Source organism: Variovorax monticola (assembly GCF_051216855.1).
Lineage (GTDB): Bacteria > Pseudomonadota > Gammaproteobacteria > Burkholderiales > Burkholderiaceae_C > Variovorax.
The window spans coordinates 168151-278423 of record NZ_JBPJZP010000007.1; the positions used below are offsets into that span (position 1 = coordinate 168151).

101 protein-coding genes and 1 pseudogene (2 of these 102 only partly in view) are annotated in these 110273 nt (G+C 67.8%); 40 read left to right on the forward strand and 62 right to left on the reverse strand.

The window, feature by feature from the left end:
- The 13 genes from ACSFA5_RS24885 to ACSFA5_RS24945 form a co-directional block, all read left to right on the forward strand.
- On the forward strand, positions 1-331 hold the 3' end of the coding sequence (locus ACSFA5_RS24885; protein ID WP_435446722.1) for an ABC transporter permease. Its footprint begins 497 nt before the window's first position; the window shows 331 of its 828 coding nt (coding positions 498-828); its start codon lies beyond the left edge, outside the window; it ends in the stop codon at positions 329-331.
- A complete protein-coding gene (locus ACSFA5_RS24890; protein WP_435446723.1) occupies positions 328-1161 on the forward strand; it encodes an ABC transporter ATP-binding protein in 834 nt (277 codons plus the stop codon). Before ACSFA5_RS24885 ends, ACSFA5_RS24890 begins: the two co-directional genes overlap by 4 nt.
- 13 nt (positions 1162-1174) lie before the next feature.
- On the forward strand, positions 1175-1381 hold the full coding sequence (locus ACSFA5_RS24895) for an AtzG-like protein (protein WP_435446724.1): 207 nt from the start codon (positions 1175-1177) through the stop codon (positions 1379-1381).
- Positions 1378-2853 (forward strand): AtzE family amidohydrolase, encoded by a 1476-nt coding sequence (locus ACSFA5_RS24900; RefSeq protein WP_435446725.1) that lies wholly within the window; start codon positions 1378-1380, stop codon positions 2851-2853. Before ACSFA5_RS24895 ends, ACSFA5_RS24900 begins: the two co-directional genes overlap by 4 nt.
- Positions 2850-3233: an oxalurate catabolism protein HpxZ gene (gene hpxZ / locus ACSFA5_RS24905; RefSeq protein WP_435446726.1), complete on the forward strand. Its 384-nt coding sequence runs from the start codon at positions 2850-2852 to the stop codon at positions 3231-3233. Before ACSFA5_RS24900 ends, hpxZ begins: the two co-directional genes overlap by 4 nt.
- Before the next feature lie 64 nt (positions 3234-3297).
- Entirely contained in the window at positions 3298-4416 is a 1119-nt protein-coding gene (locus ACSFA5_RS24910; protein WP_435446727.1) for a BMP family ABC transporter substrate-binding protein, read from the forward strand.
- A 19-nt stretch (positions 4417-4435) separates the two neighbouring features.
- Positions 4436-5524 carry an ABC transporter permease gene (locus ACSFA5_RS24915; protein ID WP_435446728.1) on the forward strand — a complete coding sequence of 363 codons (1089 nt, stop codon included), beginning with the start codon at positions 4436-4438 and terminating at the stop codon, positions 5522-5524.
- Positions 5525-5650: 126 nt separating this feature from the next.
- Positions 5651-6574 (forward strand): ABC transporter permease, encoded by a 924-nt coding sequence (locus tag ACSFA5_RS24920; protein ID WP_108140058.1) that lies wholly within the window; start codon positions 5651-5653, stop codon positions 6572-6574.
- A 5-nt stretch (positions 6575-6579) separates the two neighbouring features.
- Positions 6580-7572 carry a formamidase gene (locus ACSFA5_RS24925; protein ID WP_435446729.1) on the forward strand — a complete coding sequence of 331 codons (993 nt, stop codon included), beginning with the start codon at positions 6580-6582 and terminating at the stop codon, positions 7570-7572.
- A gap of 7 nt (positions 7573-7579) precedes the next feature.
- Complete coding sequence (gene biuH, locus ACSFA5_RS24930) at positions 7580-8290, forward strand: biuret amidohydrolase (RefSeq protein ID WP_435446730.1); 711 nt, start codon at positions 7580-7582, stop codon at positions 8288-8290.
- A gap of 328 nt (positions 8291-8618) precedes the next feature.
- On the forward strand, positions 8619-10208 hold the full coding sequence (locus tag ACSFA5_RS24935; RefSeq protein ID WP_435446731.1) for an ABC transporter ATP-binding protein: 1590 nt from the start codon (positions 8619-8621) through the stop codon (positions 10206-10208).
- 47 nt (positions 10209-10255) lie between these two features.
- On the forward strand, positions 10256-10927 hold the full coding sequence (locus tag ACSFA5_RS24940) for a cysteine hydrolase family protein (protein ID WP_435446732.1): 672 nt from the start codon (positions 10256-10258) through the stop codon (positions 10925-10927).
- 29 nt (positions 10928-10956) lie between these two features.
- Positions 10957-11703 (forward strand): GntR family transcriptional regulator, encoded by a 747-nt coding sequence (locus tag ACSFA5_RS24945; protein WP_435446733.1) that lies wholly within the window; start codon positions 10957-10959, stop codon positions 11701-11703.
- Between the two features lie 236 nt (positions 11704-11939).
- On the opposite strand, the gene ACSFA5_RS24950 is transcribed toward ACSFA5_RS24945, so the two are convergent.
- Together ACSFA5_RS24950 and ACSFA5_RS24955 are read right to left on the reverse strand one after the other, a co-directional pair.
- Positions 11940-12908 (reverse strand): Bug family tripartite tricarboxylate transporter substrate binding protein, encoded by a 969-nt coding sequence (locus ACSFA5_RS24950; RefSeq protein WP_435446734.1) that lies wholly within the window; start codon positions 12906-12908, stop codon positions 11940-11942.
- A gap of 38 nt (positions 12909-12946) precedes the next feature.
- The gene (locus tag ACSFA5_RS24955) at positions 12947-14185 is read right to left on the reverse strand and encodes a flavin-dependent oxidoreductase (protein ID WP_435446735.1); all 1239 of its coding nucleotides are present in this window, start codon (positions 14183-14185) and stop codon (positions 12947-12949) included.
- A gap of 111 nt (positions 14186-14296) precedes the next feature.
- Between ACSFA5_RS24955 and ACSFA5_RS24960 the strand changes: the two genes are divergently transcribed.
- Positions 14297-15202: a LysR family transcriptional regulator gene (locus ACSFA5_RS24960; protein ID WP_435446736.1), complete on the forward strand. Its 906-nt coding sequence runs from the start codon at positions 14297-14299 to the stop codon at positions 15200-15202.
- A gap of 47 nt (positions 15203-15249) precedes the next feature.
- On the opposite strand, the gene ACSFA5_RS24965 is transcribed toward ACSFA5_RS24960, so the two are convergent.
- Positions 15250-15954, reverse strand: a complete 705-nt coding sequence (locus ACSFA5_RS24965; protein WP_435446737.1) for a M48 family metallopeptidase — start codon at positions 15952-15954, stop codon at positions 15250-15252.
- Positions 15954-19091 carry a type I restriction endonuclease subunit R gene (locus tag ACSFA5_RS24970; RefSeq protein WP_435446738.1) on the reverse strand — a complete coding sequence of 1046 codons (3138 nt, stop codon included), beginning with the start codon at positions 19089-19091 and terminating at the stop codon, positions 15954-15956. Before ACSFA5_RS24970 ends, ACSFA5_RS24965 begins: the two co-directional genes overlap by 1 nt.
- A 142-nt stretch (positions 19092-19233) precedes the next feature.
- Here ACSFA5_RS24970 and ACSFA5_RS24975 point away from each other — a divergent pair, with 142 nt between their 5' ends.
- On the forward strand, positions 19234-19431 hold the full coding sequence (locus ACSFA5_RS24975) for a hypothetical protein (RefSeq protein WP_435446739.1): 198 nt from the start codon (positions 19234-19236) through the stop codon (positions 19429-19431).
- A gap of 10 nt (positions 19432-19441) precedes the next feature.
- On the opposite strand, the gene ACSFA5_RS24980 is transcribed toward ACSFA5_RS24975, so the two are convergent.
- From ACSFA5_RS24980 to ACSFA5_RS25000, 5 genes are all read right to left on the reverse strand, one after another.
- Positions 19442-20134, reverse strand: a complete 693-nt coding sequence (locus tag ACSFA5_RS24980) for a hypothetical protein (RefSeq protein WP_435446740.1) — start codon at positions 20132-20134, stop codon at positions 19442-19444.
- Positions 20127-21314: an AAA family ATPase gene (locus ACSFA5_RS24985; RefSeq protein ID WP_435446741.1), complete on the reverse strand. Its 1188-nt coding sequence runs from the start codon at positions 21312-21314 to the stop codon at positions 20127-20129. Before ACSFA5_RS24985 ends, ACSFA5_RS24980 begins: the two co-directional genes overlap by 8 nt.
- A gap of 203 nt (positions 21315-21517) precedes the next feature.
- Positions 21518-23386 (reverse strand): restriction endonuclease subunit S, encoded by a 1869-nt coding sequence (locus tag ACSFA5_RS24990; protein WP_435446742.1) that lies wholly within the window; start codon positions 23384-23386, stop codon positions 21518-21520.
- The gene (locus ACSFA5_RS24995; protein ID WP_435446743.1) at positions 23377-25818 is read right to left on the reverse strand and encodes a type I restriction-modification system subunit M; all 2442 of its coding nucleotides are present in this window, start codon (positions 25816-25818) and stop codon (positions 23377-23379) included. Before ACSFA5_RS24995 ends, ACSFA5_RS24990 begins: the two co-directional genes overlap by 10 nt.
- A 32-nt stretch (positions 25819-25850) precedes the next feature.
- Positions 25851-26654: an exodeoxyribonuclease III gene (locus ACSFA5_RS25000; protein WP_435446744.1), complete on the reverse strand. Its 804-nt coding sequence runs from the start codon at positions 26652-26654 to the stop codon at positions 25851-25853.
- Between the two features lie 12 nt (positions 26655-26666).
- Between ACSFA5_RS25000 and pyrE the strand changes: the two genes are divergently transcribed.
- On the forward strand, positions 26667-27350 hold the full coding sequence (pyrE, locus tag ACSFA5_RS25005) for an orotate phosphoribosyltransferase (protein ID WP_435446745.1): 684 nt from the start codon (positions 26667-26669) through the stop codon (positions 27348-27350).
- Between the two features lie 12 nt (positions 27351-27362).
- A complete protein-coding gene (locus ACSFA5_RS25010) occupies positions 27363-28052 on the forward strand; it encodes a DUF4124 domain-containing protein (RefSeq protein ID WP_435446746.1) in 690 nt (229 codons plus the stop codon).
- Positions 28053-28102: 50 nt separating this feature from the next.
- Here the strand turns inward: ACSFA5_RS25010 and gatB are convergent, their stop codons facing one another.
- The 3 genes from gatB to gatC are packed head-to-tail and all read right to left on the reverse strand — an operon-like array spanning position 28103 to position 31381.
- On the reverse strand, positions 28103-29593 hold the full coding sequence (gene gatB / locus ACSFA5_RS25015; protein WP_435446747.1) for an Asp-tRNA(Asn)/Glu-tRNA(Gln) amidotransferase subunit GatB: 1491 nt from the start codon (positions 29591-29593) through the stop codon (positions 28103-28105).
- A 1-nt stretch (position 29594) separates the two neighbouring features.
- Positions 29595-31085, reverse strand: a complete 1491-nt coding sequence (gene gatA, locus ACSFA5_RS25020; protein ID WP_435446748.1) for an Asp-tRNA(Asn)/Glu-tRNA(Gln) amidotransferase subunit GatA — start codon at positions 31083-31085, stop codon at positions 29595-29597.
- Positions 31082-31381 carry an Asp-tRNA(Asn)/Glu-tRNA(Gln) amidotransferase subunit GatC gene (gene gatC / locus ACSFA5_RS25025; protein WP_435446749.1) on the reverse strand — a complete coding sequence of 100 codons (300 nt, stop codon included), beginning with the start codon at positions 31379-31381 and terminating at the stop codon, positions 31082-31084. Before gatC ends, gatA begins: the two co-directional genes overlap by 4 nt.
- Positions 31382-31593: 212 nt before the next feature.
- On the opposite strand from gatC, the gene ACSFA5_RS25030 reads away from it, so the two are divergent.
- The 4 genes from ACSFA5_RS25030 (at position 31594) to mrdA (ending at position 36321) form a co-directional block, all read left to right on the forward strand.
- The gene (locus tag ACSFA5_RS25030) at positions 31594-32637 is read left to right on the forward strand and encodes a rod shape-determining protein (protein WP_013538761.1); all 1044 of its coding nucleotides are present in this window, start codon (positions 31594-31596) and stop codon (positions 32635-32637) included.
- An 86-nt stretch (positions 32638-32723) separates the two neighbouring features.
- Positions 32724-33683 (forward strand): rod shape-determining protein MreC, encoded by a 960-nt coding sequence (mreC, locus tag ACSFA5_RS25035; protein WP_435446750.1) that lies wholly within the window; start codon positions 32724-32726, stop codon positions 33681-33683.
- Positions 33680-34201 carry a rod shape-determining protein MreD gene (gene mreD, locus ACSFA5_RS25040; protein ID WP_435446751.1) on the forward strand — a complete coding sequence of 174 codons (522 nt, stop codon included), beginning with the start codon at positions 33680-33682 and terminating at the stop codon, positions 34199-34201. Before mreC ends, mreD begins: the two co-directional genes overlap by 4 nt.
- A gap of 149 nt (positions 34202-34350) precedes the next feature.
- A complete protein-coding gene (mrdA, locus tag ACSFA5_RS25045; protein ID WP_435446752.1) occupies positions 34351-36321 on the forward strand; it encodes a penicillin-binding protein 2 in 1971 nt (656 codons plus the stop codon).
- A 301-nt stretch (positions 36322-36622) separates the two neighbouring features.
- On the opposite strand, the gene fahA is transcribed toward mrdA, so the two are convergent.
- The 6 genes from fahA to ACSFA5_RS25075 form a co-directional block, all read right to left on the reverse strand.
- Entirely contained in the window at positions 36623-37888 is a 1266-nt protein-coding gene (gene fahA / locus ACSFA5_RS25050; RefSeq protein WP_435446753.1) for a fumarylacetoacetase, read from the reverse strand.
- 22 nt (positions 37889-37910) lie between these two features.
- The gene (locus ACSFA5_RS25055) at positions 37911-38891 is read right to left on the reverse strand and encodes a Bug family tripartite tricarboxylate transporter substrate binding protein (protein ID WP_435446754.1); all 981 of its coding nucleotides are present in this window, start codon (positions 38889-38891) and stop codon (positions 37911-37913) included.
- Positions 38888-40213 carry a homogentisate 1,2-dioxygenase gene (gene hmgA / locus ACSFA5_RS25060; protein ID WP_435446755.1) on the reverse strand — a complete coding sequence of 442 codons (1326 nt, stop codon included), beginning with the start codon at positions 40211-40213 and terminating at the stop codon, positions 38888-38890. Before hmgA ends, ACSFA5_RS25055 begins: the two co-directional genes overlap by 4 nt.
- A 58-nt stretch (positions 40214-40271) precedes the next feature.
- Positions 40272-40460, reverse strand: coding sequence for a DUF2783 domain-containing protein (locus ACSFA5_RS25065; RefSeq protein ID WP_435438825.1), 189 nt, complete (start codon positions 40458-40460; stop codon positions 40272-40274).
- Between the two features lie 5 nt (positions 40461-40465).
- Positions 40466-42109, reverse strand: coding sequence for an FAD-dependent oxidoreductase (locus tag ACSFA5_RS25070; RefSeq protein WP_435446756.1), 1644 nt, complete (start codon positions 42107-42109; stop codon positions 40466-40468).
- A 160-nt stretch (positions 42110-42269) separates the two neighbouring features.
- Positions 42270-43238, reverse strand: coding sequence for an MBL fold metallo-hydrolase (locus tag ACSFA5_RS25075; RefSeq protein WP_435446757.1), 969 nt, complete (start codon positions 43236-43238; stop codon positions 42270-42272).
- Between the two features lie 137 nt (positions 43239-43375).
- Between ACSFA5_RS25075 and ACSFA5_RS25080 the strand changes: the two genes are divergently transcribed.
- Both ACSFA5_RS25080 and ACSFA5_RS25085 read left to right on the forward strand, forming a co-directional pair.
- Complete coding sequence (locus ACSFA5_RS25080) at positions 43376-44239, forward strand: IclR family transcriptional regulator (RefSeq protein WP_435446758.1); 864 nt, start codon at positions 43376-43378, stop codon at positions 44237-44239.
- On the forward strand, positions 44236-44976 hold the full coding sequence (locus tag ACSFA5_RS25085; RefSeq protein WP_435446759.1) for an SIR2 family NAD-dependent protein deacylase: 741 nt from the start codon (positions 44236-44238) through the stop codon (positions 44974-44976). The genes ACSFA5_RS25080 and ACSFA5_RS25085 overlap by 4 nt, the downstream gene beginning before the upstream one ends.
- A gap of 44 nt (positions 44977-45020) precedes the next feature.
- Here ACSFA5_RS25085 and ACSFA5_RS25090 read toward each other — a convergent pair whose 3' ends face one another.
- From ACSFA5_RS25090 to ACSFA5_RS25110, 5 genes are all read right to left on the reverse strand, one after another.
- On the reverse strand, positions 45021-45680 hold the full coding sequence (locus tag ACSFA5_RS25090) for an ABC-type transport auxiliary lipoprotein family protein (protein WP_435446760.1): 660 nt from the start codon (positions 45678-45680) through the stop codon (positions 45021-45023).
- Positions 45681-45705: 25 nt separating this feature from the next.
- A complete protein-coding gene (locus ACSFA5_RS25095) occupies positions 45706-46665 on the reverse strand; it encodes an MlaD family protein (protein WP_435446761.1) in 960 nt (319 codons plus the stop codon).
- A gap of 16 nt (positions 46666-46681) precedes the next feature.
- The gene (locus tag ACSFA5_RS25100) at positions 46682-47524 is read right to left on the reverse strand and encodes an ABC transporter ATP-binding protein (protein ID WP_435446762.1); all 843 of its coding nucleotides are present in this window, start codon (positions 47522-47524) and stop codon (positions 46682-46684) included.
- A gap of 4 nt (positions 47525-47528) precedes the next feature.
- Positions 47529-48695: an MlaE family ABC transporter permease gene (locus tag ACSFA5_RS25105; protein ID WP_435446763.1), complete on the reverse strand. Its 1167-nt coding sequence runs from the start codon at positions 48693-48695 to the stop codon at positions 47529-47531.
- Positions 48696-48881: 186 nt separating this feature from the next.
- Positions 48882-49829 (reverse strand): LysR family transcriptional regulator, encoded by a 948-nt coding sequence (locus tag ACSFA5_RS25110; protein WP_435446764.1) that lies wholly within the window; start codon positions 49827-49829, stop codon positions 48882-48884.
- 107 nt (positions 49830-49936) lie between these two features.
- Here ACSFA5_RS25110 and ACSFA5_RS25115 point away from each other — a divergent pair, with 107 nt between their 5' ends.
- Both ACSFA5_RS25115 and ACSFA5_RS25120 read left to right on the forward strand, forming a co-directional pair.
- Entirely contained in the window at positions 49937-51445 is a 1509-nt protein-coding gene (locus ACSFA5_RS25115; protein ID WP_435446765.1) for a CoA-acylating methylmalonate-semialdehyde dehydrogenase, read from the forward strand.
- Positions 51446-51602: 157 nt separating this feature from the next.
- Positions 51603-53234, forward strand: a complete 1632-nt coding sequence (locus ACSFA5_RS25120) for a GMC family oxidoreductase (protein ID WP_435446766.1) — start codon at positions 51603-51605, stop codon at positions 53232-53234.
- A gap of 7 nt (positions 53235-53241) precedes the next feature.
- Here ACSFA5_RS25120 and tetR read toward each other — a convergent pair whose 3' ends face one another.
- Positions 53242-53943 (reverse strand): tetracycline resistance transcriptional repressor TetR, encoded by a 702-nt coding sequence (gene tetR, locus ACSFA5_RS25125; protein WP_435446767.1) that lies wholly within the window; start codon positions 53941-53943, stop codon positions 53242-53244.
- A gap of 84 nt (positions 53944-54027) precedes the next feature.
- On the opposite strand from tetR, the gene tet reads away from it, so the two are divergent.
- Complete coding sequence (gene tet, locus ACSFA5_RS25130; protein WP_435446768.1) at positions 54028-55251, forward strand: Tet(A)/Tet(B)/Tet(C) family tetracycline efflux MFS transporter; 1224 nt, start codon at positions 54028-54030, stop codon at positions 55249-55251.
- A gap of 165 nt (positions 55252-55416) precedes the next feature.
- Here tet and ACSFA5_RS25135 read toward each other — a convergent pair whose 3' ends face one another.
- From ACSFA5_RS25135 to ACSFA5_RS25165, 7 genes are all read right to left on the reverse strand, one after another.
- Positions 55417-56475, reverse strand: coding sequence for an ABC transporter substrate-binding protein (locus ACSFA5_RS25135; RefSeq protein WP_435446769.1), 1059 nt, complete (start codon positions 56473-56475; stop codon positions 55417-55419).
- 35 nt (positions 56476-56510) lie between these two features.
- Positions 56511-57668 carry an NAD(P)/FAD-dependent oxidoreductase gene (locus ACSFA5_RS25140; protein ID WP_435446770.1) on the reverse strand — a complete coding sequence of 386 codons (1158 nt, stop codon included), beginning with the start codon at positions 57666-57668 and terminating at the stop codon, positions 56511-56513.
- Positions 57665-59104: an FAD/NAD(P)-dependent oxidoreductase gene (locus ACSFA5_RS25145; RefSeq protein WP_435446771.1), complete on the reverse strand. Its 1440-nt coding sequence runs from the start codon at positions 59102-59104 to the stop codon at positions 57665-57667. Before ACSFA5_RS25145 ends, ACSFA5_RS25140 begins: the two co-directional genes overlap by 4 nt.
- Positions 59101-59406 (reverse strand): (2Fe-2S)-binding protein, encoded by a 306-nt coding sequence (locus ACSFA5_RS25150; RefSeq protein WP_435446772.1) that lies wholly within the window; start codon positions 59404-59406, stop codon positions 59101-59103. Before ACSFA5_RS25150 ends, ACSFA5_RS25145 begins: the two co-directional genes overlap by 4 nt.
- Positions 59403-60200 (reverse strand): ABC transporter permease, encoded by a 798-nt coding sequence (locus ACSFA5_RS25155; protein ID WP_435446773.1) that lies wholly within the window; start codon positions 60198-60200, stop codon positions 59403-59405. The genes ACSFA5_RS25150 and ACSFA5_RS25155 overlap by 4 nt, the downstream gene beginning before the upstream one ends.
- A gap of 4 nt (positions 60201-60204) precedes the next feature.
- A complete protein-coding gene (locus ACSFA5_RS25160) occupies positions 60205-61065 on the reverse strand; it encodes an ABC transporter permease (protein WP_435446774.1) in 861 nt (286 codons plus the stop codon).
- Between the two features lie 160 nt (positions 61066-61225).
- Positions 61226-62293 carry an ABC transporter ATP-binding protein gene (locus ACSFA5_RS25165; protein WP_435446775.1) on the reverse strand — a complete coding sequence of 356 codons (1068 nt, stop codon included), beginning with the start codon at positions 62291-62293 and terminating at the stop codon, positions 61226-61228.
- 218 nt (positions 62294-62511) lie between these two features.
- Here ACSFA5_RS25165 and ACSFA5_RS25170 point away from each other — a divergent pair, with 218 nt between their 5' ends.
- The gene (locus ACSFA5_RS25170) at positions 62512-63396 is read left to right on the forward strand and encodes an IclR family transcriptional regulator (protein ID WP_435446776.1); all 885 of its coding nucleotides are present in this window, start codon (positions 62512-62514) and stop codon (positions 63394-63396) included.
- A 61-nt stretch (positions 63397-63457) separates the two neighbouring features.
- Here ACSFA5_RS25170 and ACSFA5_RS25175 read toward each other — a convergent pair whose 3' ends face one another.
- Both ACSFA5_RS25175 and ACSFA5_RS25180 read right to left on the reverse strand, forming a co-directional pair.
- Positions 63458-63898, reverse strand: a complete 441-nt coding sequence (locus ACSFA5_RS25175) for a DUF4174 domain-containing protein (RefSeq protein WP_435446777.1) — start codon at positions 63896-63898, stop codon at positions 63458-63460.
- Positions 63899-63900: 2 nt separating this feature from the next.
- Complete coding sequence (locus ACSFA5_RS25180; protein WP_435446778.1) at positions 63901-64404, reverse strand: hypothetical protein; 504 nt, start codon at positions 64402-64404, stop codon at positions 63901-63903.
- A gap of 222 nt (positions 64405-64626) precedes the next feature.
- On the opposite strand from ACSFA5_RS25180, the gene amaB reads away from it, so the two are divergent.
- From amaB to ACSFA5_RS25200, 4 genes are all read left to right on the forward strand, one after another.
- Positions 64627-66174, forward strand: a complete 1548-nt coding sequence (amaB, locus tag ACSFA5_RS25185; protein WP_435446779.1) for an L-piperidine-6-carboxylate dehydrogenase — start codon at positions 64627-64629, stop codon at positions 66172-66174.
- Positions 66175-66277: 103 nt separating this feature from the next.
- Positions 66278-67195, forward strand: a complete 918-nt coding sequence (locus ACSFA5_RS25190) for an amino acid ABC transporter substrate-binding protein (protein ID WP_435446780.1) — start codon at positions 66278-66280, stop codon at positions 67193-67195.
- The gene (locus tag ACSFA5_RS25195; protein ID WP_435446781.1) at positions 67192-68412 is read left to right on the forward strand and encodes a pyridoxal phosphate-dependent aminotransferase; all 1221 of its coding nucleotides are present in this window, start codon (positions 67192-67194) and stop codon (positions 68410-68412) included. The genes ACSFA5_RS25190 and ACSFA5_RS25195 overlap by 4 nt, the downstream gene beginning before the upstream one ends.
- Positions 68413-68875: 463 nt before the next feature.
- Complete coding sequence (locus tag ACSFA5_RS25200; RefSeq protein ID WP_435446782.1) at positions 68876-70549, forward strand: thiamine pyrophosphate-binding protein; 1674 nt, start codon at positions 68876-68878, stop codon at positions 70547-70549.
- A 24-nt stretch (positions 70550-70573) separates the two neighbouring features.
- Here the strand turns inward: ACSFA5_RS25200 and ACSFA5_RS25205 are convergent, their stop codons facing one another.
- The gene (locus ACSFA5_RS25205) at positions 70574-70876 is read right to left on the reverse strand and encodes a hypothetical protein (protein ID WP_435446783.1); all 303 of its coding nucleotides are present in this window, start codon (positions 70874-70876) and stop codon (positions 70574-70576) included.
- Between the two features lie 477 nt (positions 70877-71353).
- Between ACSFA5_RS25205 and ACSFA5_RS25210 the strand changes: the two genes are divergently transcribed.
- Positions 71354-72112 (forward strand): TSUP family transporter, encoded by a 759-nt coding sequence (locus tag ACSFA5_RS25210; protein ID WP_435446784.1) that lies wholly within the window; start codon positions 71354-71356, stop codon positions 72110-72112.
- A 129-nt stretch (positions 72113-72241) separates the two neighbouring features.
- Here the strand turns inward: ACSFA5_RS25210 and ACSFA5_RS25215 are convergent, their stop codons facing one another.
- From ACSFA5_RS25215 to ACSFA5_RS25235, 5 genes are all read right to left on the reverse strand, one after another.
- Positions 72242-73753: a tripartite tricarboxylate transporter permease gene (locus ACSFA5_RS25215; RefSeq protein WP_435446785.1), complete on the reverse strand. Its 1512-nt coding sequence runs from the start codon at positions 73751-73753 to the stop codon at positions 72242-72244.
- Positions 73754-73765: 12 nt separating this feature from the next.
- Entirely contained in the window at positions 73766-74254 is a 489-nt protein-coding gene (locus ACSFA5_RS25220) for a tripartite tricarboxylate transporter TctB family protein (protein ID WP_435446786.1), read from the reverse strand.
- Between the two features lie 204 nt (positions 74255-74458).
- Entirely contained in the window at positions 74459-74875 is a 417-nt protein-coding gene (locus tag ACSFA5_RS25225) for an RNA recognition motif domain-containing protein (RefSeq protein ID WP_435446787.1), read from the reverse strand.
- A gap of 180 nt (positions 74876-75055) precedes the next feature.
- On the reverse strand, positions 75056-75292 hold the full coding sequence (locus ACSFA5_RS25230; protein ID WP_435446788.1) for a DUF3820 family protein: 237 nt from the start codon (positions 75290-75292) through the stop codon (positions 75056-75058).
- Between the two features lie 7 nt (positions 75293-75299).
- Complete coding sequence (locus tag ACSFA5_RS25235) at positions 75300-75680, reverse strand: translation initiation factor Sui1 (RefSeq protein WP_435446789.1); 381 nt, start codon at positions 75678-75680, stop codon at positions 75300-75302.
- 47 nt (positions 75681-75727) lie between these two features.
- On the opposite strand from ACSFA5_RS25235, the gene ACSFA5_RS25240 reads away from it, so the two are divergent.
- Positions 75728-77023 (forward strand): DEAD/DEAH box helicase, encoded by a 1296-nt coding sequence (locus tag ACSFA5_RS25240; protein ID WP_435446790.1) that lies wholly within the window; start codon positions 75728-75730, stop codon positions 77021-77023.
- A 10-nt stretch (positions 77024-77033) separates the two neighbouring features.
- Here ACSFA5_RS25240 and ACSFA5_RS25245 read toward each other — a convergent pair whose 3' ends face one another.
- The 12 genes and pseudogenes from ACSFA5_RS25245 to argE form a co-directional block, all read right to left on the reverse strand.
- On the reverse strand, positions 77034-77336 hold the full coding sequence (locus ACSFA5_RS25245; RefSeq protein ID WP_435446791.1) for a Dabb family protein: 303 nt from the start codon (positions 77334-77336) through the stop codon (positions 77034-77036).
- A gap of 17 nt (positions 77337-77353) precedes the next feature.
- Positions 77354-77536: a YciI family protein gene (locus ACSFA5_RS25250; protein WP_435446792.1), complete on the reverse strand. Its 183-nt coding sequence runs from the start codon at positions 77534-77536 to the stop codon at positions 77354-77356.
- 112 nt (positions 77537-77648) lie between these two features.
- A pseudogene (locus ACSFA5_RS25255) lies at positions 77649-78406 on the reverse strand (slipin family protein).
- A 91-nt stretch (positions 78407-78497) separates the two neighbouring features.
- Positions 78498-79685 (reverse strand): acyl-CoA dehydrogenase family protein, encoded by a 1188-nt coding sequence (locus tag ACSFA5_RS25260; protein WP_435446793.1) that lies wholly within the window; start codon positions 79683-79685, stop codon positions 78498-78500.
- A gap of 10 nt (positions 79686-79695) precedes the next feature.
- Entirely contained in the window at positions 79696-80856 is a 1161-nt protein-coding gene (locus ACSFA5_RS25265) for an acyl-CoA dehydrogenase family protein (protein ID WP_435446794.1), read from the reverse strand.
- A 25-nt stretch (positions 80857-80881) separates the two neighbouring features.
- Entirely contained in the window at positions 80882-81793 is a 912-nt protein-coding gene (locus ACSFA5_RS25270) for an SDR family oxidoreductase (protein ID WP_435446795.1), read from the reverse strand.
- Positions 81794-81827: 34 nt separating this feature from the next.
- Positions 81828-83807, reverse strand: a complete 1980-nt coding sequence (locus ACSFA5_RS25275) for an acetyl/propionyl/methylcrotonyl-CoA carboxylase subunit alpha (RefSeq protein WP_435446796.1) — start codon at positions 83805-83807, stop codon at positions 81828-81830.
- On the reverse strand, positions 83804-85414 hold the full coding sequence (locus tag ACSFA5_RS25280) for an acyl-CoA carboxylase subunit beta (protein ID WP_435446797.1): 1611 nt from the start codon (positions 85412-85414) through the stop codon (positions 83804-83806). The genes ACSFA5_RS25275 and ACSFA5_RS25280 overlap by 4 nt, the downstream gene beginning before the upstream one ends.
- Before the next feature lie 81 nt (positions 85415-85495).
- Positions 85496-86284: an MHYT domain-containing protein gene (locus tag ACSFA5_RS25285; RefSeq protein ID WP_435446798.1), complete on the reverse strand. Its 789-nt coding sequence runs from the start codon at positions 86282-86284 to the stop codon at positions 85496-85498.
- 136 nt (positions 86285-86420) lie between these two features.
- Positions 86421-88103 carry a Vgb family protein gene (locus ACSFA5_RS25290; protein ID WP_435446799.1) on the reverse strand — a complete coding sequence of 561 codons (1683 nt, stop codon included), beginning with the start codon at positions 88101-88103 and terminating at the stop codon, positions 86421-86423.
- Between the two features lie 121 nt (positions 88104-88224).
- Positions 88225-89481: a DUF445 domain-containing protein gene (locus ACSFA5_RS25295; protein WP_435446800.1), complete on the reverse strand. Its 1257-nt coding sequence runs from the start codon at positions 89479-89481 to the stop codon at positions 88225-88227.
- Positions 89474-90640 (reverse strand): acetylornithine deacetylase, encoded by a 1167-nt coding sequence (argE, locus tag ACSFA5_RS25300; protein ID WP_435446801.1) that lies wholly within the window; start codon positions 90638-90640, stop codon positions 89474-89476. The genes ACSFA5_RS25295 and argE overlap by 8 nt, the downstream gene beginning before the upstream one ends.
- 98 nt (positions 90641-90738) lie before the next feature.
- Between argE and ACSFA5_RS25305 the strand changes: the two genes are divergently transcribed.
- From ACSFA5_RS25305 to ACSFA5_RS25315, 3 genes are all read left to right on the forward strand, one after another.
- Positions 90739-91935, forward strand: coding sequence for a glycerophosphodiester phosphodiesterase (locus ACSFA5_RS25305; protein ID WP_435446802.1), 1197 nt, complete (start codon positions 90739-90741; stop codon positions 91933-91935).
- Between the two features lie 102 nt (positions 91936-92037).
- Positions 92038-93240: a M20 aminoacylase family protein gene (locus ACSFA5_RS25310; protein WP_435446803.1), complete on the forward strand. Its 1203-nt coding sequence runs from the start codon at positions 92038-92040 to the stop codon at positions 93238-93240.
- A gap of 7 nt (positions 93241-93247) precedes the next feature.
- Positions 93248-94342, forward strand: a complete 1095-nt coding sequence (locus ACSFA5_RS25315) for a M14 family metallopeptidase (RefSeq protein ID WP_435446804.1) — start codon at positions 93248-93250, stop codon at positions 94340-94342.
- On the opposite strand, the gene ACSFA5_RS25320 is transcribed toward ACSFA5_RS25315, so the two are convergent.
- Positions 94332-95459, reverse strand: coding sequence for an ABC transporter substrate-binding protein (locus ACSFA5_RS25320; RefSeq protein WP_435447062.1), 1128 nt, complete (start codon positions 95457-95459; stop codon positions 94332-94334). The genes ACSFA5_RS25315 and ACSFA5_RS25320 overlap by 11 nt on opposite strands.
- 57 nt (positions 95460-95516) lie before the next feature.
- Here ACSFA5_RS25320 and ACSFA5_RS25325 point away from each other — a divergent pair, with 57 nt between their 5' ends.
- From ACSFA5_RS25325 to ACSFA5_RS25335, 3 genes are read left to right on the forward strand one after another with little or no spacing between them, the layout of a single operon-like run.
- Entirely contained in the window at positions 95517-97622 is a 2106-nt protein-coding gene (locus ACSFA5_RS25325; RefSeq protein ID WP_435446805.1) for a molybdopterin-containing oxidoreductase family protein, read from the forward strand.
- Positions 97619-98698: an aminopeptidase gene (locus ACSFA5_RS25330; RefSeq protein ID WP_435446806.1), complete on the forward strand. Its 1080-nt coding sequence runs from the start codon at positions 97619-97621 to the stop codon at positions 98696-98698. Before ACSFA5_RS25325 ends, ACSFA5_RS25330 begins: the two co-directional genes overlap by 4 nt.
- A 40-nt stretch (positions 98699-98738) precedes the next feature.
- Complete coding sequence (locus tag ACSFA5_RS25335) at positions 98739-99053, forward strand: polyhydroxyalkanoic acid system family protein (RefSeq protein WP_435446807.1); 315 nt, start codon at positions 98739-98741, stop codon at positions 99051-99053.
- Positions 99054-99065: 12 nt separating this feature from the next.
- Here ACSFA5_RS25335 and ACSFA5_RS25340 read toward each other — a convergent pair whose 3' ends face one another.
- The 7 genes from ACSFA5_RS25340 to ACSFA5_RS25370 all read right to left on the reverse strand — a co-directional run bounded on the left by ACSFA5_RS25340 (position 99066) and on the right by ACSFA5_RS25370 (position 107118).
- Complete coding sequence (locus ACSFA5_RS25340) at positions 99066-99803, reverse strand: SDR family oxidoreductase (RefSeq protein ID WP_435446808.1); 738 nt, start codon at positions 99801-99803, stop codon at positions 99066-99068.
- Positions 99800-101326 (reverse strand): FGGY-family carbohydrate kinase, encoded by a 1527-nt coding sequence (locus ACSFA5_RS25345; RefSeq protein ID WP_435446809.1) that lies wholly within the window; start codon positions 101324-101326, stop codon positions 99800-99802. The genes ACSFA5_RS25340 and ACSFA5_RS25345 overlap by 4 nt, the downstream gene beginning before the upstream one ends.
- Before the next feature lie 21 nt (positions 101327-101347).
- Positions 101348-102478 (reverse strand): zinc-binding dehydrogenase, encoded by a 1131-nt coding sequence (locus tag ACSFA5_RS25350; protein WP_435446810.1) that lies wholly within the window; start codon positions 102476-102478, stop codon positions 101348-101350.
- 173 nt (positions 102479-102651) lie between these two features.
- On the reverse strand, positions 102652-103632 hold the full coding sequence (locus ACSFA5_RS25355; RefSeq protein ID WP_435446811.1) for an ABC transporter permease: 981 nt from the start codon (positions 103630-103632) through the stop codon (positions 102652-102654).
- A complete protein-coding gene (locus tag ACSFA5_RS25360) occupies positions 103629-105149 on the reverse strand; it encodes a sugar ABC transporter ATP-binding protein (RefSeq protein WP_435446812.1) in 1521 nt (506 codons plus the stop codon). The genes ACSFA5_RS25355 and ACSFA5_RS25360 overlap by 4 nt, the downstream gene beginning before the upstream one ends.
- 15 nt (positions 105150-105164) lie before the next feature.
- Positions 105165-106088: an ABC transporter substrate-binding protein gene (locus tag ACSFA5_RS25365; RefSeq protein WP_435446813.1), complete on the reverse strand. Its 924-nt coding sequence runs from the start codon at positions 106086-106088 to the stop codon at positions 105165-105167.
- Between the two features lie 139 nt (positions 106089-106227).
- Positions 106228-107118, reverse strand: a complete 891-nt coding sequence (locus ACSFA5_RS25370) for a helix-turn-helix domain-containing protein (protein WP_435446814.1) — start codon at positions 107116-107118, stop codon at positions 106228-106230.
- A gap of 297 nt (positions 107119-107415) precedes the next feature.
- Between ACSFA5_RS25370 and ACSFA5_RS25375 the strand changes: the two genes are divergently transcribed.
- Complete coding sequence (locus ACSFA5_RS25375; RefSeq protein ID WP_435446815.1) at positions 107416-108663, forward strand: CaiB/BaiF CoA transferase family protein; 1248 nt, start codon at positions 107416-107418, stop codon at positions 108661-108663.
- Between the two features lie 12 nt (positions 108664-108675).
- On the opposite strand, the gene ACSFA5_RS25380 is transcribed toward ACSFA5_RS25375, so the two are convergent.
- The 3 genes from ACSFA5_RS25380 to ACSFA5_RS25390 all read right to left on the reverse strand — a co-directional run.
- Entirely contained in the window at positions 108676-108933 is a 258-nt protein-coding gene (locus ACSFA5_RS25380; protein ID WP_435446816.1) for an acyl-CoA-binding protein, read from the reverse strand.
- Positions 108934-108996: 63 nt separating this feature from the next.
- Positions 108997-109833, reverse strand: a complete 837-nt coding sequence (locus ACSFA5_RS25385) for a tetratricopeptide repeat protein (RefSeq protein ID WP_435446817.1) — start codon at positions 109831-109833, stop codon at positions 108997-108999.
- A 5-nt stretch (positions 109834-109838) separates the two neighbouring features.
- Positions 109839-110273, reverse strand: partial view of a TetR/AcrR family transcriptional regulator gene (locus tag ACSFA5_RS25390; RefSeq protein WP_435446818.1) — the 3' portion only. 273 nt of this gene lie beyond the right edge of the window; only the last 435 of its 708 coding nucleotides appear in the window; its start codon lies off the right edge, out of view; its stop codon occupies positions 109839-109841.

Genomic DNA, 110273 nt, shown 5'->3' on the forward strand with positions numbered 1-110273 from the left:
GATGAATGCGCGCAAGCAGCGCGTGATGGCCGCCAAGGTCATGGGCGCGTCACGCTGGCAGGTCTTCAAGGACGTGCTGATCTGGGAGAGCATGCAGCCCACCTTCGTCGGCCTGCGCTCGGCGGTGTCGATGGCGCTGGTGATCGTCATCGTGGCCGAGATGTTCATCGGCTCCGACACCGGGCTGGGCCACCGCATCATCGACGCGCAGCAGGTGCTCAACGTGAAGAGCATGTACGCGGCGATTCTTTCGGCCGGTGCGCTGGGCTACGCGCTCAACATTCTTTTCCTCGTCGCCGAGCGCCGCATCGTGCACTGGAGCGGAAGATGAAAATGACCTCCGACATCGTTCTGAACGGCCCGGTGTACGCCGACGTGCCCACCCCCGTGTTCAAGCCCGGCCCGGCCGGCACGCACATCACCATTCGCGGCCTGACCAAGTACTTCGCGGGATGGCCGCTGTACGAGAACTTCGACCTCGACATTCCCAAGCGGGCCATCGTCTCGGTGTTCGGGCCCAACGGCTGCGGCAAGTCCACGCTCATCAACATGATCGCGGGGCTGGTGCCCATCGACGCGGGCGAGATCCTGTTCGACGGCAAGCAGCGCAAGGACACCAAGATCGGCTACGTGTTCCAGAACTACCGCGAGGCGATGTTCCCGTGGATGCGCACCATCGACAACATCGCCTACCCGCTGAAGCTCGAAGGGCGCAGCAAGGCCGAGGTCGACCGGCGCATGCAGGAGCTGGTGGCGTCCTTCGACGTCAAGTTCGACCTGAAGCGCTTTCCCTACGAACTCTCGGGCGGCCAGCAGCAGACCGCGTCGATCATGCGTGCGCTGGCGCCCAACCCCGAGGTGCTGTTTCTCGACGAGCCCTTCTCCGCGCTCGACTTCGAGATGACCCTCTTCATCCGCGAGAAGCTGCAGGAGGTGTTCATGCAGACCGGCACCACCATGCTGCTGGTGTCGCACGACCTCGAAGAAGCCGTGTACCTCGCCGACGAGGTGCTGCTGCTGACCAAGCGGCCCACCAAGGTGGCAGAGATCTTGCGTTACGGCGATGCGCGCCCGCGCACCGTGGAGACGCTGAGCACCGAGAGCTTCGTGGCCATGAAGAAGCTCAGCCTCGACATCTTCCAGCGCGAAGTACGCCGATAGAAGGAGCCTTGCCATGACACCCGCACAGATCGAAAGCTACGTCGACGCCGCCGCCGCGGTGCTCGACCTGCGCCTGTCGCCCGACCACCGGCCCGGCGTGCTGCGCTACTTCGCGCTCGCGGCCGAGTTCGCCGCGGTGGTCGAGGCGGTGCCGCTGGCCATGTCCGTCGAGTCGGCGGTGCATTTTTCGCCGGTCGAACCGCAGGAGAAAGAGGCATGACCCCGGCAGAGCTGCTGGCGCGCGACGCGTCTGCCATGGCCGACGCCGTGCGCAGCGGTGCCGCAAGCGCCACCGCGCTGGTGCAGGCCAGCCTGGACCGTGTGGACGCCACCGACGGCCGCGTCAACGCCTTCACTTCCGTGCTGAGCGAACGCGCGCTGCGCCGCGCCGGGCAGGTCGACGCCTCGCTGGCTTCGGCGCAGGGCGAACGCACCCGCGCGCTGCCGCTGCTCGGCGTGCCCTTCGCGGTGAAGAACCTGTTCGACATTGCCGGCCTGCCCACGCTCGCGGGCTCGAAGATCGAACGCCAGACGGCCCCCGCGCGCGCCGACGCCACGCTGGTGCGCCGCCTGGAGCGCGCCGGCGCGGTGCTGGTGGGCGCGCTCAACATGGACGAGTACGCCTACGGCTTCACCACCGAGAACAGCCACGAAGGCCCCACGCGCAACCCGCACGACCTCACGCGCATCGCGGGCGGTTCGTCGGGCGGCTCGGGCGCTGCGGTGGCCGCGGGCCAGGTGCCGCTCACGCTGGGCTCGGACACCAACGGATCGATCCGTGTGCCCGCCTCGCTGTGCGGCGTGTTCGGGCTCAAGCCCACCTTCGGGCGGCTGCCGCGCACGGGGAGCTTTCCGTTCGTGTCCAGCCTGGACCATCTGGGCCCCTTCGCCCGTTCGGCGCGCGACCTGGCGCTGGTCTACGACGCGATGCAGGGGCCGGAAGAAGCCGGTCATCCACACGACCCCGGCTGCGCACAACGCGCCGCGCAGCCCGTGTCAGGCGTGCTGGCGCACGGCACGCGGGGCTTGCGCATCGGCGTGCTCGGCGGCTACTTTCACCAGCGCGCCGGCGCCGAGGCGCTGGCCGCCGTCGATCTGGTGGCCGATGCGCTGGGCTCGGGCGTCTCGCAGGCCAGCGTCGAACTGCCGATGGTCGAGGCGGGGCGCGCCGCGGCTTTCCTCATCACCAACGCGGAAGGCGCCGCGCTGCATTTGCAAGACCTGCGCCGCCGCGCACACGACTTCGAGCCGCTCTCGCGCGACCGCTTCCTCGCGGGCGCGCTGCTGCCCGCTGCCTGGGTGTCGCGCGCGCAGCGCGTGCGCCGGCTCTATGCCGAAGCCGTGGCGCGCCTGTTCGGCCGCTACGACATCCTGCTGGCCCCGGCCACGCCCACCGCGGCCACGCCCGTGGGCGCGGAGACCTTCGAGGTCAACGGCCACAAGCTGCCGGTGCGCCCCAACATGGGCCTGCTGACCCAGCCCTTCTCGTGCATCGGCCTGCCGGTGTGCGCGGTGCCGGTGTGGGGCGCGCACGCCAACCTGCCGAACTTGCCTAACTTGCCTATTGGCGTGCAGGTGATCGCCGCGCCCTGGCGCGAAGACCTCGTGCTGCGCGTGGCCGCGGCACTCGAAGCGGCGGGCGTGGCGCATGCGCCCGTTGCCGCGCTGAATCCGGAAAAAACCCCCGCATGAACGCCAGCGACATCAACCTGCCCGACGTGCTGGCCGAAGTGCAAGGCGCTTTCGCCCGCTACGAAGACGCGCTGGTCCACAACAAGGTCGAGGTGCTGGACGCGCTGTTCTGGAACAGCCCGACCACGCTGCGCTACGGCGCCACCGAAAACCTCTACGGCCATGACGAGATCCGGGCCTTTCGTGCATCGCGCCCCTCGCAGGGGCTGGCGCGCGAACTGCTGATCACCGTCATCACCACCTACGGGCGCGACTTCGCCACCGCCAACTGCGAGTTCCGCCGCGAAGGTGCCGAGCGCACCGGCCGCCAGAGCCAGACCTGGATGCGCACGCCCGAGGGTTGGCGCGTGGTCTCGGCGCACGTCAGCCTGCTCGGCTGAGGCACGCGCCGCACAACGTTTTTTCTTCCAGTCCTTCAACTTGTATCCAGCAACGGAGTACGTCATGACCCGCCCACTCAATCGCCGCGATTCCCTCAAGACCCTGACCGCGCTGGGCGCCGCCGGCTCCCTCGGGGGCTGGAGCGCCCTGGCCAGCGCGCAGGCCAAGCCGCTCACGGTCGGTGTGATCTACGTCGGCGCGCGCGACGACTACGGCTACAACCAGGCCCACGCGCAGGCCGCCGCCGAGGTCAAGAAAATGCCCGGCATCAAGGTGGTCGAAGAAGAGAACGTGCCCGAGACCGCCGCCGTGCAGAAGACCATGGCCGGCATGATTTCGCAGGACGGCGCCAAGCTGCTGTTTCCCACGTCCTTCGGCTACTTCGATCCGCACATCCTCGCGGTGGCGCCCAAGTACCCCGACGTGCGCTTCTCGCACTGCGGCGGGCTGTGGACCGAAGGCAAGCACCCGAAGAACGCGGGCAGCTTCTTCGGCTACATCGACGAATGCCAGTTCCTGAACGGCGTGATCGCGGCGCACATGACCAAGAGCAACAAGATCGCCTTCGTCGCCGCCAAGCCCATTCCGCAGGTGCTGCGCAACATCAACGCCTTCACGCTGGGTGCGCGCTCGGTCAAGCCGAACATCACCTGCAGCGTGATCTTCACGGGCGACTGGTCGATGGCGGTGAAGGAGGCCGAGGCCACCAACAGCCTGGCCGACCAGGGCTGCGACGTGTTCACCATGCACGTGGACGGCCCCAAGGTGGTGGTCGAGACCGCCGCCAAGCGCGGCAAGATGGTCTGCGGCTACCACGCGAGCCAGGCCAAGCTGGCGCCGAACGCGTACCTCACGGGGGCCGAGTGGAACTGGCTCACCGCGTACAAGACCATCATCGACGCCGCGCAAGCCGGCAAGCCGCACCCCAACTTCCTGCGCGGAGGACTGAAGGAGGGCTACGTGAAGATGTCCGCCTACGGCCCCATGGTGCCGGACGCCGCGAAGAAGCAGGCCGACGACATCAAGGCCAGGATGATCGCGGGCAGCTTCGACATCTTCAAGGACGGCATCAAGGACAACAAGGGCGCGGTGGTGGTGCCGGCTGGCAAGGTCCTCAAGCAGACCGACCTCGAGCTCGAGAAGATGAACTACCTGGTCGAGGGTGTGGTCGGCTCCGTCTGATCGAGTCCGCACTACCGAAATGCGCCACGCACTCAAGGAATTCGCCCTGCCGGTGTTCGCCATCGCGGCGGCGCTGCTGTTGTTCGGCCTGATGGTGGCCTTCGCCGGCGTCGACCCGGTGGAGGTATGGACCACGCTGTTCAAGGGCGCGTTCGGCGACTGGTTCTCCTGGCAGAACACGCTGCAGCGCGCCGCGCCGCTGATGCTCACTGCCCTGTGCGTGGCGCTGCCCGCGCGCGCCGGGCTGATCGTCATCGGCGGCGAGGGCGCGCTGGTGCTGGGCGGGCTGGCCTGCGCGGCGCTCGCGCATGCGGTGCCGCTGCCGGGCAACGTCGTCGGCACGGTCATCGTGTGCATCGCGGGCGCCATTGCGGGCGGGCTGTGGATCATGCTGGCGGGGTGGCTGCGGCAGTTTCGCGGCATCAACGAAACCATCAGCAGCCTGCTGCTGGCCTACATCGCCATCGGCATCTTCAAGCACCTGGTCGAGGGGCCGCTGCGCGATCCGGCGAGCCTGAACAAGCCCTCGACCTATGCGCTGAACGACGGGCTGCTCATCGGCGGCATCGGCGGCTCCGACATCCACTGGGGCCTGGCGATCGGCGTGGTGGCGTGCCTGGCGCTCGGCTGGTGGCTGCGCGCCACGGTGTCGGGTTTTTCGGTGCGCGTGGTGGGCGGCAATCCGCGCACCGCGCAGTTGGTGGGGCTGCCGGCCACGCGGCTCATTCTTTCGGCCTGCGGGCTGGGCGGCGCATGCGCGGGCCTGGCGGGCGCGGTCGAGGTGGCGGCGGTGCACACCAACGCCAACGCCTCGCTGATTGCGGGCTACGGCTACGCGGGCATCCTGGTGTCGTTCATCGCGCGGCACAACCCGGTGGCCATCGTGCCGGTGGCCATCCTGTTCGGCGGCTTCGGCGCGGCGGGCAGCCTGCTGCAGCGGCGGCTCGGCCTGCCCGATGCGTCGGTGCTGGTGCTGCAGGGCATCGCCTTCGTGCTCATCCTGGCGAGCGAGGGGCTGCGCACCGTCAACTGGAAGAAGTTCGGCGACCGCATGCTGCCCGAGGCGAAAAGCTACGACACGAACCACGACAGGAGTGCTGTGGCATGACCGCCGCGCCGGGCCGCCCCAAGCAAGGTCGCACCGCAGTGCGAAGCACGGAGGTATTTGAATGACCGCCGCGCCGGGCCGCCCCAAGCAAGGTCGCACCGCAGTGCGAAGCACGGAGGTATTTGAATGACCGCTGACCAATGGATCGCGCTCGTGGCCGGCATCGTCGGCGGCGCTTTGCGCGTGGGCGCACCCTTTCTCTTCGTGAGCCTGGGCGAATGCCTCACCGAGAAGTCGGGCCGCATCAACCTCGGGCTCGAAGGCGTGCTGGTGCTGTCGGCCATGGCGGCCTTCGGCGGCGCCTACCTCACCGATTCGGCCTGGCTCGGCGTGCTGGTCGGCGCGGTGGCCGGTGCGCTGCTCGCGCTGCTGCACGGCCTGCTGTGCTCGCTCGACCGCGTGAACGACGTGGCCACCGGCATCGCGCTGATGCTGCTGGGCACGGGCCTGGCCTTCTATCTCGGCAAGCCGCTGATCCAGCCGCAGGCGCCGCAGATCCCCGCCATTCCGCTGGGCTTCTGGAGCGACAACACGGTGGTGCGATCTGCGTTGCAGCTCAACGCGCTGGTGCCCATCGGCGTGGCGCTCGCGGTGCTGCTGTGGTGGGGCTTCGCGCGCACGCGTGCCGGCTTGCTGGTGCGCATGGCGGGCGACTCGGCGCAGGCCACGCGCGCGCTCGGCTATTCGGTGTCGGGCTTGCGCATCGCGGCGACCACGGCGGGCGGGTTCATCGCCGGCCTCGGCGGTGCGTCGCTCACGCTGTTCTACCCGGGCAGCTGGAACGAAGGCATTTCCAGCGGGCAGGGCCTGATCGCCGTGGCGCTGGTGATCTTCGCGCGCTGGAGCCCGTTGCGCTGCGTGGGCGCGGCGCTGCTGTTCGGCGGCGCGGGCGCCATCGGGCCTGCGCTGCAGTCCATCGGCATCGGCTGGGGCTACCACCTGTTCAACACCGTGCCCTATGTGCTCACGCTGGTGATATTGGTGTTCACCTGCAAGCCGGGCAGTGCGGCCGTCGGCAGCCCCGGCGAACTTTCATCGACAAGGAGTTGAATGCAATGAGCGGTTTCGGAGGCCTCAACAAATCGGCGCACGGCGTGGTCGTGGGCCTGGTGCAGCTGCAACTGCCCAGCGTGAAGACCCCGGCCGACCTGGCCGCGCAAACGCGGCGCATCTGCGACATGGTGGGCAAGGCCCGCCGCAACCAGGGCACGATGGACCTGGTGGTGTTCCCGGAGTACGCGCTGCACGGCCTGTCGATGGACACCCACCCCGAGATCATGTGCACGCTCGACGGCCCCGAAGTGGCGGCCTTCAGGCAGGCCTGTGTCGAGCACCGCATCTGGGGCTGCTTCTCGATCATGGAGGCCAACCCCGGCGGCAACCCGTACAACAGCGGGCTGATCATCGACGACCACGGCGACATCAAGCTCTACTACCGCAAGCTGCACCCGTGGGTGCCGGTGGAACCCTGGGAGCCGGGCAACCTCGGCATCCCGGTGTGCGACGGCCCCAACGGCAGCAAGCTCGCGCTCATCATCTGCCACGACGGCATGTTCCCCGAGATGGCGCGCGAGGCCGCGTACAAGGGCGCCGACATCATCCTGCGCACCGCCGGCTACACCGCGCCCATTCGCCACGCCTGGAAGATCACCAACCAGGCCAATGCCTTCTGCAACCTGGCCTACACGGCGAGCGTGTGCCTGTGCGGCAGCGACGGCAGCTTCGACTCGATGGGCGAGGGCATGTTCTGCAATTTCGACGGCACCGTGATGGTGGAGGGCGGCGGCCGTGTCGACGAGATCATCACCGCCGAGCTGCGGCCCGACCTGGTGCGCGAGGCGCGCACGGGCTGGGGCGTGGAGAACAACATCTACCAGCTCTACCACCGCGGCTACGTCGCGGTGAAGGGCGGCGCGCAGGACTGCCCCTACACCTACATGCACGACATGGCCGCCGGCACCTACACGCTGCCGTGGAGCGCCGACGTGAAGGTGACCGACGGCACGAGCTGCGGCTTCGCGCCGCCCGAACGCGGCTACGCGGGATGAGCGCGCCATGACGACCACCATCGCCAACACCACAGAGCGCCACGTCGCCGCCGAGCCCTATGCCTGGCCCTACAACGGCGCGCTGCGGCCCGACAACACGGCGCTGATCGTGATCGACATGCAGACCGACTTCTGCGGCAAGGGCGGATATGTCGACGTGATGGGCTACGACCTGTCGCTGGTGCAGGCGCCGATCCAGCCGATCGCGCGCACGCTGGCGGCGTTGCGCCCGCTGGGCTTTCACATCATTCACACGCGCGAGGGCCACAGGCCCGACCTGGCGGACCTGCCTGCGAACAAGCGCTGGCGTTCGCGGCAGATCGGTGCCAACGGCGTGGGCATCGGCGACGACGGGCCGTGCGGGCGCATCCTGGTGCGCGGCGAGCCGGGCTGGAACATCATTGCGGAGCTGGCGCCGTTGCCGGGCGAGGTGGTGATCGACAAGCCGGGCAAGGGCTCGTTCTATGCGACGGACCTGGAGCTCATCTTGCGTACGCGTGGCATCGAGAACCTGATCCTCGCGGGCATCACCACCGACGTGTGCGTGCACACGACGATGCGCGACGCGAACGACCGGGGGTTCGAGTGCCTGCTGTTGTCCGATTGCACGGCGGCGACGGACCATGGCAACCACTTGGCGGCGCTGAAGATGATCACGATGCAGGGCGGTGTTTTCGGGGCACATGCGAGTTCGTCGGCTCTGTTGGCGGTTCTATGAGTCGTGGTCTTGTTGTTCGTCGCTGCCAGGGTCGTTCGGGGCGCGCTCACGCCGACGCGTTACCCCTTTTCTCGAATGTCCCCCGGCCTGCGGCCTCCTACTTTATTTCGCGAAAAGGGGCACCGCATCGGCGTGAGCGTTGTCAGCAGCGCTTGTTGATCGGCTGCAAACCGACAGCGTGCCCAGGTGAACAGGGCGTCGGGTGCTCCCCGCAGCGAAATAAAGGAGGAGGGCGAAGCCCGGGGGACATTCGCGGAGGGGAGTACCCGGCGGCCTGTTCACATGCCCTGAACGAGTCTTCTCAAGACGTTCGCAACGGAGAACCGACATGAGCGCCACATCACCCCGCGCCATCGGTGGCCTGCCCGCAGGCAGCGGCGCGCTCGCGCTCGACACCTACCAACTGACCAAGCGCTTCGGTGCCTTCACCGCGATGGACAGCGTGACCATGCGCGTCGAGCCCGGCACGGTGCACGCGCTGCTCGGAGAGAACGGCGCGGGCAAGAGCACGCTGGTGAAGTGCGTGGCGGGCTTCCAGCGCGCGGAAGAAGGCAGCATCCTCATCGACGGGCGCGAGCAGGACATCGCCAACCCGATCGTGGCGCGTGCGCTCGGCATCGGCATGGTGTACCAGCACTTCACGCTGGCGCCGGGCATGACGGTCGCGGAGAACCTGCTGCTCGCCGGCGGCAAGACGCCCGCGTTGATCGACTGGAAGACGAAGCGCGCACAGCTGAAAGAATTTTTGGCGACCACCCCGTTCAGCCTCGACCTCGATGTGCGGCCGTCGGAGCTGGCGGCCGGCGAGAAGCAGAAGCTCGAACTGCTGAAGCAGCTGTACCTGAAGCCTCGCCTGCTGATTCTCGACGAGCCGACCTCGGTGCTCACGCCGCAGGAGGCCGACGAGGTGCTGGGCCATGTGCGCGAGTTCGCGCGCAGCGGCATGTGCACGGTGCTCATCATCACGCACAAGTTTCGCGAAGTGATGGCGTATGCCGACAGCGTGACGGTGCTGCGCCGGGGCAAGGCGGTGCACCACTGCCGCGTGGCGGACACCAGCCCGGCGCAACTGGCGCAGGCCATGATGGGCGGCGAACAGGCTGCGGCGGCGCAGACGCCCTTCACCCGCAAGCCCGTGCCTGCCGATGCGCCCTTCGCGCTGAAGGTCGAAGGCCTGAAGGCGCAGGGCGACCGCGGCACGCTGGCGTTGCACGACCTCAGCCTGTCGGTGCGCGCCGGAGAAATCCTCGGCGTGGCCGGTGTGTCGGGCAACGGGCAGCGTGAACTCGTCGAGGCGCTCGTGGGCCAGCGCCCGCGCCTTGCCGGCAAGGTCATGGTGATGGGGCAGCCCTATGGCGCGCACCGCGCGGAGAACCGCAACCTCAAGGTGCGCAGCCTTCCGGAGGAGCCGTTGCGCAATGCGTGCGTCGGCGACCTGAGCGTCGCGGAAAACATGGCGCTGCGCGATTTCGACCAGCCGCCCTTGTCTCGCGGTGGCGTGCTGAGCTTTCCGTACTGGCGCAGCCGCGCGCGTGAATGGATTGCGGAATACGGCGTGAAGACACAAGGTGAAGGTGCGCCGATTCGCAGTCTCTCCGGTGGCAATGTGCAGCGCGCCGTGTTGGCGCGCGAGCTGGCCGGCGACATCAACGTGCTGATTGCCGCGAACCCCGTGTTCGGCCTCGACTTCGCCGCGGTCGCCGAGATCCACTCACGCATCGTGCAGGTGCGCGAGAAGGGCGGTGCGGTCCTGCTGATCAGCGAAGACCTCGACGAACTGCTGGAGCTCGCGGACCGCATCGTCGTGATGAGCGAAGGACAGATCGTGTTCGAGACGCCCGCTGCGGGGGCGGAGCGGCATGTGATCGGGGCGCACATGGGCGGTGGGCACCATGAGCCGCTGAAGGCAGCCGCATGACCCCGTCCGTGACGGCATCCTCGGCCGATGAACCTGCGAGCTCCATCATGCGCATCGACAAAGCGAATCCCTTTCCCTATGAGTTCGACGTCGCGAAGACAGCGCTCGTCCTCATCGATATGCAGCGCGACTTCATCGAGCCCGGCGGCTTCGGCGAAACGCTGGGCAACGACGTGTCGCTGCTGGAGGCCATCGTTCCTGCAACCAGAAGGACGTTGGAGGCCTGGCGTGAAGCCGGCGGCCTGGTCGTGCACACCCGCGAGGCGCACAAGGCCGACCTCTCCGACTGCCCGCCGGCCAAGCGCAACCGCGGCAGCCCCACGCTGCGCATCGGCGACCCAGGCCCGATGGGCCGCATCCTCGTGGCGGGCGAGCCCGGCAACCAGATCATCGACGCGCTCGCGCCCGTCGACGGCGAGCTCGTCATCGACAAGCCCGGCAAAGGGGCGTTCCATGCCACCGGCCTGCACGAACTCCTGCAGCAACGCGGCATCACGCACCTGTTGTTCGGCGGCGTGACGACCGAGGTGTGCGTGCAGACCAGCATGCGCGAAGCGAACGACCGCGGCTACGACAGCCTGCTGCTCGAAGACTGCACCGAAAGCTACTTTCCCGCCTTCAAGGCCGCGACGCTCGACATGGTGCGCGCGCAGGGCGGCATCGTCGGGTGGACAGCCCCGAGCGCCGCGTTGCTGGCCGCGCTGAACAGCCCCTCGTGACGCCCGCGCCAGCGACTAACATTCCCTCCGTGTCTACCGTCCGACCCCGCCCCGAAACTCCCGTCTCCGCCGCCCCGCCTGTCCAGGCGGCCGTGTTCCGTACGCGGGCCGACGAGGTGTATGCGCAACTCAAGCGCGACGTGGCCGAATTCATCCTCGTGCCCGGCGACCGCTTCACCGAGAACGAGATCAGCGACCGGCTCGGCGTGTCGCGCACGCCCGTGCGGCAGGCGCTGTTCCGGCTGCAGCAGGAAGGCTTCGTGGAGGTGCTGTTTCGCAGCGGCTGGCGCGTGCTGCCCTTCGACTTCGAACAGTTCGAACAGCTCTACGACCTGCGCATGGTGCTGGAGACCACGGCCGTGCACCGTCTGTGCGAGACGGACCGCCACATCGACCGTGCCCTGCTCGACACGCTGGCCGACATCTGGCTGGCGCCCCTGGCGCAGCGCAGCAGCGACATGGCCCAGGTGGCGCAATGGGACGAGGGCTTTCACTGTGCCTTGGTGGCGGCTGCCGGCAATGCCGAGATGGCGCGCGTGCACGGCGACGTGACCGACCGGATCCGCATCATTCGCCGGCTCGACTTCACCAAGCAGCCGCGCATCGACGCCACCTACGAGGAGCACGCCAAGATACTGAAGGCGGTGCGCGCGAACCGCGGCGACCAGGCGGCGATGCTGCTGCGCGCGCACATCGAGACCAGCCAGGCGGAGGTACGCAAGATCACGCTGCATCAGGTGCACCTGGCGCGGCATGCGGGGAAAGCGCCGCGCTGAGTGTGGGGTGCATTGTTCCTTCCCCCTCTGGGGGAAGGTTGGGATGGGGGCAAGCGGCCTTTGCGAAAGCACAGCCTTCTCAAAAGCCGCTGCCCTCACCCTAGCCCTCTCCCGCACGCGGGAGAGGGGACAACGCGGGACTCTTGGTCCTTGTCAAAGCGCTGCCTGTTCGAAGGCCGCTTGCCCCCACCCCGACCCTCCCCCGGAAGGGGAGGGAGAAAGACAAAGACAGACACTCAGTCTGCCGTGATGTTGCCGCGCTTCACCACACCTGCCCAGCGGTCCGCATCCTTCTTGATCAACGTGCCGAACTCCGCCGGCGTCGAGCTGGCCGGCACCATGCCCTGCGACTCGAACGACTTCGCCACCTCGGGCTGCTTCAGCACCTTCGCGATCTCGGTGTTCAGCCGCGCCACCACGTCCGCGGGCGTGCCCTTGGGCGCGAGCACGCCGTACCACATGTCCACGTTGTCGGCGGTCACGCCGGCCTCGGCCAGCGTGGGCACGTCGGGCAACTGCGCCAGGCGCTTGCTGCTGCCGGTGGCGATGGCCTTGAGCTTGCCGACCTGGATGTGCTGCAGCGCCACGTGCACCGGCAGGAACATGTAGTCGATGCGCCCGCCCAGCAGGTCGGTCACCGCGCCGGCCGTGCCCTTGTAGGGCACGTGCAGCATCTCGGTGCCGGTGCCCTGCATCAGCAGGGCCATCGACAGGTGGTGCGGCGTGCCCACGCCGGGCGTGGCGTAGGTCAGCTTGCCCGGCGCGGCCTTGGCGGCGCTCACCATCTGCTGCACCGAGGTTGCCTTCTGCACGTTCGGGTTCGTCACCAGCAGCAGCGTGCCCCACGAGGTGAGCGACACGGGCGCGAAGTCGGCCACCGGGTCGTAGCCGAGCGACTTGTACAGGCTGCGGTTCATCACCAGCGTGTTGACCTGCACCATCAGCGTGTAGCCGTCGGGCTTGGCGCGCGCGACTTTCTCGCTGCCGATGTTGCCGCTGGCGCCGGCGATGTTTTCCACGACCACCGGCTGGCCCAGCAATGCGGGCAGGCGCGCGGAGAGCTGGCGTGCCACCAGGTCGATGCCGGTGCCGGGCGTGTAGGGCACCACCAGCGTGATCGGCTGGTCGGGCCAGGCGTGGGCGGCGGTGGCCATGCCGAGCGTGGCGAGCAGGGCGACGAAGGTCTTGGTGAGTGATGAATGCATGGGGTCTTGTCTCCGTATTTTTGTGGGAATGCGCAAGTTCAAAGGAACGAAGGCCGCGCCTTCAACGCGACCGGGTCGTAGCCGGCCACGCGCTTGTAGTTGTCCGAGATGGCCTGCAGCTCGGCGGTGGGCACCACGTCCTCGATCCTGTCGAAGCGCTTGCCGCCCGAGCGCTCGAACACCTCGCGCAGGATGGCGTCGGGCGGGTTGCTGCGGTTGGTCAGCACCACCTCGGTGGTGGCCTTCACGCGCACGCGGTCGTAGTCTTCCAGCGCGGCGGTGCCCACGCCCAGGTCTTTCAATGCGCCGGCCAGAAAGCGCGCGTCGATGATCGCCTGGCCCGCGCCGTTGGAGCCGCGCGGCACCATCGGGTGCGCGGCGTCGCCCAGCAGCGTGAGGCGCCCGTGCGTCCAGCGCGGCAGCGGGTCCTGGTCGACCATCGGGTACTCCAGGATGGTGTCCGACGCGCGAATCAGCGCGGGCACGTCGAGCCAGTCGAAGTGCCAGTCGGCAAAGGCGGGCAGAAAGTCTTCGAGCCGGCCCACGCGGCTCCAGTCGCGCAGCGCGGGCTGCGGCGCGTGGATCTCGGCAACCCAGTTGACGAGCTGGTGGCCTTCGGCGTCGATGTCGTTGCGAATCGGGTAGATCACCATCTTGCCGACCGCGAGCCAGCCCGCGCGCACCATGCTGCCGCCCGAGAGAAACGGCTTCCAGCGCGTGGTGCCGCGCCACATGTTGATGCCCGAATAGCGCGGTGCGCCTTCGTCGGGATAGAACTGCTTGCGCAGCGCGGAGTGGATGCCGTCGCAGCCGACTGCCACCGCGCCGCGCACCGAGGGCGCGTCGGCGAAATGCACCGTCACGCCTTCGGCGTCCTGCGTGGCGCCGGTGCAGCGGTGGCCGCACACCACGCTGTCGGGGCCCAGGCGTTTCAGCGTCTCCTCGTACAGCAGCGTCTGCAGGTCGCCGCGGTGAATGGAGAACTGCGGCCAGTCGTAGCCCGCGTGCCGGCCGGCGGCCTCGCGGAAGATCAGCTGGCCGTGCTCGGTGAAGAACACGGCCTCCTGCGTGCGCACGCCCACCTTGTCGAGGGCCGGCAGCAGGCCGAGCTCGGTCAGTTCGCGCACCGCGTGCGGCAGCAGGTTGATGCCCACGCCCAGCGGCCTCAGCTCGGGCACCGCCTCGTACACGCGGCAGGGAATGCCGGCCTGGTGCAGGCTCAGCGCGAGGGTCAGGCCGCCGATGCCGGCGCCCAGGATGATGACTTCGTTGCTCATGGTGATTGGCTCTTCGCTTTGCGTGCTCGGTTCCTTGTCTCCGACCGCATTAGGAACGCGCATCGATCATTTGGGAAATTTAGATGTGCTATGGATTTATCATGAATCCTTATGAACCTCTCCACCCGCCAGATGCGTGCCTTTTTGCAGGTGGCGCGCATCGGCAATTTCACGCGCGCGGCCGAGCAGGCGCACATCACCCAGGCGGGGCTGAGCATCCTCGTGCGCGAGATGGAAAAGCAGCTAGGCTGCCGCCTGTTCGAGCGCACCACGCGCGTGGTGAGCCTCACGCCCGAAGGCCGGCGGCTGCTGCCCGTGATCGAGCGCCTGCTGACCGACCTGGACGACGTGGCGGCCGAGCTCGGCGCCGCGGGCGAGGCGGCGCGCCGCACGCTGCGCATCGCGGCCACGCCGCTGGTGTCCTCGCACCTGCTGCCGCAGGTGTTCACCACCTTCCGCGCGGCGCACCCGCAGGTGAGCCTTCGCCTGTTCGACGCCGACCTGCGCGACGTGGAGGCGATGGTGGCGGCCGGCGACGCCGACATGGGCCTGGGCTTCTTCTTCAAGGCCGCTTCGGGGCTGGAGCGCACGCCGGTCGGGCGCTTTCACCTGATGCGGGTGGCGCCCTGTGCCGATGCTGAAGAAGCACCGCCCATCGGCACCGCGCCCTGGTCGGCCTTGCGCAGCGCCGAACTGGTCGGCCTGCCGCCGGGCAACCCGATCCAGAAGGTGATCGACCAGCAACTGAGCGCCATCGGCTGCGCCGACGCGCAGCGGCCCGTGTTCAATTTCTTCGGCACGTTGATCTCGATGGTGGAGGCCGGCTTCGGCACCGCCGTGATGCCGACCTTCGCGCTCGCGGCCTGCCGGCGCCACCGCGTGCGCACCGACGTGCTGGTCAAGCCCAGGGTGGGCATGGACTTCTACCGCATCACCAAGCGCGGCGCGCACGAGACCGAGGCGATGCAGGCCTTCGTGGCGACGCTGGTGAAGGCGCTGCCCGCGTTGTCGCGCTGAGCAGCCTGCCGCTCAGCGCGTGATCTTCTCGGTGCGAACGCCTCGTCTCAAACCCCTAGCGGCAAGGCATTGAGTTCCGCACGTGCCTCACGCCACTGCGGCCAATGCCGATCCAGCAAGGCCACGAAGCGCTCACTGTGCGTTGGCTCCAGAAGGTGCAGCATCTCGTGCACCACCACGTACTCCACCAGGTCTTTAGGCTTCTTCACCAGTTCGGTGTTGAGTCGGATGTGTCCGGCGACATGGTTGCAACTGCCCCACTTGGTTTTCATGCGCTGAAGAAAATAGCCAGAGACGCGCACGCCCAGTTTGGTCTCCCATTTGGCAATCAGCTTCGGCATCAGGCCATGCAGCAAGGCCTTGTGCCATTCATGCATCACCTCGGCGCGCTTGGCAAGGTCATGGCCGGGCCGCACGGTGAGCGTGATGCGCTTGTGATCGTGCTTTACAAATGGCTTGACGTCGGCCTCCCGCACGGTCATCAGATGGCGGCGCCCCCACAGTTCGTGGCTCTCGCGTTCGCGAAACCGGCGCGGTGTCTCACGCGCCTGGGCGTTCAGGGCCATCTGTTGCTGGCGAATCCAGGCGAGTTTGGAGATCGCGTAGGCCCGTGCCACTTCCGCGCGGGTATTCTCCGGCGCGACCAGCGTCACCCGCCCCTCGGGCGGATGCACGGTCAGGTGCACATTCTTCACGCGCTTGCGGACCAGGCTGATCCGCAATGCGCCCAAGACGATCTCTTCGTTGCGCATCAGTACCCTGGTTGGTTCTTGATGATCTCGAAGATAGCCAAGGTCGCGGCCTTGTTGTTGTTCATGATCGGGAAGATGGCATTCAGCACTTGTGCCTCGCGTGCCGGGTCGCCCTTCCAGCTCGAGGGCGCTTTGTCGCGAATGGCTTTGTCCAGGCTCAGCGCGCGGTAGAGGCATTCGTCGCCATATGCGGCATGCGGCTCTGCCACCATGTTGTTTTCCGTGGTGGCGGCAGCCAGCACATCAGGCAGATTGTTGTAGAGCACCGCAGCCTCTTTGTTACCACGCAGAGCAATGGGCAACCGGTCGTTGTCAGCGCCCTTGCCGCCCAGGTGCTTTGCCAGCGCTTCGGCGTTTTTCAAGAATTGCGCATAACTGTCGGTGTCATCACGTTGCTGCTGAATCAGATCTTCCAGCAGCTTGCTCATCTGCTCGTAGAACTTGGGGTCGGTCAGCTGGTCGCGGATGATGGTCTTGCGGACGTTGTTGATGATGCCCTCGGCAATGGCATTCTTTGAAAGCTTGCCCTTCTCGTTCAGCTTGCGGGCGATGGCATCGTGGATGCCCGTCTCGATGATCAACTCGGTCAGCGACATTGAACTCAAGTCCCCCAACAAATCCGCCGGGTCGGCCTGGATGTAGGTGTTGATGAGATGGCGCATGTCCGCCTCGAAGGGCTTGGTGTCCAGCTCTTCGCCTGAATGGTTTTTGATGGCCGCCCGGAGCTCGCTGTAGAAGGCGGTTTCCTTCTCGAAGGCATCGATCTGCACGGCGCCGTAGCCCGCTTCTTCCAGGTTCTGCGCCAGGTCGGCATACGCCCGAACGTAAGCCGCCACTGCCTTGTAGAAAGCGATGCGCAGTGGCTCCGTATCGTTCAGTGCGGACGCATCGCTTGCGCTGCCGCAGAAGTAGTGGATGTGCTGCTCAATGCCCTGCGGCTGCTTGACCGGCGCGCACAGGTAGACCAATGCTTCCCGGGCGGCATCCAGCTTGATGCGGCCTTCGTCGCGCCAGTCTTTGACCGTCAGCTCTGCCCCTTCGCCGCTCTCGGTGTCCAGCTCATCGGAGGTATAGACAGCCAAGGCCTTCTGCACGTTGTCCAGCGATTCCTTGTAGTCGACGATGTGGCCGTAGTCCTTGTCCTCGCCATCGAGCCGGTTGGTTCGGCAAATGGCCTGGAACAGGTTGTGGTCCCGCAGCTCGTTGTCCAGGTAGATGTAGGTGCAACTGGGCGCATCGAAACCCGTCAGCAGCTTGCTCACCACGATCAGCAGCTTGAGGTTGGCTGGCTCCTCGATGAAGCGCCGCTTCATCTCCGTCTCGTACAGCGTCGTGTTCTGAAAACCGGCAGACCCCGCCTTCAGCACATGCTGGGTATAGGTGTCGAACTTGTAGCGTTCATCGCTGTCTTTGGGCTCTTGCGAGATGGCGTTGTGGTTGGGTTCGAAGGACGTGATGATCCCGCAGTGCTTGCCGAAGCTGGTGTTCTGAAACAGCCGGTAGTAGTGGCAGGCATCGTAGATCGAGGCGGCCACCAGAATGGCCGTGCCGCGGTCGTTGTTCAGGCGCGGCCGCACGCCAAAGTCGTGAATGATGTCGGCCATGATGCGCTGCTTGCGCTCGCCCGAACTCATCAGGTCTTCCATCGTGGCCCAGCGTTTGCGCAGCATGGACTTCTGGTAATTGTTCAAGCCCTTGGCGGCTTTTTCGAACCAGTCGTCCACGGCTTTCGGCGAGGTCAAGCGCTGTGGCACGGCGCGCGCCTCGTACTTCAGGTCCAGCACCACCTTGTCGGCGACGGCCTCGTTGAACTTGTAGGTGTGGATGAAGGTGCCAAACACCTCGCGTGTGGTTTGCTTGTCGCGGCGCAGCAGCGGCGTGCCAGTGAAGCCGACGAAGACTGCGCTGGCCAGCCAGCGTTTCATCTGCTTGTTCATGTCGCCGCCCTGGGTGCGATGGCACTCGTCAACGAACACATAGAAGCGGCCCGCCAGCCGGGGCGGCTCGCCCTTCAGGTCGGCGGTGTCGATCTTGTGGATCAAGGCGCACATCAGCCGTGGCGATGCCGTGCCCAGCTTCTCCAGCAAATCGCGCCGTGACTGGATGCGTGGCGACGGCGCCTCGGCGCCAATTACCCCGGCATTGCGCATCACGCCTTCGATTTGCTTGTCCAGTTCGTCGCGGTCGGTCACGACCAGGATGCGCGCCTCCGGATCGTGCTCCAGCAGCCACTTGGCCATCAACACCATCAGGATGCTTTTGCCACTGCCCTGGGTATGCCAGATCACGCCACCCTCTTGCCGCTTGAGGCGCTCTTGCGCCGCCTTCACGCCCTCGTATTGATGCAGGCGAGGCACCTTCTTATGGCCGCCATCGAAGATCACGAAGTTTCGCACCAGGTCCAACAGCTGTGCGGGCACCAGCATCTGCACCAACGGGCCATCGAGCAAGCCGCCCTCGGCCAAGTCGGCTGCAGTCTCACCCTCGGCCTTGTGATGCTTCCATTCCACAAAGAACTTCTCTGGTGTGCCGGTGGTGCCGTAGCGCAGGCCTTGCGAATCGCTGCCCGCCAGCACCAGCTGCACCGTGCTGAAAAAGCCCTGGTTGAAGATGGCTTCCTGGTTGGTGATCAGCTGGCGGATGCCGTGGGCCAAGTCCACCGAGCTGCGTTTGAGCTCGACCACCACCACCGCGATGCCGTTCACGTAAAGCACGATGTCGGGCCTGCGCTCGTGTCCACCCTTCAGCGTCACCTCCTCGGCCAGTGCAAAGTGGTTGTTGGCAGGGTTGGCCCAGTCGATCAGATGCACCGTTTCATGCGGCACGCCCGCCGCCACCTGCACCGGCACGCCGTAGCGCAGCAACTGGTAGGTGCGAAGGTTGGCCTGGTACAGCGTGACGCCCGTTGCATCGGCCGCCGCCATCAGCTTTTGCAGCGCTTGCGCGATCTGCACGGCTGAATAACCACGTTGCTGCAGGCTGGCGCGCAGCAGTTCTGGCTCGATGCAGCGGTTGCCCCCGCGTTTGCTCCAGTTGCCCAGGTTGCCGTAGCCCAGGCCGCCTGCGGTGGGGCTGGCTGTCAGGCGGGCGACGACGCGGTTCTGGGTGACGCGTTCGGGGCGCAGAGCAGGGGGCATGGCTTATTCTTCGGTCGAGTAGGCGAGTGGGCAGCTAGCCCGGTTGAATGGGACGCTGACTTCGGGGGTAACTTGAGGGGTGACTGCGCTGAGTTGCCTGCCCGGCCCGGCGAAGACCGCATCGCAGTTCGATAATCTATTCATGGATGAACCGAAGGTCCGCCGCGCGCTTAAAACACCTGCACCCCAGCCAAAGACGCCCAGCCGGAGGGCCGTGCTGCGTGCCGTGGCCAGTTCTACCGCATTGGAAACGGGCCAATGTGTTTTCGAGTTGGAACTGCGTTTGCAGCGAGCCACCACACGGTTCCCGCACATCAAGCTGGCGCAGGAAAAGAGGTGACGCTTGCCCATCAGAGCGCCGCCTGCACGGCCCTCTCAAACGCCACGGCCTGACTGCAAATTGCTTTGACGCCAGCCCAATTGGCCGTCACGTGGCCCGCCTGAGCCCGGTACTCAAAAACCACCTTGCGGATTCGCTGGGCCAGCGGCAACCGGGCCAAGCGCGACTCCACCGCCACGTTGCATTCAGCCCCCATCAACAACGCATGGTTTGCGGGTAGCCGGGCCGCTGCCAGCCATGTGCCAGACGACTGCGCAGGCAAGCAAAACACGGTCTTGGCGCCTGCGCTGGCAGGGCTCAACCAGCTGGACAACACAGCCTCCAGTAGGGTGCATGTGCCAGTCACCGGTGGACAAGGCACATGGCATGGCAAAGCGGCCCAGCCATTCGCGGTGGCCTGCGCAGGCACTTGAAGTCCACAGTCTGCGTACCGCGCCTGCGCCACGTCCACGTCCAAGTGAATCACCAGCAGATCAAAACCCTCCAGAGTGGGGTCGGTGTCCAGTGTGTTCGCATGGCGAGCACCCGCCGCGGCGCACCACTTCAACACGCCACCCCAACCGCTGCCCATTGCTGGCAGGGTCGGCTCTGGCTGCAATAGGGTCAAGGTGAACCGACGCGGCAATATCGCCTTGAGCGCGGCATTGATCACCTCGAAGTCGGTCGGCCCCTCGGCCACCAGCGCAATGCGTGGCTCAGACATTGGGCACCGCTCCCAAGTGGCCCATCATCCACAGGCGCGACAGTGGGAATTCTTGGTTCATCGCTGCCAACTTGGGCGATGGCTCAATGCGCCGCACCACCGTCATGCCATCGCTGTTCCGCTCCACGGCAAACAACCGCGTTTCGGGGTCGGACAGATCCAGCCCATCCAGCACAGCCGGATTGTGCGCCGTGAACAGCAGCTGCCGCTCCAAGTTGCCAAACTGCAGCCAGCCTGAAAGCCGAGATGCCATCCGCGTCAACAAGCGCGGGTTCAGTGCCTGGTCGAGGTTGTCGATGGCAAGCATCTTGGGCGCCTGGGGCAGCAGGCACAGCACTGCGCAAAAGAGGATATACAGCGCGCCTTCGCTCGCGTCGTAGGCCGTCAACTCATTGCGACTCTTGGCCATGAACCGGTCTGTGAACTTGAGCATCAGCTTGGTGCGGGGCACCTTGCTGGATATCAAAGACGCGCCGTGGCTCGTGGCCTGCACATCCACCACCCAGTCGATCAGCTCGAGCACCTGGTCCAGCACCTCAGCGCCCTCAAGGCCCTTGGCGTCCAAGTATTGGCGCAGCGATTCAAAGGCTTCTGCTAGTTGCCCTCCGTTCAGCCCCACAGGCGGACGCGACTGCACATCCGGCGCAACACCGCGTAAGGTGGGCGTGTTGGGGCAATAAATGGCGTAGTTCTGCAAGCGCTGCATCAACAACGCGGCGGCGTTGGTGGGCAACAGCTCCACCAAGCGCAAGACGGCCAAGCCCGCCTGCGGGTTCAGGTTCTTTTTGTTGCGCACCCCATCTGACACGATTTCATCGATGCCATCTGTCAAGACTTCAGTCTTGTAGGTCCAAGCCGGATCGGGAGACTCCAATGGATTCAGCAAGGACACCCTGAACGCTTCGTACTTGGCGCCCTCAACACCCAGGCCAATGTGTGCCGGCGTGCGTTCCGCCGCGAAAGAGCTCTTGTACAAGCGCGGCAAGCCCGCCCGTACGCCACGGCGCAGCAGACTTTCATCGTCCACTACGCCGTTGGCTGCGGCGCCCAGCACGCCCAACGCTTCCAGCACATTGCTTTTGCCCACGCCATTGGCGCCAATAAAGCAATTCAGGCGCCCCAATTCCAATTTGGCCTCTTGGATGGACTTGAATCCGTGAATGTGAAGCTTGCGGATCATGCGAATGCCTCAGTGGGATCGGTACTCATACTGGGAGGGTCCTTCCGGTCAGCAGCTTTGCATCATGCCTTGCTTGACAGTGCAGGTTTTGGCGAGTCTGGATTAGAGGTTGGCCAGACCATCGGCATTGGTGGAATTTCGCTTGAACTATTGGCGGCTGTCTTCGCCGCAGCCTGAGGCGCCACATGCGCAGGAGGTCGGCTTTAGTCATCCTTTGTCCCGGCAACCGGGCCCGGAACATAGCTCTTCTCCCGCATCCAGCCTAGCGCCTTCAGCCAGCGCTCTTCAGAGATGCGCTGCTTGGATTCGTGCCAGTTGTTGAGCACTTCGTGCACGATCATCTCGTCCGAGACCGCGCCCTTTTCCCGGAGCAGGTCGTTCCATGCGGCGTACAGCGTGGCGACGATTTCGCACCGCTCCGTGTCCCAGCTCCGAAAGGTGTCGAGCATCTCTGAAAGCTGGGTATGGATGGATGCGAAGTACCGGTCGAAGTAGTTCTTGTGGCCGCCGCGCTTGTCCAGCGGAACATACCTGTAGCGGCCGTTTTCCTTGCGCCCGTCGAACCACTTCTGGCTACGCAACTGACTGTCGATGGAATGCAGCGCCTTGCGGTCGAGCGGACCTGCGGCCTTGCGGACGTAGTGCGAGCCGGTGTCCACATGACACAGGTGCTCGGCCAGGAACATCATCTTCTCGAACTTGACGTGGCCGAACGTCGGCTCTTCATGCAACTGGTCCACGATCTCGGCTGCCAGCACGCTTCGCACGAAATGGATATTGGCCTTGCGCTCCTCGGCGGGCTCCGTCTTTTGAACAGATGTTTGTTCAGCCGAATCGACAAGCCGTGTCCTTCCTGTCAGCAGCTCTTGCATCATTCCTTGCTTGATGTCGCGGGTTTTGGCGAGGCGGGATTCGAGGGCGTAGAGGTCGGCGTCCATGTCAGAGAGGACGGTGGCGATGGCGGTTTGCTCCGTCTTCTCGGCTGGCAAACGAACCTCATAGCTTCGCAGCTGCGCCTTGCCAATTTCGAGAAAAGTACTTCCTCCACATAGGCTGATAAACCCGGCTTTTTGGGTTGATAGCAAGTAATAGAGAAATTCGGCATCGACATGCTGAAACGGAACAAAGTTCTTGAAGCCCTGATTGGTCGAAACCGGACCAACGTTGATTGCGCATTCGCCAATCGTGGCGCGCGAGGTCATGACGATCGCGCCTGCGGGAATGACTTCCGCCGAACTTTGTTTGAGTCCATACGCTGTGATTCGCCGTGCTGTGTCGGTTAAATACTTTCCGCCAGACAACGCGGTGATATCGGTGGGCGTGCACCAAGCAATGTCGCCATCCCAAGCAGCAGGGTCGTTTGTGCTCGGTGTGCCACCACTTCGGATGTCGGCCAACTCCGGCAGCAACTTGATTTCCCACTCCACATCGAAACCCGGCAGGCGGGTTTGGCCGGTGAGGAGTTGCTGCATCGCGGCCTGTTTGATGTCGCACTTCTTGGCGATCAGCCGCTCCAGCCCGGCAATCAGGGCATCGACGTCTGAAAGCGCGTTGGCGATAGCACTTTGCTCGGCTGCTGGTGGCAGTGCGATTGCATAGTTCGTAAACGTCGCGGGGTAGACGTGCTTGATCGTGGTTCCTTTGGCAAGCTCGAGCGTCCGTTGACGATAGCGAGCTTGACTGAGAAGGTACGAAATGTAGGCGACACACTGCTGTGTCTTGAGGACGATTACCTCTCTGCCAATAGCCACAGGCGAATTTTCGACTAAGGCGCAAGCTTTGCCCGTATTCGCGGCAACATTTGAGGAGCTCGCTATCAGGACGCATGGAGCCGAGACGACGTATGTCGCTGACCTTCGTTCGATGTACCACTTTGAGTGCTTGAGGTCGATGACTTCTGAGAAATCGGTATAGAGGCTGGTATAGGGAATCGCCGGAATTTCCCCATAAGGCTGAATTTCTCCTTTTAGAAGACCTTTGCCCATCTCCAGCTTGCCGAGACCTCCGAGTGTTCTGACCTTCCAGCCAGTTGGAATAGGGCCAAGTTCGGGGTACTTTGCTCCTACCTCCATACCACCCCCATGCGCTGCAAATGCGCCCCTACCTGCGCCGACAGTGCGTGCACCTCGTCAGCTAGCTGCGGCAGCGGCGTGGCATAGCGCTCCGCCAGTTCTCGAATCCGCCGCGTCAACGTCTGGCTCACCCGGTTCAGTTCCCCTTGCAAATCGGCACCCAACCGCGCCAGCCACTTATCTTTCACCACCAGTTGCTGAACGTCGGCTCCGCTCAACTGGGCGTAGTGGTCATGTGCCAGTTTGTCCAGTTGGGCATCCAGCTCCTTGATGCATTTCTTCAAGCCCACCTCGTCGGTGCTGAGCCGGAGCCAGTCCTTCAACACCTTCAGTTCGGCCGCGCCGTCGGCGTCCGCGCCAATCTCTTTGATGCGGTCTTTCACCGCCGCGGCATTGATCTTGTCGAAGCCGCCAAATACGGCATCTTCGCCACTGTGCTCGTCTTCCAGTTCGGTGATGGCGCTGCTGGCGGCGTCCAGCCTGGCTTGTTCGGCGTCGAGCGCGGTCTGTTGTGCGACAAAGTAGCGTTCCACGATAAGGGCCTTGGGCACCAGGTCGCAGGCCCAGCCCTTGTCCTTCTTCTTGCCCTTCTTGTCGGTCTCGATGATGCGCGCGGGCCTTGCCGCCCAGCCGTCTTGGGTCACGGCATATACGTCGTCTTGCATAGATTCGGCCCAATAGTCCATCAAGTGCTGATACACGCTGTAGGCGTCCACCAGTGGGGCAGCCTTGAAGGTGGCCAGCAGGTCTTCAGACAACCGCTCGATGAAAGCCTTGGGGTGGTCGCCGACTCTCAGGCCTTTCATGCGTGGCTCGTTGCGTGCCTGCCAATCTGCAAACAGCTGCGTCGCCGTGGCTTGAAAGGCGCAGAACTCGGCATGGCCCAGGATGGCGGCTTTCACGTCGGCCACAGGCGGTTGCAGCTGGCTGTAGCCCTCGCGGGTGTCGTTCGGCACGGGCGCAAACAAGGTGGCGCGAAGCGTGGGCATCACCTGCCAATACGGGGCCAGGGTGCTGCCTTCGCCAAACAGGTCGCGATCCGGGATCCCGCCATTCAGGTGGGCACTGAGGTCCTGGATGTCTTCCTGCTCGCTGCTGTCGATGTAGCGCGGCAGGTTGAGGTTGTAGTCATTCTTGTCGTTGGCGATTTCGCCCAGCGGCACCATGCGCGCATAGCGCGGCACTTCTTCAAACTTTTGGAAGCTGTCGACGATGCGGTGCACGTCTTGCTCGCGCAACCGGTTCTTGGGGCCATCCTTGATGAATCCTTGGCTGGCGTCGATCATCATCACGCCCTTGCGTGCTGCGGCGTTTTCTTTGTCAAGCACAAGAATGCAGGCCGGAATGCCGGTTCCGAAGAACAGGTTGGCGGGCAGGCCGATGATGCCTTTGAGGAAGCCCGAGTTCAGCAACTTCTTGCGCAGCACGCCTTCGGCGCCGCCCCGAAACAGCACGCCGTGCGGCAGGATGCAAGCGGCTTTGCCCGTGCCCTTCATGCTGCGAATGATGTGCAGCAGGTAGGCATAGTCGCCCTGCTTGGCGGGCGGCTCGCCCCAGGCGAAGCGCTGGTAGGGGTCGTTGGACGGGGTCAGGCCGGTGCTCCAGGCCTTGTCGGAAAACGGCGGGTTGGCCACCACGTAGTCGTAGGTGCGCAGCTGCTCGCCATCCTTGAACTTCGGGCTGGCCAGGGTGTTGCCGCTGAGGATGTTGGCCGTGGGGAAGTCGTGCAGGATCATGTTCATGCGCGCCAGGCCGGCGGTGGTCACGTCCTTCTCTTGCCCTTCCAGCGTGATCTTGTTGCCGGCCTCCGCCGCCACCTTCAGCAGCAGCGAGCCCGAGCCGCAAGTGGGGTCGTAGGCGGTGGTGCTGCCGCGGGTGTTGGCTGGCGAGATGCCAATCACCTTGGCAATGATGCGGCTGACTTCCGAGGGCGTGTAGAACTGGCCTTTGCTCTTGCCGCTTTCGGTAGCGAAATGGCGCATCAGGTATTCGTACGCATCGCCCAGGATGTCGTCGTGCTCGGCCCGGTTCTGCGAGAAGTCCAGCTCGGGCTTCTGGAAGATGCTGACCAGGTTGCTCAGGCGCTCCACCATCTCGGCGCCGGTGCCCAGCTTCTCGGGGTCGTTGAAGTTGGGGAAGTCGCTGCGTGCCAGGCGGCTGTTGGCATCGATCAGCGGCTGGATGATCTCGGTGTTGATGCGATCGCCGATGTCCGGCTTGCCCTTCAGGGCAATCATGTCCTTGAAGCTCGCGCCTGGGGGGATGACCACCGGCGGCGCAAAGTCGTCGGAGTCAGCGTACTTGTCGCTGATGTACTTGATGAACAGCATGAACAGGACGTAGTCCTTGTACTGGCTGGCATCCATGCCGCCGCGCAGTTCATCGCAAGAGGCCCAGAGGGACGAGTACAGGTCGGATTTCTTGATGGCCATGGGGCGAGTATCGAATGCTTAGGTACTGGCGGTCAGAGCGTGAAGTCGTACTCCACCGTGATCGGCGCGTGGTCGCTGAACTTCACGGTCTTGTAGATCTGCTCCGTGCGCGCCAGCGCGCCGATGGCCGGCGTGGCCAAGTGGTAGTCCAGCCGCCACCCCACGTTGTTGGCGTAGGCCTGGCCGCGGTTGCTCCACCAGGTGTAGGCCTCGTCGGTGGTGTCGGGCTTGAGCATGCGGTACACGTCCACCAGGCCCGCGCCCTCGGCGCCGGTGTCCAGCAGGTTCGTCATCCAGGCGCGCTCCTCGGGCAGGAAACCGCTGTTCTTGCGGTTGCCGCGCCAGTTCTTCAGGTCGATTTCCTTGTGGGCGATGTTGATGTCGCCGCACAACACGAAGTCGCGCTCCTTCTTCAGCGCGATCAGGTGCGGAAAGAAGCCCTTCAGAAAGCGGAACTTGGCCTCCTGGCGCTCCTCGCCCGAGCTGCCGCTGGGGAAGTAGCAGCTGATGACGGAGAACTTGCGGCTGGGCGTGTCGAAGCGCAGTTCGAGGTAGCGGCCCTCGGCGTCGAACTCGGCGTCGCCCCAGCCCACCACCACCTGGCTCGGTGCGTGCCTGGTGTAGATCGCGGTGCCGGCGTAGCCTTTCTTCTCGGCAAAGTGAAAGTGGCCCTTCAGGCCGGCCATCTCCTCGAAGCGGCCTTCGATGTCGCTGGCCTGGACCCGGATCTCCTGCATGCAAATACAATCCGGCGCAAGTTCGGCCACCCAGTCGGCCACGCCTTTGGTAGCGGCCGAACGCAGGCCATTGAGATTGAGACTGGTCAGTTTGAACACAAGGAATTTCCGATGGCTGTAGATGGTGAGAAAAGCAGCGCGGTCGCACAGGACTTCGTCCAGTTCGCGTTGGATGCCGGCGTGCTGCGCTTCGGCGAATTCAAGACCAAGGCCGGCCGAATGAGTCCTTATTTCTTCAATTCGGGGCTCTTCGACGACGGCGGCAAGATCGCCCGTCTGGCCGGATTCTATGCAGACCGCATCATCGAGAGCGGGCTCGAATTCGACATGATCTTCGGCCCCGCCTACAAGGGCATTCCGCTGGGCGCCACGGTGGCCGCCGAGCTTGCGCGGCGCGGCCGCAACCACCCCTTTGCCTACAACCGCAAGGAAGCCAAGGCGCACGGCGAGGGCGGCACGCTGGTGGGCGCGCCGCTGAAGGGCCGCGTGCTGATCGTGGACGACGTCATGTCGGCAGGCACGGCGGTGCGCGAGTCGATTGCCGCCATCCAGGCCGCGGGCGCCACGCCGCATGCCGTGGCCATCGCGCTCGACCGGCAGGAAAAGGCCACCGAGAACGGTGTCGACGTGAACCACAGCGCCGTGCAGTACGTGCGCAACCAGCTCGGCCTGTCGGTGATCGCCATCGCCACGCTGGACGACCTGCTGAGCTACCTCTCGGGCACTGCCGCCGCCGACCTGGGCGCGCACCACGAGCGCGTGCTGGCCTACCGCACGCGCTACGGCGCCAACTGACGCAAGGCCCGCATGCACGCACGCGATCACGGCCAGCCGACTCGCCTGCGGGCGGCGGCATTTCTGTTCGTCCTGGCTTCGTCGTTCTGCGGCGCGTTGCATGCGCAGCCGCAGAAGCTCGACGGCGCCGGGCCCGGCATCTTCACCTGCACCGACGCCCGCGGCCGCACGCTCACGGCCGACCGGCCGATTGCCGAGTGCAGCGACCGCGAGCAGCGCGAGCTGAACCCCAGCGGCTCGGTGCGCCGCAAGGTCGAGCCCACCTACACGGCGCGCGAGCTGCAGGATCGCGAAGACCGTGCCCGCGAAGCCGCCATCCAGGCCGCGCGCATCACCGACGAGCGCCGCCGCGAGCGTGCGTTGCTGGTGCGCTATCCGAATGCCGCCACGCACGACCGCGAGCGCAACGAGGCGCTGGCGCAGGTCGATGCGGTGACCCAGGCGGCGCGCAAGCGCATTGCCGAGCTGGCCGACGACCGCAAGAAGGTCGACGAGGAGATGGAGTTCTACAAGCTGGACCCGAGCAAGGCGCCCGGCGCGGTGCGCCGCAAGATCGAGGACAACACGCAGAGCGTGGCGGTGCAGAACCGCTTCATCGCGGAGCAGGAAGACGAGAAGAAGCGGGTGAATGCGCGCTTCGACGAAGAGCGCGTGCGCCTGAAAACGCTCTGGTCTGCGCAAAACGGCGGCACGCCTCGCTGACACCGCCGGGGCCTTGCGGCGAGGTGCGCCAAGGCCCCGGTCGGTAGAACTCAGCCGAGCCTGGTCTTCAAGAGCTCGGTGACCTGCGCGGGGTTCGCCTTGCCCCCGCTGGCCTTCATGACCTGGCCCACGAGGGCGTTGAGCGCCTTCTCCTTGCCGCCGCGGTACTCCTCGACGTTCTTCGCGTTCTTCGCAATCACCTCGTCGAGGATCTTGTCGAGTGCGCCGGTGTCGGCCATCGGCTTCAAGTCTTTCGCTTCGATGATCGCGTCGACATCGCTGCCTTCGCCGGTCCACAGCGCGTCGAACACCTGGCGCGCCGCGTTGTTCGCCAGCGTGCCTTCGGCGATGCGCTGGACCAGTTGGCCGAGCTGCAGCGCGCTGACGGGTGCCGCCTCGATGCCGATCTCCTGCGCGTTGAGGCGGCGCGCCATCTCGCCGGTGATCCAGTTGCTCGCGAGCTTGGGCGTGGCGCCGGCTTTCACCGCGTCGTCGAAATAGCGTGCGAGCGCCGTGCTTTGCGTGAGCTGCGTGGCGTCGTATTCCGAGAGGCCGTGGTCGCGCACATAGCGCTCGGCCATCGCGCGCGGCAACTCGGGCATCTCGCTGCGCACGCGCTCGATCCAGTCGGCCGCGATCACCAGCGGCGGCAGGTCAGGATCGGGAAAGTAGCGGTAGTCGGCCGAGTCTTCCTTGGCACGCATCGCGCGCGTCTCGCCAGTGTCGGTGTTGAACAGCACGGTAGCCTGCTCGATCCTGCGGCCGTCCTCGATCTCCTCGATCTGCCAGCGGATCTCGTAGTCGATCGCCTGCTGCATGAACTTGAAGCTGTTCAGGTTCTTGATCTCGCGGCGCGTGCCGAGCTTGTCGCCGGGCTTGCGCACCGACACGTTGGCGTCGCAGCGGAAGCTGCCTTCCTGCATGTTGCCGTCGCAGATGCCGATCCACGTCACGATCTTGTGCAGCTCGCGCGCATAGGCCACGGCCTCGGCGGTGGAGCGCATATCGGGTTCGGTCACGATCTCCAGCAGCGGCGTGCCGGCGCGGTTCAGGTCGATGCCGCTCTGGCCGATGAAGTCTTCGTGCAGCGACTTGCCCGCGTCTTCCTCGAGGTGGGCGCGCACCAGGCGCACGGTCTTCCTTTCTTCGCCGAGGAAGAACGACACCGAGCCGCCTTGCACCACCGGAATCTCGAACTGGCTGATCTGGTAGCCCTTGGGCAGGTCGGGATAGAAGTAGTTCTTGCGCGCGAACACGCTGCGCGGCGAAATGTGCGAGCCCAGCGCCAGGCCGAGCTTGATGGCGCGTTCGACCGCGCCCTTGTTCATCACGGGCAGCGTGCCCGGCAGCGCCAGGTCGACCGCGCAGGCCTGCGTGTTGGGCTCGGCGCCGAAGGCGGTGGAAGCGCGGCTGAAGATCTTGCTGGCGGTCGACAGCTGGGCGTGCGTCTCGAAGCCGATGATGACTTCATAACCGCGCACCAGCGGGCCGGTCGGGCGGCCTTGTTGTTGTGCTTCGAATGTGTTCACGGTTTCGCTCATGTCAGAAGCCCTCCGGCGTGCGCGTATGCCAGTCGGTCGCCTGCTGGAAGCGGTGGCCTGCGTTGAGCAGCTTCGCTTCGCCGAAGTAGTTGCCGATGAGCTGCAGGCCCACGGGCAGGCCGGCGTCGAAGCCCGCGGGCACGCTCATGCCTGGCAGGCCGGCCAGCGAGGCGGGCAGGGTGAAGATGTCGGCCAGGTAGTCGGCCACGGGGTCGTCGCCGTGCTCGCCGAGCTTCCATGCGGTGGTCGGCGCGGCGGGGCCGGCGATCACGTCGCACTGCATGAAGGCCTGCTGGAAGTCGTCGGCGATCATGCGGCGCACCTTTTGCGCCTGCAGGTAGTACGCGTCGTAGTAGCCGTGCGACAGCACGTAGGTGCCGATCATGATGCGGCGCTTCACCTCGTCGCCGAAGCCTTCGGCGCGCGTGCGCTCGTACATCTCGGCCAGGTCCTTGTACTGCCTGGCGCGGTGGCCGAACTTCACGCCGTCGAAGCGGCTCAGGTTGCTCGAGGCCTCGGCCGCGGCCAGGATGTAGTACACGGGAATCGACAGTTCGGTGCGCGGCAGCGAGACCTCGACACGCTTCGCACCGAGCTTCTCGTACTGCGAGAGCGCCGCGTCGATGGCCGCTCGAACGCCCGGCGCCACGCCTTCGCCGAAGAACTCCCTGGGCACGCCGATGCGCAGGCCCTCGAGCGAATCGTTCAGCGAGCGGCCGAAGTCTTCGGCGGGCCTGTCGAGCGAGGTGGAGTCGCGGTCGAGGTCGGGGCCGCAGAAGGCCGACAGCAGCAGCGCGCAGTCTTCGGCTGAGCGGGCCATGGGGCCGGCCTGGTCGAGGCTGGAGGCGAAGGCCACCATGCCGTAGCGCGAGGCGCGGCCGTAGGTCGGCTTGATGCCGGTCACGCCGCAGAACGAGGCGGGCTGGCGAATCGAGCCGCCGGTGTCGGTGCCGGTGGCCGCGGGCGCCAGGCGGGCCGCCACGGCGGCCGCGCTGGCGCCGGACGAGCCGCCCGGAATGTGCGCGCGGTTCCAGGGGTTCTGCACAGGCACGGGCTGGTCGTGGCCCACGGCGGGCACGGCGACGTTCTCGTTGGCCGAGCCCATCGCGAACTCGTCGCAGCTCAGCTTGCCCAGCGTGACCGCGCCGGCCTCGGCCAGGCGGCGCACCACGGTGGCGTCGAAGGGCGAGCGGTAGCCCGCGAGCATCTTCGAGCCGGCGGTGGTGGCGAAATCGGTGGTGACGAAGATGTCCTTGTGCGCGATCGGCACGCCGGCCAGCGCCGGGGCATTGCCCTTGGCGATCAGGGCGTCGGCCGCGCGGGCCTGGGCCAGCGTGACTTCTTCATCGACGGCCACGAAAGTGCCGAGCGACTCGTGGGCCTTCATGCGGCCCAGGAAAGCCTGCGAGGCTTCGACGGCCGAGACCTTGCGCTCGGCCAGCGCCTTGGCCAGGGCGACCACCCCCATCTGGTGCAGTTCGCCGTTCGTCATTCGATCACCTTGGGCACGAGGAACAGGCCGGCTTCGACGGCCGGGGCGCTCTTCTGGTTGGCTTCGCGGTTGTTCGGCTCGCTCACCACGTCGTCGCGCAGGCGCAGCGTGATGTCTTCGAGGGTGGCCACGGGGTGGGCCAGCGGCTCGACGCCGGTGGTGTCCACCGAACGCATGCGCTCGACCAGGTTGAAAAAGCCGTTGATCTGGCTGAGCATGCGCTCGCTTTCGTCGGAAGCCAGCTGCAGCCTCGCCAGTGAGGCAATGCGCGCGATATCGGAAGCAGAAAGTGACATAGGGGCTGAACGCCAAAAAGCGAAGGTAATCGCACCGTGAGGCCGGTGCTAATACAGGAATCAGAGGGGATTCGGGTATTATCCCGCCTTTGCCGCAACCCCCGCGAACGCGTCGGCTTTTGCGCCAAAAACGATCAATTCACCCCGTCAAACGACCCAAAAATAGAGCGACGACCTGCCGACGCGCAGGCCGTGCTCAGAGGATTCCGCACATGTTTGGAGCTTTCCGTCGGTACTTTTCCACCGACCTTGCGATCGACCTCGGCACCGCCAACACCCTCATATTTGCCCGTAACAAGGGCATCGTGCTGGACGAGCCTTCCGTGGTGGCCATCCGCCACGAAGGCGGTCCCCACGGCAAGAAGGTGATCCAGGCCGTCGGCCGCGAGGCCAAGGCCATGCTGGGCAAGGTGCCCGGCAACATCGAGGCGATCCGCCCGATGAAGGACGGCGTCATTGCCGACTTCGTGATCACCGAGCAGATGATCAAGCAGTTCATCAAGATGGTGCACCCGCGCACGCTGCTCACCCCGAGCCCGCGCATCATCATCTGCGTGCCCTGCGGCTCGACCCAGGTCGAGCGCCGCGCCATCAAGGACGCGGCCGAAGCCGCCGGCGCCACGTCGGTCTACCTCATCGAAGAACCCATGGCCGCGGCCATCGGCGCAGGCCTCCCCGTCAGCGAGGCCTCGGGCTCGATGGTGGTGGACATCGGCGGCGGCACCACCGAAGTGGGCGTCATCAGCCTGGGCGGCATGGTCTACAAGGGCTCGGTCCGCGTGGGCGGCGACCGTTTCGACGAAGCCATCATCAACTACATCCGCCGCAACTACGGCATGCTGATCGGCGAGCCGACGGCCGAAGTCATCAAGAAGACCATCGGCTCGGCCTTCCCGGGCTCCGAAGTCAAGGAAATGGAAGTCAAGGGCCGCAACCTGTCCGAAGGCGTGCCGCGCAGCTTCACCATCAGCAGCAACGAAGTGCTGGAAGCCCTGACCGATCCGCTCAACAACATCGTCTCGGCCGTGAAGAACGCGCTGGAGCAGACGCCGCCCGAGCTGGGCGCCGACATCGCCGACCGCGGCATGATGCTCACCGGCGGCGGCGCCCTGCTGCGCGACCTCGACCGCCTGCTGGCCGAGGAAACCGGCCTGCCGGTGCTGGTGGCCGAAGACCCGCTGACCTGCGTGGTGCGCGGTTGCGGCATCGCCCTCGAACGCATGGACCGTCTGGGAAGCATCTTCACCAGCGAGTGAAGGGCCACCAGTCCTCATTGCCGGCCTCTGCTTGCGCAGGCCGGCTTTTTGTTATTTGATTCCGCACCACCGCCGGGTCTGACCTCATGCCTCTGGGCACGCTCGATCGCACAGCGCCCCCCCTGTTCAACCAGGGGCAGTCGGCGCTCAGCAAGCTGATCTTCTTCGGCGCACTCGCCTTGTTCCTCATGGTGGCCGATGCACGTTTTCATATCGTGCAGCCGGTTCGCGCGGCCATCGGCGCGGTGCTCTACCCGGTGCAATGGGTGGCGCTGAAGCCGGTGCAGGCCGTGCTGGGCGGCGGGCGCTACCTCGAAGACCTGCAGACCGCGCAGCGCAACGAGGACGATGCCCGCAAGGCGCTGATGATGCAGGCCGAGCGCGCCGCCCAGGCCGACACGCTGGCGCAGGACAACGTCCGCCTGCGCGAACTGCTCGAACTGCGCCAGACCACGCAGACCCCCGGCCGCGCGGCCGAGGTGCTCTACGACGCGGCCGACCCCTACACCCGCAAGATCGTCATCGACCAGGGCATGGCCCAGGGCGTGGCGCCCGGCTCGCCGGTGATCGATTCGCGCGGCGTGCTGGGCCAGGTCACGCAGGTGCTGCCCTTCACGAGCGAGGTCACGCTGGTGATCGACCGCGACCTGTCCATTCCCGTGCAGAACACCCGCACCGGCGTGCGCAGCGTGGCCTTCGGCGACGCTTCGGCGCACGGCGGCGGGCTGGAGCTGCGCTTCATGGCCGCCAATGCCGACCTGCAGGAAGGCGACCTGCTGTCCACCAGCGGCGTCGACGGCATCTACCCCGCCGGCCTGCCGGTGGCGAAGATCGAGCGCATCGAGCGGCGCGCCGACTCGGCCTTCGCCCGCATCTACTGCGTGCCGCTGGCCCATGTGACGGCCGCGCGCTATGTGCTGGTGCTGGCGCCCACCGGCACGCCGTCCGCGCCGCCGGTGGCTGCGCCGGCTGCCACCCAGCGCAAGCGCCCCGACGGCAAGCCCGGCGCGGGCAAGAACGAGAAGAAGCAGGGAGAACGCCGATGATCAAGCGCCCCGGCCAACAGCAGCTGCTGCTGCCCGTCAGCCCGCTGTTCATGTGGACCAGCCTCGTCGTGGCGGCGCTGGTCAACATGATCCCGATCGGGCGCGCCGTCTGGATGCCCGACCTGCTGGCGCTGGTGATCGTGTTCTGGGGCGTGCACCAGCCCATGCGCGTGGGCATCGGCGCGGCCTTCGTGTTCGGGCTGTTCATGGACGTGCACCAGTCGTCCATGCTGGGCCAGCATGCGCTGTCCTACACCACGCTGGGCTTCTTCGCGATCACCATCCACCGGCGCCTGCTGTGGTACCCGGTGCTGTCGCAGGCGCTGCAGGTGCTGCCGCTGTTTGCGCTGTCGCAGCTGATCGAGGTGGTCACGCGCATGGTCGGCGGGGGCGTGTTCCCGGGCTGGACGGTGCTGATCTCGCCCGGCATCGAGGCCGCGCTGTGGCCGCTGGCCTCGGCCTTGTTGCTCGCCCCGCAGCGCCGCACCCCCGACCGGGACGAGAACCGCCCTCTTTAGTCATGGCGCCCCCCGGCTTTTCACTTCGCTTCGCTGCGTGTAACTCCACCCCCCGAGGGGGAGGCGCGGCCCGCCTTGGGGCGGCCCGGCGGCGGCCGCACGCCCCCGCATTTGCCATCGCACCTGCCCGCGCCTAAGCTCGCACCGCCATGACCGAAATCCGCAACGTTGCCGCCGACCTCGCGCGCTTCAAGCGCCGTGTGATCGTCATCGGCATGGCCGTGCTGTTCGCGTTCAGCCTGCTGTGCGCGCGGCTGATCTACCTGCAGGTCACGCGGCACGAAGACCTGGCCGAGCAGGCCGAGAGCAACCGCACGGCGGTGGTGCCGGTGGTGCCCAACCGGGGCCTCATTCTCGACCGCAACGGCATCGTGCTGGCCTCGAACTACTCGGCGTACACGCTGGAGATCACGCCCTCCAAAGTAGGCGACGTCGACGAAACCATCGACAGCCTCACGCAGGTGCTGGAGGTCTCGGCGCGCGACCGCCGCCGCTTCAAGCGCCTGCGCGAAGATTCGCGCAGCTTCGACTCCATTCCCATCCGCACCCGCCTGAGCGACGAAGAGGTGGCGCGCTTCGCCGCGCAGCGCTACCGCTTTCCGGGCGTGGAGATCAAGGCGCGCCTGTTCCGCAACTACCCGCAGGGCGAGCTGGCCTCGCACGTGCTCGGCTACATCGGGCGCATCAACCAGCGCGAGAAGGTCGCGATGGAAGACTGGGCCGAGGAAGACCAGGCCAACTACAAGGGCACCGACTACATCGGCAAGCTGGGCATCGAGCAGAGCTACGAAAAAACGCTGCACGGCCAGACCGGCGTGGAGCAGATGGAAACCTCCGCCGGCGGGCGCGCCGTGCGACGCCTGGCCAGCCACCCGGCCACGCCCGGCAACACCGTGATGCTGTCGCTGGACATCAAGCTGCAGAAGCTGGTGGAAGACATGTTCGGCGACCGGCGCGGTGCGGTGGTGGCCATCGACCCCAAGACAGGCGAGGTGCTGGCCTTCGTGAGCAAGCCCACCTTCGACCCCAACCTGTTCGTCGAGGGCATCGACAACGAAAGCTGGGCGGCGCTGACCGAGTCGCTCGACAAGCCCTTGCTCAACCGCGCCCTGCGCGGCACCTACCCGCCCGGCTCCACCTACAAGCCCTTCATGGCGCTGGCGGCGCTGCAGACCGGCAAGCGCGGCCCCAGCGTGGTGGTGAACGACCCCGGGTATTTCAACTTCGGCGGCCACCGCTTCGGCAGCCCCGAAGGCAACCTGGGCGGCGTGGACATGCGCCGCGCGATCCAGCTGTCGAGCAACATCTATTTCTACTCACTGGCCAACGAGATGGGCGTGGACCTGATCCACGACGCCATGAAGCCGCTGGGCTTCGGCCAGATCACCGGCATCGACCTGGGCGGCGAGGTGCGCGGCGTGCTGCCGAGCACCGAGTGGAAGCGCAACACCTACAAGCGCCCCGAGCAGAAGAAGTGGTACGCGGGCGAGACCATTTCGCTGGGCATCGGCCAGGGCTACAACGCCTTCACGATGCTGCAGCTGGCGCAGGCCACGTCCATCGTGGCCGACGGCGGCATCAAGCACAAGCCGCACCTGGTGCTGGCCACGCGCAACACGGTGAGCGGGCAGGTGGTGCCGCTGCCGCCGGTGCCGGCCGAAAGCCTGGGCTACACGCCGGCGGCCATTTCGGTGATCCGCGAAGGCCTGACCAGCGTGGTCACCAGCGGCACGGCGCGCGGCGTGTTCGCGGGGGCGCTCTACCAGGCGGCCGGCAAGACCGGCACCGCGCAGGCCGTGACGCAGGCGCAGAACACCAAGTACAACGCCCGCGCGCTGGAGGAGCACCAGCGCGACCATGCCCTGTTCATGGGCTTCGCGCCGGTGAACGATCCGAAGATCGCCATTGCCGTGGTCGTGGAAAACGCCGGCTGGGGCGCGGGCGCCGCGGCGCCCATTGCGCGCCGCGTGTTCGACTACTGGCTCGCGAACCAGTACCCGAGCGAGGCCGACCTGGCGGCAGTGAAGATCGGCAAGGCAACCGCGCCGGTGGGCAAGCCGCGCGTGGCGAGCGAAGTGGCGTGGCCGGCGCCGGTGACAACGCCTGCAACGGCGCCCTGACCCGTCTTGCTCCCTCCCCCGCTGGGGGAGGGGCAGGGTGGGGGTAGGCGGCAATGAAGTCCGCGCGATGTGGTGAGGCCGCGAGCCCTCACCCTAACCCTCTCCCGGAGGGAGAGGGGACAACACAGATGCCACCGCGCACGCAATTCGCCCTGATGCCTTGTTCACTCTCCCTGGAAGGAGAAGTGACAACACGAATGCCACCGCGCACTACTCAATTCGCCCCGATGCCTTGCTCCCTCTCCCGCTTGCGGGAGAGGGTTGGGGTGAGGGCGAGCGGCCCTGAAGACCGCGCGATGCCTCAGGCCACCGTGCCGCTGACCTCGCCCAGCCCGATGCGCACCGCCCCCGCGCGCTCGCAATAACCGCGCATCACCAGCGTGTCCCCGTCTTCCAGGAACGTGCGCTTCTCGCCGTTCGGCAGCGTGATCGGCTGCTTGCCGCCCAGCGTCAGTTCCATCAGCGAACCCGCTTCGTCGGGCTTGGGTCCCGACAGCGTGCCCGAGCCCAGCAGGTCGCCCGGCTGCAGGTTGCAGCCGTTCACCGTGTGGTGCGTGACGAGCTGCGCGGCCGTCCAGTAGGCGGCTTCGGTCGTGTTGCCGCGCGTCAGGCGCACGGGCGCAACGCCTTCGGCGCGCATCTTCGCGGTCTGCAGCAGCACTTCGAGCGTGATGTCGAGCGCGCCGCCCTCGCGGTTCGCGGTCGAGTCGAGGTAGGGCAGCGGTTGCGGATCTTCGGCGGGCCGCTCGAACTTCGCGCGGAACGGCGCCAGCGCTTCCATCGTCACGATCCACGGCGACAGCGTGCTGGCGAAGTTCTTCGCCAGGAACGGGCCGAGCGGCTGGTATTCCCAGGCCTGCAGGTCGCGCGCCGACCAGTCGTTGAGCAGCGTCACGCCGAACAGGTGGTCTTCCGCCTCGCCGATGGCAATGGGTTCGCCCAGCGCATTGCCGCGTCCCACCAGGAAGCCCAGCTCCAGCTCGTAGTCCAGCCGCTTCGAAGGGCCGAAGCTCGGCTCGGTCGCGTCGGGCGCCTTGGTCTGGCCTTGTGGCCGCTTGAAGACCTGGCCGCTCACGCCGATCGACGAGGCGCGGCCGTGGTAGCCGATAGGCACCCACTTGTAGTTGGGCATCAGCGGCTGGTCGGGGCGGAACAGCTTGCCGATGGTGGTGGCGTGATGGATGCCGGTGTAGAAGTCGGTGTAGTCGCCGATGCGGCAGGGCACGGTCATCTCGGCCTTGGCTTGCGGCAGCAGCGCCTTCGCCCAGGCGGCCTCTTTGTCGCTGCCTTCGGCCAGGCCTGCGGAGATCGCGGCGCGCAGCGCCTGGCGGTCTTGCGCGGTGGCGCTCATCAGCGCGTTCATGTCGTCGGTGTCGACCAGGCCGGCGGCCTTCAGGTCGAGCACCTGGTCGCCGATGGCCACGCCGATGCGAAAGGCCTCTGCGCTGCCCGCGGTGCGAAAGCGCCCGAAGGGCAGGTTCTGCACAGGAAAGTCGGTGCCGGCTGCGTTGGCCGAGGCGACCCAGCTGCGCAGCTTCGGGTCATGGGTGGCGTTGAGTGCGGTCATGCGTGTCTTTCGTTGAATCTGATCAGTCTGCGGTCATGCCGGCCTTCTTGGCCACATCGCCCAGGCGCTTGTATTCGGTCTCCGTCAGCGTGGTCAGCTCCTGCGCGGTGGAGCCGCGCGGCGAGAAGCCGGCCTGCTGCAGCTTGGCCTTCACGTCGGGCATGGCCAGGGCTTCGACAAAAGCTTCGTTCAACGCCTTCACGATCGGCGCCGGCAGCTTGGCCGGGCCGTACACGCCGAACCACGGATCGAGCGCATAGCCCTTGAGCCCGGCCTCGGCCATCGTCGGCACGTCTGGCAGCGAGGGCGAGCGCGTGGGGCCCGCCACGGCCAGCGCGCGCAGCTTGCCGGACTGGATGTGCGGCAGCGACGCGGGCAGGTTGTCGAACATCACGCCGATGTTGTTGCCCAGCATGTCGGTGATGGCCGGGCCGCTGCCTTTGTAAGCGACGTGCACGAGCTCGGTGCCGGTCATCTGCGCGAACATCACGCCGGCCAGGTTCATCGAGGTGCCGGCGCCCGCGGTGGCGTAGGGCATGCCGGGGTTCTTCTTCGCGGCGGCGATCAGCTCGGGCACCGACCTGATCGCAGAGGCCGCGGGCACTTCGAGCACGATGGTCGAGGTGCCCAGCAGGCTGATGGCGGTGAAATCGCGGCGCGGGTCGAAGGCCATCGACTTGTAGATGTGCGGGTTCAGCGCATTGGTCGAGATGGCGCCGAAGCCGATGGTGTAGCCGTCGGGCGCGGCCTTGGCCACGGCGTCCATGCCGATGTTGCCGCCCGCGCCGCCGCGGTTGTCGATGAGCACCGGCTGGCCCAGCTTCTCCGACACCTTCTGGCCCACCGTGCGCGCCACCAGGTCGGTGGTGCCGCCGGGCGAGTAGGGCACGACGAAGCGGATGGGCTTGGTCGGAAAGTCGGCCGCTTGCGTGAGCAAAGGTGCCGCGAGCAGGGCCATGGCGGCGGCGCGGCGGGTGAGGGTGAAGGCGGTTGTCTTGTTCATGCTTTGAATTGGTCTTTCAGGCCGGCCCAGCAGTCGGCGTAGTCGGTGTCGAGTGCGCTGCTCTGCAGCGCGAAATGGGTGGGAATGAAGCGGTAGCGGCTCTCGAACATGAAGGCCAGCGTGTTGTCCAGCTTGTGCGGCTTCAGGTCGGCGTTCGTCGCCTTGTCGAAGGCTTCCTCGTCCGGCCCGTGCGGCACCATGCAGTTGTGCAGGCTCGCGCCGCCGGGCTTGAAGCCGCCCGGCTTGGCGTCGTACTCGCCCAGCACCAGGCCCATGAACTCGCTCATCAGGTTGCGGTGGAACCACGGCGGGCGGAAGGTGTTTTCCATCACCATCCAGCGCGGCGGAAAAATCACGAAGTCGCAGTTGGCGGTGCCGGGCGTGTCGCTGGGCGCGGTCAGCACGGTGAAGATCGACGGGTCGGGGTGGTCGAAGCTGATCGAGCCGATCACCATGAAATTCGCCGTGTCGTACTTCACCGGAGACAGGTTGCCGTGCCAGGCGACCACGTTGAAGGGCGATTGCTTCGCAGGTGCCTTCCAGAAGCGGCCGCCGAATTTCTTGACGATCTCGTAGGCGCCTTGTTCCTGCTCGAAAGCCGCCACCGGCGCCTGGAAGTCGCGCGCGTTGGCCAGGCCGTTGGAGCCGATCGGGCCCAACTCGGGCAGGCGGAAATGCGCGCCGTAGTTCTCGCACACGTAGCCGCGCGACGGCCCCGCGCCGGCCTCCGAATCCGGCAGGGCCACCTTGAAAGCCATGCCGCGCGGCAGCAGTGCGATTTCGCCGGGCTTCACGTCGAGCACGCCGAGCTCGGTGGTAATGACCAGGCGGCCCTGCTGCGGCACCACCAGCATCTCGCCGTCGGCGTTGACGAAGGCGCGGCGCTCCATCGAGCGCCCTGCCATGTACATCAGCGAGCCGATGCCGACCTGCGACTCGGCGTCGCCGTTGGCGGCGATGGTGTGCATGCCGTCGATGAAGTCGACCTCGCCCGCGCCGTCCAGCGGCTGCGGGTGCCAGCGCAGGGGCTCGGGCGGCAGCGCGATCTCGCGGTCGGCGCCGGTGGTCCAGTGCGCCTGCGCGTACGGCTGGTAGCGGCCCGACACCACCGAGGGCTGGCGGCGGTACAGCCAGGTGCGGCGGTTCTCGTGGCGCGGCGCGGTGAAGGCGGTGCCCGAGATCAGCTCGGTGTACAGGTCGAGCGGCCCGCGCTGCGGGTTGTTGCGGCCCTGGGGCAGGGCGCCGGGCACGGCCTCGGAGGCGTACTCGTTGCCGAAGCCGCTCTGGTAGCGCCGCTCGGAGGCGGAGGGTGCTTGGGTCATGTGCTTTCTCTTTCGAAAATCGCGATGAGGTTGGAATGCGAAGAATCCGTGGACGGGCTCAGCCGGCGCGCGCCGCGTCGAAAGCCTCGCGCAGCACGGCCAGCGAGCCGACATGGTTGGCCAGCACCAGCACGAGGCGCGCGTTGAAGGCGTGGCTCTCGTCGGTGGAAAGGCCCTGGTGCGCCTCGATGAGCGCCTCGTAGAAATCGTCGGGTGCGTCGAGGTGGGGCGTGGTGATCAGTTGCATCGTGTTCATGCCTTGGCCAGTGCGCGGGCTACAGCCGCGCGGATGTTCGTCGCCGTGGGTCGACGCCAGCGCGCGCACACGTGCTGGTCGGGTCGCAGCAGGTACACGGTACCGGGTTGCGCGTCGTAGCGCTGCAAGGCGAGTTCGGCCTCGGTGCCCACGCCTTCCACGCGCACGATGTGCACCGCAACGTCGCTGGCCTGCAGCGCCTGCAGGCTGCACTCGGCGGCTTCGCCCTGGCCGAAGACGAGCGCGGTGAAGCGTGCGACATGGCACTCGCGCAGCAGCCAGCCAGTGCCGCCGTCGACGCGCACCACGGGCGCGTCGGCCGCCGCGGCGCCCGGCACCATCGCGCCCGCGAAGCTGTCGGCATCGGCCGTGTTCAGCGGCGAGTCGCGCAGCACCGTGGCCACCGACAGCCGCCCGCTGTTGACCAGCGTGCGCGCGAAGGCATGGCGCTTCGTCAATTCGAGCACCGCGTCGCGGAACAGCCGGCTCACCTCGCTCTTGGGCGTGATGAAGTCGGTGGCGCGGGTGGAGTTGCGGATGTTCTCGTCGGCCGCGAATTCGCGCTCGCTGGCATAGCTGTCGAGCAGGGCGTCGGGCGCCTGGCCCTGCACCACCGCCGCGAGCTTCCAGGCGAGGTTGTCCGCGTCCTGCACGCCCGAGTTCGCGCCGCGCGCGCCGAAGGGCGACACGCCGTGCGCCGAGTCGCCCGCGAACAGCACGCGGCCGTGGCGAAAGCGCTCCATGCGCTGGCAGGCGAAGGTGTAGACGCTGGCCCAGCCGATCTGGAACTGCACGTCGGCGAAGCCGATGCTGTCGAGCAGCGCGCGCACGCGCGGCGTGATGTTTTCGGGCTTGCGCTCTTCCACCGGGTCGGCGTCCCAGCCGAGCTGGAAGTCGATGCGCCACATGCCGTCGGCCTGCTTGTGCAGCAGCACGCTCTGGCCGGGGTGGAAAGAGGGGTCGAACCAGAAGCGGCGCTCTGTAGGCAACTGCGCGTCCATGGTGATGTCCGCGATCAGGAAGCGGTCGCGAAAGGTGCGGCCCTTGGCCTCCAGCCCCAGCAGCTGGCGCAGGTTGGAGCGCGAGCCGTCGCAGGCGGCCACGTGGCCGGCCTGCAGCGTGTGGCTGCCGTCGGGCGTCTCCACCGTGAGCACCGCGCCGTCGTCGCGCTGCTCGATGCCCGTCACCTTGTGGTTCCAGCGCAGGTCGATCAGCGGCAGCGCCGCGGCGCGCTCCACCAGGTAGCCCTCGACGTAGTACTGCTGCAGGTTGATGAAGGCCGGGCGCTCGTGGCCGGGCTCGGGCAGCAGGTCGAAGCGGTAGACCTGCTCGTCGTGGAAGAACACCTTGCCCACGTTCCACGACACGCCCTTGTCGACCATGCGGTCGCCGCAACCCAGGCGGTCGAACACCTCCAGCGTGCGCTTGGCGAAGCAGATGGCGCGCGAGCCGCTGGACAGCGTGTTGTCGTTGTCCAGCAGCACGACCGGCACCTGGCGCAGCGCAAGGTCGATGGCCAGCGTGAGCCCCACGGGGCCGGCGCCGACGATCACGACGGGGTGGCAGGCGGGCGTGGCAGCAGGGGCGTCCTGGTCGGGGTGGCGCTTGTAGTCGAAGCGCAGGCTTTGGTAGTCGATCACGTGTTGTCTCCGTGTCTTGTCTTCTTTGTCTTTTGTCTTGCTCCTTCCCCTTCCGGGGGAAGGCTGGGATGGGGGCAAGCGGCCGTCGATGCAGCGCGGCGTTCAAGGCCGTCGGCCCCCACCCCAGCCCTCCCCCAGGGGAGGAGGGAGCAATGCGGGGTCAGCCCTCCAGGGCCTTCCACATGTCGATGTCCCGCTGCGCCGTCCACACGCGCGGGTCCGCATGGCCCGAGGCCTCGTCGTACGCGCGGCTCACGTCGAAGGGCATGCAGTGGTCGAAGATCACCCACTGGCTGTACTTGGGCTTGAGCTTCTCGTAGGTGTCCTTGTAGACCGCGTTCAGGTCGCGCCCGGCCTTCACGCCCTCCTGCACGCTGGCGTACACGTCGGAGATGAAGTTGCGCGTGCCCGTCAGGCCCTCGGCCACGGCCTCGGGCGTGGTGAGCGCGGCGCCGCGGCCCGGCACCAGCGCGGCGGGCTTCAGCGCGGCGATGTTGTCCAGCGTCTGCGGCCAGTCCTTGAAGTAGGCGTCGCCGGCGTACGGCGTGGCGCCGAACTCCACCAGGTCGCCCGACAGCAGCGTGCGCTCCTGCGGCAGCCACACGACCGTGTCGCCCTTGGTGTGGCCGCGGCCCAGCTGAATGAGCTGCACCTCGAGCTTGCCCAGCCACAGGGTCATCTTGCCGGTGAAGGTCATGGTGGGCCAGGTCAGGCCCGGGGGCACGGTTTCGACGTTCTGGAACAGGCGCGGGAAGCGGCCGATTTCGCTGGCCTTGTCTTCCTCGCCGCGCTCCACGATCAGGTCGCGCGTGTCCTGGCTGGCCAGGATGTGGCCGGCGCCCTGCGCGAAGTAGCCTGCCGCGCCCAGCACGCGCACCGCGTGGTAGTGCGTGAGCACCACGTACCTGATGGGCTTGTCGGTCACTTCGCGGATGCGGCGCACCACGTCGGCGGCCATGGCCGGGGTGGCTTGCGTATCGGCCACCAGCACGCAGTCGTCGCCGATGACGATGCCGGTGTTCGGGTCGCCCTCGGCGGTGTAGGCCCAGGCGTGTTCCGAGATCTGGCTGAAGGTGATCTTCTTCTCTTCCATGTCGGCCTGGCTGGCGAACTTCTTGGCTTGGCTCATCGTGTTGTCTCCGTCGGTGGGGTGGATCTTGAAATTCGTCTAAGGCGAACGAATTTGCTGTGAACGAATTTTGGCAGTGTAAGCGTCGGATCAGTTAATGTCTAATCCCTTCTTCATGAACGAACGATCGGCGGGCCATGGCAGCCAATGACACCGACCGCGCCCAGCGCGGCATCCAGAGCATCGAAGTCGGCGGACAGCTGCTGCGCGCGCTGGTGCACCACGGCCGGCCGATGGCGCTGAAAGACCTGGCGCGCGAGGCCGACATGACGCCCGCCAAGGCGCATCCGTACATGGTCAGCTTCGGGCGACTGGGCCTGATCGAGCAGGACCGCGCCAGCGGCCACTATCTGCTCGGCCCGCTCGCCTTGCAACTGGGGCTCATCAGCCTGCAGCAGGCCGACCCGGTGCACATCGCCACCCCGCTGATCGCCCAGCTCGCCCAGCAGCTCGGCCATACCGTGGCGCTGGCCGTGTGGGGCGCGCGCGGCGCGACCATCGTGCGCACGGCCGAGTCGCCTTCGCCGGTGCATGTGAACATGCGCCACGGCACGGTGTTCTCGTTGACCCACACGGCATCGGGCCGCGTGTTCGCCACCTACCTCGACGCAGCCGTGGTGCGCCAGTTGCTCGACGACGAGCGCCAGCGCCACAAGCAGCGCAAGGGCGCCGAGCCGCCGCCACCGGCCGGCATGCCGGCGGTGCAGCCGCTGCCATCGTGGAGCGACTTCGAGCGCCAGCTGCAAGAAGTGCGCGACCACGGCATCAGCCGCTCCGACGGCGAGGTCATCCAGGGCGTGAGCGCCATGGCCGCGCCGGTGTTCGACCACACCGGCGCCATCGTGCTGGCCGTGACCGCCATCGGTCCGGCCGGCATCTTCAACACCGCGTGGGACGGCGAGATTGCCCGCGCGCTCAAGGCCTGCGCGGACACCGTGTCGCAACGCCTGGGCGCGACCGTCGCGCCACCCGCAGCGAATTCCCCCAGACCCGAGCGATGACGCCTGCCGCACCCGATATTTCTTCTTTGGTCCACGCCGCCGCCGAACTGCTGGCCAACGCCCGGCGCATCGTCGTGTTCTCCGGCGCCGGCCTGTCGCGCGCCTCGGGCATTCCGACTTACCGCGACGCCGACGGCCTGTGGCAGAGCCAGAGCGCCCTGCAGTTTTCCCACGCCGAAGACCTGGCGCGCGACCCGTCCGGCTTCACCAAATTCTGGGCGCAGCGCCTGTCGTTGATCGAGTCGGCGCCGCCCAACGCGGGCCACGCCGCGCTGGCGCAATTGCAGCGGCTGCGCCCGGCCACGCGGCTGGTCACGCAGAACGTCGACGGCCTGCTCACGCTGGCCGGCGGGCAGGACGTGCTCGAACTGCACGGCTCGCTGCGCCGCTGGCGCTGCGACCACTGCGGCAACCGCAGCGGCCCGTGGCCCTTTCACCGCTGCCTGCGCTGCGGCTCCCACGCGCGGCCCGACGTGGTGATGTTCGGCGAGATGCTGAACGCGGGCGTGCTGCTCGACGCCCAGGTGGCGGCACAGGAGTGCGATCTGTTCATGGTGGTCGGCAGCACGACCATCGTTTACCCGGCCGCCGAGCTGCCGCAGACCGCGCTGGCGCACGGCGCGCGGCTGGTCACGCTCAACCTGGAGCCGCTGCCGCACCTGGACGAGGCGGCCACGGTGGTGCTGCGCGGCGCGGCCGAGGACCTGTTGCCACAGTTGCTGGCCGGCCTGGGCTGAAGGCCCGGCCCGTGCGGCCCGGCACAGCCCGCACAACTCTGTTGTCAGCGCGGTGTTTTCTGCTGCAGCTCGCCCACCCACTGCACCAGCTCGGCCGAAGCCGTGTCGCTGGCCGCGACCAGCGCCTTCACGCCGCCGGGCGCGTCGGCACTGGGCGCGGGGCTGCGCACGGTGAAGGTCCGCTGCCCCAGCACGCGGTCGCCGCCCGAGGTGCCGCGGATCAGCGTGGCGCGCAGGCGCACCAGGCCCACGCTGGCGCTGGCCGAATCGAAGTAGTGGCTGAACTCGTCCAGCGAGATGCGCAGCGTGTCGGGCACCTCGCCCTTGCCCCGCGCGATGGTCGCGCTTTCTTCCGGGCCGAGCACCATGCGCCGCGCGGCCAGCGCGTCGCGCAGGCGCTGGCGCAGCAGTTGTGCCGGCGGCTGGCTCCAGCGCGACTGGCCGTAGGGGCGCAGCTCGTTGGCGTCCGCGTAGCCCAGGCGGTACAGGATCTGCGTGCCGTCGAGCCGGGAGTTGCTCTCGAACTCGGCCAGCGCCAGCGTGGGCAGGCTGGCCACCGCAGGCGCGGCGGCCGGGGCCGTCATGCCGGGGCCGAAGTCGTAGAGCGTGGCGCGCGAAGGCTTGTCGGGCAGCGCACCGCAGCCGGCGGACAGCAGCACGAGGCCCACGGCCAGCGGGGTGGTCAGGGATCGGAGGGTGTTCATGGTCGGTGCTCCTGTGCGCCCGGTGTCATGGCCGCGCCGTGGCCGGCGCGCTGAAACCCGGCTCGCCCGGGCCCGCGGCCGCGCCGCCGTTGCCGAACAGCAGCGATTGCGGGTTGTCGTTGATGCTGTCCGCCGCGCGGCCCAGCCGGCGCACGGCGTGCGAGGTGTCGTCGGCCACGCGGTTCACGCGCGGCAGCGTGGCCGCGTTGAACGAATCGACCGCCTGCGCCAGCGCCTTGGTGCCGTCGCTCAGGCGTTCGACCGGACCGTCGGGCGCGTTCAACCGGCCCACGGTGGTGTTGAAGTTGGTGGCCACGCGAGAGACGTCGCTGGCCGCCTTCTTCACCGAGGCCATGGTGTCGGGCAGCCTGGTGAGCGCCGGGTTCAGGCCGGTCTTGACCGTGTTGTCCAGCGTCTTGAGCAGCGTGTTGGCGCTGGCCGAGGCGGCGGCGATGTTCTCCAGCGCATCGGCCGCGCGCTTCTGGTTGGGGTCGCTCAGCAGCTTGTTGGCGCGCTGGGTCACCTCTTCCACCTGGTTGATGATGGCTTCGCCGCGGTCCTGCAGCTGCGCCAGCATCGACGGCTTGAGCGGAATGCGCGGCGGGTCGTCGTCGTTGGGCTTGAGCACCACGTTCGAGCCGGCCTTGTCGTCCAGCGCAATGAAGGCCAGGCCGGTCACGCCCTGGTAGCTCAGCGTGGCATAGCTGGAGGTGGTGAGCGGCACGCGCTCGTCGACCGTGATGCGCACGCGCACGTTGCCCTTGACCTTGGGGTCGAAGTCGATCGACGTCACCTTGCCCACCGCGATGCCGCGGTAGCGCACCATGGCCTGCGGCTGCAGGCCGCTGACGGCCTCGCGCGTGGACAGTTCGTAGACGTTGCGCACGGTGTTGTCGCGCGTGAACCAGATCACCAGCGCGACGAGCGCGGCGATGAGGCCGAGCACGAAGGCGCCGGCGGCGAGGGCATGGGCCTTGTTTTCCATGGGGGCTACCTACCTTTCAGCGGCCCGCCTGCGCGGCGGGTTGCGATGGGGATGCTTCGGCGGGTTGGTCATGCAGCGCTTCCAGGGCGCGCTGGCCGCGCCCGCCGAGAAAGTATTCGTGAATGAAGGGGTGCGGGTACGCAATGACGTCGCGCGCCGTGCCGGTGACGATCACCTTCTGGTCGGCCAGCACCGCGATGCGGGTGCTCAGGTCGAACAGCGTGTCCAGGTCGTGCGTGACCATCACCACCGTCAGGCCCAGCTCGCGGTGCAGGCCGCGCAGCAGGTTGCAGAAGCTGTCCGACGCCTCGGGGTCCAGGCCGGCCGTGGGCTCGTCCAGCAGCAGCAGCGGCGGGTCCATGATGAGCGCCCGCGCCAGCGCCACGCGCTTGATCATGCCGCCCGACAGGTCCGACGGGCTCTTGTTCGCGTGCTGCGGCTCCAGGCCCACCATCTGCAGCTTCACCAGCGCCGCGTGTCGAATGAGCTCGTCGGGCAGCAGCTTCAGCTCGCGCAGCGGAAACGCGATGTTCTCCAGCACGCTGAAGGCCGAGAACAGCGCGCCGTGCTGGAACAGCATGCCCACGTTGGCCGCGCCCGAGGCGCTGAGCTCGCCGGGCTCCTGCCCCAGCACCTCCACCGTGCCGCGCGTGGGTTTTTCCAGCCCGAGGATCTGGCGCAGCAGCACCGTCTTGCCGGTGCCCGAGCCGCCGACCAGCGAGAGCACCTCGCCGCGGTCGATGTGCAGCTGCAGGTCGCGGTGCACCACCTGCTCGCCGTCGGTGTTGCTGAACACCGTCCACAGGTTGCGGATGTCCACCACGGTGGTGTCGGTGTCGGGGCGCACGGGCATGCTCATGGCGTCATCCCCGGAACCCGATGCCCCTGAAGAGCACGGCGAACAGCGCGTCCACCAGAATCACCGCGGTGATGGAGGTCACCACCGACTGCGTGGTGCCGCGCCCCAGGCTCTCGGTGTTGGGCTTGACCTTCATGCCGAAGTAGCAGCCGATCAACGCAATCAGCACGCCGAACACCGCCGACTTGGCCATGGCCAGCCACAGGTTCGAGATGGGCACCGCGCGCGGCAACGCCGAGAGAAAGTATGCCGGCGAAATGTCGAGCGCCGCGTCGGCCGCCAGCATGCCGCCGGCCAGCGCCGCCATCGAGGTCCACAGGCTGATCAGCGGCATCGCGATGGCCAGCGCCAGCACCCGCGGCATCACCAGCCGGAAGCCGTGCGCAATGCCCATCACGCGCATCGCGTCGAGTTCTTCGGTGACGCGCATCACGCCGATCTGCGCCGTGATGGCCGAGCCCGAGCGCCCCGCGATGAGCACCGCCGCCAGCACCGGCCCGAGTTCGCGCACCAGCGACAGCCCCAGGATGTTGACCACGAAGCTCTCGGCGCCGTACTGGCGCAGCTGCTGCGAAATGAGGTACGCCAGCACCACGCCGATCAGCAGCCCGACCAGCGCCGTGATGTGCAGCGCCGTGGCGCCGAACTGGTAGAGATGGCCCGAGAAGTCGCGCCACGGCCCGCGGTGCGGCGCGCGAATCAGCCGCCCCAGGTCGATCGCGAGCTGGCCGATGAGCCCGGTGAAGTCGCGCGCCACGACCATGGCGCGCGGCCCGTTGTGCGCGAACGCGCGAATGCGGTCTCTCAGCGTGGGCGGGGGCTCTTCGGGGGTGGCGACGGTGTACCGCGCCACCTGGTCGAGCACGGCCTTGTGCTGCGGCGCCATTTCGAGCGTGGCGGGCCATTCGTGGCGCCAGTGGTCCCACAGCAGTTGCGCGCCGATGTGGTCGAGCTGCTGGATCGGGCGCAGGTCCCAGGCGCGGTCGTCGGCGGTGGGGGCGGCTTCCAGGCTTTTGGACAGGCCCAGCCAGGCCGGCTTGGACGACATCCCCAGCGCGGTCCAGCGGCCGCTGGCCACTGTCCACTGCCGTCCCTCTTGCGCCTGCTGCGCGACGCGGGGCCACGCGCTGTCGGCGGCTGAAGCGTCGACAGGCGATATGGCTGGGGACATAGGGCGAATGAGAGGGAAAGTAGACAAAAAGCGGGGGGAAAGCGCATCGTAACCGCGTGCATCCGTGTGCTGTATGTCACAGACCCTTCGTTTGCGTAGGGCACCACGCCGTTTGTTCAGGTTTTCTTCAGGTTCGAGTATTGGCGAGGCTTGCCGCCGGATCGAGCGCAATTCCGACGGGACGATTCACGCCGAAAACCCTTCGGCCAACGCCGCCCGCAACCACCCCACGAACGCCGTCACCGCCTGCGGCACATGCGTGGCGTAGGGCCGTATCGCATAGAGCCGCTCGCCGAAGGCGCCCACCGATTGCCACTGCGGCAACACCTCCACCAGCTTGCCCGCCTGCAACGCCGACTGTGCGCTGAAGTCCGGCACCAGCGCAATGCCCAGCCCCGTCAGCGCCGCGTCGCGCAAGGCCTCGCTGTTGTTCGCGACCAGCGGCCCCGAAACCGGCACCGTGATGCGCGGCGCCGCGGCCTTGCCCTTGGGCGGCTTGCGGGGCTCGAAATGCCAGGTCGGCGTGTCCTGCGCGCGCGGGTAGTGCAGGCAGTCGTGGCCGGCCAGCGCCTGCGGTTCGCGCGGTGTGCCGCGGCGGCGCAGGTAGGCGCGGCTGGCCACCAGCAGCGAACGCGTTTCGCACAGCGTCCAGGCCACGTGCGTGTCGGGCGGCGCGGCCGTGTGGCGGATGGCCAGGTCGAAGCCCTCCATCGCCAGCGAACTCAGCCGGTCCGACAGGTCCAGCTCGATGCGCACCTCCGGCTGCGCGCGCAGGAACTCGGCCAGCCGCGGCACCAGCTGCTGGCGCGCGAAGGCCACCGGCGCAGTGACGCGCACCAGCCCGCGCGGCACGCCGGCCAGGTCGCGCACGCCGGCGAAGCTGTGCGCGATCTGCTCGAACGGCCCGCGCATGTCCTCCACCAGCCGCTGGCCGGCCTCGGTGAGCCGCACGCTGCGCGTGGTGCGCTGCACCAGGGGCGCGCCGGCCGCGCGCTCCAGCTCCGCGATGCGCTGGCTCATGGCCGCCTTGCTCACGCCCAGGCGCAACGCCGCGGCCGTGAAGCTGCCCTGCTGCGCCAGCACCGTGAGCCAGTGCAGGTGCGTCCAGAGCGCCTCGATATTTTGGGGTTTCATGCTTGCATTGTTCAGCAGAGCGAACAATAAGTTCAAGCCCCGTGGCTAGGCGCGCAGCACGCCGCTGCCTAAACTGCCGCCATCCTCCCCGACAGCAAAGCCCTTTCATGACCACCTCCCTCGACCATTTCATCGCCGGCAAGCCTGCCGCCAACACCTCCGGCCGCACGCAGGACGTGACCAACCCCGCCACCGGCGTCGTCACCGGCAAGGTCGGCCTGGCCGATGCGGCCCAGGTCTCGGTGGCCGTGGCCGCCGCGCATGCCGCCTTTCCGGCCTGGGCCGACACCCCGCCCATTCGCCGCGCGCGCGTCATGTTCAAGTTCCTGCAGCTGCTCAACGAGCACAAGGACGAGCTGGCCCACCTCATCACCGCCGAACACGGCAAGGTCTTCACCGACGCGCAGGGCGAAGTCAGCCGCGGCATCGACATCGTCGAGTTCGCCTGCGGCATTCCGCAGCTGCTCAAGGGCGACTTCACCGATCAGGTGAGCACCGGCATCGACAACTGGACCCTGCGCCAGCCCCTGGGCGTGGTCGCGGGCATCACGCCCTTCAACTTCCCGGTGATGGTGCCGATGTGGATGTTCCCGGTGGCCATTGCCGCGGGCAACACCTTCGTGCTCAAGCCCAGCCCGACCGACCCGAGCGCCTCGCTGCGCATGGCCGAGCTGCTGAAGGAAGCCGGCCTGCCCGACGGCGTGTTCAACGTGGTGCAGGGCGACAAGGTCGCGGTCGATGCGCTGCTCGAGCACCCCGACGTCAAGGCCATCAGCTTCGTGGGCTCCACGCCCATCGCCAACTACATCTACGAAACCGGCGCGCACCACGGCAAGCGCGTGCAGGCCCTGGGCGGCGCGAAGAACCACATGGTGGTGCTGCCCGACGCGGACATCGACCAGACGGTGGACGCCCTCATCGGCGCGGGCTACGGCTCGGCCGGCGAACGCTGCATGGCCATCAGCGTGGCGGTGCTGGTGGGCGACGTGGCCGACAAGATCATTCCCAAGCTCATCGAGCGCACCAGGACCCTGCAGGTGCTCAACGGCACCAACCTGGCCGCCGAAATGGGCCCGATCGTCACGCGTGCCGCGCACGAGCGCATCACCGGCTACATCGACCTGGGCGAGAAGGAAGGCGCGACGCTGCTGGTCGACGGCCGCGGCTTCGACGCCAGCCAGGCCGGCGAAGGCTGCGGCGACGGTTTCTGGATGGGCGGCACGCTGTTCGACCACGTCACGCCCGAGATGCGCATCTACAAGGAAGAGATCTTCGGCCCGGTGCTCAGCTGCGTGCGCGTGGCCAACTTCAAGGACGCGGTCGACCTGGTCAACGCGCATGAATTCGGCAACGGCGTGAGCTGCTTCACCCGCGACGGCAACGTGGCGCGCGAGTTCAGCCGCCGCATCCAGGTGGGCATGGTCGGCATCAACGTGCCGATTCCCGTGCCCATGGCCTGGCACGGCTTCGGCGGCTGGAAGCGATCGTTGTTCGGCGACATGCACGCCTACGGCGAAGAGGGCGTGCGCTTCTACACCAAGCAGAAGTCGGTCATGCAGCGCTGGCCGGAAAGCATCGGCAAGGGCGCGGAGTTCGTGATGCCGACGGCGAAGTAAGCTTACCCCGACTCTCGCGCACTGCGTGTCGCTCGCAGCCCCCCAAGGGGCGCGCTCCCGGCGGCCCGGCAAAGCCGGTTCCGCGGGAGCCCTGGCAAGGCAGCGGTGCTCGCAGACGTCGCGCCCCGAAATAAGAACGAGCGAATTGGAGACAACGTTGAGCGACACCACCTTCGACTACATCATCATCGGGGCCGGCACCGCGGGCTCGCTCATGGCCAACCGGCTGAGCGCCGACAAGCGCAAGCGCGTGCTGCTCATCGAGGCCGGCCGCAAGGACGACTACCACTGGATCCACATCCCGGTGGGCTACCTGTACTGCATCGGCAACCCGCGCACCGACTGGCTCTACAGCACCGAGCCCGACGCCGGCCTCAACGGCCGCGTGCTGCGCTACCCGCGCGGCAAGACGCTGGGCGGCAGCTCCAGCATCAACGGCATGATCTACATGCGCGGCCAGTCGCGCGACTACGAGCACTGGGCCGACCTGACCGGCGACGACGGCTGGCGCTGGCAGAACGTGCTGCCGGCCTTCAAGAAGCACGAAGACCACTACCTGGGCGCCGACGAAATGCACGGCGCGGGCGGCGAATGGCGCGTGGAAAAGCAGCGCCTGCGCTGGGACATCCTGGACGCCTTCGCGGCCGCCGCCGAGCAGGCCGGCGTGCCGCACTCCACCGACTTCAACCGCGGCAGCAACGAAGGCGTGGGCTACTTCCAGGTCAACCAGAAGAATGGCTGGCGCTGGAACACCGCCAAGGCCTTCTTGCGCCCCACCTGCTACGGCCGGCCCAACTTCGAGCTGTGGACCGGCGCGCAGGTCTCGCGCCTGCTGTTCGAGACGCAGCCCGACGGCACGCGCCGCTGCACTGGCGCCGAGGTGTGGAACGGCACCGAGATGGCAACCGCGTACGCCGAGCGCGAGGTGGTGCTGAGCGCGGGCGCCATCGGCTCGCCGCAGATCCTGCAGCTCTCGGGCATCGGCCCGGCCGACCTGCTGCGCCAGCACGGCATCGACGTGGTGCTCGACGCGCCCGGCGTCGGCGCCAACCTGCAGGACCACCTGCAGATTCGCGCCGTGTACAAGATCGAAGGCGCGCCCACGCTCAACGTGATGGCCTCATCGATGGTCGGCAAGGCGAAGATCGGGCTCGAATACCTGTTCAAACGCAGCGGCCCGATGAGCATGGCGCCCTCGCAGCTCGGCGCCTTCACGCGCAGCGCGCCCGAGCGCGAATGGCCCAACCTGCAGTACCACGTGCAGCCGCTGTCGCTCGACGCCTTCGGCGATCCGCTGCACAGCTTTCCGGCCTTCACCGCGAGCGTGTGCAACCTGAACCCCACGAGCCGCGGCTCGGTGCGCATCAAGAGCAAGCGCTTCGAGGACGCACCCGCCATTGCGCCCAACTACCTGAGCACCGATGAAGACCGCCAGGTTGCGGCCGAGTCGCTGCGCGTGACGCGCCGCATCGCCGGGCAGCCCGCGCTCGCCAAGTACAAGCCGCAGGAGTGGAAGCCCGGCGTGCAGTACCAGACCGACGAAGACCTGGCGCGGCTGGCCGGCGACATCGCCACCACCATCTTCCACCCCGTGGGCACCACGAAGATGGGCGCCGACGGCGACCCGATGGCCGTGCTCGACGCGCGCCTGCGCGTGCGCGGCGTGCAGGGCCTGCGCGTGGTCGATGCGGGTGCGATGCCCACCATCACCAGCGGCAACACCAACAGCCCGACCTTGATGATGGCCGAGAAGGCGGCGGGCTGGATCCTGGAAGACGCCGGGCGCTGAGCCGGCGTCAGCGGCGCGGCGCGCGGCCGACGCGCCTGGCGGCAGGGCCGGGGGCGGCGGCGGAGGTGGCGATGTTCGCGGCGTCCGCAGGCGGGCCGCCCGCCAGGCGGGCCTTCGCGCCTTCGAGCATCAGGTCCACGCCGATCTCGAACAGCGCGTCGGGGCCGGCCCGGCGGTAGGTGGCGAAGGCCTCGGCCAGCAGCGGACGCGAGGCCGCGGCGGCATCGAGCGCCTGCTGCTGCGTCGCCGCGTCGGGCGGCATGGCCTGCTGCTCGAGCACGCAGCCCACGGTGTAGCGGCCCAGCGCGATCAGCAGCGTCATCGCCTGCGCCACCGGCACGCCCAGGTCGACCACGGCCGCGAGCTGGGCCTCGACCATGTCGAGGTCACCCGGATCGGGCTCGGAGCCTGCATGCAGGCGCGCGCCGTCGCGCCGCGCCAGCAGCGCGCGCCGGAAGCTGTGCGCGTTCTCGCGCAGGAACGCGTCCCAGGTCTCCCCAGGCAGCGGCAGCTTGCGCTCGTGCGCGCTGTGCAGAATCTGGCCGTTCATCGCGTCGAGCAACGCGCGCTTGTTCTTGAAATGCCAATACAGCGCGGGCTGCTGCACGCCGAGCCGCTCGGCCAGGAGCCGGGTGCTGAGCTTGTCCATGCCAACCTCGTCGAGCAGCGCGAGCGCCGCCTCGAGGATCGCTTCGCGGTCCAGTTTCATGCCGATGTGTGTCGATGTAGATGTGAATGTCGTTGCGCGCGGGGACTTCACGGCCAGGAATTTATCGCTGATAATTCCTTATCGATGATAAATTCCATCCGTTCCTCACACGCTCCGGCGAGCGCTCACCACGCGCGCGCCGTGATCCTCGCCATTGTCACGCTCGACGCCATCGGCATCAGCCTGGTCATGCCCATCGTGCCGAGCCTGCTGCGCGAGGTTGGCCACACCGGCGACCTCGGCTGGCGCTTCGGCGCCTTTCTCTCGCTCTACGCGCTGATGCAGTTCCTCTGCGCGCCCGTGCTCGGCGCGCTGAGCGACCGCTTCGGCCGCCGGCCGGTGCTGCTGGTATCGGTGCTGGGCGCCGCGGTCGACGCGCTGTTCATGGCCTTCGCGCCTTCGCTGTGGATGCTGTTCGTGGGCCGCGCCATCGCGGGCATGACGGGCGCGAGCATGGCGGTGGCCTCGGCGGCCATCGCCGACCTCACGCCCGAGCACCAGCGCGCGCGCTGGTTCGGCCGCATGGGCGCGTGCTTCGGGCTGGGCTTCATCGCCGGGCCGGCGATCGGCGGCGTGCTCGGCGACCACGGCGTGCGGCTCCCGTTCGTCGCGGCCGCCGTGCTCAACGGCCTGACCTTTCTGGCGGGTCTGCTGCTGCTGCGCGAGTCGCGCCCGCCGGCGCTCGCGCGGCAGCCCTTCGACCGCGGCGTGCTGCATCCGCTCGCGCCGCTGCGTTGGGCCGCGGGCTTTCCCGCGCTGCTGCCGATGCTCGGCGTGTTCCTGGTGCTCGTGCTGGTGGGCGAGGTCGCCGGCACCACCTGGGTGATCTACGGCGAGGACAAGTTCGCCTGGAACGGCACCATGGTCGGCTTCTCGCTCGCGGCTTTCGGCCTGTTCCATGCCGTGGTGCAGGCCTTCGTGGCGGGGCCGCTCGCCGAGCGCTGGGGCGAGCGCACGACCATCGCCGTGGGCACCGCGGCCGACTTCACGGCCTACGCGCTGATCGCCTTCGCCACGCGCGGCTGGATGGCGCTCGCGCTGCTGCCGCTGCTGTGCATGGGCGGCATCTGCGCGCCGGCGCTGCGCTCGTCGCTGTCGGTGCGCGTGGGCGAGGCGCACCAGGGCCGCCTGCAGGGCGTGCTCGCGAGCATCACCAGCCTGGCCGCGGTGATCGGGCCCCTGCTCATCGGCACGCTGTATTTCGCGTACCGCACGACCTTCCCGGGCATCGTGTGGCTCGCGGGCGCGGCCGTGTACGTGCTGTGCCTGCCGGTGCTGCTGGCCAGGACCGCACCGCCGAAGTCCTGAGACGACACGCACAGGGCGTTGCCCCGGGCGCCGCCTTCGGCCTGCGAAGTTTGTGGATTTCCTTCGCCTCCCTCGCGGCGAAAGATGCGCAGGCGCGCTGTTCCTGCAGCCGCTGAACGACGCCACGGATTCGCACGGCATCGGCGCGCGTTCAACAACGCATGTTCAGCGCTCGATGGTCTTGTTCCAGCGTGCGTTCCACGCGGGCCGGTTCGCGTTGATGCTTTCCCAGTCGATGGTGACGGCCGTCTTCATCCACTTGTTGATGTCCGCCACCTGCGCCGCGCCTTCGCCCTCGGCCGGGGTCTTGGGGTTGGTCGGAATCTGCGCGCCGTACTGCAGCACGTTGGCCTGCGCCACCGGGCTCAGCAAGAACTCGGCGAGCTTTTGCGACAGCTCGGGCTCGCTGTTGTTGGCGATCACGCACTGGCCCACCATGAGCACCACCGCGCCTTCCTTGGGCGGCGCGTACTCCACCGGAATGCCCTTGGTCTTGAGTGCGGCCACGGCCGTCGGGGTCAGCGGGAAGATGGCCGCTTCACCGGTCTGCACCATCTCCGACAGCTTGGCCGAACTCGGGATGTACTCCAGCACGTTCGGCCCGACCGTGGTGGGCCAGGCCTTGAAGCCCGGCTCCACGTTCTTGTCGTTGCCGCCCTGGATGCGGTTGAACATCAAAAAGCCGTGCAGCCCGAAGGATGAGGACGACATCGACTGGAACACCACCTTGCCCTTGAACTTGGGGTCGGCCAGGTCCATCCACGAGGTGGGCGGCGCCCAGCCCTTTTCCTTGAACATCTTCGCGTTGTAGGCCAGGCCCGTCATGCCCAGGCTCACGCCGCTGGCCATGTCGTCCTTGAAGCGCGCGGCCGGATAGATCTCGCTGAGCGAGGGGCTGGGCTTCTGCTTCTGGCACAGGCCCATGCCGATGGCGCGCACCATGATGCCGTCGTCCAGAAACATCACGTGCATCTGCGGCCGGTCCTTGTTGGCCTGCGCCTTGGCCAGGATGTCCGAGGAGGTGCCGGGCACCACCACCACGCGGGCGCCGTAGGCCTTCTCGAAGGCGGGGAACACGTACTGCGTGTACGCCTTCTCCATGGTGCCGCCGTTCATGCCGATGTAGATCGTCTTGGTCTGCGCGCTGGCGGTGCCGGCGGCGGCGAGCAGCGCCGCGAAGGCGACGGCGCAGAGAAGGGAAGGGGACTTGGCGGTGCGGGACATGGCGATGCTCTCCAATCAAGTTCAGGGTGAGGGGTTCAGGCGTGGGAAACGGAGGCGGAAACGGGTTGTTCGTCGAAGCGCCCGATGGCGAAGGCGTCAATGGGTGTGTCGGTGCGTCCGTCGCGCGCCAGTTCGGCCAGCACCTCGCCCGCGGCCGGGCCGATCTGGAAACCCGCGCCCGCGAAGCCGAAGCCGTGGAACAGGCCGGGCGTGGTGCGGCTCGGGCCGAGCACCGGTTCGCGGTCGGGCAGGTAGCCCTCGGTACCGCCCCAGGTGCGGATGAAATGCGCATGGCGCAACCCGGGCAGCAGCTCGACGGCCTGCATCGCGAGCATGGCGATGGCGTCGTGGTCGGCGCGCGCGCGGTCGGCGCCGAGCGTGATGCCGGTGCCGCCGCCCATCACGAGGTTGCCGCGCGCGACCTGCCGGCAGTAGATGCCGCCGCCTTCCACGCCCAGGCTCCATGTCATGAAGTGCGGCACCGGCTCGGTCACCGCCATCACGGGGCTGCGCGCGCGCATCGGCGGTGTCTCGCCGAACTGGGCGGCAATGGCGCCGGCCCACGCACCGGCGCAGTTCAGCAGCACCGGGGCCTGCACTTCGAGCGTGCCTTCGGCATGCGTCGCGCGCACCATGAACAGCGCGCCGTCATGCGCCACCTCGTCCACCTTGTGGCGCTCCAGCACCTGCGCGCCCGCGCGCCGCGCCGCCAGCGCGAAAGCCGGCGACACCAGGCGCGGGTTGGCCTGCCCGTCTTGCGGGCACAGCGAGCCGCCCACGGCGCGCGTGCCGAGCCAGGGGCATTGCGTGCGCAGGCGAGCGGCGGAGACCAGTTCCAGGCCCAGGTCGAAATCGCTGCTCATGGCGCGGTAGCGCTCCAGCGAGGCCATGTCGGTCTCGCTGCGCGCGATCTTGAAATGGCCCGAGCGGACGTATTCGCCGTCGGTGCCCAGCAGCGCGGGCAACTGGCCCCAGATGCGGTGCGCGCGCTGCGTCAGCGGCAGCTGGCTCAGCGGGCGGCCCTGGCGGCGCACGCCGCCGAAGTTCACGCCGCTCGAACGCGAGCCGCACAGGTCACGCTCCAGCAGCACCACGCCCAGGCCCATGCGGCGCAAGGCGAGCGCGGCCGACGCACCGACGATGCCGCCGCCGACGATGGCGACGTCGGTCTTCAGGGGGGTGATGCCGCTCATTCGCCGGTTCCTTCGTCGGCCGCCTTGCCGGCCTCTTTGGCGATCGTTTCGGCGGGCACCAGCCGCAGCGGAATCGGCTTGATCGGCGCCTGCCCGCGCAGCCGGCCGACCTGCTGCAGCGGTTGCTGCGTCGCGTGCGCCAGGATCTCTGCCGCGGCCACGCCGCACATGCGGCCCTGGCAGCGGCCCATGCCGACGCGCGACAGGGCCTTGAGCCGGTTCATTTCGTCGGCACCGTCGATCGCTGCCGTCTGCCGCAAGGTGCCGGCCGTGATGTTCTCGCAGCGGCAGACCACCAGGTCGTCGCTCGCGTGCGCGGCCCAGTCCTGCGGCAAGGGAAAGGCGCGCTCCAGGCCCCGGCGAAAGCCCATGAGCTTGCCGAGCTTGCGTTCGAGCGCCGATGCGCGCGCCGTGTCGACGGCCATGCCGTGGTCCGCCAGCAGCGCCAGCGCCACGCGCTCGCCGGCCCATTCGGCCGCGTCCGCACCCATGATGCCGGCACCGTCGCCCGCGAGGTACACGCCCTGCACGCTGGAGCGGCCCGCCGTGTCGCACACCGGCAGGTGCGCGCGGTGCATGGGCGCGTAGTCGAAGCGGCAGCCCAGCAGGTCGGGCAGCTGCGTCTCGGAGCGCAGCGCGTAGCCGAAGCCCACCGCGTCGCAGGCCAGCGTGCGTTCCTCGTGGCCGTCCTGCCAGGCCACGCCGGTCACGCGGCCTTGCGCGTCGTCGCCCAGCACGCGCAGCGGACGCACGCCGCTGTGCAACGCCACGCCGTGGGCGCGCAGCCAGCCGACGTAGTACACGCCCTTGGCGAACACTGCGGGTTGCGTGAGCATGGCGGGGGTGGCGGCCAGCTGGTCGGCCAGGCGCGCGGTGTCCAGCACCGCGGCCACCTTCACGCCGGCCTTCGCATACTGGTAGGCCACGAGGTACAGCAACGGCCCGGTGCCCATGAACACCACGCGCTGCCCGATGGCGCAGCCCTGGAACTTGAGCGCCACCTGCGCGCCGCCCAGCGTGTATACGCCGGGCAGCGTCCAGCCCGGCACGGGCAGCACGCGGTCGGTGGCGCCCGTGGCCACGATCAGGTGGCTGTACGGCACGCGGTGGTTGGTGTGCGTGGGGCCGTGCATCACGTCGAGCAAGCCGTCCTGCGCGTTCCACACCAGGCTGTCGCGCCGGTGCTCGATGCGGCCCTGCAGCGCGTCGAAGGATGCGTGCACGCCCTCGGCCCGCTTCGACTCCAGGCCGTAGAGCGCTTGCGCGCTGCGCTGCACCAGCCCGGCGGGCGGGCGGCGGTAGATCTGCCCGCCGGCGCGCGAGGCTTCGTCGACCACCACGGGCCGCAGGCCGTAGGCCACCAGCGTCTGCGCCGCGCGCACGCCGGCCGGGCCGGCGCCGACGATCACGGGACGGATGTCGCCTGGGGCCGTCATGCGCCGTTCTTTCCCGTGACCAGCGTCATGCCAGGCGCGATGAAGGTCGAGCACGCGCGCAGCCGCTCGCCTTCGCCGGTCGCGATCCAGCAGTCCTGGCAGGCGCCCATCATGCAGAAGCCCGCGCGCGGCAGGCCGCTGAATTCGTTGCGCCGCAGCTGGGCACCTTGCGTGAGCACGGCGGTCAGCACGGTGTCGCCGGCAAGGGCCGTGGCGGGCGCGCCGTCGAGCGTGAAGGCCACGGCCTCGCGGCCGGCGGTCTCGGCCACGCGGTGCAGCAAGGCATGAGAGGTCGTCGTCATTTGCTGCGCCCCACCAGCACGCGGTCCAGCCCGTAGATGCGGTCCAGCAGCACCATCGCGAAGGCCGTGACCGCCACCATCAGCGCCGACACCGCCGCCATCAGCGGGTCGATCGACTCGGTGGCGTACATGTACATGCGCACCGGCAGCGTCACCGTGCTGGGCGAGGTGACGAAGATCGACATCGTCACTTCGTCGAAGCTGTTGATGAACGACAGCATCCAGCCGCCGGTGACGCCCGGCAGAATCATCGGCAGCGTGATGCGGCGGAACACCGTGGCCTGGCTGGCGCCCAGGGACAGCGCGGCCTGCTCGGCGCTGCGGTCGAAGCCCACCAGCGCCGCCACCACCAGGCGCAGCGTGTAGGGCGTGACGATGAGCGCATGCGCCATCACCAGCCAGGCGAAGCTGCCCGTGCCGCCCACCAGCGAGAACAGCCGCAGCAGCGCCACGCCCAGCACCAGGTGCGGCACGATCAGCGGCGACAGGAACAGGCCGTTGAGAAAGTCGCGCCCCGGAAACGCATAGCGCGTGATCGCCATGCCGGCCGGCACCGCCAGCAGCGTGGCGATGGTGGCCGAGCTGAGCGCGAGCCACAGGCTGTTCCAGAACGACTGCATGAAGTCGGGGTGCGCGAACACCGCGCGGAACCAGCGCAGCGAGAAGTGCGTGGTCGGAATGGTCAGCGTGTTCTCGGGCGTGAACGCCACGACGCACACCACCACCAGCGGGGCCAGCATGAAGGTGATGACGAGCGCGTTGAACGCGAGGGCGATGGGGCCGTTCTTGTTCATGCGATCACCCGAGGGCCTTTTTGTAGCGGCCTTCTACCAGGCGGTTGTAGCTGAGCATGACGACCAGGTTGGCCACCAGCAGCACGAGTGCCACGGCGGCGCCCAGCGGCCAGTTCAGCTCGCTGAGGTATTCGTCGTAGACGATGGTCGCGACCATCTTCAGGCGCCGCCCGCCCAGCAGCCCCGGAATGGCGAACGAACTCGCGGCCAGGCCGAACACGATCAGGCTGCCCGAAAGAATGCCCGGCATCACCTGCGGCAGCACGATGCGCCGCAGCGTGGTGAAGGGCGTGGCGTTGAGCGACAGGGCCGCGTTCTCCACGCCGGGGTCCAGCTTCTGCAGCGAGGTCCACACCGGGATCACCATGAACGGCAGCATCACGTGCACCAGCGCAATGACCACGGCGGTGCTGGTGTACAGGATCTTCACCGGACCGATGCCCAGCAACCCCAGCAGGCCGTTGACTGCGCCCTCGGGCCCGAGCAGCATGCTCCAGCCGAAGGCGCGCACCACCACCGACACCAGCAGCGGCGCCAGCACCACCAGCAAGAGAATGGAGCGCCACGGGTTGCGCATGCGGCTGAGCACATAGGCCTCGGGCGCGCCGACGACCACGCAGATCAGCGTGACCAGGCCCGACACCCAGAAGGTGCGCCAGAAGATGCCCAGGTAGTACGAGTCGGAGAACACCAGCGCGTAGTGCGCGAGCGTGAACTCGCCGGACTTCGGTCCGGTGGCCGGGTCGTACACGTTGAACGACAGCACGGCCGTGAGCGCGAGCGGCACCACGAGCAGCGCGGTGAACAGCAGCAGCGCGGGGGCGGAGAGCCACCAGGGGGCGGCCTTGCGGGATGTGCCGCTCATCGGGCACCGCCCGCGGCTCGGCTGTTGCTCCCTCTCCCCTTGGGGAGAGGGCTGGGGTGAGGGTCGACGGCGATGGCACAGGCGGCGCGTGTGCGAAGGCTGCTGCCCTCACCCCCACCCTCTCCCCAAGGGGAGAGGGAGCAAGAAATGGAGAGGGCGCTCATTGAGCGATCTCCTCCGCAGGCAGCAGCCGCATGCAGTGCGCCGGCCAGTCGAGGCCGGTGCGCGCGCCTTCTTGCAGCGCCTCGCGCCCGTCGTTGGGGCTGAGCACCGTGAGGTCGCCCACGGACGTGGCCACGCGGTAGAGCCACTGGCTGCCGAGGAAGAAGCGCTCCTGCACTTCGCCGTCGAGCCGGCCGCGCCCCGGCGGCACGAGTTGCAGCTTTTCGGGCCGCACGCTCAGCAGCGCCGCGGCATCGACGCTGAAGCCGGTGTCGTCGACGTCGAGCGAGAGCGTGCCCACTTCCACGCAGGTGCGCGTGGCGCCGCTGTCGGAGACGCGGCAGTCCAGCAGGTTGGCCTTGCCCACGAAGGTGGAGATGAAGCGCGTGCTCGGGTGCTCGTACACGCGCTGCGGATGGTCGATCTGCGTGGCGCAGCCGCCTTCCATCACCACCACGCGGTCGCTGATGGACATGGCCTCGCTCTGGTCGTGCGTGACCATCACCGTGGTGGTGCCGACCTTGCGCTGGATCTGGCGCAGCTCGAACTGCATTTCCTCGCGCAGCTTGGCGTCGAGGTTGGAGAGCGGCTCGTCGAGCAGCAGCACCGGCGGCTCGATGACCAGCGCGCGGGCCAGCGCCACGCGCTGCCGCTGGCCGCCCGAGAGCTCGCGCGGGTAGCGCGTGGCGTGTGCTTCCAGGTGCACCAGCGCCAGCGCCTGCTTCACGCGCTCGCCGCGCTCGGCCCTGGGCATCTTGCGCATCTCCAGGCCGAAGCTCACGTTGTCGGCCACCGTCATGTGCGGGAACAGCGCATAGGTCTGGAACACGATGCCCAGCCCGCGCGTGTTGGCCTTGGCGTGCGTGATGTCCTTGCCCGCGAGCTCGATGCGTCCGCTGCTCACGGCCTCGAAGCCCGCAATCATCTGCAGCGTGGTGGTCTTGCCGCAGCCCGAGGGGCCCAGCAGCGAGACGAACTCGCCCTTCTCCACCGTGAGGCTCATGGCCGACACCGCGCGGGTGGCGCCATAGAACTTGGTCACGTCGGTGAGCCGGAGGAATGACATGGGAGAGTGCCTTTCTGCGGGAGCGAAAAGATGGCTCCCGGCACCACGATTCAACTTGGTGCGGGCCATGGACAGCTTGCTGCGTTCAATTCACTCTATTGCAACGATTGCGCCAGATCGCCTCGGGTATTCCATTAATCAGAATCTTTCTTCAATTTATTCCATTCAATGGAATATGATGGCCTGAAGCAATCAAGACAATTCCGCAGGAGCAAGGTATGGAAAGCACTTCAAGCGCCGCGCCGGCCACCGCCCCGTCCAGCGGCGGCGTGCCGCGCGTGTTTTCGGTGATCCGCGCGCTGGGCGCGGTGCAGGCCGAGGGCGGGCGCGTGACGCAGATCGCACGTTCCGTGGGCCTCACGCAGGCCACCACGCACCGTTTGCTGCAGTCGCTCATGGCCGAGGGCATGGTCGAGCAGGACGAGCGCACCAAGCTCTACCGCCTGGGCATCGACTTCTTCGCGCTCGCGGCCAGCGCGGGCAACCCCGGCGACCTGCGCTCCATTTGCCGGCCGGTGCTGCTGCGGTTGTGCGCGAGCCTGGGGGACAGCATCTTCCTGCTGGCGCGCAGCGGCTTTGACGCCATCTGCCTGGACCGCAGCGAAGGGCCGTTTCCCATCCGTTCGTTCACCGGCGACATCGGCGGGCGCATCGCGCTGGGCGTGGGGCAAGGGGCGCTGGCCATCCTGGCGTTCCTGCCGGAGGCGGAGCGCGAAGAGGTGATTCGCTTCAACCTGTCGCGCGTGCGCGAGTACGGCGTGTACGACGAGGTGTACCTGCGCACCGAGATCGAGCGCGTGCGCCAGCAGGGCTACGCGGGGCGCAACACCGGGCTGCTGGAAGGCATGGCGGGCGTGGCGGTGCCCATCCTCGACCGTGAAGGGCGCGCGGTGGCGGCGCTGAGCGTGGGCACCATCGCCGACCGGCTCAACGCCGACCGCATGCCGACGGTGGTGGAACTGCTCAAGCGCGAGGCCGCGGCCATCGGGCCGAAGATCAACCCGTTCGACGCGACGCTGCGGCGCCCGGCGCAGAGCCTGGCGGGTTCGCCGGTGGGGCAGAAGATCGAGCTGCCCGAGGCGCCCGGGCCGGGGAAGGCCTGAGCTTCAACGCTGGCGCATCAGTACCGACAGCTTCAACGCTGACGCATCGGCACCGCCGGCTTCAACGCCGGCGCATCGGCATCCGGTCGATCTCCGCGAACACCGCCTGCAGGTCGACCTCGGGTCCTTCGGTCATCTTCACGCCGCCGTCCTTGCCGACCAGCACGAAGGTGGGCGGGCCCGCCGCATCGAGCTTCAGCGCGGCCAGCAGCGCGCGGGTCTGCGCCGCTTCGATGGGTTGCGCGTTGCGGCGGCCCTGGCCCGCGACCACGGTGTAGAGCACCATCTCGCGGTCGATGAAGGCCTCGCGCGTGGCCGTCTGGCGCAGGGCGGACTCGACCTTGCGCAGCAGCGCGTCGCCTTCTGCCGGCACGACCACGACCACCGGGCGCGTCTTCCAGCGCTCGGCCACGAGCGGATTGCGGTCCGCTGCCATGGCCGCGAGCGGCAGGGCCACGCTCAGCGCGGCCAGGGTGGGCTTGAGGAAGCTCTTGAAAGGCATGGTCACCCCTTCAGCTTGGCGTCTTCGCTCTTGGCTTCCTGCATCGCTTCGGGCTCCAGCTCTTCGGCGTAGCGGTTCAGGCGAATGAACACGCCCCAGCCCGCCATCAGCAGCCCCACCGCGCTCAGCAGGGCAGCGCCGTACAGCATGAGTTCGGGCGTCTCGCGGGCCTTGAAGATCGCGACCAGTCCCTCGACCGCCACGGCCACCACGATCACCACCATGAAGCGCGACAGGAACCTGCGCACCCGCGTCGGCGCGCCGATGTGGGCGTCGCGCACCACTTCTTCTTCGAGCACGGTCTGGGAAATCTGCAGCGCCACGACCGCTGCCGCCAGCAGGCCGACCGCCTCGATCACCGCTTCGGCCGCCGAGATGTCGATGCCCTGCATCACGGCGACAAAGCCGGCGTGCCCCGCGACCACGATCAGCACCACGGCCGCGGCGGCGAAAGCGAACGCCGTCAGCGCGTGGAGCGCGGCGTAGAGGGAGAGGATCGTCTTCATGGCGCGTCGGGCGAGTGAGGGTGGTGCATGTTGGATGCGGCCCGGTGCCTTGTGCGTAGGCGTGCAGCCCGTCGGATGCGCGGCGCACGCCAGCATCCTTCCTCAAACGCATCAGGTCCTTCCATTTTTTCACTAGCCAAGCGCGCGCAGTTCGCTGATATTGGCCGGGTTCCAGCCCCCCGCACTGCCTTCCTTCTTTCTCCTCCTTCCCGGAGCGCGTCCATGTCCGAAGCCCCCACCTCCCTTCCACAGGCGTCCGTCGCCACCGAAGTCGAACAACTGCTGCAGCGCCTGGGCGTGCCCCACGAGGCCCACACCGGCGGCGCGCTGACGGTGCGCTCGCCGGTGTCCGGCGAGGTGGTGGCGCAGGTGCGCCAGACCACGCCGGCCGGGGCCACCGCGGCCATCGGCCGCGCGCACGACGCCTTCAAGGCCTGGCGCAACGTGCCGGCCCCGCGCCGCGGCGAACTGGTGCGCCTGCTGGGCGAGGAGCTGCGTGCCGCTAAGCGCGACCTGGGCCGCCTGGTCACGCTGGAGGCCGGCAAGATACCGTCCGAAGGCGCGGGCGAGGTGCAGGAAATGATCGACATCTGCGACTTCGCCGTGGGCCTGTCGCGCCAGCTCTACGGCCTCACGCTGGCCACCGAGCGCGCCGAGCACCGCATGATGGAAACCTGGCATCCGCTGGGCGTGTGCGGCGTGATCTCGGCCTTCAACTTTCCGGTGGCCGTGTGGTCCTGGAACGCGGCGCTGGCGCTGGTGTGCGGCGACTCGGTGGTGTGGAAGCCTTCGGAAAAAACACCGCTGACCGCGCTGGCCGTGCATGCCATCGCGCAGCGCGCCATCGCGCGTTTCGGCGACGCGCCCGAAGGCCTGCTGGGCCTGCTGCTGGGCCAGCGCGACATCGGCGAGGTGCTGGTGGACGACCACCGCGTGCCCATTCTGTCGGCGACCGGTTCCACCGCCATGGGCCGCCAGGTGGGGCCGAAGCTGGCCGCGCGCTTCGCCCGCGCCATCCTGGAGCTGGGCGGCAACAACGCCGCCATCGTCACGCCCTCGGCCGACCTGGACCTCACGCTGCGCGGCATCGCGTTCTCGGCCATGGGCACGGCCGGCCAGCGCTGCACCACGCTGCGCCGCCTGTTCGTGCACGACAGCGTGTACGACGCGCTGGTGCCCAAGCTCGCCAGGGTCTACGGCAACGTGCAGGTGGGCGACCCGCGCGAGGCCGGCACGCTGGTCGGTCCGCTGATCGACCGCGCGGCCTTCGATGGCATGCAGAAGGCGCTCGGCGAAAGCCGCGAGGCCGGCGCCACCGTGCACGGCGGCCAGCGCGTGGACGGCATCGGCACGCAAGACGCGTACTACGTGCGCCCCGCGCTGGTCGAGCTGAAGTCGCATGCCGGGCCGGTGCTGCGCGAAACCTTCGCGCCCATCCTGTACGTGGTGCGCTACAGCACGCTGGACGAGGCCATCGAATGGCACAACGACGTGGGCGCGGGCCTGTCGTCGTCGATCTTCACGCTCAACGTGCGCGAGGCCGAGCGCTTCATGTCGAGCGCGGGCTCTGACTGCGGCATCGCCAACGTCAACATCGGGCCGAGCGGTGCGGAAATCGGCGGTGCCTTCGGCGGCGAGAAAGAGACTGGCGGCGGGCGCGAGGCGGGCTCGGACAGCTGGAAGGCGTACATGCGCCGTGCCACGAACACCATCAACTATTCGACCGCGTTGCCCCTGGCTCAAGGCGTGACCTTCGACATCGGCGACTGACCGCCTCCCTGGCTTGCCCGAACTTGCCTTGCGGCCGTGTGCCGCGACGGCCGGCGGGCGGCCGTTTGCATCCACCAAGAACAACCACCAGGAGACAGAGACCATGCACATTCCCTTCAAGACCGCCGCAACCACCGCCATTGCAGCCGCGCTGCTCGCGTTCGCATTCGGCGCCACCGCGCAGACTTCGACCGCCACCCCCGGCACGCTCGACAAGATCAAGAGCAGCGGCAAGGTGGTGCTGGGCGTGCGCGAGGCCTCGCCGCCCATGGCCTACATGCTGGGTGCGGGCGAGAAGTACGTGGGCTACCACGTCGAGCTGTGCGAGCGCGTGCTGAAGGACATCGCGCCTTCCGCCAAGCTCGAATACATGGCCGTGACGGCGCAGAACACCATTCCGCTGGTGCAGAACGGCACGCTGGACATCGGCTGCGGCCCCACCACCAACAACACCGCGCGCCAGCAGCAGGTGGCCTTCGCGCTCACCACGTATGTGAGCGAAGTGCGCATGGCGACCAAGGTCGACTCGGGCATCGCCACGCTCGACCAGCTGGCGGGGCGCAACGTGTCGGCCTCGACCGGCACCACCGCCGTGCAGCTGCTGCGCAAGCGCGAGCGCGCGCAGAACGTGTCTTACAACACCATGCTGGGCAAGGACCACCTCGAGAGCTTCCTGCTGCTGGAGTCGGGCCGCGCCGACGCCTTCGTGCTCGACGACAACCTGCTGGCCGGCATCATCGCGAACTCGAAGAGCCCCGCGTCGTACCGCATCGTCGGCGAGGCGCTGGGCTCCGAGCCGATCGCGCTCTTGTTCCGCAAGGACGACCCGGCCTTCAAGGCGGCGGTGGACGACTCGCTGCGCCGCATGATGAAGAGCGGCGACCTCGAGAAGATCTACACCAAGTGGTTCGTGGCCGCCATTCCGCCGAAGAACACCAGCCTGAACCTGCCGATGAGCCCGGCGCTCAAGCAGCTGATGGCCGAGCCCAACGACAAGCCGCTGGAGGCCTACGCCAAGTGAGCCCGGACACGGTTGCCTTTTTGCCGGCGCAGCGCGTGCGCGCCATCGGCGTGTCGGAGATCCTGCGCATCACCGACCACGCCAACGCGCTCAAGCGCGCGGGCCGGCCGGTGATCGTGCTGGGCGCGGGCGAGCCCGACTTCGACACGCCGCCGAACGTGCGCGAGGCCGCGGTGCGCGCCATCGAACGCGGCGAGACGCGCTACACGGTGCTCGACGGCAGCCCGGCGATGAAGGCGGCGGTGCAGCTGAAGTTCAGGCGCGACAACGCACTGGACTTCGCGCCCGACGAAATCAGCGTGAGCGCGGGCGCCAAGCAGGTGATCTTCAACGCGCTGATGGCCAGCCTGGACCCGGGCGACGAGGTGATCCTGCCGGCGCCGTACTGGACTTCGTACGCGGACATCGTGCGGATCTGCGGCGGCGTGCCGGTGGTGGTGGCCTGCACCGAGGCCGACGGCTTCCGGCTCGATGCGGCGCAGCTCGACGCGGCCATCACCCCGCGCACGCGCTGGCTGTTCGTCAACTCGCCGTCGAACCCGAGCGGCGCGGCCTACAGCGCGGCGCAGCTCAAGCCGCTGTGCGAAGTGCTGCTGCGCAATCCGCGGGTGTGGGTGCTGGCGGACGACATCTACGAACACATCCTCTACGACGGGCTCGCGTTCGCGACGCCGGTGGCGGTCGAGCCGCGGCTGCGCGAACGCACGCTGACCGTCAACGGCGTGTCGAAGGCCTACGCCATGACCGGCTGGCGCGTGGGCTACGGCGCAGGGCCGCGCGCGCTCATCGCGGCCATGGCGGTGGTGCAGAGCCAGACGACCTCGTGCCCGTCGTCGGTGAGCCAGGCGGCGGCCATCGAGGCGTTGACCGGGCCGCAGGGCATCGTGGCCGAGCGGTGTGCCGACTTCCAGGCGCGGCGCGACTTCGTGGTCGCCGCGCTGAACCGCGCGCCGGGGTTGCATTGCCGCGTGCCTGAAGGCGCGTTCTATACCTTTGCGAGTTGCGCAGGGGTGCTCGGCAAGCGCACGCGCGGCGGCACGCTGCTGCAGAGCGACAGCGACTTCTGCGGCTATCTGCTGCAGGACTTCGAGGTGGCCGTGGTGCCGGGCAGCGTGTTCGGGCTGGCGCCGTATTTCCGGATTTCTTATGCGACGGCGATGTCGCAACTGGAAGAGGCGTGCAGTCGCATCGTTGCCGCGTGCGAAGCCCTCGAATGACTTTGACTTTCTCCCTCTCCCGCTGGGGGAGGGCGGGGGTGGGGGCGCGCGGCCTATCAATTGCTGTCGGCGCAGCCAGCGCCGCTTGCCTCCATCCCAGCCTTCCCCCGGGAGGGGAAGGAGCAATACCTCGCGCCTTCATTTCGTCGAGCCCGCGTTGCTCCCTCCCCTTCCGGGGGAGGGCAGGGGTGGGGGCTTGCGGCGTATCAAATGCTGTTGGCACAGCCAGCGCCGCTTGCCCCCATCCCAGCCTTCCCCCGGGAGGGGAAGGAGCAATACCTCGCGCCTTTATTTCGTCGAGCCCGCGTTGCTCCCTCCCCTTCCGGGGGAGGGCAGGGGTGGGGGCTCGCGGCGCATCAAATGCTGTCGGCACAGCCAACGCCGCTTGCCCCCATCCCAGCCTTCCCCCGGCAGGGGAAGGAGCCATACCAATGACCAATACCTTCAGTTGATCGGACAACGCATGACTTCACCCCGCACCGGCGGCCAGATCCTGGTCGACCAGCTCATCACCCATGGCGTGCAGCAGCTCTTCTGCGTGCCCGGCGAAAGCTTTCTGGCCGTGCTCGACGCGCTGCACGACGCATCGATCGACGTGACCGTGTGCCGCCAGGAAGGCGGCGCGGCCATGATGGCCGAGGCGCAGGGCAAGCTCACGGGCAAGCCCGGCATCTGCTTCGTCACGCGCGGCCCGGGGGCCACCAACGCGGCGGCCGGCGTGCACATCGCGCACCAGGACTCGACGCCGCTGCTGCTCTTCGTGGGCCAGGTCGCGCGCGAGGCACTGGGCCGCGAGGCCTTCCAGGAACTCGACTACAGCGCCGTGTTCGGCACCATGGCCAAGTGGGTGGTGCAGATCGACGACCCGGCGCGCGTGCCGGAGCTGGTGTCGCGCGCCTTCCATGTCGCCACCTCGGGCCGGCCCGGCCCGGTGGTGATCGCGCTGCCGGAAGACATGCTGACCGAGGCCGCGACGGTGGCCGACGCGCTGCCGTACGCGGTGACCGAAACCCATCCCGGCGCGTCGCAGGTCGCCGAGCTGCAGCAGCGCCTGGCGCAGGCGCAGCGCCCGGTCGTCATCCTGGGCGGCAGCCGCTGGTCTGAAAAGGCGGCGCTGCAGTTCGCGGATTTCGCGGCGGCGTTCTCGCTGCCCGTGTACTGCTCGTTCCGCCGCCAGATGCTGATGTCCGCCGAGCATCCTTGCTACGCCGGCGACCTGGGCCTGGGCGCCAACCCGCGCATGCTGGAGCGCATCCGCCATGCCGACCTGGTGCTGCTGGTGGGTGGCCGTCTGTCGGAGGTGCCGTCGCAGGGCTACGAGCTGCTGGCCATTCCGCAGCCGAAGCAGGCATTGGTGCACGTGCATGCCGATGCCGACGAACTCGGCAAGCTCTACCGCCCGGCGCAGGGCATCCACGCGACGCCGCAGGCTTTTGCCGAAGCGGTGTCCGCGTTGCGCCCCGCCGCACCGCCCGCGTGGCAGGCCGAGACCAAGACCGCTCGCGAAGACTTCCTGCGCTGGAGCGACCCGGCCCCGATCCGCATTCCGGGTCCGCTGCAGATGGGCGAGGTCATGCAGCACCTGCGCGAGGTGCTGCCGGCCGACACCATCTTCTGCAACGGCGCGGGCAACTTCGCCACCTGGGTGCACCGCTTCTGGCCGTTCCGCGCGTTCGCCAGCCAGCTGGCGCCCACCAGCGGCTCGATGGGCTACGGCCTGCCGGCCGGTGTCGGCGCCAAGCGCCTGTGGCCCCAGCGCGAGGTGGTGGTGTTCGCCGGCGACGGCGACTTCATGATGCACGGCCAGGAGTTCGCCACCGCCGTGCAATACGGCCTGCCGATCCTCGTGGTGCTGCTCGACAACGCCATGTACGGCACCATCCGCATGCACCAGGAAAAGCATTACCCCGGCCGCATCAGCGCCACGCAACTGAAGAACCCCGACTTCCGCGGCTATGCCGAGGTGTTCGGCGGCCACGGCGAGCGCGTGACGACCACGCACGAGTTCGGTCCCGCGCTGGCCCGCGCGCGCGCGAGCGGCAAGCCGGCCATCCTGCATTGCATGCTGGACCCGGAGGCCATCACGCCGGGGAGCACGCTGCAGTCGATTCGCAAGGCGGCGCTGGCTGCGGGCTGAGTTCGGATCGAGGGCGGGGCTCGTTCAGCGCGACCCGCCCACGTACCGCGGCGGCGGCGTGGGCGGCTGCCCGTCGGGTTGCCGCGCCGCCAGGCGGGCGGCGCGCGCCAACGGTTCCATCGCCTGCTCCAGCCGCGTGGCGAGCTGGTCGAGCTCCTCGTCCTTGGTTTCGGCGGCGTGCACGCGCGTCATGCGCACGATTTCGGCGGCGTACTCGGCGTTGGTCGCCATCCATTCGGTGTCGGTCACGCGCCCGTGCTTTCGCCGCAGCGCCACGTGAAGGCGGGCGGCGAGGGCGATGCGTTCGCTTTCGGACATGGATGGCATGGTTCCTCCGACGGGGGATCAACTCCCCAGGTGTTCCTTGTTGCTGTGCAAGATCGAGGCCCAGCAAGGACCACCGCTGACGCACCAGCCGCTTGCACCTGACGGCGTCCCGCCATGCCGTTAACCACCGGAAACACTTTGGTTGTTGAATACGGCCTCAGACGTAAGTCGAAGCGGGTAATTCCCAATGCACTGACGCGGTGCGCACCCTAAAGTCTGCCCACTCGCGAACGGGCCCTGCTCGTGCTGCCGAGGGTCCGAGGAGACAACTTCCCGCTCAACAAGAAAAATCTTCAAAGGCTCCGTACGAGATGCCTGGTTCGAACTTGAAAGACGCCGCTGGTCGGCGTCTTTTTTTTGCCTGTTCACAAGGCGTGGCCGAGCCTTTTTCTTCAAGCCGAACAGGCCTCCTTCGCTTGTCGCACGTGCGTATGCAGCTATCCTTTTGATAGTTGTGCGGGTGAGACAATCGCCACCATGGAAATGCTGGTGGTCACGGGTGCCTCGCTGCTCGCGGGTTTTGTCGATTCGATCGTGGGCGGAGGCGGGCTGATCCTGGTTCCGGCGCTGTTCGCCGTGTTTCCGGGCGCACCGCCGGCGACCTTGCTGGGCACCAACAAGAGCGCGTCCATTTGGGGCACGGCCGCCGCGGCGGCCCAGTTCAGCCAGCGGGTGCAGATGCGCTGGGGGGCCCTCTGGCCGGCCGCATTGGTCGGCTTCGCCGGCGCGATGCTGGGCGCCTGGGGTGTCACGGTGTTTCCCGGCGACTTCCTGCGCCGGGCGTTGCCGGTCATCCTGCTGGGCGTGCTGCTGTACACGCTGGCGCGCAAGGACATGGGCCGGCTGCACGCGCCGCGTTTCACCGGCCGCGCCGAAACGCTGGCGGCCTGCGCCATCGGCCTGTCGATCGGGCTGTACGACGGTTTCTTCGGGCCGGGCGCGGGCAGCTTCCTGGTGTTTCTGTTCGTGCGCTGGATGGGCTACGACTTCCTCAACGCCTCTGCCTCCGCCAAGATCATCAACACCCTGACCAACGGCGCCGCGCTGATCCTGCTGGCCGCCAAGGGCCACGTGTGGTGGCACTACGGGCTGGTGATGGCGGTGGCCAACGTGGCCGGCAGCCTGCTGGGCACGCGCGTGGCGCTCAAGCACGGCGCGGGGTTCGTGCGGGTGGTGTTCATCGTGGTGGTGAGCGCGCTGATCCTCAAGACGGCGTACGACGCGTTCCTGAAATGAAAAACCCCAGGCGCCAGGCCGGGGGCTTCTTCCAGGAACACCGAGGAACCGGCTTCGCCGGGCCTCAGGTGTTGCCCCCGGTAGGGGGAAGGAGAAGCGACACGAAGTGCGCGAAGCCTGGGGGCGAGCCTATTCCTCCACGAAGGCCTCTTCGCGCTTGGCTTTGATGGCCGGCAGCAGCACGATGCCCAGCAGCATCACCGCGGCCACCAGCAGCCCTGCCGACAGCGGACGCGTGACGAACACGCTCCATGCACCGCGCGACAGCAGCAGCGCGCGCCGCAGGTTCTCTTCCATCATCGGCCCGAGGATGAAGCCCAGCAGCAGCGGCGCGGGTTCCGTCTTGAGCTTGATGAACAGGTAGCCGATGAAGCCGAAGGCCGCCACCATCCACACGTCGAAGGTGTTGTTGTTGGTCGAGTACACGCCGATGGCGCAGAACAGCACGATCGCAGGGAACAGGAACTTGTAGGGCACCGTCAGCAGCTTGATCCACATGCCGATCAGCGGCAGGTTCAGGATGATCAGCATCGCGTTGCCGATCCACATCGAGGCGATCAGGCCCCAGAAGAGCTCCGGATTGCTGGTCATCACCTGCGGGCCTGGCTGGATGTTGTGGATGGTCATGGCACCCACCATCAGCGCCATCACCGCGTTGGGCGGAATGCCCAGCGTGAGCAGCGGAATGAAGGAGGTCTGCGCGCCGGCGTTGTTGGCCGACTCGGGCGACGCCACGCCGCGGATGTTGCCCTTGCCGAACGGGACTTCGCCCGGGCGCATCTTGATCTTCTTCTCCAGCGCATACGAGGCGAACGACGCCAGCAGTGCGCCGCCGCCCGGCAGGATGCCCAGGGCCGAGCCCAGCGCCGTGCCGCGCAGCACCGCGGGTGTCATGCGCTTGAAGTCTTCCTTGGTGGGCCACAGGCCCTTGACCTTGTGCGTGAACACCTCGCGCTCGTCGTCGGGCTGCGACAGGTTGCCGATGATTTCGCCGTAGCCGAACACGCCCATGGCGATCACCACGAAGCCGATGCCGTCCGTGAGCTCAGGAATGTCGAAGCTGTAGCGCGCCACGCCCGAGTTGACGTCGGTGCCCACGATGCCCAGCAGCAGGCCCAGCACGATCATGGCCACCGCCTTGATCAGCGAACCCGAGGCCAGCACCACGGCGCCGATCAGGCCCAGCGTCATCAGCGAGAAGTACTCGGCCGGGCCGAACTTGAAGGCCAGCTCGGTCAGTGGTGGCGCAAAGGCCGCCAGGATCAGCGTGCCGACGCAGCCCGCGAAGAACGAGCCCAGGCCGGCCGCGGCCAGCGCGGGGCCCGCGCGGCCCTGCCTTGCCATCTGGTAGCCGTCGATGCAGGTGACGACCGAGGACGATTCGCCGGGCAGGTTGACCAGGATGGCCGTGGTGGAGCCGCCGTACTGCGCGCCGTAGTAGATGCCGGCCAGCATGATCAGCGCCGACACGGGCGGCAGCGCGTACGTGGCGGGCAGCAGCATCGCAATGGTCGCGACCGGGCCGATGCCCGGCAGCACGCCGATCAGCGTGCCCAGGATGCAGCCCAGCAGGCAATACAGCAGGTTGGTGAAGGTGAAGGCAACGCCGAAACCGATGGAAAGGTTGTGGATCAGGTCCATGGTGCGTGCTCCTCAGCCCGAAATGAAAGTGGGCCAGACCTGGATCTGGAGCTTGAGCGCCCAGATGAAGGCCACATAGCTGCCGGCCGCCAGGATGGTCGAGAGCACGAGCACGTCGCGCAGCTTGAACTGTTCGCCCGCCATGCTCGAGATGATCGTGAGCGCGTAGATCGCGATGATCATCCCCATGGCCGGCAGCCCGATGCTGGGCAGCCCGCCCAGCAGCACGCCGAAGGCGAGATTGGCGCCGAGCACGAAGGCCAGGGGCTTCCATGCCCACTTGCCGATCGGGTCGCCGTCGGTGGTTTCGACCACCAGCGCCTGGAACATGATGATGGCGCCCAGAAACGCCAGCAGGATGCCCAGCATCAACGGGAAGTACCCGGGCCCCATGCGGGCGCCGTCGCCGATGGTGTAGGTGGTGGCGCCTATCGCGAAGGCCCCTCCCACGCTGGTGAACATGACTCCTGAAAAGAAGTCCGCCTGACTCTTGATGCGCATGTCTCGCCCCTCTTGTTTGAAGGGGTCGAGCGTCGTTCTGCGCGGCTGACCGTTGGCTGACCGCGAGGGTACGGACAAATGCTTACCGGGTTTCTATTAGGGTGACCTGACTGCGCGCCTGCAAGGGGCGGCAGAAACGAAAAAAGCTCCCGAAGGAGCTTTTTTCATTCAGAGAGCCGGAGCTCTCGGACGTACAGGAAGGGCTTAGTAGCCGCCGCGGCCACCGCCGCCGCCGCCGCCGTAACCACCGCCGCCGCCACCGCCGCTACGGCCACCGCCGCCGCCGCCGTAACCGCCGCCACCACCACCGTAGCCGCCACCGCCGCCACCACCACCGTAGCCGCCGCCACCACCGGTGCGGGGGGGACGAGCTTCCATCGGACGGGCTTCGTTCACCGTCAGGGCACGGCCCTGGAGCGAATGGCCGTTCATGGCTTCGACAGCTGCGAGTGCTTCAGCATCCGTGCCCATTTCGACAAAGCCGAAGCCCTTCGAACGACCGGTGTCGCGTTCCATCATGACCTTGGCGCTGACGATCGAGCCGAACTCGCCGAAAGCCTGTTCCAGGTCGTTGTCACGCACAGAGTAGGCGAGGTTGCCTACGTAGAGTTTCTTGCCCATGGAGGGACTCCTAATTCAAACCAACAAAACAAAGCGATGGAGTCCCAGAATCACAACAAACAAGTGCGCTGTGGCGCGAAACTGACCGATCACCGAATTACGTGCACGGGAGACAAGTCTCACAGACACGTGGGCCGGATTATCCAACGTGAATTGCAAAAAGAGTGGGAAATTCGTGTGTTATTGCGAAACAGTCCGACCCGGCGGGCGATTTCGCAACGGTTTCAGCAGGTCCGACAGCCCGTTGTGGTCGATTTCATGCATCAAGGCGAGCAGCCGGCCGATGTCTCCCGAGGGAAAACCCTCGCGTGCGAACCAGTTCAGGTAATTGCCGGGCAAATCGGCGATCAGCGTGCCCTTGTGCTTGCCGAACGGCATGGGCAGGCTCACCAGGCGCTGCAGGTCTTCAGGCTTCATCGGGTGCTCAGCCTCCCGCGCGCTTGACGGTGCGGCCCTGCTTCACGAGGGCGGCGATCACCGTGTCGCGGTGGTCGCCCTGGATCTCGATCACGCCGTCCTTCACCGTGCCGCCCGAGCCGCAGGCCGTTTTGAGCTGCTTGCCCAGTGTCGCAAGGCCCTCGGCGTCCAGCGCCACGCCCTTGACGACGGTCACGCCCTTGCCTTTGCGCCCCTTGGTTTCGTGCGATACACGCACAATGCCGTCGGTGGCCGGCACGCGCGCCTTCAGTTCCTTGCACCTGCATCGGGCTGCGGGCTCGCCGCAGTAGGGGCACATGCGCCCGCCCGCCTCGGTGGAGTACACCAGGGCGCTGCCGGTCTGATTGCGCTGTTTCATCGTCGACATTCGCTACGTCTCTCTTCTCTCTCGGGTTTTTCTCTCTGTCTGCTCACATGCCATTCGTTTCACTGGGCCTGGCCCCCGCGCTCGTTCAGGCTGCCGCCGAAAGCGGTTATGCCGCGCCGACCGCCATCCAGGCCGCGGCCATCCCCGCGATTCTGCAGGGCCGCGACGTGCGGGGCTCGGCGCAGACCGGCTCCGGCAAGACCGCCGCATTTTCCCTGCCCTTGCTGCAGCGCTTGAGCGCCGAACTCGCCCAGCGCGCGGACGGCCCGCGCCGGGTGCGCGCCCTGGTGCTCGTGCCCACGCGCGAACTCGCGGCCCAGGTCGGGGAGACCATGCGCAGCCTGGCGCAGCACCTGCCCGAGCGGCTGAAGATCGTCATCGCCTTCGGCGGCGTGTCGATCAACCCGCAGATGATGGGCCTGCGCGGCGGCGCCGACATCGTCATTGCCACGCCGGGCCGGCTGCTCGACCTGGTCGAGCACAACGCGCTGAAACTGAACGCCGTGTCGACGCTGGTGCTCGACGAGGCCGACCGCCTGTTCGACCTCGGCTTTGCCGAAGAGCTCGGCCGCATCCTCGCGCTGCTGCCTGCGCAGCGCCAGAACCTGCTGTTCTCCGCCACCTTTCCGGCCGCCATCCAGGCGCTGGCCGACGGCATGCTGCGCGAGCCCGCCGTCATCGACGTGCAGGGCGAACCGGGCACCGAGCCGAACATCGTGCAGCGCGTGATCGAGGTCGACGCCATCCGCCGCACGCAACTGCTGCGCCACCTGCTCAAGCAACATGAAGGCGAATGGGACCGCGTGCTGGTCTTCGTCGCCACGCAGCATGCGGCGCAGATCGTGGCCGAGAAGCTTTACAAGAACGGCATCTATGCGGTGCCCTTCCACGGCGACATCGCGCAGGGCACGCGCACCGACATCCTGTCGCAGTTCAAGGAAAGCCGCTGGGACGTGGTGATCGCCACCGACCTCGCGGCGCGCGGCATCGACATCGCGCAGCTGCCCGTGGTCATCAACTACGACCTGCCGCGCTCGCCCACCGACTACATCCACCGCATCGGCCGCACCGGGCGCGCGGGTGCGAGCGGGCTGGCGATCAGCTTCGTGAGCGCGTCGACCGAGGCGCATTTCCGCCTGATCGAAAAGCGCCAGGGCCTGAGCCTGCCGCGCGAGCGCGTCGAAGGCTTCGAGCCGACCGAAGCGGCCGTGCCGGTGACCGATGTGTCGGGCACGGGCGGCGTGAAGGGGGCGCGGCCGAGCAAGAAGGACAAGCTGCGCGCAGCGGCGGCCCTTGCAGCGGCGCAGCGCGGCGAGGGTGCCCAGGACGGTCCGAACGACTGACGCAGGCGCGTCACTCCACCGCGTAGTCGACCTGGTGCCGCGCGACGCGCAGGTCGCCCAGCTCTTCGCGAATGCGCAGGTGCGCCGGATGCGTGGCGTAGCCGTCGAGCGAGGCCTGGCTGTCGAACTCGCTGTAGAGCACCACGTCGCAGGCGTAGCCCACGCGGCTCGAATCGGCGCCCACCTCCAGGTGCAACAGGCCCGGGACCTGCCCGCGCAGCGATTCGAACTTGCGCTTGAGCAACTGGCGGGCCTGCGCATTTTCTTCCGGCGTGTCGCCGCGCAGGTCCCACATCACGATGTGCTTGACCATGGATAGCGCGCGCTCGCTCATGCGGCCGGCGCAAAGCCGACCTTCTGCGGCCACAGGTTCGTGAAAGCAAGCACCAGCAGCGGGCCGGCGACGGCCATGCGCTCGGCCACCTGGGCCAGGCCGGCCTTGTGCTGCGGGCGCGCCGCGGTGCGCAATGCGGCTGAACCGGGCTTGTCGAGAAGATGGAAAACGAAGATCACACGGGGCTCCTGCGTCGAGTGGCCGGCCGATGGTAAGCACGCCCCGTGCGAAAGGCCATGCACCGCGGGCCTTGCCCGTGAAGAACAGTTTTCCGTTGGTGTTCGCCGCGCGTCAGGCGCGCTTGCCGAGAAAGCTCGCCAGCAGGTCACCGGCAGCGGAAACACGATGGTCGTGTTCTTGTCCGCGCCGATCACGGTGAGCGTCTCCAGGTAGCGCAGCTGGATCGCCTGCGGCTCCTGCGCCAGCACGCGCGCGGCCTGGAACAGCTTCTCAGAGGCCTGCAGCTCGCCCTCGGCGTGGATCACCTTGGCGCGGCGCTCGCGTTCCGCCTCGGCCTGCCGCGCGATGGCGCGCACCATCGATTCGGTCAGGTCGATCTGCTTGATCTCCACGTTGGACACCTTGATGCCCCACGAGGCCGTCTGCACGTCCAGCGATTCGCGCACGTCGAGGTTGAGCCGCTCGCGCTCGGCCAGCATGTCGTCGAGCTGGTGCTTGCCCAGCACCGAGCGCAGCGTGGTCTGCGCCAGCTGGCTCGTGGCATTGAAGAAGTCCTTCACCTCGATGATGGCTTTCTCGGCGTCGACGATGCGGAAGTACACGACCGCGCTGACCTTCACCGACACGTTGTCGCGCGAGATCACGTCTTGCGTGGGCACTTCGAGCACCACGGTGCGCAGGTCGACGCGCACCACCTGCTGGACGCCCGGAATCACGAGCACCAGGCCGGGCCCCGACACCTTCGAGAAACGTCCCAGGGTGAACACGATGCCGCGCTCGTATTCCCGGAAGATCCAGACGGCGCCGAACAGCAGCACCGCCAGCAGAACGAGAACGACGGCGCCAATGCCGGAGGTGAGAGAGAGCATGAGGGGCTCCTGCGACCCAGCGAGAGTGCTGGACGGTTGGACACCCGGTGCACGGCGGCGTTCCGCCCCGGTGCGAATAAAGAGGCCGCAGCTACCAGCCCAGCTGTTTCGCCGCCAGTTCCTTCATGATTTCCTCGGCCCCGCCGCCGATCATCATCACCTTCACCTCGCGGTAGATGCGTTCGCTGACGGTGCCGCGCATGAAGCCCATGCCGCCCAGGATCTGCACCGCCTGGTCGGCGCAGAACTGCATGGTCTGCGTCGCGTGGTTCTTCAGCATGCAGATCTGTGCCACCCACTCGGGCGCGTTGAAGCGCCCGGCCGCTTCGAGCGCATCGCCCTCGGCGGACACCGCCTCGATCCACGCTTCGGTGGAGGCGATGCGCATCTGCATGTCGACCAGCTTGTGGCGCACCGCCTGGTGCGCGATGAGCGCCGAGCCGAAGGTCTTGCGCTCGCGCGCCCAGGCCAGGGCCTCGTCGAGGCAGGCCTGCGAGAAACCGAGGGCACCTGCGGCCAGCCCGATGCGCTCGCCGTTGAAGTTGCCCATGACCATGCGGAAACCCGCGCCTTCGTCTCCCAGCAGGTAACGCGCCGGCACGCGCACGTTGTCGAAGTGCAGCGTGGCGGTGTCGGAGCACAGCCAGCCCATCTTCGCCAGGCGCGTGCGCGAGAGGCCCGGCGTGCCGCCCGGCACCAGCAGCATCGAGATGCCGCCCGCGCCGCGGCCTTCGCCGGTGCGCACGGCCACGGTGATCCAGTCGGCGCGCATGCCCGAGGTGATGAAGGTCTTCTCGCCGTTCACGACGTAGTGGTCGCCCTCGTCATCACGCGCTCGCCGTGCCGTGGTGCGCAGCGCCGCCACGTCGGAGCCGCCGCCGGGCTCGGTGATGGCCAGCGCCGCGATCTTCTCGCCGCGCAGCACCGGCGGCACCACCTCCTGGCGCACCGCCTCGCTGCCATGCAGCACCACCGGCGGCAGGCCGATGTTGTGCGAGAACAGGCTCGCGAGCACACCGCCGCTTCGGCCATGGCGCGCGAGCGCGATCCACGCGGGCAGCTTGAGCGAATACGAGGCGGGCGTGCCGCCGAGCTCCTCGGGATAGCTCAGGCCCAGCAAGCCGAGCTCGGCGGCGCGTGTGTACAGCGCGCGCGGAAACTCGCCCGCGTCGTCCCATGCCTGCACGTGCGGCGCGATCTCGGTTTCGGCGAAACGCCGCACCGTGTCGGCGAGCGCGGCGCGGTCGGCTTGCAGTTCGGCGTTCGGTTCGGCATTCATGGCCGCGTCTTCAAACGCGCGGCGCGCGCTTGGCGATGCCCATGGTCTTCGCGAGGATGCCCAGCATCACCTCGTCCGCGCCGCCGCCGATGGAGCCCAGCCGCCCGTCGCGGTACAGGCGCGACACGCGGTTGTCCAGGGTGAAGCCCATGCCGCCCCAGAACTGCAGGCAGGTGTCGGCCACCTGCCGCGTGAGGCGTCCGGTCTTGAGCTTGGCCATCGAGGCGAGTTCGAGCACGTCCTCGCCCTGCACATGCAGGTCGCAGGCGCGGTAGGTGAGGGCGCGCAGGGCTTCGACTTCGGTCTTCAGTTCGGCCAGCTTGAACTGCACCCACTGCTGGTCGGCCAGCGTGCCGCCGAACATCTGGCGCTGCTGCGCCCATTCGATGGTCTGGGCGATGCAGTCTTCCATCCCTTCGAGCGAGCTCGCCGCGGCCCACAGCCGCTCTTCCTGGAACTGCTGCATCTGGTAGATGAAGCCCTGGCCCTCTTCGCCGACGCGGTAGCGCTGCGGCACGCGCACGTTGTCGAAGTAGATGAGGCCGGTGTCGCTCGAATTCATGCCGATCTTGCGGATCTTCTTCGCCTTCTTGATGCCGGGCGTGTCCATCGGCACCATGACGAGCGACTTGTTGCGATGCACGGGGCCGTCGCCGGTGTTGACCAGCATGCACATCCAGTCGGCCTGCAGGCTGTTGGTGATCCACATCTTCTGGCCGCTGATGAGGTAGTCGTCACCGTCCTTGCGCGCATGGCTCTTCAGGCCCGCCACGTCGCTGCCCGCGCCGGGCTCGCTCACGCCGATGCAGCCGACCATGTCGCCCGCGATGGCGGGCGCCAGGAACTCGCGGCGCAGTTCGTCGCTGCCGAAGCGCGCGAGCGCGGGCGTGCACATGTCGGTCTGCACGCCGATGGCCATGGGCACGCCGCCGCAGCTGACGTGGCCCAGCGCCTCGGCCATGGCCATGGCGTACGAGTAGTCGAGCCCGCCGCCGCCGAAGGCCTCGGGCTTGTTCAGGCCCAGCAGGCCGAGGTTGCCGAGCTTCTTGAAGACCTCGTGCGCGGGGAAGATCTCGGCGGCTTCCCATTCGTCCACGTGCGGATTGATCTCTTCGTCGATGAAGCGGCGCAGGGTCTTCTGGATCTCGAGGTGTTCGTGCGTGTACTGCATGGGAATGTCTCCGTTCGTTCTTTCTTCACTTGTCCTGCGCGTCCTGGAACACGCGCGGCGTCTGCGCCAGGTGAAAGCCGTCGAAGGGCTTCACCGCGGCGCGCTGCCGCGCCTGCGCGTCGGGCAGTTCCATCGGCCAGCCCATGCGCACCTGCGGCCGCGCGCCGTCCACGCGCAGCACCGTGCCGCTGATGAAGCTGGCCGCGGGGCACAGCAGGAAGGCGATGGCGGCGGAGGTCTCGGCCTCGGTGCCGAAGCGGCCCGCGGGCAGGGTCTTGCGCATGGCGCGCAGCATGTCGCCGGCCTCGGGCGGGTAGTGGTCCATGCCGCTGGAGGCGATGTAGCCGGGCGCCACCGCGTTCACGCGCACGCCGCTCACGGCCCATTCGGCGGCGGCCGTCTCGGTGAAGCTCACCATGCCGGCGCGCGCCGCGCCGCTGTGGCCCATGTTGGGCATGGAGCCCCAGATGTCGGCCACGATGTTGACGATGGCGCCGCCGTGCGCCTGCATGCTCTGCAGGTAGCACTCGCGCGCCACCAGGAAGCCGCCCGTGAGGTTGGTGTGGATCACCGCCTCCCAGCCCTTGGCCGAGATGGCGGCCAGCGGCGTGATGTACTGGCCGCCCGCGTTGTTGACGAGGCCGTCGATGCGGCCCTGTGCGGCGACGACGGCGGCAACGGCCGCGCGCACCGCGTCTTCCTGGCGGATGTCGAAGGCCTGTGCGCTGGCCTTGCCGCCGGCCGCCTCGATCTCGGCTTTCACCGCGTCGAGCTTTTCCTGTTTGCGCCCGACCAGCACCACGTGCGCGCCCAGCGCGGCGAGTTCGTGCGCGGTGCAGCGGCCAATGCCCGAGCCGCCGCCGGTGACGACGATGACCTGCCCGTCGAAGAGGCCGGGCGTGAAGACGGAGCGATAGCGCGAGGAAGAGGCGTTCATGCGAAGGGCTTTCGGAAACTTGTCTTGAAGCGCGTCATGCGCCGACGACCTCGGTGACCTCGGCAGTGACCTCGGCCACCACATGCCGCGCCGCCACCTGCGCGCCGACCGCCACATGCAGCGCGACACGCCCGGCGCGCGGTGCGCAGTGCACGTGCTCCATCTTCATGGCCTCGAGCGTGACGAGCGGCTGGCCCGCGGCGACTGCATCGCCTTCGGCCACCAGCAGCGCGCTGACGCGGCCGTTCATGGAAGCGCGCAGCAGGCCGTCCTGGCCGGCATCTCCGGCGCGTGCCACGGCCACGTGCGTGAGGTTGTCGAGCCGGAACGCGCGGCCACGGAAATGAAAGAAGACGCGGCCGGCCTCGCGCACGACGAGCACCTGCTCGGCCAGTCCGCCGCACGAGAAGCGCAGCGTGCCGTCGCCCTCCAAGGCCACCAGCGCGATCTGCGCGGGTGCGTGGTCGTCCAGCATCACATCGAAAGCGCCCTTGCCGCGCGGCGTCACACAGGCCGCATGCACCGCGCCGTCGAGCGCAAAGCGCAAGGCATTGGGCAGCGTGTGCGCCAGCGGCGACGGCCATCCGCGCTCCCCGAGCTGCAGCAGCAAGGCTGCGAGCAGTGCGGCCTGCGTGTCGGCCGGCGCGTCGGGCGCAAGCAACGCATCCACATGGTCTGCAACGAAGGCCGTCGTCGCCGCGCCGCCGGCGAACACCTCGTGCGACAGCGCGCGTTGCAGCAGTTGCTGGTTGGTCGCGACGCCGAGCGCCACCGTGTCCTGCAGGCCCGCGATGAGCCGGTGCCTGGCTTCCTCGCGCGTGCGGCCGTGCGCCACCAGCTTGGCGATCATCGAGTCGTAGAAGGGCGGAACGGCCGCGCCGTCGCGCAGCGCGTGTTCCGTGCGCAGCGCGGGCGAAGGCCGCCACGCCGCGAGCGCGCCGCTCTGCGGCATGAAGCCCTGGTTCGGGTCTTCGGCGCACAGGCGCACTTCGATCGCATGGCCGGTGATGCGCACGTCCTGCTGCGCGAGCGGCAGCGGCTCGCCGGCGGCCACGCGCAGCTGCAGCTCGACCAGGTCGAGCCCGGTCACGGCCTCTGTCACCGGGTGCTCCACCTGCAGTCGCGTGTTCATCTCCATGAACCAGTACTGGCCTTGGGCGTCGAGCAGGAATTCGAGCGTGCCTGCGCCTTCGTAGGCGATGGCTTTCGCCGCCGCGACCGCCGTGGCGCCCATGCGCTCGCGCAGGGCCTCGGACACCGCGGGCGAAGGCGCTTCCTCGATCACCTTCTGATGCCTGCGCTGCACCGAGCAGTCGCGCTCGCCCAGGTGAACGGCGTGGCCGTGCCGGTCGGCGAACACCTGGATCTCGATGTGGCGCGGCGCGACGATGGCGCGCTCCAGGATCACGGTCGCGTCACCGAAGGCGTTGAGCGCTTCCGACTGCGCGCTGCGCAGCAGCTCGTCGAACTGCGCGGCCGATGCCACGAGCCGCATGCCGCGCCCGCCGCCGCCGGCCGTGGCCTTGATCATCACGGGCCAGCCGATGCGCGCGGCTTCGGCGGCCAGCCGCTGCGTGCCCTGGTCGTCGCCCTGGTAGCCCGGAATGCACGGTACGCCCGCGGCCTGCATCAGCCGCTTGGCGCCGGCCTTGTCGCCCATCGCGCGAATGGCCTCGGGCGACGGTCCGATGAAGACCAGGCCGGCGTCGCGGCAGGCCTGCGCGAACTCGGCGTTCTCCGCGAGGAAACCGTAGCCCGGGTGCACCGCGTCCGCGCCGCTGGCGCGCGCGGCCTCGACGACGGCGGCGATGTTCAGGTAGCTCTGCGCGGGCAGCGACTCGCCGATCCACACGGCCTGGTCGGCTTGGCGCACGTGCTCGGCGTCGGCGTCCGCGCTCGAATACACGGCCACGGTGCGGTAGCCCATGGCGCGTGCCGTGCGCATCACGCGGACCGCGATTTCGCCGCGGTTGGCGATGAGGATCTTGCTGAAGCCGCTGGTCTCGATGTTCATGGCCGTGCCACCGAAAACTGCATGGCTTGCGGCACGCGCGCATCGGCATCGCGGCAGACCGACAGCACCTCGGCGAGCACCGCACGCGTGTCGCGCGGGTCGATCACGCCGTCGTCCAGCAGCAGCGCGCTGGTGGTGAACACGCTCATCTGCCGCTCGAAGCGCTCGACGATCTGCTGCTGCATGGCGTCGATCTTCGCGTGGTCCACGGCACCCTTGCGTGCCATGCCCGCCTCCATCACGATGGCCATGGTCTTCGCGGCCTGCTCGCCGCCCATCACCGCGGTGCGCGCATTGGGCCAGCTGAAGCAGAAGCGCGGCGCGAAGCCGCGCCCGCACATGCCGTAGTTGCCCGCCCCGTAGGAGGCACCGCAGTGCAGCGTGATCTGCGGCACCGTGGCGCTGGTCACGGCCTGGATCATCTTGGCGCCGTGCTTGATGATGCCGGCTTCTTCATGCGCGCGGCCCACCATGTAGCCGGTGATGTTCTGCAGGTAGACGATGGGCGTGCGCGACTGGCAGCAGGCCTGGATGAAGTGTGTGGCCTTGGTCGCGCCGTCGGAATCGATGGGGCCGTTGTTGGTGACGAGGCCCACCGCATGGCCTTCGAGCCGGATGTGGCCGCAGACGGTGGCGCTGCCGTAGTGCTCGCTGAATTCGAGGAACTCGGAGCCGTCGGCGATGCGCGCGATGACTTCGCGCATGTCCACCGGCCGCCGTCCGTCGCTGGGCATGAGGCCCAGCAGGTCTTCGGCTTCGTGGCGCGGCGGTGCGAAGGGGCGCGGCGCTTCGTGGCGCGCCCAGTCGATACCGCCCAGGATCGAGCGCGCGATGCGCAGGGCGTCGCGGTCGTCTTCGGCCAGGTAGTCGCCCAGGCCGGAGATGTGCGTGTGCATCACCGCGCCGCCCAGTTCCTCTTCGGTCGCGATCTCGCCGGTGGCGGCCTTCAGCAGCGGCGGCCCTGCCAGAAAGGCCCGCGTGCGGTCGCGCACCATCACGATGTAGTCCGACAGGCCCGTCTGGTACGCGCCGCCCGCGGTCGAGGAGCCGTGCGTCACCGTCACCACCGGCAGCCCGGCGGCCGACAGGCGCGCCAGGTTGCGGAAGATGCTGCCGCCACGCACGAAGTCCTGCACGCGGTACTGCATGAGGTTGGCGCCGGCGCTTTCCACCAGCTGCACGTAGGGCAGCTTGTTTTCGAGCGCGATCTCCTGCACGCGCAGCTGCTTGTCCAGCCCCATCGGCTGCAGCGCGCCGGCATCGATGCCCGAGTCGGAGGCATTCACCATGCAGCGCACGCCCGCGACCCGGCCGATGCCGCAGATCAGGCCGCCGCCCGGCACGCTCTTCGACAGGTCGGGGTTGTCCTGGCCCAGCCCGGCAAGCGAGGCCAGCGGGAGAAAGGGCGCGCCGGTGTCCAGCAGCAGCGCGATGCGCTCGCGCGGCAGCAGTTGGCCGCGTTTGGCAAAGCGCTCGGCCGATGCGCCGGACGCCGCCGCGGCGCGGGCCTCGTGCGCGCGCACCTCGCCGAGCAGCGCGAGCATGCCGGCGCGGTTGGCCTGAAAGGTGTCGCTGGCCGCGTGCAGCCGGGATTCGATGACGGGCATGTGGGTCTGTACGGATCGTTGTTGTCGCTCTGTACGGACTGTAGGAGGGGCCCGCCGCCCCTGCTTGCGCCAACTAGCTGGTCAGCGCATCAGCTGGTTCTGGGGCCGCCGCACGCCGGCGGCAGGCGTCGTGTCGAGGCTGCTGCCGGTGACCACCCAGTAGATGAAGATCAGCACCGCGCCGGCCGTGCCGAACACGATGAGGCCCATGGAGCTGCCGCCGATGGCCAGCGCGTCGACCGGCGCGGCGGCGGTGCAGACCATGCGCGCGGCACTCATGCCCACGTAGTGCATGGTGCACACGGCCACGCCCATCACCGCGGCGGCGGCCACCTTGTGGGAGAACTTGCGCAGGTTGAACGCCAGCCACAGCGCCGCCGCGGCGGCGCTGACGGCGATCGCCACCGACAGCGCGACGCGCGCCACGTCGAAGTCCATCTCGGCGCGCATGTTCATCGCGAACATGCCCATGTAGTGCATCACGCACACGCCGGCCCCGGCCAGCAGGCTGCCGCCCAGCCAGCCCGACTTGCTGAACCTGTGCCGCCCGCCCGCCATGTACAGCGCGATGCCGGAGATGAGCACGGCCGCCACCAGCGACACCGCCGTGAGCGGCACGTTGTACGAAATGCCCACCGGCAGCCGGTACGCCAGCATGCCGATGAAGTGCATCGACCAGATGCCGATGCCGCCCAGCGCCACCGCGGCGCAGGCCACGACGGCAAGGTTGGGCTTGCCGTCGGCGCCGACCATGCGCCCGGCGCATATGAGCGCCACCAGCGAGCCGGCGAACGAGATGAAGAAGGAGAGCGCCACCATGCCCAGGGAATATTCGGGCAATAGCAACTGGCCTGCGACGAGCGGAGTCATGCGTGTCCCTTTCAATGAAAAAAGGACGGCTCGCGGAGCCCCGAAAACGGGATGCGACCGGGACGCCGCGAGACGTCCCGGTCAGTTTGTAATGGTTGTTTTAAAAAGTAAACAGGTAATTACACTTCTTGTTACGCTACCTTACAGCGCGAATTCGATAGATCGCATTGTTGCGATCGGCCGACATGTAGACGGTGCCGTCGCGCCCCACGGCCACGCCCGTCACCACGTACGGCGGCGGCAGCCCGGGGCCGGGTGCCAGGCCGATCGGCAGGTTCTCGGCCACGGTGCGGCGGCTGCCGTCGGCCGGGTCGATCTCCACCAGCCGGCGTGCCGCGCTTTCGGCCACGATGAAGCTGCCCCACGGCGTTTGCGCCACGCCTTCGGGCAGCGCCAGCCCGTCGGCCACGGTGCGCAGCGGCGCGCTGGCGTCCAGCGGAATGCGCAGCAGCTTGCCGGCCGCCTCGGTCACGTAGAGCGCGCCGTCCTGGCCGATGACCATCTGCACCGGGCCGTTCAGGCCGCTGGCGACGACCGACTTTTCGGCGAACTTCGGGCCGCTGGCGCGGGTGATGCTGCCGGTGGCGATCTCGGCGTAGATCACGCTGCCGTCGGGCATGGGAATGGCGTCGAACGGCGCCTTCAGGCCGTGGAGGGTGTCCACGGTCTTCAGCGTCTGTCGGTCCACCAGCTGCACCGTGCCGGTGAACCACGAGGTCAGCGCGAACAGCCTGGGCGACAGGCCGACCGCGAACGGGTAGTCGAGCTCGGGCTCGCGCTGCATGCGGAACACGTCGCGCACCTCGCCCGTGCGCACGTCGACCTGGCGGAAGCCGAAGACGTCGGCCACCCACAGGTCGTTGCCGTCGATCTTCATGCCGGCCGGCACCGCCACCTTGCCGCTGGTGAGCGTGCGCAGGTCACCGGTGGCGGGGTTGAAGGCCAGCACCTCGTTGTTGGCCATGTTGGAGATGTAGATCGTGCCGTCGGGTGCGATCGCCAAGTTGTCGAGCGAGGGCCGCAACTGCTTCGCCACGGTCTTGCGGCCGCTGGCGAGGTCCACCTTGACCAGCTCGCCGCTGCGCGCATCGACCACCCACAGGTTGCCCTTGCCGTCCAGGTTGGCGGCGGCCGGGATCTTGAAGCCGTCGGCAATCACGGTCATGTCGCCGTTCGCGGGGTCGATCTTCACGACCTGGCCCTTGAACCACAGCGGCCCGTAGAGCAGGCCGTCGGGGCCGACCTCGAAGCCGTTGAAGCCGCCCATGTCCTTCTTGACGAGCCGCGGCGGCTTCTGGCCGGCGCGGTCGATCTCCCACAGCGCGTCGCCCAGGAACACCTGCGAGGCATAGAGCTTGCCGTTGCGGCGGTCGAAGTCCAGCGAGTTCAGGCCGGGCAGGTCCTTGGCGAGCACCTGCAGCGGGGCGGTGTCGCTCTCGCGGTAGCGCAGCATGCCCATGAGGTAGTTGGTCCAGGCCAGCTCGCCCTGTGGGCCTACCGCGATGTCGTCGGCCTGGCCTTCGGGCGCGTCGATCAGCACCTTGGCCGCGCCGGTGGTGCGGTCGACCTCCCACAGCGTGTTGCCCAGCACCGAGCCCGCGAGCAGTCGGCCCTTGGCGTCGATGGCCAGGCCGTGCACGCCCGCGAAGGCGGAGGGCGCGACCAGCGCTTCGGGTGCGGCCCACGAGGCAGGCCGGGTGGTGAGCGGCTCGGCGGAGGCCGTGAAGTAAGGCGGGGCCAGCGTGCTGCAGGCGCCCAGCAGGGCGAAGCTGGCGGCCAGCGCGGCGGCGCGGAAAACGCCGGGCGAACGACGGGGCATGGGTGTGTCTCCTCTTGTGATGGCGCGAGCAGTCTAGGAGGAGGCAGGGTCGGCGCAGTCGCTCCCGGGACACGATGCGGACTTTCGTCCGCTGGGGCTTACCCGCCCGCGGGCGCCGCGCTCAGCCGCGCAGCAGCTGCGTCGCCGTGTGGATCAGCAGCCCCACCAGCCCGCCCACCAGCGTGCCGTTGATGCGGATGAACTGCAGGTCGCGCCCGATGTGGCGCTCGAGTTCGACGGTCATTTCCTGCGCGTTCCACTCGCCCACGCGCTCTTCGATGTAGCGGCGGATGTCCTCGCGGTAGCGCTCGATGGCCAGCGGCGCGGCGGCCTCGATCTGTTCGTTGATCCAGCGGCGGATGGCCTCGTCGCCCTGCAACCGCGTGCCCAGCGCGCCGGCCATCGACGCGATGCGCTGGCGGATGGTGGAGTCGTGGCGGCCCAGGTCGTCCTGCAGCCAGGCGAGCAGCTCGCCCCAGAGGCCGTGCAGGTAGTCGCCCAGGGCAGGGTGCGCGATGAGCTCGGCGCGAATCTGCTCGCCGCGCTGCTGGAACTCCGGGTCCAGCTTCAGGCGCACCACGAAGTCGTCGACGAAGTGGTCGAAGCGCTTGCGCATCGGGTGGTCGGGCTCGGCCGCCAGCTCGCCGAGGGTGTGCGCCACGGCCGCAACGATCTTGCGCGTGGCCAGCTTGGCCGCCACCTGGTCCAGGCCCACGTAGCGCAGCGTCTTGATCTCGCGCGCAATGGCCTCGGTGATGTGCGCCTGCAGCTCGTCGCCCTCGAGCAGGCCGGCCACCTGCTGCAGCACGTCGTCGAGCAGCGCCTGGTGGCGCCCGCCGGCCATGAGCGCGTCCAGCGCCTGGCCGGTCAGGCGCGAGAGGTCGATCTTCTCCAGCCCCGCCGCCGCGGCGCGGCCCATGAAGGCGCGCACCCGCTCGTCGTCGAAAGCCGCCAGGCCGTAGCGCGTGGCGGCCACGCCCCATTCGCCCAGCTTCTCGCCGGTGGCGGGGCGGGCCAGCCAGCCCGCGATGCGGGCGGCCGCGTCGAACTGGCGCACCTTGCCCAGCACCTGCGCGGTGCTCAGGAAGTTGTCGCAGATGAAGCCCGCGAGCTTGGCGCCGATGCGGTCCTTGTTGCTGGGGATGATGGCCGTGTGCGGAATCTTCAGGCCCAGCGGATGGCGAAACAGCGCCACCACCGCGAACCAGTCGGCAATGGCGCCGACCATCGCGGCCTCCGCAAAGGCCGCGACGTAACCCCAGGCCGGGTGCTGCGCGTGCAGCACGCTGGCCACCGCGTAGAGCAACGCGGCGGCGCACAGCAGGCCGAGCGCGACGCGCTTCATGCGCCGCAGGGCGCTGTCGCCGGTGTCAGCCAATGGTGGGCGAGGTGGCCAGCCGTTCCATGAACAGCTCGCAGCGGGCCAGCTGCTCCAGGCTCACGAACTCGTCGGGCTGGTGCGCTTGCTCGATGCTGCCGGGGCCGCACACCACGGTGGGGATGCCGGCGTTCTTGAACAGGCCCGCTTCGGTGCCGAAAGCCACCAGCGTGGTGCGGTCCTCGCCCGCCAGGCGCTGGGCCAGCAGCGTGATGGGGTCGCTGGCCGAGCCCAGGAAGCTCGGAATCTCGCAGATGGTCTCGAACTGGAAGCCGGCGTCCTTCGCCACCTTCTTCATCGAAGGCTCCAGGCCGCCGGCGTAGGCCACCACGTCGGCCTGCATGCGCTTGGCGTCGGCGGTCGGCAGGTCGCGGAATTCGTAGCGGAATTCGGCATCGCGCGGCACCACGTTGTCGGCGATGCCGCCATGGAACTGGCCCACGCTCGCGGTGCTGAAGGGCACGTCGAAGCCCTCGTAGCGCGGCTCGTTGCGCTCGAAGTCTTCCGCCATGTCGCGCACCTTGCCGACCACGCGCGCGGCCATCTCGATGGCGTTGACCGACTTGGGCGTGAGCGACGAATGCGCTTCCTTGCCGCGCACGCAGCACTTGTAGCGGTACACGCCCTTGTGGGCGATGGCCGGCACCATGCTGGTGGGCTCGCCCACGATGCAGGCGAGAGGCTTGATGCCGGCGTCGCGCATGTCGGCGATGAGCTCCTTCACGCCGAAGCAACCGATTTCTTCCTCGTAGCTGAACGCGAAATGCACCGCGAAGGGCGAGTCGCTTTCAAGGAAACGATGCGCATTGGCCAGCGCGATGGCGATGAAGCTCTTCATGTCGGCCGAGCCGCGCCCGTAGAGCTTTTCGTTCTGCACCACGGCGGAGAGCGGGTCGACGCTCCAGTCCTGGCCGTCCCAGGGCACCGTGTCGGTGTGGCCCGAGACGATCACGCCGGCCGGCTTGCCTTCGCCCAGCGTGGCGAACAGGTTGGCCTTGGTGCGTTCGGCGTTGTAGGTGATGCGGCTCTTCACGCCCAGGGCGGCCAGATGGTGCTGGGCGAAGTCGATCAGTTGGAGGTTGCTGTTGGCGCTGACGGTGTTCATGCGAACCAGCGTCTGGGCCAGCAGAAGGCTTTGGGGGGAAAGCGTATGGAGCATGCAACACATTCTCCCGGAAGTCGGCGCGCCGCGCCGGGCAGGGTCGATGCCGTCATGCGAAGCGGGTACGCTGCGCCTTTTTTGGACGGAGAAAAAGCATGCGCACCTTTCAGATCGCCCTGACCGCGACCGCCGCCCTGTGCGTCGCCGCCTGCGGCACCACCGGCAATTCAGGTTCCGCCAACAAGCTGCTGACGCTCGACGGCAACCCGCCGCTGGTCATTGCCCACCGCGGCGCCTCGGGCTACCTGCCGGAAGAAACGCTCGAAGCCTATTCGCGCGCCATCGAGCTGGGCGCCGACGTGATCGAGATGGACCTGGTGTCCACCAAGGACGGCGTGCTCATCGCCCGCCACGACCCCAACCTGGCCATCAGCACCGACGTGGCCAAGCACCCCCGCTTCGCCTCGCGCAAGAAGACCATCAAGGTCGACGGCGAAACCCAGACCGGCTGGTTCAGCAACGACTTCACGCTGGCAGAAATCAAGACCCTGGGCGGCATCTCCACCGACGCCGAGCGGCCGCAGGAGTTCAACGGCAAGTTCAAGGTCGTGACCTTCCAGGAGATCATCGATTTCGCCAAGGCCAAGACCAAGGAAACCGGCCGCACCATCGCGATCTACCCCGAGTCGAAGAACCCGACCTACTTCCGCGAGCTCGGCCTGCCGCTGGAAGACAAGATGATTGCCGCCATCACGGCCGCCGGCTGGAACAACAAGACCGCGCCCATCTACGTGCAGTCCTTCGAGCCCGGCAGCCTGAAGTACATGAAAGCCAAGGGCCTGAACACCAAGATCATCCAGCTGATCGACGGCGACAGCGTCGACCTGCGCACCGGCGCCGTGACCTTCGCCGTGCCCAGCGACCGTCCCTACGACTGGACCAAGGCCGGCGACACGCGCAACTTCGACGCCATGGTCACGCCCGCGGGCCTGGCCGAAATCAAGACCTACGCCGACGGCATCGGCCCGTGGAAGCGCTACATCGTGAGCATCAAGGGCACTCTCGGCGCCGACGGCAAGCCGGTGGACGTGAACAAGGACGGCAAGATCAACGACGCCGACGCCACCTCCATGGCGCCCACCACGCTGATCGCCGACGCGCACAAGGCGGGCCTGTTCGTGCACCCCTTCACCTTCCGCAACGAGTCGCGCCGCCTGCCCATCGACTACAACAAGGACGGCAAGAGCGAGTACGGCGTGTACTACAAGCTGGGCGTGGACGGCGTGTTCACCGACTTCACCGACACGGCGCTGGCCGCGCGCGCGGACTACCTGAAGAGCATCGGGCGCTGAGCCTTGCGCCGAGTGGATCGTTCGGCGAATCGTTGAGCGCAGCCTGAGGGTTTGCCCGGCACGGTCTTTGCGGGTGGTATGGCAAAGCCTAGACTGTGCCCTATGAAACTCATCGATTCGCTCGTCACGCAGGCGGCCGGCATCGCCGCCGTCCGACGTGACCTCCACGCCCATCCCGAACTCTGCTTCGAAGAAGTCCGCACCGCCGACGTGGTGGCAGGCAAGCTCACCGAATGGGGCATTCCCATCCACCGGGGGCTGGGCACCACCGGCGTGGTGGGCATCATCAAGAACGGCACCGGCAGCCGCGCCATCGGCCTGCGCGCCGACATGGACGCACTGCCCGTCACCGAGCTCAACACCTTCGAACACGCGAGCAAGCACCACGGCAAGATGCACGCCTGCGGCCACGACGGCCACACGGCGATGCTGCTCGCGGCCGCCCAGCACCTGGCGAAGAACCGCAATTTCGACGGCACCGTGTACCTGATCTTCCAGCCGGCCGAAGAAGGCGGCGGCGGCGCCCGCGAGATGATCAAGGAAGGGCTCTTCGAGCAGTTCCCCATGGACGCCGTGTTCGGCATGCACAACTGGCCCGGCATGAAGGCCGGCCAGTTCGCCGTGAGCCCCGGCCCCGTGATGGCGTCTGGCAACAAGTTCCGCGTCAACGTGATCGGCAAGGGCGGCCACGCCGCGCTGCCGCAGACCGGCATCGACCCGGTGCCGATCGCCTGCGAGATCGTGCAGGCCTTCCAGACCATCCTCACGCGCAAGATGAAGCCGACCGATTCGGCCGTGATCTCGGTCACCACCATCCACGCCGGCGAAACCAACAACGTGATTCCCGACAACTGCGAGCTGACGGGCACGGTGCGCACTTTCTCGCTGGAAGTGCTCGACATGATCGAGGCCAAGATGGAGCAGATTGCAAAGCACATCTGCGCGGCGCACGACGCCACCTGCGACTTCCGCTTCGAGCGCTACTACCCGCCCACCATCAACACCGAGGCCGAGGCCGACTTCGCCCGCCGCGTGATGGGCGAAATCGTCGGCCCCGACAACGTGCTGCGCCAGGAAGCGGCCATGACGTCGGAAGACTTCGCCTTCATGCTGCAGGCCAAGCCCGGTGCCTATGCCTTCATCGGCAATGGCGACGGCGCGCACCGCGACGTGCACCATGGCGAAGGCCCGTGCACCCTGCACAACGCGAGCTACGACTTCAACGACGACCTGATTCCGCTGGGCGCGACCTGCTGGGTGCAACTGGCCGAGCAGTTCCTCAAGCCCGGCCGTACCACCACATGAGCGCCGCATGATCGGCATCGCGGAAGCTTTTTCGCCGCGCTACGCCCAGGCGCGCCAGAAGTTCCTGCAGGCCTGTGTGAGCGCGGGCCTGACGGTCGAGCCGCATGCGCACCCGCTGAAGGGCCGCGACGGCGAAGACCTGTCGATGGACGTGGCGCTGGACGGCAACGCCGACGCCGAGCACCTGCTGGTCGTCACCAGCGCCTGCCACGGCGTCGAAGGCCATTGCGGCAGCGGCGTTCAGGTGTTCGCGCTGCACGATGCCGAGTGGCGCGAGAAGGCCAGGGCGCAGGGCGTGGCGGTGCTCTATGTGCACGCGCTCAACCCGCACGGTTTTTCGCACGGCCGGCGCGTGACGCACGAGAACGTCGACCTGAACCGCAACTTCATCGACTTCTCCAGGCCGGTGCCGGTGAACGAGCCCTACGCCAGGCTGCACGAGTTGCTGCTGCCCGCCACCTGGCCGCCCACGCCCGAGAACCAGGCGGCGGTGGCCAAGTGGATCGACAAGCACGGCACCACGGCCTATCAGGCCGCCGTGACCAGCGGGCAGTACCAGTTCGACGACGGCCTGTTCTTCGGCGGCAAGGCGCCGACCTGGAGCAACAAGACCATTCGCAAGGTGCTGGGCACCCATGCGGGCCGCGCGAAGCGCCTGGCGTGGATCGACCTGCACACCGGCCTGGGTCCCAACGGCCTGGGCGAGCGCATCTACGCCGGCAAGGACGACAAGGCAGCCTATGCACGCGCCAACGCCTGGTGGGGCACGCCGGGCGCGCCTGTCACGTCGATCTACGACGGTTCCTCCACTTCGGCGCTGCTGCGCGGGCTGATGTGGGATGCCGTGTACGAGGAGTGCCCGCAGGCCGAGTACACCGGCATCGCGCTGGAGTACGGCACGCTTCCCATACTCGAAGTGACCGGCGCCTTGCGCGCCGACCATTGGCTGCACAAGCATCCGGAAGCGCCGGCCGACCTGGCCGACGGCATCCGGGCGCGAATGGTGGAGGCGTTCTACACGGACACCGACGCCTGGCGCGGCCAGATCGTCAGCCAGGCCCGCCAGGCCATGTTCCAGGCCGTGGACGGCCTCAGGTCCTGACCCGGCCGTCGCCCGTCAGCATCGAAAGCTCGACGAACTTCGAGCCCACGTGGTTCTTGGCCGAGAACGACACCTCGAACCCGCCGAACTGCTGGCGGTCGATGCTTTCCAGCCCGGCCACGAGGCTGTCGCGCGTCGGCTTGCCCGGCGTCTTGCGCAGTCCCTCGGTCAGCACCTTCGCGGCCAGGTAGCCCTCCATGCTCGAGAAGTTGGCGCTGGCGCCGTTGCCGGCCTTGCGCACGGCGTCCGCGAACTCGCGCGCCAGGGTGTTGGCCGGGTTGTAGGGCGAAGGCACCACCTGCGTGACCATCACGCCCGCGGCCTCCTTGCCCAGTTCGTCGGCCAGCGCCTGCGTGCCCACGAACGACATGTTGAAGAACGTGCCGCCGTAGCCCGCCTTGCGCGCCTCGCGAATGAACGCCGCGCAGGCCTTGTAGGCGCCGATCTGCACCACCGCGTCGGGCCGCGCCGCCACGATGGTCTTCACCGCCGCCGCCACGTCGACCGCGTTGCGCTCCACCGTGGCCAGCGCCACCGGCTTGAGCTGCTGCTGTTCGAGCGCCAGCGTCACGCCGTCGAGCCCGGCCTTGCCGTAGGCGTCGTTCTGATAGAAGACCGCGATCTTCTTCTGGCCCAGGTGCGTCAGCTGCTTCACCATCAGCGCCGTCTCGTCGTTGTACGAGGCGCGCAGGTGGAACACGTTCTTCTGGAACGGCTCGCGCAGCGACATGGCACCGGTGAGCGGTGCAATGAAGGGCACCCGGTCCTTCACCGCCAGCGGCATTGCGGCCAGGCTGGTCGACGTGCCGATGTAGCCGAAGAGGGCGAACACGTCCTCGTCGATCAGCTTCTGCGTGTTGGCGGCGCAACGGTCGGGTTCGTAGCCGTCGTCCAGGTTCTTGATCACCACGTTGCGGCGGCCCGGCTGGGCGTTGTACGTGTCCAGGAACAGCTTGGCGCCCTGGTGGAACTGGATGCCCAGCTGTGCCGCCGGCCCGGTGAACGGCGCCGACTGGCCCAGCACCAGCGGTGCCTCGCCCTGCGCCCGGGCCGTGCCGAAGCCCCCGAGCGTGGCGGCCGCGCCCGCGGCCAAAGAAAAACGTCGTCGATTCATCATCATGTTCAAAACCCCCTCCCGCGCCCTGAGTCGCGCACAACAAATTAGACTTGCCCGATGCCCCACGCACCGGATTCCCTGCTCGAAGAAGCACCCCTCCAAACCCCCGTGCCCACCACCGTGTCCACCGTGCTGGGGGCCTGCCCCCACGACTGCCCGGACACCTGCGCGCTCGTCACCACCGTCAAGGACGGCGTGGCCGTGAAGCTGCAGGGCAATGCCGCGCATTCGCACACCGGTGGCGTGCTGTGCACCAAGGTGTCGCGCTACATCGAGCGCAACGACCATGCGGAGCGGCTGGTTCAGCCGCTGAAGCGCGTCGGTCCCAAGGGCAGCGGCCAGTTCGAGCCGGTGAGCTGGGACGAAGCGCTCGACGACATCGCCGCGCATCTTGAAGTATTACAGGGAAAACCCGAAGACATTCTCCCCTACAGCTATGCGGGCACCATGGGCCTGGTGCAGGGCGAGTCGATGGACCGGCGCTTTTTCCACAAGCTGGGCGCCAGCCTGCTGGACCGCACCATCTGCTCCATGGCGGGCGGCGAGGCCATGGTCTACACGCTGGGCGCCAAGGTCGGCATGCGCATCGAGTTCTTCGCCGAGGCGAAGCTCATCCTGATCTGGGGCAGCAACTCCATTGCCAGCAACCTGCATTTCTGGCGCCATGTGCAGGTGGCCAAGCGCGCCGGCGCGCGCGTGGTGTGCATCGACCCGCGCAAGACCGAAACCGCCGACAAGTGCGACGAGCACGTCGCGCTGCTGCCCGGCACCGACGCCGCGCTGGCGCTGGCGCTGATGCACGAGCTCATCGTGCACGACTGGCTCGACCACTCCTACATCGCCGCCCACACGCTGGGCTGGGAGCCGCTGCGCGAGCGCGCGCTGCAATGGCCGCCGTCGCGCGCGGCCGAGGTCTGCGGCATTCCCGAGGAACAGATCGTGGCGCTGGCCCGGGCCTACGGCACCACGAAGCCGGCCGCCATTCGCCTGAACTACGGCATGCAGCGCGTGCGCGGTGGCGGCAACGCGGCCCGCGCCATCGCCTGCCTGCCGGCGCTGGTGGGCGCCTGGCGTGACCGCGCGGGCGGCCTGCTGCTGAGCAGCTCGGGCCACTACCCGGTCGACCGCGCCGCGCTGCAGCGCCCCGACCTGCTGGCCGGCCGCCGGCCGCGCACCATCAACATGAGCACCATCGGCGACGCGCTGCTGGACACCGAGCGCCCGGTGAAGGCCATCGTGGTCTACAACAGCAACCCGGTGGCGGTGGCGCCCGAGTCGGCCAAGGTGGCGGCGGGCTTTGCGCGCGAAGACCTGTTCACCGTGGTGCTGGAGCAGTTCCGCACCGACACCGCCGACTACGCCGACTACCTGCTGCCCGCCACCACGCAGCTGGAGCACTGGGACATTCACTGCAGCTACGGCCACACCGACGTGCTGCTCAACCGCCCGGCCGTGGCGCCCCGCGGCGAGGCCCGCAGCAACGCCTGGGTGTTTCGCGAACTGGCGCGCCGCATGGGCTTCACCGAGCCGTGCTTCTCCGACTCCGACGAGACGCTGTGCCGCACCGCCTTCGCCGAGAACGCGATCGACTTTCCCCAACTGCTGGAACAGGGCTTCACCAGCGTGAAGCTGCCCGAGGCGCCGTTCGCCGAAGGCAAGTTCCCCACGCCCTCGGGCCGCTGCGAGTTCTTCAGCGCCCGGCTGGAAGCCATGGGCATGAACGCCGTGCCCGACCACGTGCCCAACTGGGAGCCGGCCGGCAGCTCGAAGGCGTTTCCGCTGGCCATGATTTCGCCGCCGGCGCGCAATTTCCTCAATTCGACCTTCGTCAACGTGACCAGCCTGCGCGCCATCGAGGTCGAGCCGCTGCTCGAAATTCACGCGGCCGACGCCGCCGCGCGTGGCATCGAAGACGGCGCCACCGTGCGCGTGTTCAACCAGCGCGGCGAGCACCGCTGCCGCGCCGAGGTGTCGCGCCGCGCGCGCCAGGGCGTGGTGCACGGCATGGGCATCTGGTGGCGCAAGCTGGGCATGGACGGCACCAACGTGAACGAGCTGACCAGCCAGCGGCTGACCGACATCGGCCGCGGCCCGACGTTCTACGACTGCCTGGTGGAAGTGGAGCGCCTGGCTCCTTCTCCCTCCGGGAGAGGGTTGGGGTGAGGGCTGCCCCCGCATTCGTGCTGGCCGCCGCGCTGCTCCTCTCGGGCTGCGCCGACCTCGGCTACTACTGGCAATCGGCCAGCGGCCACATCGGCATCATGCGGGCGGCCAAGCCAGTGCCCGAATGGCTGGCCGACCCAGCCGTGTCCGCGCCGCTGAAGGCCAGGCTCGAACTCACGCAGCGCATCCGCCGCTTCGCCTCCAGCGAGCTCGGCCTGCCCGACAACCCCAGCTACAAGTCTTATGCCGACCTGCACCGCGCCGCCGCCGTGTGGAACGTGGTGGCCGCGCCGCCGTATTCGCTCACGCTCAAGAACTGGTGTTTCCCGGTGGCGGGCTGCGTGGGCTACCGCGGCTACTACAGCGAGGACGCGGCCAAGGCCGAAGCCGAGGCGCAGAAGAAGCTGGACCTGGAAGTCGCCGTGTACCCCGTGCCCGCGTACTCCACGCTCGGCTGGACGAACTGGGCCGGGGGCGACCCGCTGCTGTCCACCTTCATCGGTTATCCGGAAGGCGAGCTCGCGCGCATCGTGTTCCACGAACTCGCGCACCAGGTGCTCTACGTGCCCGGCGACACGGTGTTCAACGAGTCGTACGCCACGTCGGTCGAGCGCATCGGCGGCGCGCTGTGGCTGCAGCGCGAGGCCGGCGAGGCGGCGCGCATGGAGTACACGCAGTTCGATGCGCAGCGCCAGGGTTTCCGCGCGCTGGCGCTGGACACACGCCGCGCACTGACGCAGGTCTACGAATCGCCCGAAGCCAAGGCCGGGGACCGGGCCAGGGTCGAGGCGATGAAGCAGGCCGCCATGGCCGAATTTCGCGCTCGCTACGCCCAGCTGAAAGCGGGCTGGACCGGCCCGCGCCAGAACGCCTACGACGGCTGGGTGGCACGCGCCAACAATGCGGCCTTCGGCGCGCAGGGCGCGTACGACGACCTGGTGCCCAGCTTCGAGAAACTCTTCGATCGCGAAGGCCACGACTGGCCGCGCTTCTACACTGAGGTCAAGCGCATCGCCGCGCTGCCGACCGCCGAGGAACGCCGCGGCGCGCTGCAGGCGGCCACCGGCATCCTGTAAACCCGCTCCAGCCCCCCCAAAGAGAACAAGGAAGATCACGGTGCCTGACATCCACATCGAACGCAACCACACGCTGGGCATTGCCGGCGCGCGCAACGTCGCGCACCGATGGATCGAGCAGGCCGAGCAGGAGTTCGGCCTCGAATGCGTCTACACCCAGGGCGACGACCGCGACGTGGCAACGTTCACCCGCGCCGGCATCGACGGCACCGTCGAGGTGACGGCCAGCACCTTCACGCTGGATGCGACGCTGGGCTTCCTGTTCAGCAGCTTCAGCGAAATGATCGAGGCGAAGATCACGCGCAACCTCGACGCGATGCTGGGCGCGCCCGGCGGCGGTACCCGCCTCGCCTGAGCATCACCGGTTTCAAACGACGGTGTAGCCGCCGTCCACCGGCAGTGCCACACCGCTCACCATCGACGCGCCGTCGCTCAGCAGGAACAGGATCGGCGCCACCACTTCTTCCACCTGCGCAAAGCGTCCCAGCGGAATGCCCCGGATCGCCGCGGCGCTTTTCGCAGGGTCGGCCCACGCCCGCTCGGCCATCGGCGTGAGCGTGACCGTCGGGTTCACACTGTTCGCGCGGATGCCGTGCGGGCCGAATTCGAGGCATACGGAGCGCGTGATCGCATCCATCGCCGCCTTCGACGCGCAGTAGCACAGGTGCGAATCGAGCGCGACCAGCGAGGCCTGGCTCGACACGTTGACGATGCTGCCGCGCACGCCGGCCGCGATCATCGCCTTGCCGCAGCGCGAGGCGATCAGCGCGGCGGCACGTGCATTGACGGCCATCACGGCGTCGAAGCTTTCCGCCTGAAAGTCGAACGCCGATTCGAGCAGGGCGATGCCGGCGCAGTTCACCACGAGGTCGAAGGCGGGCCAGGTTGCGAGCGCGCGCTCCAGCGCAGCCGCGTCGCCCACATCGACCACCAGTGATGTGCAACCGACTTCGGCGCGCAGCGTGTCGAGCGCTGCTGCGTTGCGTCCCACAGCAGTGACCGCCGCGCCCGATTGCGCGAGCCGAACCGCGACCGCACGGCCGATCCCGCTGCTGGCACCGGTGACGAGTGCGCGCTGGCCGGAGAAGTCGAAAGAGATCGTCATTTCAGTCGGTGCATCGCATCGCGCAACGCCGGGTAAAGAGATTTGTAGATGTCGAAACGCTCGCGGTACACGGCCTGCGCCGCAGGCTCGGGGCGCGCGCGTTCCACCAGCGTGACCCAGCCGCGTTCGGCTGTTGCCGCATCGACCAGCCCCGCACCCAGCGCCGCGAGCATGGCCGCACCGAGGGCCGCCTCGACCTCTTCCTCGATGGTGAACACCGGGTAGCCCGTGACGTCCGCGACGATCTGCATCCACAGGTCGGAGTGCGCCGCGCCGCCGACCACGATCAGCCGGTCGTCCAGCGGCTGGCCGCTTTGCCGGCCGGCCTCGATGTTGTGCTGCAGTGCGAAGCTCACGCCTTCCAGCACGGCGCGATACAGGTGCGCGCGGCTGTGCGCGAGCGAGAGGCCGATGAATGCGCCCTTGGCCTGTGCGTCCCAGATGGGGCTGCGCTCGCCCATGAGGTAGGGCAGGAACACCAGGCCCTCGGCACCGGGCGGCACTTCGACGGCCTTGCGTTCGATCAGCGCATGTGCGTCCTCGCCGGTGCGCGCGGCTTCGGCCACTTCGGCCTGACAGAAGGTTTCGCGGAACCATGTGACGGCCGCGCCCGCCGTGATCGCGCCGCCGAACACATAGCTGCGGTCGGCGCCGCGGTAGACGTGCGGCATGGTGATGAGCTTGTGGCGCGCATCCACCGTCGGGCTCACGAAGCCCCAGCACATGCTGGTGCCGATCATCGCGACGTGGTCGCCGCTGCCGGTGACGCCCGCGCAGAAGGTGGCGACCGCCGCATCGACGCCGCCCGCCATCAGCGGCATACCTTCGGCGAGGCCGAGCTTCGCAGACCATTCCGCGCTCAGGCCGCCGACCACGTCGCTCGATTCGACCAGGCGCGGCGGCATCATGCGCGCCGGTATGCCGAGCATGTCGAGCGCTTCATGCGACCAGCCGCGCTGCGCTGCGTCGTACACGCCGCCGATGTTGCCGGCCGAGCTGTGGTCGACCGCGAGCGCGCCGGTCAGCCGCCAGTTGATGTAGCTGTTGGGCGGCAGGAAATAATGCGTCTTCGCCCATACCTCGGGCAGGTGCTCGCGAATCCACAGCATCTTGGTGAAGCCGTGGTAGCTGTCGACGCCGTTGCCGGTGATCGCCTGCAAGCGCGCGACATCGACCTTCTCGTTCACTGCATCGACCTCTGCCGTGGCGCGGCGGTCCATCCAGATCAGGCAGGGGTGCAGCGGTTGCATGGCGTCGTCGACCGGGATGCCCGCGCCGCCGTAGAGGCTGCTCACGCACATTGCCGCGATGTCCGACGGTGCGACACCGCTCCTGGCCACGCACGCGCGCACGCTCTCGCACACCGCGTCGAACCACACCGTGCAGTCCTGCTGCGCCCACAGCGGCTTCGGCGTCTCGGGCTGGTAGGCCGCGCTGGCTTGCGCATGCACCTTGCCGTCGATGCCGACCAGCAGGCACTTGGTGCTTTGGGTGCCGATGTCGACGCCGATCACGTATTTCATGGTGTGCTGTCTCTCAGGATTTCAGGACCGGGGCTGCGGCTTGAGCAGCACCTTGATGGAATCCAGCGAGTTTGCCAGCGCGAAGGCGCGCTCCCATTCGGTGAGCGGAAAGTCGTGCGTCACGATGCCCTTGGAGGTGACGAGCCCGCGTGCCAGCAGGTCGATGGCGATCGGGTAGCAGTAGGGCCCCAGGTGCGCGCCGCGCACGTCGAGCTCCTTGCGGTCGCCGATGATCGACCAGTCAGCGCTGGTCTCCGAGCCGAACACGCTGAACTCCACGAAGCGGCCGAGCTTGCGGATCATCTCCAGCCCCTGCGTCACGCCGATGGGCGCGCCGGTGGTCTCGATGTACACGTCGCAGCCGTAGCCTTCGGTCAGGCCCTTGACGACGGCGTCGGCGTTCTCGGTCTTCGGGTTGACCGTCACGTCGGCGCCGAATTGCTCGGCGAGTGCGAGGCGCTCGGGCACGAGGTCGATCACGATCAGTTTCTTCGGCGTCTTCAGTCGCGCGGCCTGCACCATCATCAGGCCCAGCGGGCCGGCGCCCGCGATCACCACCACGTCGTCGAGCTGGATGTCGCCGCGGTTCACGGTGTGGATGGCGCACGAAAGGGGCTCGATGATGGCCGCGTCTTCGAGCGAGATGCCGTCGGGAATCTTGTGCACGCGCGAGGTCGGCGGCAGCCGCATGCAGTCGGCCATGCCGCCATCGGCCACGACGCGCTGGAAGCCGAAGATGTTGTGCACCTCGCACATCCAGTACTTGCCCGAAGTGCAGAAGCGGCACTTGCCGCAGGGCACGATCTGCTCGGCGATCACGCGGTCGCCTTTCTCCACGCCGAAGTGCTCGGCCGCGCCTTCGCCGAGGGCTTCGACATAACCGAAGAACTCGTGGCCCGGGATCACGGGCGCCTTGACCCACGAGGGCTGGCCGTCGCCGCCCCAGAACATCTTCGCGCCCGAGTGGCACTTGCAGTCCGATGCGCAGATGCCGCAGGCGGCGATGGAAATCAGCAGTTCGTTGCGGCCGATGGTGGGCATCGCGACGGTTTCGAGGCGGTAGTCCTTGGGGCCGTGGCAGACGACGGCCTGCATGGCGGCGAGGTCACCGATGGCGCCTGAGGCGCCGGGCTGGAGCTTTTGATAAGACATGGGGTCCTTGTGGTCAGAGAGGTTGTTTGGTTTTTCTCCCTCCCCTTCCGGGGGAGGGCAGGGGTGGGGCAAGCGGCGGTCGATAAGGCACAGGGGTCGCACCAGCGCCGCTTGCCCCCATCCCAGCCTTCCCCCAAAGGGGGAAGGAGCAAGACAAAGAGAAAGAGAAAGGGTCAGCGCTTGGCTTCGCGGCTGATGAAGATGGCAAGCAGCACGATCCCGCCCTTGATGATCAATTGCAGGTACGGCGACACGCCGATCATGTTGAGACCGTTGTTCAGCACACCGAGCAACAGCGCACCGACCAGCGTGCCCACAATGGCACCGCGCCCACCGGCGATGGACGTGCCGCCCATCACCACCGCCGCGATGGCGTCGAGCTCGAAGCCCACGCCGACACCAGGCTGACCGCTGGTCACACGCGCCGCCTGCACGATCCCCGCGATGGCTGCGGTGAGACCACTGAGCGCATACACGAGCAGCTTGTAGCGCGACACGCGCACACCGGAGAGCCGCGTGGCTTCCTCGTTGCCGCCGATGGCGTACACATAGCGGCCGAACGGCGCCATGTTCAGCAGCACATACGCCACGAGGTAGGTCGCCAGCATGATGAGGATCGGCACCTTGATGCCAGCGAGCACGCCGCCGCCGAGAAAGGCGAACGAATCGGGCAGCCCGTCGATCGGATAGCCGCCCGTGTAGATCAATGCAACGCCACGCGCGATGCCCATCGTGGCCAGCGTCACGATGATCGGTGGCATGCGCAGGTAGGCCACGCAGTAGCCGTTGAAGAAGCCGATCACCACGCCCACCGCCAGCCCGAGCGGCACCGCGAGCATGGGCGGCAGCCCGAACTGCACCATCAGCCCCGAGGCCAGCGTGCCCGACAGCGCCACCACCGCACCCACCGAAAGATCGATGCCGCCCGTGAGGATCGCGGCCGTCATGCCCACCGCGATGATCGCGTTGATCGACGACTGCAGCGCGATGTTCTGCAGGTTGCTCCACGACAGGAAGTTGTCGGTCGCCACGATCATGAAGACCGAGATCGCGACCAGTCCGACCAATGGAAGAAAGGCCGTGGAGCGGCGCAGCTGCGCAATGAACCCGCCGCTGGGCGCAGGCGGCGTCGGGTGGGTGGCGCTGGCGTTCATTGAAGACTCCCTGACGAAGTGGCGTGGCGCATGATGTCGCCCGCGTTGATGGATGCGTCCTCCAGCGTGGCCACGATGGACCCGCCCGAGAACACCGCGACGCGGTCGCACATGCCCACGATCTCGGGCAGCTCGCTCGAAATCATGATGATGGATTTGCCCTGCTGCGTGAGCTCGCGCATGAGGCCGTAGATCTCGGCCTTGGCGCCCACGTCGATGCCGCGCGTGGGCTCGTCGAAGATCAGCACTTCGCTCGCGTGGCCGAGCCAGCGCGCGATCACCACCTTCTGCTGGTTGCCGCCCGAGAGCGTGGCCACGCGTGTCTCGATGCTGGGCGCCTTCACGCCCACGCGCCTGGCGAGTTCGCCGGCCGCGTGCTTCTCCGACTTCTGGCTCACGAGGCCGGCGCTCCTGTGCTTGCCCAGGTTGTTCATCGAGATGTTGAAGCGGACGGTGAAGTCGGTGATCAGACCCTCGACCTTGCGGCTTTCGGGCAGGAGGCCGATGCCGTTCTGCAGCGCCTCGGTCGGGTCGTTCAGGCGCACGGGCTTGCCGTTGCGCAGCACGGTCTTGTGGTGCACGCGGTCGGCGCCCATCATTCCGAGCGCGAGTTCGGTGCGGCCCGAACCGACCAGCCCCGCAAAGCCGAGGATCTCGCCTTCATGCAGGTCGAAGCGGTTGACCGGACCGCCCTTGGCAAGCTGTATCTCCGGCACTTCGAGCACCTTGCGCCCGCGCGGCGCGGGCTGCGGCTTCGGTGGAAAGTTGTGCTCGATCTTTCGGCCCACCATCATCTCGACCAGCGCATTCACATCGGTGGCGCCCACCTCCGCATGGCCCGCGTTGGCGCCGTCGCGCAGCACGCTGATGCGGTCGCACACCTCGAAGATCTCGTCCAGGTGGTGCGAGATGAAGATCATCGCCACGCCCTTGGCGCGCAGCTCGTGCATGATCTTGAACAGGTGCCCGGCCTCGTTGGGCGTGAGCGTGGCGGTCGGCTCGTCGAGCACCAGCAGGCGCGCATTCAGCGACAGCGCCTTGCCGATTTCCACGAACTGCTGCTGCGCCACCGAGAGCCGGCAGATCGGCACACCCAGGTCGATCTGCACGCCCAGCTCTTCGAAGAGCTGCTCGGCCGAACGCCTCATCGCCGCCTTGTCCATCAGCCCGAAGCGGTTCTTCAGGTAGCGGCCCAGAAAGATGTTCTCCACCGCGTTCAGGTACGGAATGAGGCTGAACTCCTGGAAGATGATGCCGATGCCCGCGGCGATCGCATCGCTGTAGCCAGCGAATTGCCGCTCGCGGCCGTCGATGAAGATGCGCCCCTCGTCGGCCTGGTAGATGCCGCCAAGGATCTTCATCAGCGTGGACTTGCCCGCGCCGTTCTCGCCGAGCAGCGCATGCACCTCGCCCTTGCGGATCGAGAGGGAAATGCCCGAGAGCGCCTTCACGCCCGGAAAACGCTTGGACACGCCTTCCAGCCGGAGCATTTCCTGGCTTTCTTCTGCGGAGTTCATGGTGGCCCGGTCGGGTTACCAGGTGAAGGTCTTGGCGCCTTCGGCGTCGATCAGCTTCACATCGACCGGCACCGCGGCCGGCACGTTGGCGCCCCACTTCTTCGCGAGCGCGATGCCGATGGCCAGGCGGATCTGGTCGCGCGGGTACTGCGCGGTGGTGGCGATGAATTTGGAGCCTGGCTTCTGCATCGCCTTGATGGCTTCGGGCGCGCCGTCGACGCTGGTGAGCTTCACGTCCTTGCCGCTGGCGTCGATGGCCGCGAGCGCGCCCATCGAGCCGCCGTCGTTCACGCTGAAGATGCCCTTCAGGTCCTTGTTGGCCTGCAGGATGTTCTCGGTCACGGTGAGCGCGGCGGCGCGTTCCTGCTTGCCGTTCTGCGTGCTCACGACCTTGATGCCGGGGTACCTGGCGAGCGCTTCGCGGCAGCCCTTCACGCGCTCAAGGATCGGCACGACCGGGATGCCGTCGAGGATCGCCACGTCGCCTTTCTCGCCGATGCTCCTGGCGAGGTACTCGCAGGCGAGGCGGCCGGCGTCGGTGTTCTTCGAGCCGACGAAGGAGTCGACCGGGCCTTGCGCGTTGGCGTCCACCGCCACCACGATCAGCCCCGCCTTCTTGGCCGAGCGTACCGCCGACTGCACGCCGGCGGAGTCGGTCGGGTTCAGCAGCAGGATGTCGACCTTCTTCTGGATCATGTCTTCCACGTCGCCGATCTGCTTGGCCACGTCGTGCCGCGCGTCGGTGGTGACCACGGTGGCGCCGATGGTGGCGGCAGCTTCTTCGAGCGCCTGCTTCATCGTCACGAAGTAGGGGTTGTTGAGTTCCTGGAAAGTCATGCCGATGCGCAGCGGCTGCTTGGGTGCTTGCGCCTGTGCGGCAGATGCGGCGCAGAGCAGTGCGGCGGTGAGGGCGGTGGCTTTGATGAGAAGGTTCTTCATGGTTGCGGTCTCCTGAGGTTCATTGACTGTCGAAAAAACGCGGGCAAAAACGCGGGCAAAAACGCGGGCGAAAACGTGCCCCACGCGGCGCCCGAAGCGCCGCGCCGGCAACGACGCGGGGAACAGGAATGAGCGCCGGCTACGGCGACTTGGCGGCACGCGAGGCCGCGGCCTGCATGCGGTGGAAACTTCGGAACTTGGTGGGCGGCATGCGCTTGTGCAGCAGGAACTGCCGGTTGAAGTTCGACACGTTGTTGAAGCCCACGTCCATGCAGACGTCCAGCACCGGCTTCTCGCTGTTGGTGAGCAGCTCGCAGGCGCGGCTGATGCGCAGCCGGTTCACATAGCGCACGAACGACTGGCCCGTGTGCTTGCGAAACGAACGCGAAAACGCGCTCGGGCTCTGGCCCACGAGCTCGGCCAGCATGGGTTCGCGCAGGTCGTCGGCCAGGTTGGCGGTGATGTGCGCGAGCACGTTGTTGATCGCGTGCGACATGAAGGCCTTGGGGTCGGGCCTGAACGCGGGGCTCGCCAGGCGCTGGCGGTCGCTGCTGTCCACCAGCAGTTCGAGCAGCGAGAGCAGCAGGATCACGCGGCGCAGGCCTCGCGCCTCGAGCAGCGACTCCATGATCGGCTTGGCGGCGATGGCCGTCTCGGCGGAGAACAGCAGGCCCGAGCCCGATTCGGCCAGCAGCGCAGCGATGCGCCCGAACTCTGGGAAGGCGGTGCCCATGTTCTTCGCCAGCTCGGCCGGAAACTGGATCACGATGCCGCGCCGCTCGACGCTCTGGCCCGCGGGCACGTCGCTGATCCAGTTGTGCGGCAGGTCGGGGCCCATGAGCACGAGGTTGCCGGCCTCGAAGTGGCCGACGTGGTCGCCGACGAAGTAGACGCCCTGGGTCTCCACGATCAGCTGGATCTCGTACTCGGGATGGAAGTGCCAGCGCACCGTGCGATACGGATAGCCATGCGCCCAGGCGGTGAACGATTCGTCCCCGCGGACTTCGACGATTTCCAGATCGGGTTGCATGAGCGGTTCCTTGTCCTGTTGTCTCTTTGTCGTGGCTGACAGCGTGGGGCGGACTGTACGAATCGCGCAGAACGCCCACAACCAGAGATGGCGCTCGAAGCCGATACTTTTTTGACTTTTATTCCAGCGAGCAAGTGCGGGCATTGCACTGCAGCAAAGTGGTTTCTCCTCGGGGGAAAGGGGCGATGGGCGGGCGATTGCTGCGGTGCAGAACGAGCTGGCAACGGCGTGTCAAGAATTCATAGGTGTTTTCCCGCCCCGAAAGGCGCGCGCGGCGGCACGGCACACTCTGTCGCCATGACGAACACCGCTTCTTCCCCTGCCGCGCCGGCCGCCCCGGGCCCGTTGGCCGGCCTCAAGGTCATCGAACTCGGGCAACTGATCGCCGGGCCTTTCGCGGCGCGCACGCTGGCCGACTTCGGCGCCGAGGTCGTCAAGATCGAGCCGCCCGGCGCGGGCGACCCGCTGCGCACCTGGCGGCTGCTGAAGGACGGCACTTCGGTGTGGTGGCAGGTGCAGTCGCGCAACAAGCGCTCGCTGGCGCTCGACCTGCGCGAGCCCGAGGCGCAGGCCATCGTGCGGCAGCTGGCGGCCGAGGCCGACGTGCTCGTCGAGAACTTCCGCCCCGGCGCCATGGAAGGCTGGGGCCTGGGCCCTGACGATCTGCTGGAGGCCAACCCTGCGCTCGTGATGCTGCGCATCAGCGGCTACGGACAGACCGGCCCCTACCGCGACCGCCCCGGCTTCGGCGTGGTGGCCGAGGCCATGGGCGGGCTGCGCCACCTCACGGGCGAACCGGGCCGCGTGCCGGTGCGCGTGGGCGTGTCGATCGGCGACACGCTCGCGTCGCTGCACGGCGTGATCGGCGTGCTGCTGGCCATGCAGCACCGGCATGCCACGGTGAGCGCCACGCACCCGAAGGGCATCGGGCAGGTGATCGACGTGGCGCTGTACGAGGCGGTCTTCAACTGCATGGAAAGCCTGCTGCCCGAGTACGGCGCCTTCGGTGCGGTGCGCGAGGCGGCCGGCAGCGCCCTGCCGGGCATCGCACCGACCAACGCCTACCGCTGCAAGGCCGGCGGCTACGCGATCGTCGCGGGCAATGGCGACAGCATCTTCCGCCGCCTGATGGCATGCATCGGCCGGCCCGATCTCGCGGCCGACGCGGCGCTGTCGGGCAACGCGGGGCGGGTGGCGCAGGTGCAGATGCTGGACGCCGCCATCGGCGACTGGGCCGCGCAGCGCACGGTCGACGAGGTGCTGGCCGCGCTCGACGTGGCGCAGGTGCCGGCCGGGCGCATCTACACCATCGCCGACATCGCGGCCGACCCGCACTACGCCGCGCGCGGCATGCTGCAGCAGGTGCGCATGCCCGACGGCAGCACGCTCGCCGTGCCGGGCTTCGTGCCCAAGCTGTCGCTCACGCCGGCCAGCCACCGGCACAACGCGCCGGGGCTGGGGGCGGACACCGATGCGGTGCTGAAGGAAATCGGGTTGAGCGCCGGGCAGATCGCCGCGCTGCATGAACGTGGGATCGTGGGTTAGCGCCGCAGCAAGTCAGCCTCGCAGCGACTCGATCAGGTCGATGTACTTATGCCTGGCCTCGTCCGCGCTCGCTCCCTTCTGCGCCGTCCACGCGTCCCACTTGGCGCGTGCCACGATGTCGCTGAAGCTGGGCCTCTTGGCGGCGTTGTCGCCTTCGGTGGCCTGCTTGAAGAGGCCGTAGATCTTCAGCAGCGTGGGGTTGTCGGGGCGCTCGGCGAGCAGCTTGGAGTTGGCTTGGGCGGCCTCGAACTGGGCATGGAGATCGGACATGTCGGTCAAGTTGAAAAGCTGGAAACGCGCATCTTAAATTGCGCGGTACCCATGGGTACCGACTCAGTCTTTCAGGCCCGCCCGCGCCAGCTCCACATCGAGCCGTTCGCGCGCGTCGGCCGGCTTCAGCGCCGCGGCCTGCTCGTACAGGTCGGTGGCTTCGCCCATGCGCGAGTCGCCGTGCAGCATCAGCAGCGCGCGGGCGTACTCCATCTTCCCGGCAGCGGAATGCGGGTGCAGTTCGAGCCCGCGTTCGAACAGCGCCATCGAGGTTTCCGCCCGCACGCCATAGGTCATGCGCCCGACCAGCGCACCCACCTTGTCGATCACCTCGGCGTGGAACGACGCCAGTGCGACGTGCGCGTCGGCATGCCGGGGCTGCAAGGCGATCACGCGTTCCAGCGCACCCTTGAGCTTGCTGCCCAGCCCCTGCGCCAGCGCGCGCGCCACGCTGATGCCCTGGCTGTAGCGGCCCAGCGCATAGGCCTGCCAGTACAGCGCCTGGCAGTTGTCGGGCTCGGCCGCCTCCTGCGCGCCGGCGCGTTCGATCACGTGGCGGAACATGGCGAGCCGCACGGCCTCGCGCGGCTCCAGGTAGTTGGCGTAGATGGCGGTGGCCTGGTTGGCCAGCGCCAGGCCTTCGGCACCGTGCAACAGCCCGACCGCGGCGGCACGCTCGAACTCACCGCTGTGGTACAGCGCCCAGCCTTCGGCCAGCGGCGAGCTTTCGTGCGGCACGGGCAGCTCGTGGCCGGCATGCAGGCGCGGCCAGTGAGAGGCCACGCTGCGCGCGTCGTAGCGCGGAACGTCGGCAAAGGGCAGGGGCTTCCACGGATCCGCGTTGGCGGCGGCCGGACGTGCGGACATCAGCGAGAGCGGCTGGAAGTCGTGGTGGGGCATGTTGTCTAGACCGCCATGTCGACAGAGGAAGTCGCGTTGCTGCCGCGCTTCACAGCATCTTCGCCGTTGTAGGCGTGGCTGAGTGTCAGCAAATGCTGGCGCTGTTCGCGCGCGAGGTACGGCGCGAGCTGGTGCAGGGTGTGGTGGGCGCCGCGCAGCAGCGCGCCCTGCGCGTGCGCGGGTTCCAGCGCCTCGCGCGGGTTGCGCACGTACTCGTAGCTCAGCCAGTAGGTCAGCACGACGACCATGCTCTGCGCGAGCGTGTCGACCTCGTGCGCGTCGATCTCCAGGTGGCCGGCGCGGCTCAGTCCGGCGATCAGCTGGCGGATGGCGCGTGCCTTGTTCTTCAGCACCAGCTGGAACTGCGTTTCCAGGCGGCGGTTCTTGCTGAGCAGGTCGTTCAGGTCGCGGTACAGGAAGCGGTAGCGCCAGATCAGCTC

What these genes read in the sequence shown, in the direction of transcription:
- ACSFA5_RS25165 (WP_435446775.1), bottom strand. Translation starts at nt 62,293, where the DNA reads ATGTCATTCCTCCGGCTCACCGACGTGACCAAGTTCTATGGCGCCACC.
- ACSFA5_RS25320 (WP_435447062.1), bottom strand. Translation starts at nt 95,459, where the DNA reads ATGATGAATCGACGACGTTTTTCTTTGGCCGCGGGCGCGGCCGCCACG.
- ACSFA5_RS25380 (WP_435446816.1), bottom strand. Translation starts at nt 108,933, where the DNA reads ATGTCCGATCTCCATGCCCAGTTCGAGGCCGCCCAAGCCAACTCCAAG.
- ACSFA5_RS24975 (WP_435446739.1), top strand. Translation starts at nt 19,234, where the DNA reads ATGGATGAACCGAAGGTCCGCCGCGCGCTTAAAACACCTGCACCCCAG.
- ACSFA5_RS25180 (WP_435446778.1), bottom strand. Translation starts at nt 64,404, where the DNA reads ATGAAGACGATCCTCTCCCTCTACGCCGCGCTCCACGCGCTGACGGCG.
- ACSFA5_RS25095 (WP_435446761.1), bottom strand. Translation starts at nt 46,665, where the DNA reads ATGGAAAACAAGGCCCATGCCCTCGCCGCCGGCGCCTTCGTGCTCGGC.
- ACSFA5_RS25315 (WP_435446804.1), top strand. Translation starts at nt 93,248, where the DNA reads ATGATCGGCATCGCGGAAGCTTTTTCGCCGCGCTACGCCCAGGCGCGC.
- ACSFA5_RS25190 (WP_435446780.1), top strand. Translation starts at nt 66,278, where the DNA reads ATGCACATTCCCTTCAAGACCGCCGCAACCACCGCCATTGCAGCCGCG.
- ACSFA5_RS25240 (WP_435446790.1), top strand. Translation starts at nt 75,728, where the DNA reads ATGCCATTCGTTTCACTGGGCCTGGCCCCCGCGCTCGTTCAGGCTGCC.
- ACSFA5_RS25375 (WP_435446815.1), top strand. Translation starts at nt 107,416, where the DNA reads ATGACGAACACCGCTTCTTCCCCTGCCGCGCCGGCCGCCCCGGGCCCG.
- ACSFA5_RS25275 (WP_435446796.1), bottom strand. Translation starts at nt 83,807, where the DNA reads ATGAACATCGAGACCAGCGGCTTCAGCAAGATCCTCATCGCCAACCGC.
- ACSFA5_RS24970 (WP_435446738.1), bottom strand. Translation starts at nt 19,091, where the DNA reads ATGCCCCCTGCTCTGCGCCCCGAACGCGTCACCCAGAACCGCGTCGTC.
- ACSFA5_RS25170 (WP_435446776.1), top strand. Translation starts at nt 62,512, where the DNA reads ATGGAAAGCACTTCAAGCGCCGCGCCGGCCACCGCCCCGTCCAGCGGC.
- gatA (WP_435446748.1), bottom strand. Translation starts at nt 31,085, where the DNA reads ATGACGAACGGCGAACTGCACCAGATGGGGGTGGTCGCCCTGGCCAAG.
- ACSFA5_RS25285 (WP_435446798.1), bottom strand. Translation starts at nt 86,284, where the DNA reads ATGACTCCGCTCGTCGCAGGCCAGTTGCTATTGCCCGAATATTCCCTG.
- ACSFA5_RS25030 (WP_013538761.1), top strand. Translation starts at nt 31,594, where the DNA reads ATGTTTGGAGCTTTCCGTCGGTACTTTTCCACCGACCTTGCGATCGAC.
- argE (WP_435446801.1), bottom strand. Translation starts at nt 90,640, where the DNA reads ATGCTCCATACGCTTTCCCCCCAAAGCCTTCTGCTGGCCCAGACGCTG.
- mreD (WP_435446751.1), top strand. Translation starts at nt 33,680, where the DNA reads ATGATCAAGCGCCCCGGCCAACAGCAGCTGCTGCTGCCCGTCAGCCCG.
- ACSFA5_RS25340 (WP_435446808.1), bottom strand. Translation starts at nt 99,803, where the DNA reads ATGACGATCTCTTTCGACTTCTCCGGCCAGCGCGCACTCGTCACCGGT.
- pyrE (WP_435446745.1), top strand. Translation starts at nt 26,667, where the DNA reads ATGGCTGTAGATGGTGAGAAAAGCAGCGCGGTCGCACAGGACTTCGTC.
- ACSFA5_RS25105 (WP_435446763.1), bottom strand. Translation starts at nt 48,695, where the DNA reads ATGTCCCCAGCCATATCGCCTGTCGACGCTTCAGCCGCCGACAGCGCG.
- ACSFA5_RS25220 (WP_435446786.1), bottom strand. Translation starts at nt 74,254, where the DNA reads ATGCGCATCAAGAGTCAGGCGGACTTCTTTTCAGGAGTCATGTTCACC.
- ACSFA5_RS24960 (WP_435446736.1), top strand. Translation starts at nt 14,297, where the DNA reads ATGAACCTCTCCACCCGCCAGATGCGTGCCTTTTTGCAGGTGGCGCGC.
- hpxZ (WP_435446726.1), top strand. Translation starts at nt 2,850, where the DNA reads ATGAACGCCAGCGACATCAACCTGCCCGACGTGCTGGCCGAAGTGCAA.
- ACSFA5_RS25270 (WP_435446795.1), bottom strand. Translation starts at nt 81,793, where the DNA reads ATGAACGCCTCTTCCTCGCGCTATCGCTCCGTCTTCACGCCCGGCCTC.
- mreC (WP_435446750.1), top strand. Translation starts at nt 32,724, where the DNA reads ATGCCTCTGGGCACGCTCGATCGCACAGCGCCCCCCCTGTTCAACCAG.
- gatB (WP_435446747.1), bottom strand. Translation starts at nt 29,593, where the DNA reads ATGAGCGAAACCGTGAACACATTCGAAGCACAACAACAAGGCCGCCCG.
- ACSFA5_RS25115 (WP_435446765.1), top strand. Translation starts at nt 49,937, where the DNA reads ATGACCACCTCCCTCGACCATTTCATCGCCGGCAAGCCTGCCGCCAAC.
- ACSFA5_RS25230 (WP_435446788.1), bottom strand. Translation starts at nt 75,292, where the DNA reads ATGAAGCCTGAAGACCTGCAGCGCCTGGTGAGCCTGCCCATGCCGTTC.
- ACSFA5_RS24895 (WP_435446724.1), top strand. Translation starts at nt 1,175, where the DNA reads ATGACACCCGCACAGATCGAAAGCTACGTCGACGCCGCCGCCGCGGTG.
- ACSFA5_RS24900 (WP_435446725.1), top strand. Translation starts at nt 1,378, where the DNA reads ATGACCCCGGCAGAGCTGCTGGCGCGCGACGCGTCTGCCATGGCCGAC.
- ACSFA5_RS24940 (WP_435446732.1), top strand. Translation starts at nt 10,256, where the DNA reads ATGCGCATCGACAAAGCGAATCCCTTTCCCTATGAGTTCGACGTCGCG.
- ACSFA5_RS25325 (WP_435446805.1), top strand. Translation starts at nt 95,517, where the DNA reads ATGCCCCACGCACCGGATTCCCTGCTCGAAGAAGCACCCCTCCAAACC.
- ACSFA5_RS25145 (WP_435446771.1), bottom strand. Translation starts at nt 59,104, where the DNA reads ATGACGGCCCCAGGCGACATCCGTCCCGTGATCGTCGGCGCCGGCCCG.
- ACSFA5_RS25010 (WP_435446746.1), top strand. Translation starts at nt 27,363, where the DNA reads ATGCACGCACGCGATCACGGCCAGCCGACTCGCCTGCGGGCGGCGGCA.
- ACSFA5_RS25085 (WP_435446759.1), top strand. Translation starts at nt 44,236, where the DNA reads ATGACGCCTGCCGCACCCGATATTTCTTCTTTGGTCCACGCCGCCGCC.
- ACSFA5_RS25235 (WP_435446789.1), bottom strand. Translation starts at nt 75,680, where the DNA reads ATGTCGACGATGAAACAGCGCAATCAGACCGGCAGCGCCCTGGTGTAC.
- ACSFA5_RS25280 (WP_435446797.1), bottom strand. Translation starts at nt 85,414, where the DNA reads ATGCCCGTCATCGAATCCCGGCTGCACGCGGCCAGCGACACCTTTCAG.
- ACSFA5_RS25385 (WP_435446817.1), bottom strand. Translation starts at nt 109,833, where the DNA reads ATGCCCCACCACGACTTCCAGCCGCTCTCGCTGATGTCCGCACGTCCG.
- ACSFA5_RS25225 (WP_435446787.1), bottom strand. Translation starts at nt 74,875, where the DNA reads ATGGGCAAGAAACTCTACGTAGGCAACCTCGCCTACTCTGTGCGTGAC.
- ACSFA5_RS24890 (WP_435446723.1), top strand. Translation starts at nt 328, where the DNA reads ATGAAAATGACCTCCGACATCGTTCTGAACGGCCCGGTGTACGCCGAC.
- ACSFA5_RS25245 (WP_435446791.1), bottom strand. Translation starts at nt 77,336, where the DNA reads ATGGTCAAGCACATCGTGATGTGGGACCTGCGCGGCGACACGCCGGAA.
- ACSFA5_RS25310 (WP_435446803.1), top strand. Translation starts at nt 92,038, where the DNA reads ATGAAACTCATCGATTCGCTCGTCACGCAGGCGGCCGGCATCGCCGCC.
- ACSFA5_RS24965 (WP_435446737.1), bottom strand. Translation starts at nt 15,954, where the DNA reads ATGCGCAACGAAGAGATCGTCTTGGGCGCATTGCGGATCAGCCTGGTC.
- ACSFA5_RS25080 (WP_435446758.1), top strand. Translation starts at nt 43,376, where the DNA reads ATGGCAGCCAATGACACCGACCGCGCCCAGCGCGGCATCCAGAGCATC.
- tetR (WP_435446767.1), bottom strand. Translation starts at nt 53,943, where the DNA reads ATGAAACTGGACCGCGAAGCGATCCTCGAGGCGGCGCTCGCGCTGCTC.
- ACSFA5_RS25345 (WP_435446809.1), bottom strand. Translation starts at nt 101,326, where the DNA reads ATGAAATACGTGATCGGCGTCGACATCGGCACCCAAAGCACCAAGTGC.
- ACSFA5_RS25350 (WP_435446810.1), bottom strand. Translation starts at nt 102,478, where the DNA reads ATGTCTTATCAAAAGCTCCAGCCCGGCGCCTCAGGCGCCATCGGTGAC.
- ACSFA5_RS25160 (WP_435446774.1), bottom strand. Translation starts at nt 61,065, where the DNA reads ATGAGCGGCACATCCCGCAAGGCCGCCCCCTGGTGGCTCTCCGCCCCC.
- ACSFA5_RS24920 (WP_108140058.1), top strand. Translation starts at nt 5,651, where the DNA reads ATGACCGCTGACCAATGGATCGCGCTCGTGGCCGGCATCGTCGGCGGC.
- ACSFA5_RS25065 (WP_435438825.1), bottom strand. Translation starts at nt 40,460, where the DNA reads ATGCAACTGATCACCACGCCCCACCTCGACGCACCCGACGATTTCTAC.
- ACSFA5_RS25205 (WP_435446783.1), bottom strand. Translation starts at nt 70,876, where the DNA reads ATGCCATCCATGTCCGAAAGCGAACGCATCGCCCTCGCCGCCCGCCTT.
- ACSFA5_RS25155 (WP_435446773.1), bottom strand. Translation starts at nt 60,200, where the DNA reads ATGAACAAGAACGGCCCCATCGCCCTCGCGTTCAACGCGCTCGTCATC.
- ACSFA5_RS25265 (WP_435446794.1), bottom strand. Translation starts at nt 80,856, where the DNA reads ATGCAGTACACGCACGAACACCTCGAGATCCAGAAGACCCTGCGCCGC.
- ACSFA5_RS24990 (WP_435446742.1), bottom strand. Translation starts at nt 23,386, where the DNA reads ATGGAGGTAGGAGCAAAGTACCCCGAACTTGGCCCTATTCCAACTGGC.
- tet (WP_435446768.1), top strand. Translation starts at nt 54,028, where the DNA reads ATGATAAATTCCATCCGTTCCTCACACGCTCCGGCGAGCGCTCACCAC.
- ACSFA5_RS25260 (WP_435446793.1), bottom strand. Translation starts at nt 79,685, where the DNA reads ATGAATGCCGAACCGAACGCCGAACTGCAAGCCGACCGCGCCGCGCTC.
- amaB (WP_435446779.1), top strand. Translation starts at nt 64,627, where the DNA reads ATGTCCGAAGCCCCCACCTCCCTTCCACAGGCGTCCGTCGCCACCGAA.
- ACSFA5_RS24925 (WP_435446729.1), top strand. Translation starts at nt 6,580, where the DNA reads ATGAGCGGTTTCGGAGGCCTCAACAAATCGGCGCACGGCGTGGTCGTG.
- ACSFA5_RS24915 (WP_435446728.1), top strand. Translation starts at nt 4,436, where the DNA reads ATGCGCCACGCACTCAAGGAATTCGCCCTGCCGGTGTTCGCCATCGCG.
- ACSFA5_RS24955 (WP_435446735.1), bottom strand. Translation starts at nt 14,185, where the DNA reads ATGAGCAACGAAGTCATCATCCTGGGCGCCGGCATCGGCGGCCTGACC.
- ACSFA5_RS25210 (WP_435446784.1), top strand. Translation starts at nt 71,354, where the DNA reads ATGGAAATGCTGGTGGTCACGGGTGCCTCGCTGCTCGCGGGTTTTGTC.
- ACSFA5_RS25055 (WP_435446754.1), bottom strand. Translation starts at nt 38,891, where the DNA reads ATGAACAAGACAACCGCCTTCACCCTCACCCGCCGCGCCGCCGCCATG.
- ACSFA5_RS25200 (WP_435446782.1), top strand. Translation starts at nt 68,876, where the DNA reads ATGACTTCACCCCGCACCGGCGGCCAGATCCTGGTCGACCAGCTCATC.
- ACSFA5_RS25215 (WP_435446785.1), bottom strand. Translation starts at nt 73,753, where the DNA reads ATGGACCTGATCCACAACCTTTCCATCGGTTTCGGCGTTGCCTTCACC.
- ACSFA5_RS25135 (WP_435446769.1), bottom strand. Translation starts at nt 56,475, where the DNA reads ATGTCCCGCACCGCCAAGTCCCCTTCCCTTCTCTGCGCCGTCGCCTTC.
- ACSFA5_RS24995 (WP_435446743.1), bottom strand. Translation starts at nt 25,818, where the DNA reads ATGGCCATCAAGAAATCCGACCTGTACTCGTCCCTCTGGGCCTCTTGC.
- ACSFA5_RS24935 (WP_435446731.1), top strand. Translation starts at nt 8,619, where the DNA reads ATGAGCGCCACATCACCCCGCGCCATCGGTGGCCTGCCCGCAGGCAGC.
- ACSFA5_RS25370 (WP_435446814.1), bottom strand. Translation starts at nt 107,118, where the DNA reads ATGCAACCCGATCTGGAAATCGTCGAAGTCCGCGGGGACGAATCGTTC.
- ACSFA5_RS24950 (WP_435446734.1), bottom strand. Translation starts at nt 12,908, where the DNA reads ATGCATTCATCACTCACCAAGACCTTCGTCGCCCTGCTCGCCACGCTC.
- ACSFA5_RS25365 (WP_435446813.1), bottom strand. Translation starts at nt 106,088, where the DNA reads ATGAAGAACCTTCTCATCAAAGCCACCGCCCTCACCGCCGCACTGCTC.
- ACSFA5_RS25075 (WP_435446757.1), bottom strand. Translation starts at nt 43,238, where the DNA reads ATGAGCCAAGCCAAGAAGTTCGCCAGCCAGGCCGACATGGAAGAGAAG.
- mrdA (WP_435446752.1), top strand. Translation starts at nt 34,351, where the DNA reads ATGACCGAAATCCGCAACGTTGCCGCCGACCTCGCGCGCTTCAAGCGC.
- biuH (WP_435446730.1), top strand. Translation starts at nt 7,580, where the DNA reads ATGACGACCACCATCGCCAACACCACAGAGCGCCACGTCGCCGCCGAG.
- ACSFA5_RS25175 (WP_435446777.1), bottom strand. Translation starts at nt 63,898, where the DNA reads ATGCCTTTCAAGAGCTTCCTCAAGCCCACCCTGGCCGCGCTGAGCGTG.
- ACSFA5_RS25360 (WP_435446812.1), bottom strand. Translation starts at nt 105,149, where the DNA reads ATGAACTCCGCAGAAGAAAGCCAGGAAATGCTCCGGCTGGAAGGCGTG.
- ACSFA5_RS25090 (WP_435446760.1), bottom strand. Translation starts at nt 45,680, where the DNA reads ATGAACACCCTCCGATCCCTGACCACCCCGCTGGCCGTGGGCCTCGTG.
- ACSFA5_RS25355 (WP_435446811.1), bottom strand. Translation starts at nt 103,632, where the DNA reads ATGAACGCCAGCGCCACCCACCCGACGCCGCCTGCGCCCAGCGGCGGG.
- ACSFA5_RS24980 (WP_435446740.1), bottom strand. Translation starts at nt 20,134, where the DNA reads ATGTCTGAGCCACGCATTGCGCTGGTGGCCGAGGGGCCGACCGACTTC.
- ACSFA5_RS25140 (WP_435446770.1), bottom strand. Translation starts at nt 57,668, where the DNA reads ATGAGCGGCATCACCCCCCTGAAGACCGACGTCGCCATCGTCGGCGGC.
- ACSFA5_RS25100 (WP_435446762.1), bottom strand. Translation starts at nt 47,524, where the DNA reads ATGAGCATGCCCGTGCGCCCCGACACCGACACCACCGTGGTGGACATC.
- fahA (WP_435446753.1), bottom strand. Translation starts at nt 37,888, where the DNA reads ATGACCGCACTCAACGCCACCCATGACCCGAAGCTGCGCAGCTGGGTC.
- ACSFA5_RS25305 (WP_435446802.1), top strand. Translation starts at nt 90,739, where the DNA reads ATGCGCACCTTTCAGATCGCCCTGACCGCGACCGCCGCCCTGTGCGTC.
- ACSFA5_RS24985 (WP_435446741.1), bottom strand. Translation starts at nt 21,314, where the DNA reads ATGATCCGCAAGCTTCACATTCACGGATTCAAGTCCATCCAAGAGGCC.
- ACSFA5_RS25110 (WP_435446764.1), bottom strand. Translation starts at nt 49,829, where the DNA reads ATGAAACCCCAAAATATCGAGGCGCTCTGGACGCACCTGCACTGGCTC.
- ACSFA5_RS24910 (WP_435446727.1), top strand. Translation starts at nt 3,298, where the DNA reads ATGACCCGCCCACTCAATCGCCGCGATTCCCTCAAGACCCTGACCGCG.
- ACSFA5_RS25150 (WP_435446772.1), bottom strand. Translation starts at nt 59,406, where the DNA reads ATGACGACGACCTCTCATGCCTTGCTGCACCGCGTGGCCGAGACCGCC.
- ACSFA5_RS25290 (WP_435446799.1), bottom strand. Translation starts at nt 88,103, where the DNA reads ATGCCCCGTCGTTCGCCCGGCGTTTTCCGCGCCGCCGCGCTGGCCGCC.
- gatC (WP_435446749.1), bottom strand. Translation starts at nt 31,381, where the DNA reads ATGTCACTTTCTGCTTCCGATATCGCGCGCATTGCCTCACTGGCGAGG.
- hmgA (WP_435446755.1), bottom strand. Translation starts at nt 40,213, where the DNA reads ATGACCCAAGCACCCTCCGCCTCCGAGCGGCGCTACCAGAGCGGCTTC.